Source organism: Micromonospora sp. A202 (genome assembly GCF_006715105.1).
GTDB classification, from domain to species: domain Bacteria; phylum Actinomycetota; class Actinomycetes; order Mycobacteriales; family Micromonosporaceae; genus Micromonospora; species Micromonospora zamorensis.
The window spans coordinates 1,187,798-1,303,140 of sequence record NZ_VFMP01000001.1; the positions used below are offsets into that span (position 1 = coordinate 1,187,798).

The window sequence follows — 115,343 nt, forward strand, 5'->3', positions numbered from 1 at the left end:
GACGTCGTCTTCCGGGTCCGGTTCAACGGCTACGACGAGTGGCAGGTCGACCTGCACCTGGACCGGGTGGAGCGGCAGCTGGCCGAGCTGGAGGAGCGCAACAGCGCCGGGCGCGGTGGCGACCCCCGAATGGGTGACCGGATGGGCCCACCGGACCGGATGGGGCCGCCGATGCGCGATGAGCGGGGCATGGTTCCGCAGCCGATGCCGCCCCGTCCGATGCCCGCGCAGGCCGGCCCGCCCGACCGCTACGGCCGCTACGACGAGCCGACCGGTGCCTTCGCCGGTGGGTACGACGCCCCCCGCGGCGGTTACGACGCGCCGCGCGGCCCGGCCGGCCCTGGCCCGATGGGCCCCGGCGGCCCGATGGGCCCCGGTCCGATGGGTGGCCACGGCGTTCCGCCGCGCGGCCTCCCCGCCGGCCCCTCGGGTTACGGCCAGGACGACCAGCGCTCGCCCGGCGGTTACGGCCAGGACGACCAGCGCTCGCCCGGTGGGTACGGCCCGGACGACCAGCGCTCGCCCGGCGGTTATCCGCCGCCGGAGGAGCCGCGCTTCGACGGCTTCGAGGCCGGGCGACACGGTCGGGCCGACATGACCGCCGAGATCCGGATGCCGGAGCGGGACCTGCGCGACATGCGCCGGGGCCCGGCCGGTCCGCCGCAGCTGCCTCAGCAGGGCATCGGTGGCCCGCCGATGGCCGGCCCGCCCGCCGTGGCCGGCCCCCCGATGGGCGGCCCGCCGATGGGTGGTCCGCCGATGGCCGGCCCGCCCGGCAGCGATCTGTACCGGGTCGACCAGATCCGCCGCAGCTTCCAGGTGCGCCGGTTCGGCAGCGGTTACGACCCGGACCAGGTGGACCGGTTCTTTGAGACCCTGCTCGGCGGCATGCAGCGCCGCAACCCGATGCCGGTCGACCCGAAGGACCTGGACACGCTCCGGTTCGGGCTTGTGCCCGGCGGCTACTTCGAGGCTGAGGTCGACGCCGCGCTCAAGGACGTGCAGGACATTCTCTTCGGGCGCTGACCCCGACGCGTACGGACGAGGGCCCGTCCCCCGGGTGGGGGCGGGCCCTCGGCGTCGTCGGCCGGTCGTCCGGCGGTCGGTCGGGTCAGGAGCGCAGACCGTTGCGCCGAAGCACGATGTCGCCGATCACGATGATCAGCAGCAGCGCGGCCAGGCCGATCAGCCAGAGGTCCTCGACCCTGCCCTCGTGGTTGCCGCAGATCATCGCCAGCAGCGCCAGTGCGGACAGCACGGCGCCGATCTGCCCGGCCTTGCGGTGCCCGGGCTTGTGCTGGTCTGGCGACGTTACCGGCTCGCTTCCTGCCACTGTCGGTCCTTCCCTCGCGATCGGATCTTTGGTTAGTCTGGCACGCCTCCTGCTCGGCGCGGCGGGGTGGGGGTTTCCCGGCCGTCAGGCCCTGCCCACCCGGGGCCGAACGGCACTACCGGCGTCGCGGGGCGGCGGTCAGACTCCCTCCGGTAGCGTTTGGCGTACACCTGATTGTCTGTTTGAGGGGGACTGTGCGGTGCGAGTGACCGGAACCGGGCACGCCAGCATGCGGATCGACACGGCCGCGGGCAGCATTCTGTGCGACCCGTGGGTCAACCCGGCCTATTTCGCCTCGTGGTTCCCGTTCCCGGACAATTCCCTGCTCGACTGGGAGACTCTGGGCCAGGTCGACTACCTGTACGTGTCCCACCTGCACCGGGACCACTTCGACGCCAAGCACCTGCGGGACTTCATCTCCAAGGACGCCACGGTCCTGCTCCCCGAGTTCCCCACCTCGGAGATGGAGGACGAGTTCCGGGCGCTTGGCTTCACCAAGTTCCTGAGGGCGCCCAACGAGCAGGTCGTGGAGCTGCCCGGCGGCCTCAAGATCATGATTCAGGCGCTGACCAGCCCGACCGACGGACCGATCGGCGACTCGTCGCTCTGGGTCGAGCACGACGGGGTGCGGCTGCTCAACCAGAACGACGCCCGCCCCACCGACCTGAGCGTCTTCGCCGAGTTGGGGCACGTGCACGCGCATCTGCTCCAGTTCTCCGGCGCGATCTGGTACCCGATGGTCTACGAGCTGCCGCAGGCGGCGAAGACCGCGTTCGGCAAGCAGAAGCGTGACCGGCAGTTCGACCGGACGTGGCGCTACATCGACGACCTGAAGGCCGACCACGTCTTCCCGATCGCCGGCCCGCCGTGCTTCCTCGACGACGAGCTGTGGCAGTTCAACGACATCCACGGCGACGAGGGCAACATCTTCCCCGACCAGTCCGTCTTCCTGGCGGAGTACGCCAAGGTCGGCGGCACCAACGGCATCGTGCTGCTGCCGGGCAGCGTCGCCGAGGTCACCACCGAGGGCGCGAGCACCACCCACCCGGTGCCGGTGGAGGAGTTCTTCGCGAACAAGGTCGCCCACCTGAAGGAGATGCGGGACCGCAAGCGCCCGGTCATCGAGGCCGAGAAGGCGTCGTGGCGGCACCCCGAGGTGGACGTCCTCGGCGAGATGAAGCGCCGCATCGAGCCGCTGCTGGACGAGTCGATCTACCTCGCCAAGGGTGTGGGTGGCCCGGTCCGCTTCGACCTGGTCGGCTACGACGGCGAGAGCGTCGAGTCGATCGTGGTGGACTTCCCGGGCAAGGAGGTCCGGCCGTACGCCGACGAGAAGGTCCGCTACCGGTTCCGTACCGAGCGGTCGCTGATCGAGCACCTGCTCTTCATCGACGAGGTGGACTGGGTCAACTCGCTCTTCCTGTCCTGCCGCTTTTCGGCGGCCCGGATCGGCCAGTACAACGAGTTCGTCTACGCGTTCTTCAAGTGCCTCTCCGAGGAGCGTCTCCAGTACGCCGAGGGCTGGTACGACGAGCACGAGCGCAGCACCGACGCGGAGGACATCACCCTGGGCGACTGGGTGGTGCAGCGGCGCTGCCCGCACCTGAAGGCGGACCTGACCCGGTTCGGTATCGTCGACGGTGACCAGCTCACCTGCCAGCTGCACGGCTGGCGCTTCGACCTGCCCAGCGGCCGTTGCCTCACGAGCGTCGGCCACAAGGTGAGAGCCCACCGGGTGGACGCGGAAACCCCGGCTCCCGCAGGCGAAGCGGTGATCTGACCCGCCTCGTTGATCATGAAGTTATTGCCCCGACACGCCGCCACGGCAGGCAATAACTTCATGATCAACGCACTTCTGCGGTAGGCCGTGGTCAGACCGACAGGTCCGCCAGGATTCGGCGGGCGGCGTTGTGGCCTGCCGCGCCGATGACGCTGCCGGCCGGGTGGCAGCCGGCGCTGCCGGCGTACACGCCGTCGATGCCGGTGGCGTAGGGCATCCGGTCGGTGAACGAGACCGTGTTGTCGACGTGGTGGATGTGCCCGCCGGTGATGCCGAAGTGCTTCTCAATGCCGGGCGGGGGGAGCGGCACCGCGTCGGCGATCAGGTCACCGGTGCCGGGGGCGTACCGCTCGACGATCCCGATGAGCCGGTCGACGTAGCCGGGCAGTGCCGCGTCCCAGGTGGTGCCGGCCAGCTCGTAGGGGACCGACTGGACGAAGAGCGCCGACGAGTGGTGCCCGGCGGCGTCGGAGAGCGACGGGTCGACGGTGGTGTGCAGGTACCACTCGATGGTCGGCTCCGCCGGCAGTCGCCCGGCCTGCACGTCCGCCCACATCGAGCGCAGCGCGGTCATCGGCGACGTGTCGTCCCCGCCGACCAGCGACGCGGAGCCGGGCAGTAGGTGGATGGTCGAGCCGAACGGGCTCGGCGCGTCGGCCGGCAGGCAGGAGAACCGGGGCAGCCCGGTGAGCGCCAGGTTGAGCTTGAGGGTGGTGCCGGGGCGGCGGACCGCCGCCATCCGTTCGCCGAGCGGCGCCGGGAGCGCGCCGTCGGGCAGCAGGTCCATCAACCGGTACGGGTCACACGCGCCGAGCACCACCCGGGCGGCGACCTGTCGGCCGTCGGCCAGCACCACTCCGCTGGCCGCGCCGCCGTCGAGGGTCACCGCACTCACCGGCGTACCGGTCAGGATTGTCGCCCCGGCGGCGCGGGCGGCCTCGGCGAACGTCCGTGAGACGGTGCCCATCCCGCCCTCGGCGATCATCCAGGTGCCGCCGGAGCCGGGCAGTCGGCACATGTTGTGCACGAGGAAGTTGTGGCCCGTGCCGGGGTCGTCCGGGCCGGCGTTGAGGCCGGACAGCCCGTCGGTGACCGCGTACATGCTGACCAGCAGCTCGGAGCGGAACTCGAACCGGGCCAGGTAGTCGGCCACCGAGCCCTGCACGAGGTCGACGAAGACCTGCCGCAGCGCCGGTCGCACGTGCCGCTCGGCGGTCTCCTGCACGCTCAGCGGCTCAGCCAGCCAGGCCGGGGCGAGATCCTCGCGCAGCGCGGCCAGCTCGGCCTGCATGGCGTCGTCGGCGGCCACGTCGGCGGGGGAGAAGAACTCCGCGAGCTGCGCCCGGGTGGCTGCGGTGTCGCTTCCGAAGAGCAGGTACGGCGAGCCGAGGCCACCCGGCGTGGGCAGGAAGTAGTGCGGGTCGCGGCGCAGCACCGGGATTCGGACGTCGAGCGTGGCGAGCAGTTCCGGTGGCATCAACCCGAGCAGGTACGAGCCGGTGGAGTGCCGCAGCCCCGGCACCTTCGGGAACGGGGTCTCGGTGCGGGTCGCGCCGCCGATCACGTCGGCCGCCTCCAGCACCAGGACGTCCAGACCGGAGCGGGCCAGCAGGACTGCGGAGACCAGGCCGTTGTGCCCGGCACCGACGATCACGACGTCGGCGCTGGCCGGAATCTCACTGCTCATGCCGCCGCAGCCTAGTCCGTGCCGCCGGTGCGCTGGGCGCGCCAACGGGAGAGGGTCAGGGTGGCGGAGTAACCAGCCAGGACGATCACGTGGAACATGTAGAGCCACAGGAGCACGGCCACGCCGGCGCCGATCTCGTCGAAGCCACCGAACGGCACTCCCAGGTCCAGGGGGAGCGAGGCGAAGAGCACGAAGCCGTGCAGGAAGCCGGAGAGGTTCGCCGCGGTGAACGACCCGATCCCGAGCGTGGAGAGCCAGTCCGGGGAGGCCGACCCGACGACCCGGAACACCCACACCAGCACCGGCGTGAGCACCAGCCAGACCGCCAGGAACGACAGCACCACGCCCAGCGCGCCGACCCAGCCACCCTGACGGACGAGACGGGTGGTGAGCGGGAGTGCCAGCAGGATCGACAGCAGCAGCGCGGGGGCCGGCGCGAGCAGCGGCAGCAGGAGGATCCGACCCCGCCAGCCGACCAGGTGCTCGTCGGAACGGGGTGCCGCCACCGAGACGAAGGCCCGGCGCAGCCCCTCGCCGTACAGGGACGCGGGCAGCAGCGAGGCCAGAGCCAGCAGCGGGGTCAACTCCACCCCGGCATTGACCAACGCGTCCACCGCGCGGGGTGCGCCGATCGCGGTGGGCAGGGCTTCCACGGCGTACGAGGTGAGCCGGCGTACCCGGTCGGCTCCGGCGACCAGGGAGGTGAGCCAGATCGCCAACAGGGCGACCGGCACCACGGCGATCGCGCCGTAGAAGGTGATCGCGGCGGCGTGCAGTGACAGGTCCCGCCCACGTAGCGGGCGGAACGCGGCCCGGGTGATCCGCTTCGCCTGCTGCCATCCACTGCCCATCGTGATGCCTTTCCCTGTCGTCGGGACCGCCACTCCTTAAGATCGCGGGTCATGACTGTTGTCACCACCGAACGCCTCATCCTGCGCGATTGGACTGACGATCCGGCTGATCTGGCCCGGATCTACGACATCTACTCCCGCCCCGAGATCACCCGCTGGCTGGGCGCGGCACCGGGTCTGCCGCTGACCGACCCGAGCGAGGCCATCGATCGGCTGCGCATCTGGCAGGACCGGCACGCCGCCGACGGAGGCCGGTACGGCACCTGGGCGATGGAGGTACGCGAGACCGGGCTGGTGGCGGGCACAGTGTTGCTCAAGCGGCTGCCGGGAAACCCGGAGACGCAGCTCACCGAGGACATCGAGACGGGCTGGCACCTGCATCCGGACTCGAGGGGTCACGGCTACGCCACCGAGGCGGCCCGTGCCCTCATGGTGCGGGAGTTCGCCGCCGGCACCTCGGAGATCTACGCGGTCGTGTCGCCGGGCAACGAGCCGTCGATGGCGGTCTGCCGGCGACTCGGCATGGAGCACGTGGGCCGGCGCACCGAGTGGTACGGCGGTGAGGAGTTGGAGACCTTCGTCCGAGCGGCGCCGACCGCCTGAACACCGGGGCACCTCCGTGCCCGTGCGGTGAGCCCAACGCGTGGCGAACCCTGATGCCGGTGAGTCGTTCTGACGACTCACCGGCATCACTGTTTGTGCCGACGGGCGCCCGCCACAGCGAAGCGGCGACGGCCCGTAGGGCACGCATGCCCATAAATAGTCACGGTGGTCGAAGTGTTGACGCTCCCGTAGCACGTCAGTAACCTTTGGTCAAAGTAGCGCAAGATTTTGACAAACACGTGCACGATTTAGCGCATGCTCTCGGAAGATTCAACTGGTCCCCTGGGGGCCCGTTGATGGTCGTCCCACCGCCGCACCCCCACCCCCCGTGGTCAAGCCGCCGCGGCAGCCGTCCCCCGACGACAAGGACAGTGATGAGACGAACGAATCTGTTCAGGATGGTGGCGGCGGCAGCCGCGGCCACGCTGATCGCCACGGCAGGGGCCACCGCCCTCGCGAACCCCGCCGGTGCCGCCCGCCCCGCCGACACGGCGGCCGCGCCGAGCGCCGGCTTCGCCGCGGCGGCCACCAACCTCGCGCAGGGCCGGCCCACCCAGGAGAGCGGCCACGCCGACGTCTACGACTCGTCGAAGGTCGTCGACGGCAACGCGGGCAGCTACTGGGAGAGCGTCAACAACTCCTTCCCGGAGTGGGTCCAGGTCGATCTCGGCTCATCGCAGAGCGTCAACCAGGTCGTACTGAAGCTGCCGACCTCCGGTTGGGGCATCCGGACGCAGACGTTGAGCGTGCAGGGCAGCGTCAACGGTTCGTCGTTCACCGACCTGGTCGGGTCCCAGACGTACACCTTCAACCCGGCGAGCGGCAGCACGGTCACCATCAACTTCGGTCAGACCTCCACCCGCTACGTGCGGATCACCATCACCGCCAACAGCGCCTGGCCGGCCGGGCAGCTCTCCGAGCTGGAGGTGTACGGCAGCGGCGGCACCACCCCGGACACCACAGCGCCGAGCGTCCCCGGCAACCTCTCGTACACCCAGACGGGCACCACCATCAGCCTCAACTGGGTGGCCTCGACCGACAACGCGGGCGGCAGCGGCATCGCCGGCTACGACATCTACCGCAACGGCGCGTTCCTCCAGTCCATCGGGAACGTGACCACCTTCAACGACACCCAGCCGACGACGGCCACCGTGTCCTACCACGTCCGGGCGCGCGACGCCGCCGGCAACCTGTCCGGCAACAGCAACACCGTCACCCGGACCGGCAGCAACCCGCCCGCCTGCACCAACGTGGCGCAGGGCAAGAGCATGACGGCGAGCGGCTCCACCTTCAGCTTCACCCCGGACAAGGCCAACGACGGGCAGCTCACCACCTACTGGGAGGGCGCGGCGAGCTACCCGCAGAACCTGACCGTCGCGCTGGGTGCCAACCACTCCATCTCCGGCGTCACCGTCAAGCTCAACCCGGACCCGGCCTGGGGCACCCGTACCCAGACCATCCAGGTCCTCGGTCGCGACCAGGCATCGTCCTCGTACACCAGTCTGGTGTCGGCGGCGACCTACCAGTTCGTCCAGGGCACCAACGTGGTGAGCATCCCGGTCACCGCGACCACCGCGGACGTGCAGCTGCGGTTCACCGGCAACACCGGCGCCCCGTCCGGCCAGGTGGCCGAGTTCGAGGTGTGCGGCACGCCGGCGCCCAACCCGGACCTGGTCGTCAGCTCGGTGACCTGGTCGCCGACCTCGCCCAGCGAGGTCTCCCCGGTCACGCTCTCGGCAGTGGTGCGCAACATCGGCTCCGCCGCCGCCGCGGCGACCACCGTGAACTTCAGCCTGGCCGGCGCCGTCGCCGGCAGCGCCACGGTGGGCGCGCTCGCTGCGGGCGGCTCGACCACCGTGTCGTTCAACGCCGGCACCCGGCCGATGGGCAGCTACGCCGTCTCGGCGGTGGTCGACCCGACGAACACGATCGTCGAGCAGAACAACGGCAACAACAGCTTCACGGCGGCGTCGCCGCTGGTGGTCGCGCAGGCGCCCGGCCCGGACCTGCAGGTGCTCAGCATCGCCTCGAACCCGCCGAACCCGGCGGTGGGCGCGTCCGTCACCTTCACCGTGGCGGTCCGCAACCGTGGCACCACCGCGACCGGCGCGATCACCGTCACCCGGTTGGTGGTGGGCAGCACCACGCTCAACACCAGCACCGCCTCGATCGCGGCCGGCGCGACGGTCAACGTGGCCGTCACCGGCAGTTGGGCCGCCACCAGCGGAGGTGCCACCATCACGGCCACCGCCGACGCGACCAACGCGGTGACCGAGACCAACGAGACCAACAACGGGTTCAGCCAGTCGATCGTGGTCGGGCGCGGTGCAGCCGTCCCGTACGTCTCGTACGAGGCCGAGGCCGCTCGCTACCAGGGCACGCTGCTGGAGCCCGACGCGCTGCGGACCTTCGGCCACACCAACTTCGCCAGCGAATCCTCGGGTCGCAAGTCGGTACGGCTCAACAGCACCGGCCAGTTCGTCGAGTTCACCTCGGCCAACCAGGCCAACTCCATAGTGGTGCGCAACTCCATCCCGGACGCGCCCGGTGGTGGCGGCATCGAGGCGACCATCAGCCTCTACGTCAACGACGTCTTCTCCCGGAAGTTGACACTGTCGTCGCGGCACAGCTGGCTCTACGGCAACACCGACGGGCCGGAGGCGCTGACCAACACCCCGCAGGCCGACGCCCGACGGCTCTTCGACGAGTCGAACGCGCTGCTGGCGCAGTCGTACCCGGCCGGCACCCGGTTCAAGTTGCAGCGCGACTCGGGTGACACCGCCTCGTTCTACGTCATCGACATGATCGACCTGGAGCAGGTGGCACCGGCGGCGAGCCAGCCGGCCGGCTGCACCTCGATCACCTCGTACGGTGCGGTCCCGAACGACGGAATCGACGACACCGCCGCCATCCAGCGCGCGGTGACCGACGACCAGAACGGCGTCATCAGCTGCGTGTGGATCCCGGCCGGGCAGTGGCGGCAGGAGCAGAAGATCCTGACAGACGACCCGCTGAACCGGGGCACGCACAACCAGGTCGGCATCAGCAACGTCACCATCCGGGGCGCCGGCATGTGGCACTCGCAGCTCTACACGCTGACCGAGCCGCAGAACGTGGTGGGTGGCATCAACCACCCCCACGAGGGCAACTTCGGCTTCGACATCGACAAGAACACCCAGATCTCCGACATCGCCATCTTCGGTTCCGGCCGGATCCGTGGCGGTGACGGCAACGCCGAGGGTGGCGTCGGTCTGAACGGTCGCTTCGGCACCGGCACCCGGATCAGCAACGTGTGGATCGAGCACGCCAACGTGGGTGTCTGGGTGGGTCGCGACTACGACAACATCCCCGACCTGTGGGGGCCGGCCGACGGGCTGGAGTTCACCGGCATGCGGATCCGCAACACGTACGCCGACGGCATCAACTTCAGCAACGGCACGCGCAACTCGCGGGTGTTCAACTCGTCGTTCCGCACCACCGGTGACGACGCGCTCGCGGTCTGGGCCAACCCGTACGTGAAGGACCGCAACGTCGACATCGCCCACGACAACCACTTCGTCAACAACACCATCCAGTTGCCCTGGCGGGCCAACGGCATCGCCATCTACGGCGGCTACGACAACTCGATCGAGAACAACCTGATCTACGACACGGCGAACTACCCGGGCATCATGCTGGCGACCGACCACGACCCGCTGCCGTTCTCCGGCACGACGCTGATCGCCAACAACGGGCTCTACCGCACCGGTGGCGCCTTCTGGAACGAGGACCAGGAGTTCGGGGCCATCACGCTCTTCCCCGCCACCAGGGACATCGTCGGCGTCACGATCCGCGACACCGACATCATCGACTCCACGTTCGACGGCATCCAGTTCAAGAACGGCGGCGGCAACATGCCGAACGTCGCCATCACCAATGTGCGGATCGACAAGTCCAACAACGGCGCCGGCATCCTCGCGATGAGCGGCGCGCGCGGCAACGCCAACCTGACGAACGTGACCATCACGAACTCGGCCGACGGCAACATCGTCATCCAGCCGGGCTCGCAGTTCGTCATCAACGGCGGCTGACCCTCCAAGGGCCGCTCCGGCGGCCCCCGGTCGACGGCCAGCTTGATCACCACGGTTTCAGTGAAATCGGGGTGTCCGCACGCTGCGGACACCCCGACTTCCGTAAACCCGAGTGGACGATCGCCGGCGAGGGGCGTTAGCCGGACATCCGACGCCGCCGCCGACGAATCGAACACCGTCGTCGACGAGGCGCAGGCCGACGAGGTGTGTGAGGCCCAGGCGCCCGCCTTCATCGACTACCACTACTTGAACTGGACAAAACGCTCCGACTACCTCGACGTCGTGTTCTGCGTCACCCCGGCCTGAACGCCGCCGAGCCCGGGGTCACGCCGATGTCCCGATCTGTCGCACCGCGTGTGCGATGCCGTGCCGGGCGGGGCGGCGTGACTAGGCTGAGCTGAGCAGGATGGTCCGCTGAGGGGGTGAGCCCGGATGGCCCAGGCAGCGTTCGCGCCGGAGCCGGCGCCACAAAACACCGAGCCGTCGTTCGAGGTGCTGCGGTGGCACGACGAGCCCTGGACCGCGCAGCTCGCCCTCGACCTGTTGCCGGAGACCAACGGCCCCAAGGTTGAGGTCCTGAGCGGAAGCGTGATCGTTACACCACACGCGGGAATCGATCATCAGTCGGTCGAGCGGGAGCTGCCGTACGTGCTGCACCGTGCTGCGCGGAAGGCCGGATATTGGGTCTACCCGGAGATCAACGTCATCGCCGGGGATGACCTCTTCATTCCGGACATTGCCGTGCTGCGCAAATCCGGTGGTGGCCGCACGACGGTCCCCATCGCCGAGGCGGTGCTGCTGGGGGAGATCGTGTCTCCTGGAAATCGGCGTAAGGACGTGATCGACAGGCCCAGGGAGTACGCCGCCGCCGGAGTGCCGTTCTTCCTCCGGGTGGACCTGCGCAACCGGGTGCCGACCATGGCGCTGTTGGAGCTGGTCGACGGGGAGTACCGCCCGTTGGCCGCCGCTGCGGCAGGGAGCACCTTCGCGATGCGGGAGCCGTTCGAATTCTCCATCGACCCGGCCGAGTTGCTGGACGAGGAGGAGCCGGGCGGGGAGGGCTGAGGCTCCCAGCGGGCATGCAGCGGGGGTGGGGAAGAATGGCCTCGTGACTTCCCCCCGCGACCTTGTCCTGCTCGGGTCCACCGGCTCGATCGGCACGCAGGCCATCGACATCGTTCGGCGTAACCCCGACCGGTTCCGGGTGGTCGCCGTGGGTGCGGGCGGCGGCAACGTCGAGTTGCTCGCCGCGCAGGCCCTCGAACTGGGCGTCGAGGCGGTCGGGGTGGCCAAGGCGTCCGCCGCGCAGGACCTGCAACTGGCGTTCTACGCCGAGGCGAGCCGGCGCGGCTGGGCCACCGGCGACTTCAAGCTTCCCAAGATCGTGGCCGGTCCCGACGCCATGACCGAGCTGGCCCAGTGGCCGTGCGACATCGTGCTCAACGGGGTGGTCGGCTCGCTGGGCCTCGCTCCTACGCTGGCCGCGCTGCGTGGTGGTCGTACCCTCGCGTTGGCCAACAAGGAGTCGCTCGTGGCCGGCGGCCCGCTGGTCAGGGCCGCGGTGACGCGGCCGGGGCAGATCGTGCCGGTCGACTCCGAGCATTCGGCGCTGGCCCAGTGCCTGCGGTCCGGGACGCGCGGTGAGGTGCGCCGGTTGATCGTCACGGCCAGCGGCGGCCCGTTCCGGGGTCGGCGGCGCGACGAGTTGACGCAGGTCACACCCGAGCAGGCGCTCGCGCACCCGACCTGGAACATGGGGCCCGTCGTCACGATCAACTCGGCCACCATGGTCAACAAGGCCCTTGAGGTGATCGAGGCGCACGAGCTGTTCGACGTGCCGTATGCCGACATCACAGTGATGGTGCACCCGCAATCGGTGATCCACTCGATGGTCGAGTTCGTCGACGGGTCGACGATCGCCCAGGCCAGCCCACCGGACATGCGGCTGCCCATCGCGCTGGGCATCGGCTGGCCGGACCGGGTGCCGGAGGCGTCCAGGGCGGTCGACTGGACGGCCGCGCACACCTGGGAGTTCGCGCCGCTGGACGACGAGGCGTTCCCGGCCGTCGCGCTGGCCAAGGCCGCGGGGGAGGCCGGGCGTTCCCGGCCGGCGATCTACAACGCGGCGAACGAGGAGTGCGTCGCGGCGTTCGTGGCGGGCCGGCTGCCGTTCCTCGGCATCGTCGACACCCTCGAACGCGTGTTGGAGGACGCTCCGGACTTCGACGAACCAGGTACCGTCGAGGACGTGCTCGCTGCCGAGTCGTGGGCACGCGCGCACGCGCAGGAGATCATCGCGGGTTCGGTGGAAGGAGCTTGATGTCGTACCTGCTCGGGGTGGTCCTCTTCGCCCTGGCCATTCTCATCTCGGTGAGCCTGCACGAGGCGGGTCACCTGCTGACCGCCAAGGCGTTCGGGATGAAGGTCACGAAGTTCTTCGTCGGTTTCGGCCCCACCATCTGGTCGTTCCAGCGCGGCGAAACCGAGTACGGCGTCAAGGGCATCCCGCTCGGCGGCTTCTGCAAGATCGTCGGGATGACTCCGCAGGACGACGACGTCGAGCCGGGTGACGAGTCGCGGGTGATGTGGCGCTACCCGGTCTGGAAGCGGACGATCGTGATGGCCGCCGGCTCGGTCACGCACTTCGCGCTCGCCCTGATCACGATCTGGATCCTCGCGGTCTCCGCCGGCCTGCCCAACCCGGACTTCCCGACCACCGACGCGCAGGCCCGCCAGGAGCCCGCGGTCATCCAGCTCAGCGATTGCGTGGTCCCGGAGAACGCGGTCCGCGCGTGCACGAGCGCCGACGCGGCCAGCCCCGCCGCGCAGGCGCAACTGCGCAACGGTGACCGGATCACCTCGGTCAACGGCACGCCGGTCAACTCCTACGGCGACCTGCTCACCACGCTGCGCGGGCTCAAGCCGGGCGACACCGCGCAGATCGCGTACGTCCGCGACGGGCAGCCGGGCACCACCAGCACGGTGCTCGCGCAGACCCAGCGTCCGCCGCTGGACAACCCGACCGGTGCCGCCGCGCCGGTGGCCGCGCTCGGCGTCGGGCTCGTCCCCAGCACGCCCACCCGCGTGACGTACGGGCCGGTCGGCGCCTTCGGCGCCACCGCCGACTTCACCGGTGAGCTGGCCGTCGGCACCGTGAAGGCGCTCCAGCGTCTCCCGCAGAAGGTCCCCGCCCTGTGGACCGCCCTCACCGGCGGCGAGCGGGACGTCGACACCCCGATCAGTGTGGTCGGCGCCAGCCGACTCGGCGGCGAGGCGGTGGAGAACAACGCCTGGCTGGTCTTCTTCATGCTCTTCGTGTCGCTGAACTTCTTCATCGGCGTGTTCAACCTGCTGCCGCTGCTCCCGGTGGACGGCGGCCACATCGCCATCGCCTGGTTCGAACGGGCCCGATCCTGGGTCTACGCGCGGATCGGGCGGGCCGACCCCGGCCGGGTGGACTACCTCAAACTGATGCCCTTCACGTACGTGGTGATCCTGATCGGTGGCGCGTTCACGCTGCTGACCATCGCCGCGGACGTGGTCAACCCCATCACGCTCTTCTCAAGGTGAGTGCCTGAAGTGACCGCTATCAGTCTCGGTATGCCAGCCGTGCCGCCCCCGCCGCTCGCTCCCCGTCGGGCCAGCCGCCAGATCATGGTCGGTTCGGTGCCGGTCGGCGGCGGTGCGCCGGTGTCGGTGCAGTCGATGACCACGACCCTCACCTCCGACATCAACGCCACCCTCCAGCAGATCGCCGAGCTGACCGCGTCCGGCTGCCAGATCGTCCGGGTGGCCGTGCCGTCCCAGGACGACGTCGAGGCGCTGCCCGCGATCGCCAAGAAGTCGCAGATCCCGGTGATCGCCGACATCCACTTCCAACCCAAGTACGTCTTCGCGGCGATCGACGCCGGCTGCGCGGCGGTCCGGGTCAACCCCGGCAACATCCGCCAGTTCGACGACAAGGTCAAGGAGATCGCCCGCGCTGCGGGGGCGGCGGGGGTGCCGATCCGCATCGGCGTGAACGCCGGCTCGCTGGACAAGCGGCTGCTGTCCAAGTACGGCAAGGCCACCGCCGAGGCGCTCGTCGAGTCGGCGCTGTGGGAGTGCTCGCTGTTCGAGGAGCACGGCTTCCGCGACATCAAGATCTCGGTCAAGCACAACGACCCGGTCGTGATGATCCGCGCGTACCGGCAGCTCGCCGAGCAGTGCGACTACCCGCTGCACCTCGGTGTCACCGAGGCCGGCCCGTCCTTCCAGGGCACCATCAAGTCGGCGGTCGCCTTCGGCGCCCTGCTCGCCGAGGGGATCGGCGACACCATCCGGGTGTCGCTGTCCGCCCCGCCGGTGGAGGAGATCAAGGTCGGCAACCAGATCCTGGAGTCGCTGGGCCTGCGCGAGCGGGGCCTGGAGATCGTCTCCTGCCCGTCCTGCGGGCGGGCCCAGGTCGACGTCTACAAGCTCGCCGAGGAGGTCACCGCCGGTCTGGAAGGGCTGCCGGTGCCGCTGCGGGTCGCCGTGATGGGCTGCGTCGTCAACGGTCCCGGCGAGGCCCGCGAGGCCGACCTGGGCGTCGCCTCCGGCAACGGCAAGGGCCAGATCTTCGTCAAGGGCAAGGTCGTCAAGACGGTGCCCGAGGCGCAGATCGTGGAGACGCTGATCGAAGAGGCGCTGCGGATCGCCGACGAGATGGGCGCCGAGCTGCCCGAGGAGCTGCGCGGGCTGATCACCGGCCCGACGGTCACCGTGCACTGATTTTCCAGTTGGCAAAAGCGGCCGTTCCCTCGGGGGAACGGCCGCTTTTGCTTGCATCCCGGCCCCGTCGATGCGGGGCGTGGTTGGTGTGCGGTGGGTGCGGCTCGCGTCACTGCGGGCTCGCGTCACTGCGGTTTCGCGTCACTGCGGTTTCGCCTCGCGTGGTGCGGGCTGGTGTCACTCGGATTCGGCGAGGATCGCGTACAGCTTGCGTCGCGTCTCGTCGAGCACCTGGGCGGCCCGCTCACGCTGGTCGTCGGTGCCGTTCATCATGACCTGTCGTAGCGCGTTCATCGCCTGCGCGCCGGAGTCGCGGATGTCGTGCCAGCTGCTCACCGTGCCCTGGGCGACGTCCGCCCACGCCGGGGTCTGCGCTGCCTCGGTGGCCTCGGCCTGACCGGCCTCGGTGACCGTGAACCGCTTCCGTCCGCCGCCGGACTCCTCCGTGCTGGCGACGATCACGCCCTCGTCCTCCAACAGTTGGAGGGTGGGGTAGATCGAGCCCGGGCTCGGCCGCCACGCGCCGCCGGTGCGGGAGTCGATCTCCTGGATCATCTCGTAACCGTGCATCGGCCGCTCGGTGAGCAGAGCCAGCACGGCCGCCCGGACGTTGGGGCGTCGGCCCCGACCCCGTCCACGGCCCCGGCCGCCCCAGGGGCCGCCGTGTCCGTGCTCGCCGTGGCCGTGCGGGCCGGGGGGGACCGGCGGGAAGCCGAACCCACGCATCCGGGCCTCGTGCATCGGGTGGTGCTGTCGATGGAACCTCATCGGGTTCTCCCTCTCTCCGTACTGTCGCTGATGCATCAACGATATATCGGCAATGCATCGTCGACAAGTGGCTCTTTACAAACCGTACGTACGTCTTGTTAAAGTGTCGGTCATGCGCCTGCTTCCCCCACCGGGCCCGGCCCGGGTCCTTACCGTCGGCACCCTGGTCAAGACCGTCGGGCGTGGCCTGTGGCTCGTCGCCAGCGCGCTCTTCCTGACCCGGTCGGTCGGCCTGTCGGCGACCCAGGTGGGCATCGGCCTGACCATCTCGGCCCTCGTCGGTGTGCTGGCCAGCACACCCAGTGGCTACCTGGCCGACCGCGTCGGCCCGCGCGGCGTACAGGTCGGCGCGTTGTTCGCCGCGGGCACCCTCACCGTCGGCCTCGTCGCCGTCCGGTCGTTTCCCACGTTCGTGCTGGTGGGAGCCGCCACGGCGCTCGCCGACGCGGTGGAGCGCGGTGCGCGGGGCGCGCTGATCGCCGGAGCGATCCCTGCCGATCAGCGGGTACGCACCCGCGCCTACCTCCGGGCCACCACCAACGTCGGGATCTCCGTCGGCGCGGTCCTCGGCGGCTTCGCCATCGCCGCCGACACCCGCAGCGGGTACGTCGCGCTGATCCTGGCCGCGGCGGCGGCGTCGCTGGCCGCAGCGGTGGTCTTCATCCGACTGCCCAGCATCGCCCCGGTCGCCGCCCCCGCGCACGGCCCTCGACTGGTCGCCCTGCGGGACCGCCCGTTCCTTGCCTTCACCCTGGTCGACGGGCTGATGTCCATGCACTTCAGCCTGCTCACTATCGCACTGCCGCTGTGGATCGCCGGGCACACCCGGGCGCCCGTCTGGATGATCTCCGCGTTGACGCTGGTCAACACCGTGCTGGTGGTGCTCTTCCAGGTCCGCGCCGCGGCCACCGCCGCCACCCTGCCCGGAGCCGCCCGTGCCGCCCGTCGAGCGGGGGTGGCCATCGCCCTGGCCTGCGTACTCTTCGCCGCCAGCGGCGCCCTGCCCACGGCCGGTGCCATCGGTCTGCTTGCCTGCGGTTCGGTCGCCCACGTGACCGGGGAACTGTGGCACTCCGCCGCCGGCTGGGGGATCTCCTTCGGCCTTGCGCCAGCGGACGCCCAGGGCCAGTACCAGGGGGCGTACGGCATGGGCTACGAACTGGGCAAGATGCTCGCGCCGGTGGTGGTGACGACCCTCGCGCTCGGCTGGGGCGTACCGGGCTGGTTCGTGCTCGGTGGCCTGTTCCTCCTGCTCGGGGCACTGGTGCCACCGGTCGTCCGGTGGGCTGGTCGAACCCGGCCGCTCAGTGAGCCGACAGAGCAGGTGCCAGCCTTGTCACTCGACCGGCGGACCGGGGGGTCGATCTGGCAGGCTGGTAGTCGTGCTGACGGTGCCGGTACGCCAACTGGGGGAATCGGAGCGCCGCGCGGTCGAGCGACTACTCGACCATGACCCGTTCGCGGGCGCGCAGGTCGCCGAACGGATCGCCGCGCGCGGCCTCTCGTGGTGGCGGGCCGAGGGCAGAATCCTGGGGTACGGGGCACGACGCAACCTCGAATCGCTGTGCTGGCTCGGCGGCAACCTGACGCCGGTGCTGGCGAGCGACGCCGCGGTGGCCGCCTTCGCCGACCTGCTCGCGGGCGAGGAGCGGTTGTGCTCGTCCATCGTCGGTCGGGCCGACGCAGTGCTCGGGCTGTGGGACCGGCTCTCCGACATATGGGGGCCAGCGCGAGACGTTCGCCCCAACCAGCCGCTGCTGGTCGCCGACTCCCTGCCACCCGTACCGGCCGACCCGGAGGTACGCCAGGTCCGCTCCGGCGAGGTCGACCGGCTCTTCCCCGCGGCAGTTGCCATGTACACCGAGGAGGTCGGGGTCTCCCCACTGGCCGAGGACGCCGGGCGCAGCTACCGCCGGCGGGTCAACGACCTGGTCCGCGCCGGTCGGGCGTACGCCCGCTTCGTCGACGGCAAGGTCGTGTTCAAGGCCGAGCTGGCCGTGGTGACGAAGCGGACGGCGCAGGTCCAGGGCGTCTGGGTCGCACCCGAGTGGCGCGGCCGAGGGATCGCCACAGCCGCCATGGCAGCCGTGGTCCGCGACGCGTTGCTGCGGGTCGCCCCCACTGTCAGCCTCTACGTCAACGACTTCAACCTCCCGGCCCGCCGGGTCTACGAACGCTGCGGCTTCCAGCCGGTCGGCACCCTCGCCACGGTCCTCTTCTGACCCCTGGCGGGGCGCCGCGTCCAGGGCGCCCGCGTGCCGCGTGCCGGCCACCGGTCACCCGGTGCCGCGTGTCAAACGCGGGTGCCGCACCGGCCACCGGGCGCCGCGCGCCGGGGTGCCACACCGCCCGCACCTGGCCGCGGATCTGCCGAGCCCTCCGCGCGGCCCCGGCGCAACCGTGCCGCATGCCGAGGGGACCGATCACGGCACTCCGACGCGTCGCCAACCCTAGATCTTGGACAGTTTCCGTTAGCGCGGAACTGTCGTGTCCCGAGACATGTGTCAAGGGGAAGTCCCGATAGATGTGTCATGAGTTGTTGATCAGGCTGCTCGGGTGAGGCTGATGTAGGTCCGGTCGGGGTTGAGGTGGAAGTGGCCGAGGGGTTGTCCGTCGCGGTTGTAGATGGTGATTCGGTTTTGGTCGCGGATGGCGGTGACGGTGGCGCCGGCGTGGGTGGTGCCGACGCTGGTGCGGTGCCCGGCGACGGTGATGGCGCCGGTGCTGCCTACGAGGCAGCGGTGCAGGGTGGCGTCGGTTTGCCTGGGCAGGCTGGTCGGCCCGCCGAGGCTGGGGGCGTCTGTCCATGCCTGGGCGGGGGTGGCGCGTCGCGGCAGGGCGCTGTGGCGTCGTTCGGTGTTGTAGTAGCGGCGGTAGGCGTCTAGCAGGTTCTGCAGTTCGGGGCAGGTGTTGGGGGTGGGTTGGGTGCTCAGCCATTTCTTGAGGGTTTGGTGGTGGCGTTCGACCTTGCCGCAGGTCTGGGGGTGGTAGGGGCTGGAGTTGATCGGCCGGACATTGTGTTGCAGGAGGTACTGGACGAACGTGGAGATCGATCCGGGTCGGGTCAGGCGGCTGGTGAACGCGGTGCCGTTGTCGGACAACACGATCGCCGGGGCCCCGTACTCGGTGAACGCCTGCCTGACCGCGGTGACCGCGCCTTCGGCGGTCTCCGCGGTCGTGGTGTGACAGCCGACGAGGGTTCGGGTGCAGTCGTCCAAGACGTCGAAGACCGCGGCGAGGCTGCCGTCGGCGAGCCGGACGTTCGTGGCGTCGATCTGGTAGCAGTCTCGGGGCCGGGCGTAGACGAAGCGTCGAAACGAGCTGCGCGGCCGTTTCGCCGGGTTCCGTTCGAGCAGGTCATGCCGGCCCAGGACCCGGTTGATCGTCGACCTTGAGGGCACCCGCCACGCCGGAGCAGTAGCGTTGTGCAGCTCGATCAGGGCGTCGTGGATGAAGTCGGCCCCGTTGTCCAGGCCGAGTTCGACGCGCAGCTTGCAGATCCACGCATCCAGCTCCGGTGGCGTCACCCGCGGACTGATACGCGGCCGCCGGGACCGCTCCTGCCATTCGCCCACGTCCCGGATCCGCGCCTGATGCCGGTACACGGTACGGACCGACACACCATGCTCGCGCGCGAACTCAGCGGCGTTGACCCGCACCCCAGCAGCCAACTGGGCATCGAGCAGGTTCATGACACGCCGCCGAGAAGCCATGCCAGGCACCATTCACCAGCACGCCCAAGATCCCTACCAAGTGACACATGTATCGGGACTTCAACACTGACAGATGTCATGGGACTGAATAGTTATCGGCTAACGGAAAGTGTCCAAGGTCTGCCGGGTCTCGTTGTCGGTGTCCTTGTGGTTGTGCGGGATATGCCGCTGGCCGGCACCCCGGGTTGGGGTGCCGGCCAGCGGTCGGGTCGTTCAGTGTTCGTGTCAGCTGTTCCAGTACTGGCCGACGAGGTCGGTGGCCTGCTGCTCCCACTGGGCGTAGGCGTCGGGGTAGGCGGAGACCTGGACGGTCTGCGCGGCGTCGGTCAGCGCCATGTCCTGCCACCCGTCGACCTGGCGGAGGCCCTTGAGGAACGCGGTCGTCGAGTAGGCCGGGTCGGTGATCTGCTCCGGCGTGCCCCAACCACTGGTCGGGCGCTGTTGGAACAGGCCCAGCGAGTCGTGGTCGTTGGCGTCGCCGAGGTGGCCCAGGTTCTCCAGCTTCGACTCCTGCAGGCTCGTCGCGATCGAGATCACCGCGGCGCGCTCGGGCAGGCCGGCCTTCTTCGTGGCGGCGATGATCGCCTTGACGTTGGCGGTCTGCTCGTCGTTGAGGGTGATGTGGGACTGGTCGCCCTGGGGCTTGGGGGCGGCCGACTGCGCGGCCACCGCGACCGGCTTGCCATCCACGGGGTTGGCAGCGTGGGCGGCGATCGGGCCGGCGAAGACACCACCGGCGAACGCGAGACCAGCAACAGACAACATGCTCTTACGGATGATCGTGTTCATGGGGGTAGCTCCTTCGGGGGTAGGAAACACCCGGGCCACCAAGGGTCGGCGACACAGGGGTGTGAGCACCTCGTCCGGCGCTGCATCAAATCAAGGGAAAAAGTCTGGAAGGTCGGCACCGTCAAGCGGAAGGGCTTGTGGGGGCCGGGTTGGCGGCCTGCGAGCGGGGGGCTCGGGCGCCGGGGTCGGCGGCCTACGAGCGGGGCTTGTGGCGCCGGGTTCATGTGTAACGACCGGGGGTCGGGGGTCATTCCCGGGTGGCCCATCCTGCGACACCCGATAGAGCGGGGTGCTCGGGCGGTCGGTGCGAAAGGCTTCAACGATGCGGCCCGGGTCGGCATTCCAACCCCGCTACCAGCTGTTCCAACCTCGTTGGGCGGGGCGGTGAGCCGGTGGTCCTGCGATCGTCAGGGTATGTAACGACCCCGCCCCGGCCATCATTCCGACCCATGGGTGCGACCGCTCACGACCCACGGAACCCCAGGGCCCGCCAAATCCCCCAAACCTCTCGTGTCGGCGGTCACGAGCCGGCTTGGCCCGGCATGATCCACTCGTCTTCAAGGAAGTCGGGGCATCCAAGGCGTCTGGATGCCCGACTTCCTGAAAGCCGAGTCGATCAAGACCAGGACGGGCGTGCCAGGGTTTCCACAAACCCGACAAACGTCGCATCAGGTCGGCCCCTTCGCTCCTGCGTCCAAGCAAGCCGGGGGCTTTGCCGCGCCGGTCCGGGTGCCGTGGGCTCGGCTGCCCAGCGGGCGCGCACAACCCCATGGGGGCATGATCCACTCGACTTCACGGAAACGGCGGCATCCGCGACAGGCTGACACCCCGACTTCAATGAAGCCGAGTCGATCATGAGTTGGGCGATGACTGACGCCCTGCTCAGGGCCGGAAATTCGGTTGAATCTACGCGCCGGCGCCGGCAGGCTGAAGTCTCCGCCACCCCACATCCGGAGGACTTTCCATGCGCCTGCTCCGTGATCTGTGGGGCACCTCGGCACGTCGTATGACGGTCGTGGCCGTCCTGATCGTGCTCGGCGCCGCCGGTCAGGCGGGCGCCTCGGCGCTGGCCGGAGCGGTGCTGGTGCATCGCTCGGCCGGCTTCTTCGTCGTGCTGGCCGCGGCGCTGGTCGCCGTGGTGCTCAGCGACCTCGCGGTGAGCCTGCTGATGGCCGGCCTGACCGCCGACTGGTCCGCCGACGTACGCCGACGGCTCTGCCGGGTCGCCTTCGGGCAGGACCTGCCCACCCTGGAGACCACCCCGGTGGGTGAGCTGCTCGACCGCATCGACGGGGACGTCTACCAGGTGGCGTCGGCGATCCGTAACCAGGGCACCCGGCTCGCCCAGGGTCTCTGCGTCGGCCTGTTGTCGATGGTCGTGGCGTTGGTCGTGTGGTGGCCGGCCGGTGTCGCGATGCTGCTGCTCACTGTGGTGCTCGCAGTCAGTCTGCGCCGGCCCACGGCCCGGATCGCCCCGGCCCGGATGGCTGAGGAGGAGGCGTGGTCCGACCTGGCCGCCGTGATGGAGGAGGCGGTGCACGGCCAGGACGACGTACGGACCAGCCTGGCCCGCCCGTACGTGCTGCGGCTGTACGCACGGCGGGCCGCCGCCGTGCTGTCCCGGGGCGGCCTGGTCTGGGTGTTGTCCGCCCGGGTGGCCGCCGCCGCGACCGCGACGATCCGGGGTGGCATCGGCGCGGTGGTGCTCGGCGGGGCCTGGGCGTTGACCACCGACCGGATCGACGCCGCCCGGCTCACCGCCATCTGGCTGCTCGCCCTGGCCTTCGGTGCCACCGCCGAACACGTCAGCCGGATGGTGCCGGAGATCCAGGAGGCTCTCGGCGCGTGGGCCCGGGTGCAGTTGCTGCACAAGGCACGGCAGGAGCCCGTCGGCGGTGCCAGCCCTGCCGAGGGTGACCTGCGCATCCGCGACCTGACCTTCGGATACCAGGTGAGTGGTCCGGAGGGTGGCCGGGGGGCCGCGCTGCGGGGGCTCAGCCTCACCTTCGCGCGTGGACGCTCGTACGCGCTGATCGGGCGGACCGGTTCGGGCAAGTCGACGCTCGCGAAGGTGCTCACCAGGGCTGTCGACGTGCCGTCGGGCACTGTCTTCCTCGGCGGCACCGACCTGTGTGACCTCGACGTCGAGCAGTTGCGCCGCTGGGTGGCACTGGTGCCGCAGCGTACCGAGATCGTGGCCGGCACCCTCGCGGAGAACGTGGCGCTCTACGACCCCGAGCTGCTGGACGCCGCAGCCCAGGCACTGAACGAGCTGGGCCTGGCCGGCTGGATCGCCGAGTTGCCGGACGGGTTGGCGACCCGGCTGGGGGAGGGCGGGCACGTGCTCTCCGCCGGCCAGGAGCAGCTGGTGGCGTTCGCCCGGATCCTGGTCCGGGACCCGCATGTGGTGATCCTCGACGAGGCCACCGCACGTCTGGATCCTGTCACCGAGGCGCGGGTGCAGCGGGCCACCGAACGACTGCTGCGCGACCGGATCGGCATCGTCATCGCCCACCGGCTCTCCTCGGTGCGCCGCTGTGACGAGGTGGTCGTGCTGGCCGACGGCGCGGTGGTCGAGGCCGGCCCGTTGGAGACGTCGACGCGCTTCGCCGAGCTGCTGGCGACCAGCCACGCGGCCGCGTACGCCGCAGTGGCACCGGCCGGCCGCGCCGGCGCCGGCACCGGCACCGACCTGCTGGTCGGCCCCGACCCGGCCGACGCCTGGCCGAGCGAGCCGACCACCGAGCCGGTCGAGAGGGTCGGGCAGGTCGAGTCGGTCGAGAAGGCCGGGCCGACGCGAACCGATCCGCCGCCGCTGCCTCCCGTGCCGCCGGCCCGGACGCTGCGGGAGATCATCCGACTCTGCACCAACGATCCCCGGTACGGGCTGGCCGCGATCGGGTTGTTCCTCGGGCTCAGCCTGCTGGGGCTGGACGGCCCGGTGCTGCCCTGGCTCTGGGCCGACCTGGTCGACGGGACCGGCAACCCGTACCTGCCGGCGATCGGGATTGTGGCCGGGCTGCTGGTCACCATGCCGCTGCCGTACTACACCCACGTCTGGTTCCCCCAGTGGTGGGTGCGGCAGATGCTGCGCATCGGCCTGCGCCTGGTGCACGGCCAGACCGGGGCGCGCCGGGTCAGCTCGCACACTCCGGCGGAGGTCGTGGCGCAGGGCGGTGACACCGAGCGGGTGGTCCAGCTCGCCGACAACGTGCTGGACCAGGGCGTCGCGCTGGTCCTGGTGGTCGCCATGACGGCGGTCACCGGGAGCGTCGTACCGGGGCTGTTCTTCCTCGGCACGATGGTGGTCTCCGGGCTGGCCGCGACGTTGTTCGGGCCGAAACTCGAACGCGCGGCCCGGGCGACGGTGGCGGCGCGGGCCGCCTTCGCCACGGCGCTGGTCTCCGCGCTCTCCGCGGCGCGGACGGTGAAGCTCGCCGGCGCGACCACGGCGGTGCTGCGTCACCTGGCGGGCCTGGACGTGCTGCGCAGCGACCGGCAGCGGCGGGAGATCTCGGTGCAGGTGTGGGCGCGTTCCACGCCGTCGGTGGCCAGCGGGCTGTTGCCGATCGGCGCGTGGGCGCTCTACCTGAGCGGCTCGCTCTCCGCCGGGGCGGTGCTGGTGGCCGTCTCCACGCTGGGCGCGGCGCGCTGGTTCGCCTGGACCACCGCCTCGTTGATCTCCCAGCTGCCCTCGGCGCGGGTCTGGACGCGGCGCACGGCGGCGATGACCGGAGTGAGCGCGTACTCCGCTGGGGTTTCGGCTGTCGACCTGGCCGCCGGGACGGCGCCCGCGCCGACGCCACCACCCCGGCATCCGCTGCGCCGCCTGGAGCTGCGCGGCTTCGGGGTGGTGCATTCCGACGGTACGGTGGCCGTCCGGGACGTCGACCTGAGCGTGCAGCGTGGGCAGTTGGTGCTGGTCGTCGGGCCGGTGGGGTCGGGCAAGTCCTCGTTGCTGCGGGCGCTGGCCGGGATCGTGCACCACACCGGTGAGCTGGCCTGGAACGGTGACCCGGTCACCGAGCCGGAGCTGTTCCTGCGCCCCAACCAGGTCGGTTACGTCGGCCAGTTGCCTCGGGTGCTGTCCGGCACTGTCGCCGACAACATCGCGCTCGGGCACGAGGTTGATGCGGCCGGGGCGGTCAGCACCGCACAGCTCGACCACGACCTGGCCGCCGCTGGCGGTGGGCTCGGTCTGCTCATCGGGCACAAGGGCACCCGGCTGTCCGGCGGCCAGTTGCAGCGGTTGGCGCTGGCCCGTGCGCTGGCCCCGCGTACCGAACTGCTGGTCGCCGACGACGTGTCGTCGGCGCTGGACGTCACGACCGAGCTGGCGCTGTGGCAGGCGTTGCGCGACCACGGGGTGACAGTGGTCGGCTCCACCGCGAAGCGCGCCGCGCTGGTCCGGGCCGACCACGTGGTGGTGCTGCTCGGCGGGCAGGTGGCGGCCCAGGGCACCTGGCAGGACCTGGAGGGCCGCTGGTCACACCTGGCCGGTTGAGAGCGGGATGACGATCGGGCGGCTGCACAGCGGCAGCCGCCCGACCGCCCGGAAGATCAGGCCGCGCGGGCGTACTGGGCGGGGCCGGAGTACGCGACGCCGAGCTTGGCGGCGGCCCGGCGCGGCCAGTACGCGTCGCGCAGCAGCTCCCGGCCCAGCAGCACCAGGTCGGCCTCGCCGCTGGCAACGATCTGCTCCGCGTGCTCGGGCTCGACGATCAGGCCCACAGCGCCGGTCGGCACACCGGCGTCGCGGCGGATCTGCGCGGCCAGCGGCACCTGGTAGCCGGGGCCGAGCGGGATGCGCTGGTCGGTGCTGACGCCACCGGAGGACGCGTCGACCAGGTCGACGCCGACGCCGGCCAGCTCGCCGGCGAGCACCACGCTGTCCTCGATCGTCCAGCCGCCCTCAGCCCAGTCGGTGGCGGAGATCCGGGTCAGCACCGGCACGTCCTCGCCGACCGCGGCGCGCACCGCGCGGGCCACCTCCAGGGTGAGTCGCATCCGGGCGGCCCGGTCGCCGCCGTAGGAGTCGGTGCGGTGGTTGGTCAGCGGCGAGAGGAACTCGTTGAGCAGGTAGCCGTGCGCGGCGTGGATCTCCACGGCGGCGAAGCCGGCGTCCAGCGCGCGTTCGGCGGCCGCGGCGAACGCCTGGACCACACCGGCGATGCCGGCCTCGTCGAGGCTGGTCGGCGTCCGGTAGTCGGTGGTGAACGGCTCCGAGCCGGGCGCGACGGGCGTCCAGCCACCCTCGCTGTCCGGCACGCCACCGCGCTCCGGTGCCCACGGCCGGTAGGTGGAGGCCTTGAAACCGGCGTGCGCGAGCTGCACGGCCGGCACGGCGCCGTGGGCGGCGACGAACGCGGTCACCGGTCGCCAGGCGTCGACGTGCGCGCCGGACCACAGCCCGGTGTCCTGCGGGCTGATCCGGCCCTCGGGGAGCACGGCGGTCGCCTCGGTCAGGATCAGACCGGCACCGCCGACCGCGCGACTGCCCAGGTGGATCAGGTGCCAGTCGGTGGGCAGGCCATCGGGGCCGGCGGAGTACTGGCACATGGGGGCCATGGCGATCCGGTTGGGCAGTGTGACCGCGCGCAGGGCCAGGGGGGTGAACAGGGAACTCATGGGGTCATCCTCTCGAAGACGGCGACGGGCCCCTCCGGGGAGGGGCCCGTCGCCGTCGGTGTCAGCTGGATCAGGCGGGTACGGGGCTCAGCTCGTCCTGTCGGGTCGGCCGGGGGTCGGCGACCGGCTCCGGGTCGGTCAGGTCCCGCCGACCGGCGGACTCGTACGCGGCCCGGTCGAGGGTGCCCTCCCGGGCGGCGACCACTGTCGGCACGAGTGCCTGCCCGGCCACGTTGGTGGCGGTGCGGATCATGTCCAGGATCGGGTCGATGGCCAGCAGCAGGCCGGCGCCGGCCAGCGGCAGACCCAGCGTGCTGAGGGTCAGGGTGAGCATCACGATCGCGCCGGTCAGGCCGGCGGTGGCCGCCGAGCCGACCACCGAGACGAAGGCGATCAGCAGGTAGTCGGTCACGCCGAGCTGCACACCGAACACCTGGGCCACGAAGATCGCGGCGAGTGCCGGGTAGATCGCGGCGCAACCGTCCATCTTCGTGGTGGCACCGAACGGCACCGCGAACGAGGCGTACTCGCGGGGGACGCCGAGGCGCTCGACGGAGCGCTGGGTCACCGGCATGGTGCCGACCGAGGAGCGGGACACGAAGGCCAGCTCGATCGCCGGCCAGGCGCCGGCGAAGAAGCGCAGCGGGTTGAGGCGGCCGGCGAGGATCAGCACCAGCGGGTAGACCACGAACAGCACGATGGCGCAGCCGACGTAGACGGCGGTGGTGAACTTCGCGAGGGGGGCCAGCAGGTCCCAGCCGTACGAGGCGACGGCGTTGCCGATCAGGCCGAGGGTGCCGATCGGGGCGAGGCGGATGACCCACCAGAGCGCCTTCTGGACGATCTCCAGCAGGGACCGGTTCAGCGCCACGAAGGGCTCGGCGGGCTCGCCGACCAGCAGGGCCGCGGCACCCACGACGACGGCGAGGAAGACGATCTGGAGGACGTTGCCCTCGACGAACGCGCCGACCGGGTTGGTGGGCACGATGCCGGTGAGGAAGTCGGTCCACGAGCCGGTGTTCTTCGGCGGGGCCGCGCCACCCAGGTCGAGGGTCACGCCCTTGCCCGGGTTGGTGAGCAGGCCGAGGCCGATGCCGATGCTCACCGCGATCAGGGCGGTGATGCCGAACCACATCAGGGTCTTGAGGGCGAGCCGGGCGGCGTTCGCGACGCCGCGCAGGCTGACCACGCTGACCACGATGGCGGTGAAGACCAGCGGCGGCACCGCCAGTTTGAGCAGCTGGATGAAGAGGCTGCCGACGGTTTGCAGGGTGGTGGTCAGCCAGCTCAGGTCGTTGGCGCGGGCCAGGAAGCCCAGCGCGACGCCGAGCACGAGGCCGAGCAGGATCTGCACGGAGAAGGGAATCTTGCGCAGGCCGAAAGGCATGAGACGTTGTCCAATTGTCTGGTTCCGAGCGGGTGGGCGTGTGTGTCGCGGCTATGCCGGACAGACGCCGCTGGCCTGCAGTCGGAGATCGACGTACAGGCGCTCGGTGAGGCCCCAGACATTGGTCATCGCTCGCCGACGTTACGCCGATTCCCGCTCGGAGGAAGGGGTGATCGGCGTGAGGCTCCTTACATCCGGCCCGCCCGCCGTCCTATCGACGGGCCAGGGCGAGGACTGTCGCGGTCGAGAGGCCCCACAGCACCGCGACGGCGAGGACCAGCCGTTCCAGCACGCCCACCACCGCACCCCGGCCGAGGATGAGCATCGCCAGCGCCACCGCGGCGCAGAGCGGCAGCGCCACCGCGGCGGCCAGGCCAGCCAGCCGACGGAGCACCGGGCCCGCCGGCCCGGACACGGCGAGCGTGACCATGGCGAGGACCACCGACGCGGTCGCCGCGATGCTCGTGCCGCCGTGCACCAGATCCGCCGCCGTCGCCCGCTCGAACGGTGGCAGCGGGCAGCCGGCGGAGCAGGTCACGGCCCCGGACACGGCGGTGAAGACCGCGCCGGTGGCGAGCAGGGCCGGTGCCGCCCACACCCCGGGAGGCAGTGCCGCGCCGACCAGCAGCAGCGCTGCGGCCAGAGCGAGGATCCCGATTCGGTACGTCGTGGCGTGACCACTGCCGGCGATGCCCGCCTCGCTGACGTACCCGGTGAGCCCCGGACCGGGACCGGCGACCACGGCGACGGTCACCGCGACCGCCCCGGCCAGCGCGCAGCCGGCCGCGGCGGACCCGGCGACCCGGCGGACGACGTCGGCGCGGGCCCTCGGCGCGGTCGTGGTGCCGGGCCGACCCGGCTCAGCCACGCCCGTGTGGCGTGCTCCAACCGGAGTCGTCAGGCCCGAGCGGCACGATGCCGCTCGGGTTGATCTCCCGGTGGGTGCCGTAGTAGTGCCGCTTGATGTGGTCGAAGTCCACCGTCTCACCGAAGCCCGGGGTCTGGAACAGGTCCCGGGCGTACGCCCAGAGCACCGGCATCTCGGTCAGCTTCTGCCGGTTGCACTTGAAGTGTCCGTGGTACGCGGCGTCGAACCGGATCAGTGTGGTGAACAGCCGCACGTCGGCCTCGGTGATCGCCTCACCCATCAGGTAGCGCTGCCCGGCCAGGCGTTCGGACAAGGCGTCCAGCCGGGCGAAGAGTGCCCGGAATGCCTCTTCGTACGCCTCCTGCGAGGTGGCGAACCCGCACCGGTACACGCCGTTGTTGACGTCGGTGTGGATCTCGGCCATCAGCGCGTCCATCTCGGGACGAAGTTCGACCGGGTACAGGTCCGGTGCGTCGGGCGCGTGCAGCGAGCGCCACTCGGTGGAGAGGTCGAGGGTGAGCTGCGGGTAGTCGTTGGTGACGACCCGGCCGGTCAGGGTGTCGACCAGCGCCGGCACTGTCACCCGGCCCGTGTAGTCCGCGTCGGTGGCCAGGTACGCCTCGGAGAGGAAGCTGACGCCGAGGACCGGGTCGAAGCCGTCCGGGTCCAGGGCGAACGCCCAGCCCCGCTCGTCGCGGATCGGGTCGACGGTGCCCAGCGAGATCGCGTCGTCCAGGCCGAGCAGGCCCCGCACGATCCTCGCCCGGTGTGCCCACGGGCAGGCGCGGCACCAGATCAGCCGGTACCGGCCGGCCTCCAGCGGCCAACGGTCCTGCTCGTCGGGCCCGCCACCGGGCGGGGACGTGGAGTCGGCGGTGACCCGACCGGTGAACCGGTTGGGCTGACGGACGAACGCGCCGCCGCCGCTGGTCTCTGCGCTGAACTGGGCCCGGGCCATGCCGCCAACCTATCCGCTGCCGACGCGGATATCCTGGCGGCCGGCAGCCCCCGCGACCCGGTGGGCGTGCCCCACCCCCGCCGTCTGCACCCCCGAAGGACTCGCGATGACCGTGGCATACCTGGTGGCCGGTGTCCGTACCCCGATCGGCCGGTACGCCGGCGCGCTGGCCGGCGTCCGCCCCGACGACCTGGCCGCGCATGTGATCCGCGAGTTGGTCGCCCGGCACCCGTCGGTGGACTGGGCGCGGGTGGACGACGTCGTGCTCGGCTGCGCCAACCAGGCCGGCGAGGACAACCGCAACGTGGCCCGGATGGCGGCGCTGTTGGCCGGCCTGCCGCAGGAGGTGCCGGGCAGCACCGTCAACCGGCTCTGCGGCTCGGGCCTGGACGCCCTGGCCACCGCCGCCCGGTCCATCGTCGCCGGGGACGCGGAGCTGGTGATCGCCGGCGGGGTGGAGAGCATGAGCCGTGCCCCCTTCGTCATGCCGAAGGCCACGTCGGCGTACTCCCGCTCCGCCGAGGTGTACGACACCACCCTGGGCTGGCGGTTGGTGAACCCGCTGATGCGCGACGGGTGGGGCGTCGACTCGATGCCGGAGACGGCGGAGAACGTGGCCGCCGAGTACGGCGTGAGCCGGGCCGAGCAGGACGCCTTCGCGTACCGCTCGCAGCAGCGCGCGGCCAAGGCGCAGGCCGACGGCCGGTTCGCCGAGGAGATCGTGGCGGTGTCCGTGCCGGCCGGCCGCCGGGAGACCCGGCTGGTCGAGGTCGACGAGCACCCCCGGGAGACCACGCTTGCGAAGTTGGCCTCGCTGCCTACCCCGTTCCGCGACGGCGGCACGGTGACCGCCGGCAACTCCTCAGGCGTCAACGACGGGGCGGTGGCCCTGCTGGTCGCCAGCGAGGCGGCGGTGCACCGGTACGGCCTCACTCCGCTGGCCCGGATCGGCGGGGCGGCTGCGGCCGGCGTACCGCCCCGGATCATGGGGATCGGCCCGGTGCCGGCCACCCGTAAGCTGCTCGACCGGGTCGGCGTCGAGCTGAGCGCGGTGGACGTGGTGGAGCTGAACGAGGCGTTCGCCGCGCAGTCGGTGGCGGTGTTGCGCGAGCTGGGGCTGCCCGTGGACGCCGAACACGTCAACCCGAACGGCGGGGCCATCGCACTGGGGCACCCGCTCGGCGCCAGCGGCGCGCGGCTGGCATTGACCGCCGCCCTGGAGTTGCGCCGTCGCGGCGGTCGCCGGGCTCTGGCCACCATGTGCATAGGTGTTGGTCAAGGGATCTCCCTGTTGCTGGAGTCAGCCGCCTAGAGTGGTCCACACCACACGACCCGCGGGTCGACCGGTGCCCACGCGTGCCCGCTGCGCGCCCCGACGCCGGTGCTGTCCCGCGCCGCGGCGATGAACTGGGGAGCACGCTGATGCCGGACGGACTGCCGACCGAGATCGATCTGACCAGGCCGAGCGCGGCCCGGGTGTACGACTATTTCCTGGGCGGGGCGCACAACTTCGAGATCGACCGGCAGCTGGCCGAACAGATCGCCAGCATGACGCCGAATCTCGCCGCCACCATGCGTTCGGGCCGCGAGTTCCTGCGCCGGGCCGTCCGGGTGCTGCTCGACGCCGGCATCGACCAGTTCCTCGACATCGGCTCCGGAATTCCCACCGTGGGCAACGTGCACGAGGTGGCTCAGGGGGTGAACCCCAAGGCCCGAGTGGTGTATGTCGACATCGACCCGGTGGCGGTCGCGCACAGCCGGGAGTTGCTCGCCGGCAACGAGCTGACCGGGGTCATCCACGCCGACCTGCGTGAGCCGGAGCGGATCCTCGCCGAGACCCGGCAGCTCGGGCTGATCGACTTCAGCCGGCCGATGGGCATCCTGCTGGCCGGGGTGGTGCACTTCATCCCCGACAGCGACCGGCCTGAGGAGATTCTGGCCACCCTGCGGGCAGCCGCCGCGCCGGGCAGCTTCCTGGTCATCTCGCACTCCACATTCGAGGACCAGCCGCAGGAGATGCTGGACGCCCAGCGTCTCTCCGCACGGACGGACACCGAGATCACCCTGCGCTCCCGCGCCCAGGTCACCGGTTTCTTCGGGGACTGGACGGTCCTCGAACCGGGCGTGGTGCACATGCCGCTCTGGCGGCCCGACTCACCGTCCGACGTGGACGAGCACCCGGAGCGGTTCGGCGCCTTCGGGGGCGTCGCCCGGTACGACCAGCCCGCCGGCTGATCCCGTGGCCGCCGTCCCGGACCCCGCCGGGGTCGGTGCTGGCCGGGACCCCGCCGGGGTCGGTGCTGGCCGGGACCCCGCCGGGGTCGGTGCTGGCCGGGACCCCGCCGGGGTCGGTGCTGGCCGGGACCCCGCCGGGGTCGACGCCGGCCGGGCCGACGCCCAGGGGTATGCCGCCGACTGGGCCCGTGCGGTGCGCCGCCTCGGGTTCGTGCCGCTCAGTGCGGCCGAGACCGAGCGGCTGCTGCTGGTGCACACGATCCGGCTGGCGCAGGCGGTGCGGGCGGAGCCCTTCTCCGCCCGTCCGGCCGAGGAGGTCGGGTGGGCGCTGGTGGAGGCGCACCTCACCGAGCCGCAGGCCCTGGACTGGACGCTGCACGCCCTCGGTGCGGATTTCGCCGACCGGGTGCTGGGTGCCCTCGACCGGCCGGCGGACCTCGCCGACCGGATCGCGGCGGTGCAGGGCGGGCTGGCCGCCGGGTTCGCCCGCGCGCTTCGCGACCGCACCTTCAGTCAGCAGGAACGGATCGCCCGGTCCGCCTGGCAGGCGCGTGACGAGGTCGAGCAGGCGCTGCGCGACAGCGAGGCACGGTTCCGGGCCGTCTTCACCGGTGCCGCCATCGGAATCGGCATCGCCGGCGTGGACGGTCGGATCATCGACGTCAACCAGGCCTTCGCCGACATGCTCGGCTACTCCATGGAGGAGCTGCGCGGGACCAACGTGGCGGCACTGTTCCACGTGGACGACGCCGCCGGGATGTGGGAGCTGTACCAGGAGCTGATCGAGGGCAAGCATGACGCGGCCCGGGTGGAGAAGCGCTACCACCGCAAGGACGGCAGCGTGGTCTGGACGGATCTGGCCGTCTCACTGATCCGGTACGACGACGGCCGGCCCCGGTTCACCGTCGCGATGATCGAGGACATCACCCAGCGGTACGAACTCCAGCAGCGGCTGCGCTTCCAGGCGTTGCACGACCCGCTGACGGGGCTGCCCAACCGGACGTTGTTCTTCGAGACGCTGGCGCGGGTCCTCGACGGCGCGGACAACGGGCGGCGAGTCGGGGTGTGCTTCCTCGACCTGGACGGCTTCAAGGCGATCAACGACAGCCTCGGTCACGACCTCGGTGACCGCCTGCTGGTGATGATCGGCCGGAGGCTGGCCGCGTGCGTGGCCGACCACGGCCACCTGGTCGCCCGGATGGGCGGCGACGAGTTCGTGATCCTCGTCGACGGAGGGGACGACATCGACGACGCGGTGGCCGTCGCGGAGGCCGCGCTGGCCGCCGTCGCGTCCCCGGTGCACGTCGGTGAACACCAGTTGGCCGTCTCGGCCAGTGTGGGCATCGTGCAGTGCCCGGCCGCGGAGACCTCCCCGTCGGAGCTGATGAAGGCCGCGGACACCACGCTGTACTGGGCGAAGGCGGCGGGCCGGGGCCGGTGGGCGGTCTACGACCCGGAGCGCAGCGCCCGGGACATCGCCCGGTCGGCGCTGGTGGCCGGGCTGCCCGCCGCACTGGACCGGGGCGAGTTCGTCCTGCACTACCAGCCGATCGTGTCGCTGCTGGAGGGCAGCATGCTCGCGGTGGAGGCGCTGGTCCGGTGGGAGCATCCGGAGCTGGGCCTGATCGGGCCGGACCGGTTCATCGGCCTGGCCGAGGAGACCGGCCTGATCGTCCGGCTCGGTGAGTGGGTGCTGCGGCAGGCCTGTCACGACGCCGAGCGGTGGTGGCGGCAGTTCCCCGAGGCCAGGCTGGTGGTCAGCGTCAACCTGGCCGCGCGGCAGGCCGACGACCCGGCGATCGTGGAGACGGTGGCCGACGCGCTGCACACCAGCGGACTGCCGGCCGAGCTGCTTCAACTGGAGCTGACCGAGAGCGCCGTGATGGGCAGCGCCGACGAGCCTCTGCGCAGCCTGTACCGGCTCGCCGCGCTCGGCGTCCGGCTGGCGGTCGACGATTTCGGCACCGGATACTCCAACCTGGCGTACCTGCGGCGGCTGCCGATCCACTGCCTGAAGCTCGCCGGCCCGTTCGTCGAGGGCATCCGCGCCGACGGCACCGACGTCGCCGCCGACCACCGGGACGAACGGATCGTCGACGCGCTGGTCCGGTTGGCGCACGCGCTGGAGCTGTGGGTGACCGCCGAGGCGGTGGAGACCGAGGTGCAGGCGGAACGGTTGCGGGCGCTGCGCTGCGACACCGGGCAGGGACGATTCTTCGGCGCCCCGGCCCCGGCCGACACGATCACCGCCCGGCTCCGTGGCGGGGCGACGGCGTGAGCGGGGGCCCACTACGGTTCGGTCGGCACCGATGGCGGCGATGGAAGGTGGCGACGTGAGCCTGACGGACTCGCAGACCGTGGTGACGGTTGTGGCCGGCCTGGCCATCCTGGCCGGGCTGGCCGGCGTGGTGGTGCCCGGCCTGCCGGCGTTGCCGCTGTGCTGGGGTGGTGTGCTGGTCTGGGCGGTCTTCGGCGGTGCGGGCATGGTCGGCTGGGCGGTGTTCGGCGCTGCCACTGTGGTCGTGGCGGGCGGCACCGTGATCAAGTACGCGTGGCCGGGCCGGAACCTGAAGCGCACCGGTGTGCCGACGTCCACACTGCTCGCCGGCGGCGTGCTCGGCATCGTCGGGTTCTTCGTGGTGCCGGTCGTGGGGCTGGTGCTCGGCTTCGTCGCCGGGGTGTGGGCGGCGGAGCGGCTGCGGCTCGGCAGCAACCAGCTCGCCTGGCCGTCCACCGTGCAGGCGCTCAAGGCCGCCGGTCTGTCGATGCTGGTCGAGTTCGCCGCCTGTCTGGTCGTTACCGCACTGTGGCTGGCCGGCCTGCTGCTGGCGTGATCCCCCGGTCGGACGAGTTCGGGGCGATAAGGCGGAGCGGCAGCGGCTAGGGTCGATCCCATGCGCGTCGTGGTGCTTGGCGGTCTTGGTGCCTGGCCCTCCGCCGAGCAGGCGTGTGCGGGCTTTCTGGTCGAGCACCAGGGCTTTCGGCTGTTGGTCGATCCTGGCTACGCGACGGTGCAACCGCTGCTGACCCGGGTGCCCGCCTCAGCGGTCGACGCGGTGTACGTCAGCCACGGCCATCCCGACCACTGCGCTGACCTGCAGCCACTGCTGCGGGCCAGGGTGTTGCCCGACCGGTCCGCGCCGGCCCTGCCGGTGTTCGCGCCAAGCGGCAGCCTCGACCCGCTGCTCGCGATCGACGAGTCAGGGCTCATCGACGCGGCGTACCGACTGCACGGGTTCACCCCCGGCGACAACTTCGGCGTCGGTCCGTTCACCGTGCGGACATGGTCACTGCCGCACTGGGTGCCGAACGCCGGGGCCCGTTTCACCGCCGGCGGGACGGTGCTGGCCTACACCGGGGACACCGGGCCGAGCCCGATGTTGGTTGAGTTGGCCCGCGACGCCGACCTGCTGATCGCCGACGCGACGTATGTCGACGAGATCCCGGACCGGCATGTCGGATTCCTGTCGAGCGCCGCCGAGGTGGGTCGCTACGCCAACGCGGCACGGAGCAGAGCGGTCCTGCTGACGCACCTGTGGCCTGGCACGGACCCTGACGCGGCCGTCGCCGCGGCACGGCGGGCATACAGCGGTTCTGTCGACGTGGCCCGGTCGGGCCTGCTGGTCGACCTGCCCGCCTGACGCCGGGGCTCGTGGTGACGGGCTGGGGGCGCGGGGCACTGGTCGGGTACGGCGACGCGCCGTACGTGAGAGAGAGGTGTGCCCCGCGCCGCCGCGGTCCGGGCGGTCCGAGCGCCCGGGGGTACGCCCGTCGCGAACGGGCTGGTCACGGGCTCAAGGATGCGGCCGGGGTGGCCGCAGGGGCAACACAATTAGCCGTCGGCGGTGACATTCCCGCCGAGTATGTATTGACCGTCTTGATCGCCCGGGATCACACTTTGCCCACTCGCACGCGGAACCACCTCAGGGAGGTGTGCAGTGGCAACGACCCCCGTGCCAACCGCCGAGCAACCGATGGACGACGACGCCCGACGGCTCGCCGAACTCGGCTACAAACAGGAGTTGCGCCGCAAGTGGAGTGGCTTCTCCAACTTCGCCATCTCGTTCTCCATCATCTCGATCCTGGCCGGCTGCTTCACCACCTTCGGTCAGGCGTGGAACAACGGCGGCCCGGTCGCCATCTCCTGGGGCTGGCCGCTGATCTCGCTGTTCATCCTGATCATCGGTTTCTGCATGGCCGAGCTGGTGTCGGCGTACCCGACAGCGGGCGGGATCTACTGGTGGGCGGCCACCATGGGTCGCCCGGTGCACGGCTGGTTCACCGGCTGGCTGAACCTCATCGGCCTGGTGGCGGTCACCGCCTCGGTGGACTACGGCTGCGCGACGTTCCTCAACCTCACCCTGTCCGCGCTCTTCGACGGCTGGGCCGGGACGCTGCGGCAGGCGTTCGTCCTCTTCGTGATCATCCTGGTTCTGCACGGGCTGATCAACATCTTCGGGCACCGGATCATCGACGTACTCCAGAACGTCTCGGTCTGGTGGCACGTGGCCGGTGCGGCCGTCGTGGTGGCCATCCTGGTCTTCGTGCCGGACAACCACCAGAGCTTCCAGTTCGTGTTCACCGAGCGCTTCAACAACTCCGGTTTCGGTGACGGCGACGTCGGCGGGCTGACGTTCTGGTTCTACGTGCTGCCCCTGGGTTTCCTGCTGACCCAGTACACGATCACCGGCTTCGACGCCTGCGCACACGTCTCCGAGGAGACCCGCGGCGCTTCGCAGGCCGCCGCACGGGGGCTCTGGCAGTCGATCTTCTATTCCGCTGTCGGCGGCTGGATCCTGCTGCTGGCGTTCCTCTTCGCGGCCACCGACGTCGAGGCGGTCAACGCCGCGGGCGGCTTCTCCGGTGCCATCTTCGAGTCCGCGTTGACGCCGGTCTTCTTCAAGATCGTCATCATCATCTCCACCATCGGCCAGTTCTTCTGCGGGATGAGCTGCGTGACCTCGATGAGCCGCATGGCGTACGCGTTCAGCCGGGACCGGGCGGTGCCCGGGTGGCGACTCTGGTCGAAGGTCGACCGCAACGGCACCCCGGTCAACGCGATCATCGGCGCGACCCTGGCCGGCCTGGTGCTGACCCTGCCGGCGCTCTACGAGAGCTCGGCCGGCATCCCGATCGCCTTCTACGCGGTGGTCTCGGTGGCGGTGCTCGGGCTCTACCTGTCCTTCCTCATCCCGATCGCACTGCGGCTGCGGATGGGCGACCGGTTCGTGCCCGGGCCGTGGACGCTCGGCCGCAAGTACAAGCTGCTCGGCTGGATCGCGGTGATCGAGATCGCCGTCATCGCGGTCTACTTCGTGCTGCCCATCGTGCCCGCCGGGGTGCCCGGCAACGACGGGTTCACCTGGTCGGCCGTCAACTATGCGCCGCTCGCCGTCGGCGGGGTGCTGCTGGTGGTCGCCGTCTGGTGGTACGCCTCGGCCCGCACCTGGTTCACCGGACCCGTCCGTACCGTCGAGGAGCCGACCGCCAGGTCAGAGCCTGCGGCGGTCGACGGCCCCGAATGACCCGAGCCCTGCCGGGGTCAGGGTTGCACCGGGTCCGCGAGACGGAACCCGGCACGGCCGGCGGGTGGCGGCTGCCGCTCGCCGGTCGTGAACCGGACGATGCGGTCGTCCTGTGGCCTCGGCGTGCCGTTGCCGTCGCGGTTGCTGGTGGCCACCCAGAGGGAGCCGTCCGGGGCCACCTCGACGGTACGGAGCCGGCCGTAGGCACCCACCAACTCGGCGGCCGGTGTGCCGACCGTCCCGGCGGGGCTGATCGGGACGGCCCACAGCCGGGCTCCCCGCAGCGCGGCGACGAACAGGGTGCCGCCCGCGAAGGCGGCACCACTCGGCGACGCCTGCGCCGGGGGCCAGACGACCACCGGGGCACGGAAGCGGGGATCGTTGCTCGGGCCCTCCACGACCGGCCAGCCGTAGTTGCCGCCCGGGACGATGCGGTTCACCTCGTCCCAGGTGGCCTGGCCGAACTCGGTGGCGAACAGTCGGCCCTGCGCGTCCCAGGCCAGACCCTGCACGTTGCGGTGGCCGTAGCTGAACACCGGCGAGCCGGGGAACGGGTTGCCCGCGGGGACGCCACCGTTCGGCCGGATCCGCAGGATCTTGCCATTGCGGCTGGCCAGGTTCTGCGCGTTGGCTGGGACACCGGCGTCACCGACGCCGACGTAGAGCATCCCGTCGGGGCCGAAGGCGATCCGTCCACCGTTGTGGATGGACGCCCGCACCGGGCCGCTGAAGATCACCTGCTGGCGTTGCGGCGCGTTCAGCCGGAACCGCGCGATCCGGATGTCGGACGCGGTGGTGAAGCAGACGTAGATCCATCGGTCCAGGCGGTACCGGGGAGAGACGGCCAGGCCGAGCAGGCCTCCCTCGCCGCCGCCGACCACCCCGGCGATCCGGGCGACCTGCACCGTCGGTTGGCCGGGTCGGACCCGCAGCACGGTGCCCTGGTCGCGCTGAGCCACCAGGGCGCTGCCGTCGGGCAGGAAGTCGAGCCCCCAGGGTGCTTCCAGCCCGGTCGCGACGACCTCCGGTTGGGCGAAGTCGAACCCGCCGGCATCGGCAGCGGTGACCGACCCGTCCGGCGTACGAACCCCCGCCTCGGCGCTCACCGCCGTGCCGAGCGTGATGGCGAGAGTGACGACGGCCAGGACTGCTCGAAGACGCATGACAACTCCTCGCGTGGTTTGCCGCCGACCACGCCGGGGGCATTGACGGTGATCCGGTTTGCCAGTAGACCTTGGTGATGGAGGCCCGCTCATGAGCAGAACGCCACTGACGCTGGAAGAGTTGCGGGTCGCTGTCGAGGCCGGCGAGATCGACACCGTGGTGTTGGCCCTGGTCGACATGCAGGGGCGCCTGCAGGGCAAGCGGTTCCACGCGCCCTTCTTCCTCGACCAGGTGGTGGCCAACGGCAGTGAGGGTTGCAACTACCTGCTCGCCGTGGACGTCGACATGAACACCGTCGACGGGTACGCGATGTCGAGCTGGGAGCGCGGCTACGGCGACTTCGCGATGGTGCCGGACTTCGGCACGTTACGCCGCACGCCCTGGCAGCCCGGCTCCGCCATGCTGCTGGCCGACCTGACCTGGCTCGACGGAACCGGCGACGTGGTCGCCTCGCCCCGGCAGATCCTGCGCCGGCAGCTGGACCGGCTGGCCGAGCACGGGCTGACCGCGTACGCCGGCACCGAGTTGGAGTTCGTGCTGTTCCGCGACTCGTACGAGGACGCCTGGCGGCGCGGCTACCGCGATCTCACCCCGGCCAACCAGTACAACGTCGACTACTCCCTGCTCGGCACCGCCCGGGTGGAGCCGCTGCTGCGCCGGATCCGCACCGAGATGGCCGCTGCCGGGCTTACCCCGGAGAGCGCCAAGGGCGAGTGCAACCTCGGCCAGCATGAGATCGCCTTCCGCTACGACGAGGCGGTCGCCTGCGCCGACCACCACGTGATCTACAAGAACGGCGCCAAGGAGATCGCCGCCCAGGAGGGCATGTCGATCACCTTCATGGCCAAGCCGAACGAGCGGGAGGGCAACTCCTGCCACATCCACTTCTCCCTGCGGGACAGCACCGGTGGCTCGGCGATGCTCGGCGACGGCCCGGCGCACCTGTCGCAGACCGGGCAGCGGGTGCTCGCCGGGCTGCTGGCCACCATGCGGGAGTTCAGTCTGCTCTTCGCCCCGAACATCAACTCCTACAAGCGCTACCAGCCCGGATCGTTCGCCCCCACGGCCCTGCGGTGGGGGGTGGACAACCGCACCTGCGCGCTGCGGGTGGTCGGGCACGGGCAGGGCATGCGGGTGGAGAACCGGGTGCCTGGCGCCGACGTCAACCCGTACCTGGCGATCGCCGGGCTGGTCGCCGGCGCGCTGCACGGCATCGACAGTGAGCTGGAGCTGGGCGACGAGTGCACCGGCAACGCGTACGACGACCCGGAGGCCGAGCGGGTCCCCGGCACCCTGCGCGACGCCCTGACCCTCTGGGAGGGCTCCACTGTCGCCCGGGAGGCGTTCGGCGACGAGGTGGTGGCCCACTACGCCAACCAGGCGAGGGTGGAGCTGGCGGCCTTCGACGCGGCGGTGACGGACTGGGAGCTGACCCGTGGCTTCGAACGCCTGTAACGCGCCCCGCCGCGCCCAAGCGCCCCGCCGCGTCGATCATGGACTTGTGGTGCCCGGGGTGCGCCAGATTGCGGCTTTCGCGAGGCACCACAACTCCATGATCGACAACGAGGGGCGGGTGGGGGCGTGACTCTGGTTGTGGACCCGGCTACCGGGGTGGGGTTTCAGGAGGTTGTGGGGGCTTCCGTCGACGAGGTTGACCAGGCGATCTCGCGGGCGGCCACCGCGTTCGAGGCGTGGCGGAGGGTGGCTCCCGGGGACCGGTCACGCCTGCTGCGGCGGTTCGCCTCCGTGGTGGACGCGCACCTGGACGAGCTGGCCGCGCTGGAGGTCCGCAACTCCGGCCACACCATCGGCAACGCCCGGTGGGAAGCCGGCAACGTGCGGGACGTCCTGGACTACTACGCCGGGGCGCCCGAGCGGTTGACCGGGCGGCAGATCCCGGTGCCGGGCGGGCTGGACGTCACCTTCCACGAGCCGCTCGGCGTGGTCGGCGTGATCGTCCCGTGGAACTTCCCGATGCCGATCGCGGCCTGGGGGTTCGTCCCGGCCCTCGCCGCCGGCAACACAGTGGTGCTCAAACCCGCCGAGCTGACCCCGCTGACCGCGCTGCGGCTGGCCGAGCTGGCCCGCGAGGCAGGCCTGCCCGGCGACGTGTTCATCGTCGTGCCGGGCGAGGGCGCGGTGGTGGGGGAGCGGTTCGTCAGCCACCCGGCGGTCCGCAAGATCTGCTTCACCGGCTCCACCGAGGTCGGCACCCGGATCATGGCCGGCTGTGCGGCTCAGGTGAAGCGACTCACCCTGGAGCTGGGCGGCAAGAGCGCGAACATCGTGTTCGCCGACGCCGACCTGGAGCGCGCCGCCGCGACCGCGCCGGGCGCGGTCTTCGACAACGCGGGCCAGGACTGCTGCGCACGGTCGCGGATCCTGGTCCAGCGCCCGGTGTACGACAGCTTCCTGGCACTGCTCGAACCAGCGGTACGCGCGGTGCGGGTGGAGGACCCGTCCCGGGACACCGCCGAGATGGGTCCGCTGATCTCCGCGGCCCAGCGCGACCGGGTCGCCGGCTACCTGACCGGGGCGACTGTCGCCTTCACCGGCTCCTGCCCCGACGGCCCCGGGTTCTGGCACGCCCCCACAGTGCTGCTGGCCGACTCGCCAGCCGACCGGCACTGGCGGGAGGAGATCTTCGGCCCCGTGGTCTCGGTGCTGCCGTTCGACGACGAGGCCGACGCGGTCCGGCTCGCCAACGACACCGAGTACGGGCTCTCCGGCTCGATCTGGACCCGGGACGTGGGTCGGGCCCTGCGCCTGGCCCGCGCCGTCGAGTCGGGCAACCTGAGCGTCAACTCGCACTCCTCGGTGCGCTACTGGACCCCGTTCGGCGGGATGAAGCGTTCCGGGCTGGGCCGTGAGCTGGGCCCGGACGCGCTGCACTCCTTCACCGACGTCAAGAACGTGTTCATCGCGACAGAGGAGTGACGCCAGTGCAGGGTCGATTGCAGGACCGGGTGGCCGTTGTCACCGGAGCGGGTAGCGGCATCGGGTTGGCCACCGTCCGGCGGTTCACCGCCGAGGGGGCCCGGGTGGTCTGCGTGGACATCGACGTGGCGGCCGGCGAGAAGACCGCCGAGGAGTGCGGCGGCGAGTTCGTCCGCGCCGACGTCGCCGACGAGTCGGCGGTACGCGACCTTTTCGACGGGGTGGTCGACCGGCACGGCAGCGTGGACATCGCGTTCAACAACGCCGGCATCTCGCCGCCCGACGACGACTCCATCCTGGACACCGGCCTCGACGCGTGGGAGCGGGTGCTGCGGGTCAACACCACCAGCGTCTACCTCTGCTGCAAGTACGCGATTCCGCACATGCGCCGCCAGGGCAAGGGGTCGATCATCAACACGGCCTCGTTCGTGGCGCTGATGGGCGCGGCGACGTCGCAGATCGCGTACACCGCGAGCAAGGGCGGCGTGCTGGCGATGACCCGGGAGTTGGGTGTGCAGTTCGCCCGCGAGGGCATCCGGGTCAACGCGCTCTGCCCCGGCCCGGTGGCCACCCCGTTGTTGCTCGAGTTGTTCGCCGCCGACCCGGAGCGGGCCGCCCGTCGTCTGGTGCACGTGCCGATGGGCCGCTTCGGGCAACCCGAGGAGATCGCCGCCGCGGTGGCGTTCCTGGCCAGCGACGACGCCTCGTTCATGACCGCCGCGCAGTTCGTGGTCGACGGCGGCATCACGGGCGCTTACGTCACCCCACTGTGAGCGCGAGGAGTGAGCCGGTCTTGCGAGCCCCGCAGTCGCGAACGAGGCCGGCACTGTGAGCGCGAGGAGTGAGCCGGTCTTGCGAGCCCCGCAGTCGCGAAAGAGGCCGGCACTGTGAGCGCGAGGAGTGAGCCGGTCTTGCGAGCCCCGCAGTCGCGAACCTTGGCAGCCCTGTGAGCGCGAGGCCGCTGATCGGGATCAGCGCGTACGTCGAACCGGCCGACTGGGCGGTCTGGAGGGGCGTGCCGGCCGTGCTGGTGCCGGCGGCGTACGTGCGGGCGGTGACGGCGGCGGGCGGCCGGGCGGTGGTGCTGCCCCCGGACGACGTGGACGGCGAGGTGGTGGCCGTCCTGGACGGGCTGCTGCTGGCTGGTGGCGCCGACGTGGGTCCGGGGCGGTACGGCCAGCGGCCCGACCCGCGTACCGAGGACCGGCCGGACCGGGACGCCGGTGAGTTGACCCTGCTGACCGCCGCCCTCGCCGCCGAGCTGCCGGTGTTGGGGGTGTGCCGGGGGATGCAACTGCTCGCCGTGGCCTACGGCGGGACACTGCACCAGCATCTGCCCGATGTGGTCGGTCACGAGGCACACCGTCCGGCGCCCGGTGTGTATGGCAGCCATCAGGTGCGGTTCGCGTCGGGCAGCCTGGCCGCGACGGTGTTGGCCGGGGTGGACCGGGTCAACTCGTACCACCATCAGGCGGTCGCCGACCCGGGCCGGTTGTCGGTGACGGGTTGGGCGGAGGACGGCGTGGTCGAGGTGGTGGAGGACCCGGCCCGACCGTTCGTGCTGGGGGTGCAGTGGCACCCGGAGAACGAGCCGGACCCTCGTCCGATCACCGCCCTGGTCGGGGCCGCTGGCCAGCGGATCGGCGGTGGGTGTGACGGACATCGCCCCCGCGCGCTGGTGCCGCCAGTGGGAGGATCAGCGTATGGGCAAGGTCTATCCGGAGATCGACGCTCGACTGCGTGACTTCATCGCGGCCCAGGCGGTCTTCTTCGTGGCCACCGCGCCGTCCGGCGCGGAGGGCCACGTCAACGTCTCGCCGAAGGGCATGCGGGGCACGTTCGTGATCCTCGGGGCGCACCGGGTGGCCTACCTCGATTACCACGGCAGCGGGGCGGAGACCATCGCCCACCTGCGGGACAACGGCCGGATCACGCTGATGTTCTGTGCCTTCGACGGGCCGCCGAAGATCGTCCGGTTGCACGGTCGCGGCAGCAGCGTCGCCGTGACCGAGGACGCCTTCGCCGACCGGCTCGCCGAGTTTCCCGCACCGCCGGACGTGCACGCCGTCCGGGCGGTGATCACGGTCGAGGTGGAGCGGGTCAGCGACTCCTGCGGCTACGCGGTGCCATTGATGGACTTCCGCGCCGAACGTGATCTGCTGCTCACCTCGCACTCGCGTCGTACGGCCGATGACCTGGTGGTCTACCGGGCCACCAGGAACGCGGCGAGCATCGACGGGCTGCCTGTCTTCTGACGTGTCGGGGCGCCTCTGCGACCGCCGTCCGACGCCGCCTCGGGCCCGCAGTGTCCGGTGCCCGACCGCTCAGGCGTAGGTAAACAGCGTCCGACTGTCGTGATGCGTTACGTTGCTGGTCCGCTTGGGTACAAGTCGAGGCACGGCGGGTGAAGATCAACGGTCGAGGGGTACGGCCGGAGCGGGAGGCTGCATGAGCTCGGCTCAGGGGGGCGGGGACGCCGGGCATCCCTTCGTGTCCGGCCGCGAGATCCCCCCGATGCTGGCAGCGGCGTTCGCGTCCGGTGGCGAGATGGGCGAGCGGCTGAGCAGCTTCGACTGGTCCACCAGCTCGCTCGGCGAGCCCGGTCGCTGGCCGTTGGCGCTCTCCAACGCGGTCGGCATGATGCTCGCCTCCAGTGCACAGATCGTCATGTTCTGGGGCGACGAGCAGTCCGCCTTCTACAACGACGCCTACCGGCCGACCATCGGTGCCAAGCACCCGCAGGTGATCGGCCAGCCGGCCCGCCAGCACTGGGCGGAGACCTGGGCGGTGCTCGGCCCGCTGCTCGACGGCGTCCGGAGCACCGGGCGTTCCTACCGCGGAGAGGATCACCCCTTCCTGCTGGACCGGTACGGCTTCGTCGAGCAGACCTACTTCAACGTCTCGTACGACCCGATCCTGGGCGACGACGGGTCGGTCAGTGGCGTCTACTGCATCGTCAACGAGACCACCGGGCGGGTGCTCGGCGAGCGTCGGCTGCGGGCGCTCGCCGAACTGGGTGCCGAGCTGAACGACAGCGGCAGCACCGCCGAACTCGGCCGGACCGCCGCCACGGTGCTCGGCCGGCACCGGGCGGATCTGCCGTTCGCCCTGATCTACCTGGCCGACGACAGCGGCCAGCTCGCCCTGTCTGGCGCCACCGGCACCGCCCCGCCCGCCGTCGACGTCACGTCTCAGCTGCTCACCCGGGTGATCGCCGATGGCGCGCCCGCCACGGTCGAGGTGACCGAGCTGCTCGATGCACCGCCGGCCGACGCCGCCGGCCAGGCCCTCGTGCTGCCGCTCACGGCGACCAACCAGACGGTCGGCGCGCTGGTCGTCGGCGTGGCCCGCCAGCTACCGCTCAACGACGACTACCGCGACTTCCTCGACCTGGTCGCCGCCCAGATCTCCCGGGCGGCGGGCATTCAACGGGCGTACGAGCAGGAACGGGCTCGCGCCGCCGAGCTGGCGGCGTTGGATCGGGCGAAGACCAACTTCTTCGCGAACGTCAGCCACGAGTTCCGCACCCCGCTGACCCTCGTGCTCGGCCCCCTGGAGGACATGCTGGCCGACCCGGCGCTGCCCGCCGCCGACACCGAGCGGCTCACCATGATGCACCGCAACGCGCTGCGCCTGCTCAAGCTGGTCAACACCGTGCTGGACTTCTCCCGACTGGAGTCCGGCCGGCTCGCCGCCCGCTATCAGCCCACCGACCTCGCCGGCTACACCGCCCGGCTGGCCAGCACCTTCCGCTCGGCCACCGAGCGGGCCGGGCTGCGGCTGGTGGTGGACTGCCCGCCGCTGCCGGCACCGGTCTTCGTCGACCGGGACATGTGGGAGAAGATCGTCCTCAACCTGGTGTCCAACGCCGTCAAGTTCACCTTCGACGGCGAGATCCGGGTGCGGGTCCGGGCCGTGGACGGCGTGGCCCGGCTGGACGTGACAGACAGCGGCATCGGCATCGTGCCGGAAGAGTTGCCGCACGTCTTCGAGCGGTTCCACCGGGTGCCTGGGGTGCGTGCACGCACCCATGAGGGCACCGGGATCGGTCTGGCACTGGTCCGGGAGCTGGTCGAGATGCACGGCGGTGAGGTCGGGCTGACCAGCGAGGTCGACCGGGGCAGCACCTTCACGGTGACCGTGCCGTTCGGGTCGGCCCACCTGCCCGCGGACCATGTGGCGGCGTTCCGCCCGCTGCCCGCGGGTGAGCCCGAGCAGGCCCGGCTCTATGTGGCGGAGACCGCGCTGTGGACCGGCGTCGAGCCGGCAGCCGAGTTCGACAGCCGACCGACGGCGGCCGCTCCGGCCGGTCGGATCCTGGTCGTCGACGACAATGTGGACCTGCGCGAACACGTCACCCGGCTGCTCTCGCCCACCTGGGAGGTGGTCACCGCGAGCGACGGGCTGGCCGGCCTGCAGCTGGCCCGCGAGGGCGGGTTCGACCTGGTGCTCACCGACGTGATGATGCCCCGGCTGGACGGGTTCGGGCTGGTGAGCGCGCTGCGCGCGGACCCGCGTACCCGTCATGTGCCGATCGTGCTGCTCTCCGCCCGGGCCGGCTCCGCCGAGGCCGTCGCCGGTCTGTCCGTCGGTGCCGACGACTACCTCACCAAGCCGTTCACCGGCCAGGAGTTGATCGCCCGGGTCCGGGCCAACGTCGAGCTGGGTCAGCTCCGTGGCCAGATCATCCGTCGGCTCCGGGCGTTGGCCGACGCGGCGGTGGATGTCAACACCGCCCGCTCGACCGGCGACGTGCTCCAGGTGGCCGCCGGGCACGCGCTCAGCCTCGCCGAGGCCGCCCGGGTGGTGGTCACCGCGACCGGCGCCCGTGGCGAGGCGGACACCGGCGGCGCCACCGCCACCGACCCGTCCTTCGTGGCCGAGCTGACCGGCACCACCAGCAAGCCCCTCGGCGAGTTGCGGGTCTGGGGGCCGGCCGCTGACGACACGCAGGCCGACGAGGCCGCGTTGACCCAGCTGGCCCGCCTGGTCGGGGTGCGGTTGGAAAACGCCCAGCTCTACGAGGCCGAGCACCGCATCGCCAGCACGTTGCAGCACAGCCTGCTGCCCCGGTCGCTGCCTCGGCTCCCGGGAGCGGTCGTGGCCAGCCGTTACCTGCCCGGCAGCGCCGACGTGGAGGTCGGCGGCGACTGGTACGACGCGATCGCCCTCGAAGAGGACGAACTGGTGCTGGTCATCGGCGACGTGGTGGGCAAGGGTGTCCAGGCCGCTGCGGCCATGGGACAACTGCGCAACGCGCTGCGGGCGTACCTGTTGGAGGGCTACGACCCGGGGGAGTCGCTGACCCGCCTCAACCGACTGGTCGTGTCCACCGAACGCCGATCCTTCGCCACGGTGGTCTGTCTGCTTTTCAACCCGCGCACCGGCCGTCTGCGGTACGCGAGCGCCGGCCACCCGTCGCCGCTGCTGATCACGGGAGGCGACGTGACGTTCCTGCACGACCGGGCGCTCGGTCCACCGGTCGGCGCCATCCCGGGCGCGACGTACGAGGCGATCGAGGGGGAGCTGGCGCCCGGCGGCCGGCTGCTGCTCTACACCGACGGGCTGATCGAGGACCGCCAGCTCGACATCGACGCCGGGATGGCCCAGCTGCGCGTCGATGCGGCGTCCCCCAGCGAGCACATGGCGGACCTGATCGACGCGGTGGTGAAGCGGGTCGCCGGTCGGCCGCGCCGCGACGACGTGGCGGTCCTCGCACTGGAGGCGGTGGAGCTGAACCGTTTCGCGTTGCGACTGCCGGCGGACCCGACCCGGCTGAGTGTGCTGCGTAAGCGTCTGGAGGACTTCCTGGTCGCGCACGCCGTCAACGAGACGGACGTGTTCGACCTGACCGTCGCGGTCTCCGAGGCCGCCGCCAACGCCATCGAGCACCCGATCCACCCCGCCGAGGCCATGATCAGCGTGGAGGTGGCCATCGAGGACCGGACGGTGACGGCCACCGTGCGCGACAGCGGGCAGTGGCGCGAGTCGACCGACTCCGGTTTCCGGGGGCGCGGCCTGTCCCTGATCAGGGCGCTCGGCGACCTCACTGTGCGGCGTACCGACGAGGGCACCGAGGTGACGCTGCGCCGGCAGCTGCGGGACTGACAGTGCGCCCGGCGGGGTCTCTCAGGCCGGGTCGAGCCAGGTCTGCTCACCCAGGCCGGAGATCTCCAGCACCCGGCGGACCTGCCGGGACGGCAGGACGGTGAGCGCGCCCGGAAACTGCTGGGCGAGCCGGACCAGAGCATGGATGGCGGCCGAGTCGAAGAAGGTGACAGCGCTCAGGTCCAGGGTGATCTGCCCGGCGGGTTCGCGCAGCGCGGTCTGGAGCATGGTGTCGGCAGTGGCCATGTCGACCTCACCAGCCACCACCACGTGGAGGTGGTCACCATCGATCTCCGCGCTGGCGGAGAAGACTGGCGGTGCTCCACCTTGATCCACGCTGACACCATGGCACAGCCGACCAGGCTGGGCAACAACCACTCCCGGGCGGCCGTGGCGCGGGTCACCAGCCGCCCCGGCGATAGGCTTGTCGCATGACCGTTCGCCCGCCGCTGACACCAGGCACGCTCTCCCCGCTGCGACCGGTGCCATCCCAGATCGCCCGACCGGAGTACGTGGGCAAGAAGCGCCCGCAGGAGTGGCGCGGTTCGCACGTGCAGACGCCGGAGACCATCGAGAAGATGCGGATCGCCAGCCGGCTCGCCGCCCAGGCGACCCAGCTCGCGGGCGAGCACTGCAAGCCGGGCGTGACCACCGACGAGATCGACAAGGTGGTGCACGAGTTCCTCTGCGACCACGGCGCGTACCCGTCGACGCTGGGCTACAAGGGCTTCCCGAAGTCCTGCTGCACCAGCCTCAACGAGGTCATCTGCCACGGCATCCCGGACTCCACTGTCCTGCAGGACGGCGACATCATCAACGTCGACGTGACCGCGTACATCGGCGGGGTGCACGGCGACACCGACGCCACCTTCTGCGTCGGAGAGGTCAGCGAGGAAGCCCGACTGCTGGTCGAGCGCACCCACGAAGCGATGATGCGCGGCATCCGCGCCGTCGCCCCGGGCCGCCAGATCAACGTGGTGGGCCGGGTCATCGAGTCGTACGCCAAGCGGTTCGGCTACGGCGTCGTCCGCGACTTCACCGGCCACGGCATCGGCGAGTCCTTCCACAGCGGGCTCTACGTTCCGCACTACGACAGCCCGCGCCCCACGGACATCATGGAACCGGGAATGACGTTCACCATCGAGCCGATGATCACGCTCGGCACCTACCAGTACGACATGTGGGACGACGGGTGGACCGTGGTCACCAAGGACCGCAGGTGGACGGCCCAGTTCGAGCACACCATCGTGGTGACCGACAGCGGTCACGAGATCCTGACCCTTCCGTGAGCGCGAGGAACGCAGCGAAGCGAAGTCCCGCAGTCGCGAACGAAGGGCAGGCGCCGTGACCGACGCCCCGGCAGCCCTGCGCGAGGCGCATCACGCGGACGTCTCCGGCGGTTGGTTGCGCCCTGCCGTCTTCGGCGCGATGGACGGCCTGGTCACCAACATCGCCCTGATCGCCGGCGTCGGCGGCGGCGGGGTCTCGTCGCACAGCATCGTGCTCACCGGCTCCGCCGGCCTGGTCGCCGGTGCGATCTCGATGGGGCTCGGCGAGTACACCAGCGTGCGCTCCGCCAACGAACAGGTCGCCGCCGAGGTCGCCAAGGAGCGGCGGGAGCTGGAACGGCACCCCGAGGCCGAGGCCCGGGAGCTGGCCGACGCGTGGGTGGCCCGCGGCCTTCCCCGCGATCTCGCCACCCAGGTCGCCGAAGCCGTGCGGCGCGACCCCGAGGAGGCGCTGCGGGTGCACGTCCGCGAGGAGCTGGGCGTCGACCCCGACGACCAGCCCAGCCCGTGGGCCGCGGCGATCTCGTCGTTCCTGTTCTTCTCGTTGGGCGCACTGGTCCCGCTACTGACCTACCTGGTCGGCGCCACCGAGCTGTGGCTCGCACTGGCCGTCGGCGGGCTCGGGCTGTTCGTCGCGGGCGCGGTGGTGGCCCGCTTCACCAACCGGCCCTGGTGGACCAGCGGATTACGCCAACTGCTGCTGGGTGCCGCCGCAGCCGGCGCCACCTACCTCATCGGCTCGCTGATCGGCGTGCAGGGCGGGCTGTGACACCGGTCAACCGGTGAGCAGCTCGTCGATAGTGCCGTCCACCCCACGACCACGGGCGGCCAGCTCCTCGGCCTGCCGGGCCAGCACCACACCCACCTCGGTCATGTCCGCGCCGGCCAACCCGGTGCGTCGTACCGCGTCCCCGGGATCACGGAAGTAGGTGCGACTCAGCAGACCGGTCACCGTGGCCGCCGCCAACCGGGCCTCACCCAGCATCAGCAGGGCCTGATCGGTCTCGTACCACTCGGCCAGGCGGGCCGCCCGGGCGTGCGCCGCGCTGCCCCTGTACCAGGCCTGCCGCGCCGCGGTGCTGAACTCCGCCGGCCGGGCCCTCGCCAACCGGCCGAGGTGCTCGTCGCGCAGCGTCCGCAACCAGCCCGTCGGGTCGTGCAACGCCTGCGTGGTGACGTACCGGTCGGCGGTCAACGGCCACAGTGGGGAGAGCACCCGGGCCTGTGCCAGGTAGTCCTCGGCGGCGGCCACGGTCAGGTCGACCAGCACCCCGTCCACCCGCCGGGTCGCGGGCGGTGGACCCGCGCCCGACCGGTAGGTGACCACCAGCATCCCCGCCTCGCGGTCCCCACCGCCGTCGTCGTCGCCGTGCGCCAGGGGCCCGTGCACCGCGACCGCGAGCACGTCCGCCGGAAACCGCCGTCGGACCGCCTCGGCGACCCGCTCCGCGACCGTCCACCGTCGATCATCGAGGTCCCGGCCGCCAGCCTGTTCGCTCCTCGCGCTCACGGGGTCGCCTTTGTTCGCGACTGCGGGGCTCGCAAGCCCGGCTCACTCCTCGCGCTCACGGGGCCGCCTTTGTTCGCGACTGCGGGGCTCGCAAGCCCGGCTCACTCCTCGCGCTCACGGGACCACCTCGCCTCGGCTACCGAGCGTCAGCCTAGCCAGCCGGCGGCGGGCCGACCGGTGCGCCGCGCCCGGTCGGCACCAGCCGGAAGATGCGGATCTCCCGGCCGCCGGCCCGCTGCACGTAGGTGCGGTACGCGGGCCACTCGGTGACCAGCAGTTCCCACAGCCGGTCGCGTTCGGCCCCGGACGCCAGGTCGGCCCGCACCGGGACCCGCAGGCCCTTCACGTCCACCTCGGCGGCCGGACTGGCGAGCAGGTTCATCGCCCAGCCGGGCTGCTGCGTCTGCCCCCAGTTGGAACCGATCACCACGTACGCGTCGCCGTCGGGCACGTAGAGCAGCGGGTTGCTGCGTGGCTTTCCGGAGCGGCGGCCGGTCGTGGTGATGACCAGGGAGGGGATCAGGCCGAGTGCCACCACCCGGCCCCGGGTGAGCCGACCGACCACCCGGTCGGCGGGCACCAGCAGGCGTGCGGCGGCACCGAACCAGCGGTGGTGACCGACCCGACGGGTGAGAGTTCCCAGCACTGACACGCGGATCAGTCTGCCCGCTGCCGGGCTCCGGCGGCACCCCCCGTACGCGCCGGGATCGCCGACCGGCCGGTCACTGGGCGGCGTCAGTCCATCTGCCGCTCGATCGGCAGCCGGGCGCGGGTGAACAGGCCGGCCCCGAGCATCGCCACCACCGGCACCAGCACCAGGACCCCGAGCGCGGGCCACGGCACCAGGATCGGGTACGGGTCGGCGAACGGCCAGTCGTCCGCGTACTGCCGGTTGACCGAGAACAGCACGATCGCGGCGGTGCCCAACCCGGCCACGATGCCGAGCACCGAACCGAGTCCGGCGATGACCCCGGCCTGGCAGATCGCCAGCAGCCGGCGTAACGCGGGTGCCGCGCCGACGGCCGCGAGGGTGGTCATCTCGGCGCGCCCCTCGGCGGCGGCGAGCGCGGTGGCGATCCCCGCCGCCCCCACCGTGATCACACCGGCCGCCGCCGCGAGGAGCAGCAGCAGCGGTGACACGTCGCGGGGTGCACCGCCGTACTCCACGCTCAGCGAGACCGTCCCGAAGGACCGCAGGGCGGCGGCGAAGCGCTTCCGATGGTCCTCGTCGGGCGCACTGGTGGTGCCGATCACCCAGCCGGCCGGGGACCAGCTCAGGCCGAGTTCTCGGGCCGCGGTCGCGGACAGCAGCAGGCGGGGCGGGCCGACCGCCCGGGGCAGCGCGTACCCCGGGAGGTCGCGGACACCGGTCGGCGGGTCCGGTCCGGCCTCCACCTCGTTGACGCGTACGGTCACCAGGCCGTCGTGCAGGTAGCGCGGGTCGGTCACCACCACGCCACCGGCGCGCAGCACCACCGCGGCGGCGGCGGTCGTCGCCGGGTCCGCGCCGGTGAGCAGTGGCAGAGCGGTCCCGTCGTCCACCCCGGTCTGCACGTACCCGCCGAAGTAGTCCATTTCGCGGATGCGACAGCGGGGGTCGGCGCGGGCCTGCCGGCGGTCGGACTCGGGAAGGCCGACCCGGGGCTGCCAGGGGCAGGCCTGTTCCACCGGGAGCACGGGCGTGACCTCGCAGTAGCCGGTGCTCGCCGGCCCGCAGCCCAGGCTGTGCAGCGGGGCGACAGCGCGGGTGCCCAACTGTTCCCGGGCCGCGGCGGCGACCTGGGTCAGCGTGGGCTGCCGGGTCGACTCGATCGGGTCGACCCGCACGTGGCCGACCGGCAGCGCCGCCTGGTAGGCGCGCGCGTCGCGCTCACCGTCACTGGCGAGGTACGCGCCGAGAGCGACGCTGCTGGCGACGGCGGCCATCACGGCACAGATGGCCGGCGCCGCGGCGGCCCGGTTGCGGCTGGCGTCGCGCAACGCGATCCGGGGGGCCAGTGGCAACACCCGACCCAGGCGGGCGAGCACCCCGATCAGTGTGGGCGTGCAGCAGACCAGGCCGAGTTCGCCGAGGATCAGGCCGGTGAGGATCACCGCCGGTGAGGTCCGGGCGGCCCCGAACGCCGCCAACCCGGCCCCGCCGGCCACCAGTCCCAGGCCGAGGGCCAGCCAGCGGGCCTGGGACACCGGTGGGGTACGTCGCCCGGTGAGCCCCGCGCTGACGTCCTGCCGGGCGGCCGACCAGGCCGGTGCCAGCGCGGCGAGCACCCCGGCCAGGACCGCGACCCCACCGAGCAGCACCAGCGCCGCGGGCCAGCAGCGGTACCCGCCGAAGCGCGCGCCGAACACGTACTGCTCCACCAGGGGACGAGCGGCGAACGCCGCGAGGACACCGACGAGCAGGCCGGCGGCGGCGCCCAGCACACCCAGCACCACTCCGTCTGCCAGCACGACCCGGCGGAGCTGGGCGGCGTCCCCGCCGGCCACCGCGACCAGCGCCAGATCCCGCCGACGGCGACGGACGCCGACGGCGAACGCCGGCCCGACCAGGAGTACGACCTCCAGCAGCCCGAGGCCGGCGATCAGCACGCCGGTGCTGAGGTCGTTGGTGTCGCCCAGGTTGATCGAGCCGAGCCAAGACCGGTCCGGTTGGGTCGGGGGACGTGGGGTGACCACCACCCCCCGGTCGTTGAGCCGGGACACCAGGGCGGCGTCGACGGCTCCGGGTATGTCCGCCAGCCACACGCTGTCCGTCTCGGGACCGGTCGGCGGTGCGGCTCCCGGGTGCAACGCCACCAACGGGCCGAGATCGTCGGGGAACTCGACCACACCGACCACTGTGTACGCCCTGCTTCCGTCGGCCAGGGCGACGGCGCGGCCGAGGTGGAGGTCCAGGCGGCGCAGCGCCGCCGGGCTGACCGCGACCTCGCCGGGCTGCTGCGGCGCCCGGCCGGCCCGGAACCGCACCAGCGCGCGGGCCAACGGGTCGTCGAGGTCCAGCGCCCGCCCGCTCACGTCCTCGTCGCGGTGTGGGCCGCGCAGCGTCAGGGTGATGTACGTGCGTACCTCGGTGACCCGGCTTCCGGGCCCGAGCAGCGCGGTCAACTGGGCCGCGGTGGCCTTCGCGGGAGGCAGGTACGTGTCGTCCCGCGTGAACCAGCCCTCACCCCGCTCGTCCTGTCCCACCGGGTTGCCGGCGATCCAGCGCAGCTCCGCGTCGGCCACGCCGAGCCGGCGGTCGACGCGTTCCTGCGGAGTCAGCTCGGCCATGTCGTAGCTCGCCGCCAGGAAGGCCAGCGCCGCCACCGGCAGGGCGATCATCGCGAGCACCAGGGCGGTCCGTCGTCGGGCCCGACGGGACTCCCGCCGGGCGATGCGCAGCGCCGTCCGCCAGGAGCCGGTCAGCTCGGCGATCCGCCGTCGGCCGACGAGAGCGGGTGGTTCGACCGGCTCCGCCGTGGGGGCGTCCACCCGGCCAGGGGCGTGCCTGGTCCGGCGGATGGTCACCGGTCGCTGCCGGACAGCAGTTGCTCCACGCTGCCCAACGGTGCCGTGGTGTCGACCAGCACCCCGTCGCGGAGGAACACCACCCGGTCGGCCCAGCCGGCATGTCGCGCCTCGTGGGTGACCAGCACGCCGGCGGCGCCCGCGTCGATCCGGCGGCGCAGCAGGTGGAGGACCGCCTCACCGGTCTGCGAGTCCAGTGCCCCGGTGGGCTCGTCGGCGAGCACCAGTCGGCGTTCTCCCACCAGTGCGCGGGCGATGGCCACCCGCTGCTGCTGGCCGCCGGAGAGCTGGTCCGGGAAGCGGTCACCCAGTGCGGGCAGACCCACCTCGGTGAGCGCCGCCATGGCCAGCGCCCGGGCCCGGCGGCCGCTGGTGCCGTCGAGTTCCAGCGGGAGCGCCACGTTCTCCAGTGCGCTCAGGCTGCCGAGCAGGTTGAGCTGCTGGAAGATGTAGCCGATCCGGCGGCGACGCAGTTGGGCGAGCCCGCGCCGGTCCAGTGCCCCCAGCGGTTGCCCCTCGACCCGGACCTCGCCGCCGGTCGGGCGGTCCAGCCCTCCGGCGAGGGCCAGCAACGTCGACTTGCCGGAGCCGGACGGCCCCATCACGGCGACCAGCTCACCGGGCCGGACGGCCAGGCTGACGCCGCGCAGCGCGTGCACCGCCGCCGGTCCGGCGCCGTGGGTGCGGTGGACGGCGCGGAGTTCCAGCACCCCGTCGTCCGACCCGCTCACCGTCGCGCCTCCTCGCCGGCCCATCTGGCAGCGGCACGTGCGTCGGCGTCACCCGGTCGGGGAGGTGCGGGTGCCTGATCACTGGGTTGGTGCCGGACCAGGCTCGTCTCGCAGTGGTCCAGCCAGCGCACCTCGGCCTCGGCCTGGAACACCATCGAGTCCAGCACGAGGCGCCAGGGGAGGTCCTCCGGTCGGTTGCTGCCGTACTTCAACCGGGTCAACTCCTGCAGGGCGCGCATGGTCGCGCTGCGCTGGGCCTGCACCACGGAGCGGACGTCGACGCCGGGGGTGGTCAGCGCCAACGCCAGCTTGATCGCCAGCTCGTCGCGGGGCCGGTCGGTTCGGCTGACCGGGGTCGCGAACCACAGCGCCAGGTCCGCCCGGCCGGCGTCGGTGATCTCGTACGGGCGCTGCCCGGCCTCGCTCTCCGGCAGCGGGCGCACCAGACCGTCGCGCTCCAGTCGGGACAGCGTGGTGTAGACCTGCCCAATGTTCAGCGGCCAGGTCGAGCCGGTCGACTCCTCGAACGCGGCGCGCAGCTGGTAGCCGTACATCTGGCCGCGTTCGAGCAGGGCGAGCAACCCGTGACGGATGGACATGGCAACGGAGTATGCATACCTGGTATGCGCACCGCAACCGGAGTGGACCCGCTCAGGCCGGACGTCCGGGAAACGGGACAGTCAGCGGGGTCGACCCGGCCGTCTTACGCCACCGGGTGGCGCGCACGGCGTACTCGACCAGGGCCGCCAACGCCTGGTCCCGGTCGGTGCCGGTGGTGGACGCCAGAGCCGCCCGCCAGTGCGCTGCCGTGCGTTCCTCGACCTCGGCGGCGAGCCGCAGGGCGCTCGCCCGGTCGGTGACCGGGAACGGCAGCGCGTACCCGGCGCGATCCGGAGGCACGACGCCGCCGGCGGTGGTGAGCTGCACCACGAGGGTGTCGCGTCGGCGTCGATGCGCGGCCTCCGCCTGGTGCGCCGCCTCCCGGGCGGCGCCGGTGAGCCGGACGCCGATCCGCCCGTAGGCGTAGATGGCCGCGTACTCGGCGGACAGGGCGGAGGCGAGGGCCTCGCCGGAGGACGGCTGCCTCACTTCAGTGCCTCCTGGTGGGTGGCTCGGGCGGCGACGATCGACCCGAGCAGCGCGGCCCGTTCCGCTGGCGCTGCGGCACAGGCCTGGGTGGCGGACTGCTGGGCGGTCTTCTCCAGGGCGCGCAGTGCGGCGAGCGCGCCAGCCGGCTCGGCCGCCGGGGCGGTGGTGGGGGCGGTGGCCGCCGCCGACGGCAGGGCGACGCCGATCACCCGGGCCAGTTCGGTGGCGTGTGCGGTGTGCGCCTCGGCGATCGGGCCGAGCCGGTCGGCCAGGTCGGGATGAGCGGTGGCCGCACTCCGGTATGCCTCGGCCAGCGCCAGTGACTCGTCCACCATCGGGCGCAGCGGGTCCGGTGGTGGCGCCGGCTCGTCGTCACGGTCGAAAAGATCACAGCCGGTCAGCGGCGCAGCGACGCCGCCGAGCACCAGCAGCGCCCCGCCGCGCAGCAACTTTCGCCGGGAATGTCCGGATGCCTGGTCGCGCTGTGTCGTTCTGCCGATCCCCACCGGGCAAGTCAACACCATCGGCGTCGGTCCAGGGGCGACCGGCGTCGGTGCGCCGCCCGGTCCGCTGCCGGGCAGGCGCGTTACGCTCTGCGCAGCCACCGGCGTGTCCGCTCCGGTGGCGTGCCGGCATGGCGGGATGGCCGATCACCGTCGACCAGGGAAAGGGTGCGGAGATGACGCAGCGTGGCCGTGCCACCAGGCCGACAGGTCGACCCCGTGATGCCGCGGGTTCCCGCGGTGGTGATCTCGCCGGGCGACGTGCCCGACTACGAGCTGTGATCGAGCCGGTCGTCAACGACGCCGGTTACGACCTGGAGGACCTGACGGTCTCCCGGGCCGGTCGCCGGCACGTGGTGCGCGTTATGGTGGACGCCGACGGCGGGATCGACCTGGACGCCGTCGCGGACGTCTCCCGGGCGGTCTCGGCCGCGCTGGACGCCGCGGAGGAAGCCGGCGGCGACATCGTCGCCGGGGAATACCAGCTGGAGGTCAGCTCGCCGGGCGTCGACCGGCCACTGACCCTGCCCCGGCACTGGCGGCGCAACGTGAGCCGGCTGGTCAAGGTCACCGTCCGGGGCGCGGCCGCGCTGCCCGAACAGCGCGGCGAGCAGCCCACCGGCGACCGCCAGCTGACCGGTCGGGTGATCGCGGCCGACGACGAGGGCGTGCAGCTGGAGACCGAGGACGGCCGCACCTCCTGGGCGTACGCCCAGCTGGGCCCGGGCCGCGTGCAGGTCGAGTTCACCCGGCTCGCCGAACTCGGTGAGCCGGACGAGGAGTTCGACGACGCGGACGATTCAGACGAGATCGACGATTCAGACGACATCGACGACGAAGATGATGTGGAGGACGAGGAGAGGTGAACATCGACCTCGCGGCGCTGCGCGCACTCGAGCGCGAGCGGGAAATCCCGTTCGACACGATTCTCGCGGCGATCGAGACCGCGTTGCTGACCGCCTACCGGCACACCGACGGCGCCGAGCCGCACGCCCGGGTGGAGATCGACCGTAAGTCCGGCGCCGCCCTGGTGTACGCGCAGGAGATGGACGCCGACGGCAGCCTGGTGCGGGAGTGGGACGACACCCCGCACGACTTCGGCCGCATCGCGGCCATGACCGCCAAGCAGGTGATCCTCCAGCGTCTGCGGGAGGCCACCGACGAGGTGCACTTCGGTGAGTACGTGGGCCGCGAGGGTGACCTGGTCACCGGCGTGGTGCAGGCGCACGAGACGCGCACCGAGAAGGGCATCGTCAGCGTCGACCTGGGCAAGCTGGAGGGTGTGCTGCCGCAGTCCGAGCAGGTGCCCGGTGAGCGGTACGCCCACGGTGAACGGGTCCGCTGCGTCGTGGTGCACGTGGCCAAGGGCATGCGCGGGCCGCAGATCACCCTGTCCCGGTCGCACCCGGCGCTGGTCAAGAAGCTGTTCGCGCTGGAGGTGCCGGAGATCGCCGACGGCACTGTGGAGATCGGCGCGATCGCCCGTGAGGCAGGTCACCGTACGAAGATCGCCGTACGCTCCACCACCCCCGGTGTGAATCCCAAGGGCGCCTGCATCGGCCCGATGGGCCAGCGGGTGCGCGCCGTGATGAGCGAACTGCACGGCGAAAAGATCGACATCATCGACTGGTCGGACGACCCGGCCACCTTCGTCGGCAACGCGTTGTCACCTGCCAAGGCGTTGCGGGTCGAGGTGGTCGACCTGGCCAATCGGGCCGCCCGGGTGACCGTCCCCGACTTCCAGCTCTCGCTCGCCATCGGTCGGGAGGGGCAGAATGCCCGACTCGCTGCCCGCTTGACCGGTTGGCGGATCGACATTCGCTCGGATGCGGAGCAGGCCGCCCCGGCCGCGCGAGGGTCGGCTGATCACGTGCGGGAGCCGGGCGGAGCGATCTCGGGCAGCTAGGGGTAGACTTCTTCCAGTGGTACGACGCGCGCTGCCGGAGCGCACCTGTGTGGGTTGCCGGCAACGTGCGCCGGCCAGCGAATTGCTGCGGATAGTCGCGGTCAGGGACGAGGCTGGTTACAGCCTCCGGCCTGATCCGCTTCGCAGGCTGCCGGGTCGGGGAGCGAACATGCACCCGGATCCGGCCTGCTTCGCGCTGGCGGTGCGGCGCCGCGCCTTCGGGCGTGCGTTGCGCATCACCGAGGTCCTTGACCACGGTGTGCTGGCGGAGCACGTCGATGCGCCAACCACTACGTCCGGTCAGCCCGACCGGGCGAGGGTCGCTAGCAGGGTAGGACGACCGACATGAGCACACGATGAAGTCCCTGAAATGACCAGGCTTCAAGTGCACGAGTGAGGTCGCTGCGGGTGCTGCCCGCACGACCTCGGAGTGAGGAGTGCAGTGGCAGGCAAGGCCCGCGTACACGAGCTTGCAAAAGAGCTCGGGGTCGAGAGTAAGACCGTTCTCGCCAAGCTGAAGGAAATGGGCGAGTTCGTGAAGTCCGCGTCGAGCACCGTCGAGGCGCCCGTCGCCCGGCGACTGCGTAACGCATTCGTCGCGTCCGCCGGTGCTCCGGCACCGGCCGCCGCTCCGTCGGCGCCCGCGTCGACGCCGGCTTCGACCCCGACCCCGACGACGGCCCCGACCCCGGGCGCGCCCCGGGTTTCGGCCAAGCCGATGCCGCCCCGGCGGCCGTCCGCGCCGGCTCCCGGCCCGAAGCCGAAGGGTCCGGTGCCTGGTGCACCGCAGCCCGCGGCTCCGGTCGCCAAGCCGGCGAGTGCCCACGACATCGAGGTGGCGGCCGCGGAGGCGCGTGCCGCCGCGCTGAAGGCTGAGCAGGAGGCCGCGGTCAAGGCCGCGCAGGCCGCCCGCCAGCAGCAGCGGGACAACCCCGTACGCCGGGAGCCCCCGGCAGACGGCGGCAACCGCCCCGGCCCTCGGCCGGGTCCGGCCGCGATGCCCCCTCGTCCCGGTTCACCGGCAGCTCGTCCGAGCACGCCGGCTCCGGGTCCGGGTGCCCGACCTGGTGGTCGCCCGCCGGCGCGTGGCGCCGGTAACAACCCGTTCGGCATTCAGGGTGGCCAGCAGCAGCGGCCCCCGGCCGCGGGTGCGGGTGGCCCCCGTCCCAACAGCCCGGCGGGCATGCCGCCGCGGCCGAGCCCGAACTCGATGCCGCCGCGGCCCAGCCCGGCGTCCATGCCGAGTCAGCGTCCGGCTGCCGGTCGCCCTGGTCCCGGTGGCGCTGGTCGCCCCGGTGGCGGTGGCGCTGGTCGTCCCGGTGGTGGCGGCGGTGGCGGTGGCTTCCGTGGCGGTCCCGGCGGTGGCGCCGGTGGCGGTGGCGGTTACCGAGGCGGCCCTGGTGGGGGCGCGGGTGCCGGCGGTGGCGGTGGCTACCGTGGCGGTCCCGGCGGCGGCGGCGGTGCTCCCGGTGGCGGTTTCCGTCCGGGTGCTCCGTCCGGTGGTGGCGGTCGCCCGGGTGCGGGTGGTCGTGGCCGTGGCGGCGGCGCTGCGGGTGCCTTCGGGCGTCCGGGTGGCCGGCCGACGCGCGGTCGCAAGTCCAAGAAGCAGCGCAGACAGGAGTTCGACAACCTGTCGGCTCCGACCATGAGCTCGGGTGCTCCCCGGGGTCAGGGTCAGATCGTCAGGCTCTCCCGTGGCGCCTCGCTGTCCGACTTCGCGGACAAGATCAACGCCAACCCGGGTTCGCTGGTCCAGGAGATGTTCAACCTGGGCGAGATGGTCACCGCGACCCAGTCCTGTTCTGACGACACCCTGCACCTGCTGGGTGAGCACCTGGGCTTCGACATCCAGATCGTCAGCCCGGAGGACGAGGACCGCGAGCTGCTCGCGCAGTTCAACATCGACCTCGACGCGGAGGTGGCCGAGGAGCGTCTGGTCAGCCGTGCGCCGGTGGTGACCGTCATGGGTCACGTCGACCACGGTAAGACCAAGCTGCTCGACGCGATCCGCAAGGCGAACGTCGTGGCCGGTGAGGCGGGTGGCATCACCCAGCACATCGGTGCGTACCAGGTCCACGTCCCGCACGAGGGCGAGGACCGGGCGGTCACCTTCATCGACACCCCGGGTCACGAGGCGTTCACCGCCATGCGTGCTCGTGGTGCCCAGGTCACGGACATCGTGATCCTGGTCGTCGCGGCCGACGACGGTGTGATGCCGCAGACGATCGAGGCGTTGAACCACGCCAAGGCGGCCGACGTGCCGATCGTGGTCGCGGTCAACAAGGTCGACAAGCCGGACGCCAACCCGGACAAGGTCCGCCAGCAGCTGACCGAGTACGGCCTGGTCGCCGAGGAGTACGGCGGCGAGACCATGTTCGTCAACGTGGCAGCCAAGCCGGGCATCGGCATCGAGGAGCTGCTCGAGGCTGTCCTGCTGACCGCCGACGCGTCGCTGGAGCTGACCGCTCCGATCGACGGGCCGGCCCAGGGTGTGGCCATCGAGGCGCACCTGGACAAGGGCCGCGGTGCGGTGGCGACGGTGCTGGTGCAGAAGGGCACCCTGCGGGCAGGCGACTCGATCGTCGCCGGTGGGGCGCACGGCCGGGTTCGGGCCATGCTCGACGAGAACGGCAACCAGCTCACCGAGGCTGGGCCGGCGCGTCCGGTCATGGTGCTGGGTCTGACCGCGCCTCCCGGCGCGGGCGACACGTTCCTCGCCGCGGCGGACGACCGCACGGTGCGGCAGATCGCCGAGCAGCGGCAGGCACGGCGGCGGGCGGCGTCCTTCGCCAACTCCCGTGGTCGGGCCACCCTTGAGACGCTCATGGAGCAGCTCAAGGAGGGCGAGAAGACCTCGCTCAACCTCATCCTCAAGGGCGATGTCTCCGGTTCGGTGGAGGCTCTCGAGGACGCGCTGTTCAACCTGGACATCCCCGAGGAAGTCCAGCTCAAGGTCCTCGACCGTGGCGTGGGCGCGATCACCGAGAGCAACGTCATGCTCGCGAGTGCCTCGTCCGAGCCGGTCACGATCATCGGCTTCAACGTGCGGGCCTCCAACAAGGTCCGTGAGATGGCCGACCGCGAGGGCGTGGAGATCCGGTACTACACCGTCATCTACCAGGCCATCGAGGAGATCGAGGCAGCGCTCAAGGGCCTGCTCAAGCCGGAGTACGAGGAGGTCGAGCTGGGCAGCGCGGAGATCCGCGACGTCTTCCGCTCGTCCAAGATCGGCAACATCTCCGGTTGCATCGTCCGGTCGGGTGTCCTTCGGCGCAACGCCAAGGCGCGACTGCTGCGAGACGGGGCGGTCGTGGCGGACAACCTCACGATCAGCTCGTTGAAGCGGTTCAAGGACGACGCCACCGAGGTTCGCGAGGGCTTCGAGTGTGGTCTGACCCTGGGTGGTTACAACAACGTCCAGGTCGGCGACGTCATCGAGACCTTCGAGATGCGGGAAAAGGTTCGCGCCTGATCCGGCAGTGACACGCTGATCAAGGGGTTTACGCCGTACGGCGTAAACCCCTTGATCATGCGGGGCGGGTTGGCGGTATCGTCCGGAGCGATGTTTACCGGAACCGCGGTCTTCGACCTGCTGCTGCCGGGTGACTCCCGGTCGCTCAAAGCCAAGAGATCATATGTACGGCCGATCGTGGCGGCGCTGCGCCGCTTCGAGGTGTCGGCCGCCGAGGTGGGTGCGCTCGACCTGCATGGTCGAGCGCAGATTGCGGTGGCCGTGGTGGCCGCCGAGACGACGCACGTCCGCGAGGTGCTCGACTCCTGTGAGCGCCTGGTGGCCGGCCGTCCCGAGGTCGAGCTGTTGTCGGTTCGACGCCGGTTGTACGGCGTGGACGACGACTGACCACGGTGCCGGCGGTGCCGGGCGACCGGTGCGGCCGCGAAGGTAGTGTTCGAGATGTTGGCCGGTCGGCCGGCGGCCCCCGGGTCGCCGGGTCGGCCGGGAGCAGGACGCCGTGGAGGTGGCGAGATGTCTGATCCGGCCAAGGTACGCCGGCACGCGGAACGGGTGCGTGAGCTGGTCGCGTCGGTGGTGCGGAGCCAGATCAAGGACCCGCGGCTCGGGATGATCACCATCACCGATGCCCGGATTACCGCTGACCTGCGCGACGCGACGGTCTTCTACACGGTGCTCGGTGACTCGGTGGCCCAGGCGGACACCGCGGCGGCTCTGGAGAGCGCCAAGGGGCTGCTGCGCAGCACTGTCGGCAAGGCGCTCGGGCTGCGGCACTCGCCGACCCTCACGTTCGTCCTCGACGACGTTCAGGACCAGGTCAAGCACATCGACGACCTGCTCGCCGCCGCCCGCAACGCCGACGCCGAGGTGCAGCGGCTCGCCGCCCAGGCGAAGTACGCGGGCGAGGCCCAGCCGTACCGGGTCGACGACGAGACGGACGAGGACGACGATACGGACGAGGCCGAGGAGGCCACCGACGTCAAGGAGACCCCGCGGGGTGGGGAAACGCGGTGACGAGCACCGCCAGCGTCCCGCTCGCCAGGGCAGCCGGGGTCGCTCCCGCCGAGTTGGACTGGGCCGCGGCCGAGGCGCTGCTGCGGGCTGTCCCGCCGAACGGCCGGGTGCTACTGATCTGTCACGTCAATCCGGACGGCGACGCGCTGGGCAGCATGCTCGGCTTCGGTCTGGGTCTGCGGCAGCTCGGCGTACGCGAGGTGCAGGCGACCTTCCCGGGGCCGCCGGAGGTGCCGGAGCCGTTCCACGGGCTGCCCGGCCTCGAGTTGCTGGTCCCGGCGGACGCCGCGGACGTCGCACCTGATCTGGTGATCTGCTTCGACGCGGCGAGCGAGTCGCGCCTCGGCGAGTTGGCCGGGCGGCTGTCGTCGGCGGGTGCGGCGCTGGTGCTGGACCACCACGCCTCCAATCCGGGGTTCGGCACCGTCAACCTGGTCGACCCGGGCGCCGCGGCGACGTCGGTGGTGGCCGAGCAGTTGCTGGCCAGACTCGGGGTCGTGGTGGATCGGGCCATCGCCGAGTGCCTCTACGTGGCCCTGACCACGGATACTGGTTCGTTCCGGTTCGCGGCGACCACCCCGGCGGTGCACGAGATGGCCGCCCGGTTGCTGGCGACCGGCATCTCGCCCGGTGACATCTCCCGGCGGGTCTTCGACACCCGGCCCTTCGGCGCGGTCCGGCTCTTCGGTGAGGTGCTCGGCCGTGCGCAGCTGGAGCCGAGCGCTGCCGGTGGCAGGGGGCTGGTCTGGACCTTCGCCACCCTCGACGACCTGGCCAGGCACGACCAGCGTCCGTACGTGCTGGAGGCGTTGATCGACTCGGTGCGCTGCACGGCCGAGGCGGATGTGGGCTGTGTGTTGAAGCAGACCATGTCGGGCGAGTGGGCGGTGTCGATGCGCAGCAAGGGCGCGGTGGACGTCAGCCGGGTCGCTGTCGCGCTGGGCGGTGGTGGTCACACGTTCGCGGCCGGGTTCACCGGTCGGGGCACCGTCGAGCAGGTGGTGGAGTCGATCCGCGGCCAGCTGGACGCGGCGCTGGCCCGCCCCGCACGCTGAAACGGCGTTCGTCGCCGTCCGTCGGTCCCGAAGATCAGGGTCAGCTCCGGGGAGTGTTGGTCTTCCCGCGCTCCGTGAGACCGGGAAGAATTGCGGGATGGAGCAGCCGCACGACCTCACCGTGGAGGCCCCCCGCGCATGGGACCGGCCCGCCGTCTCCGTTCCCGTCCTGGTCTGCCTTTCGCTCGTCGGTGGCCGCTTCGCGTCCTTCTCCACCGAGGCGAATCTTTTCACGCTCGGCACCGGCGGAGTGCTGATCTGGCTCGGTCTGAGCAATCGGGTGCCCCGCCGACCGGCGCCGCGTCGTCTGGGTGCGGGGGCAGCCTGGTGGGCGGTGCCGGTGGTGGTCTTCGGCGTCTTCGAGGGGGCGACCTTCGTGATGGCGGTCGGCGATGACTTCCCCACCTTCTCCCGGCTGGCCGACCCCCTCCTGGAAGATCACCTGACCCGCTCGGCGGTCTGGTTCGCCTGGCTGGCGGCCTTCTGGGGGCTGGTGCGGCGATGATGCGGGCGCTCGCGATCGGCGGCTTCCTGACCGCGCTGGCCCTCTTCGCTGTGGTCGAGTGGATGGCCCGGCGGGACGGCTCCCGGATCCCCACCCTGGGCGAGATGTGTGCGTACGTTATGCGCTACGAGGTCGGTCCGGTGCCGGTGGGCCGGATCGGTCTGTTCGGGTTCTGGTGGTGGCTGGGCTGGCACTTCCTGGCCCGCTGAGCCGGGTTGTCGACTGTCCAGATGGCGGGAACCGAGAGCAGCATGTGGACCTGAACGATAACTTGGGAGAGGGCCGGCGCCGCATGGCGGCGCAGCTCATGGGTGGTGGTGCCACACCTCGTGCCGCCTCCCTCCAGGGTCGCACCGACCCGGGCTCACGCTGCCCAGTCGGCTGCTCCGGTAATCCCGGACCGCCGTGGGGCGCTCAGCACGACCGCCCGTGAGGGCCGCCGCGTGTCGGTGGCTCGCTCCCTGGAAGGACCACCACCATGCCGAACAAGCCCAAGCCCGAGACCACCGACGACGCCCGCGAGCAGGCCCGCCGCGCGCTGCAGACGTCGATGGACACGCGTCAGTAGACCGTTCCTGCCGGTGGGACGCCGCCGAGGCGTCTCGCGGCAGCGCGGCCACCCGTGCGGTTTGACGCCCTACCTCGTTGCCGCTCGCAATCCTCGCCGAGCCGCGCCTGTGCGCTCGACCATTCGACCGGAAGCTCTGGAACCACCGTCGGGCGGCCGGGGCGGCCGGGTGTAACCGTCCTGCCCCGGCCGCCCGTGGGGGCCGCTCAGGACAGGAACTTGTCCAGGGCGCTCTCGATGGTGCCGGCGTCCGGCGACGCGTACGCCTTCATGGTGACGTTGTTGTACGAGATGACGCTCGGGCACCTGTTCGCCGGGGCTGCCACAGTGCCGCCGTCGCCGACCTTCTCGCCGGTCTTGGCGGCGTAGAAGGTCAGGACGTAGCGCGACGAGACATAGTCGACAGTGACCTGCTTGCCGGTCTTGTCCTTGTACAGGCACTTCGTCGGCTCACCCTCGCTGCCCTCCACGAACTTCAGGCAGCCGACCACTGACACCGCCTCGTACTCGGTGGTCTTGGCGGAGTAGGGCTTGGTCGATGAGACGTACTTCGACGACCAGGACGTCGGCCGGTCCGGGCTGTTCGAGAACGTGTACGCCTTGGCGCCAGCCGGGCCGTTGTAGGGTGCCGAGTTCAGGATCCGGCTGCCCTGGCAGACGTTCGACAGGTCGCTGGAGAAGCGGGCCGTCATCGAGTTGTTGTCGCTCGGGGCATCCGACTGCCCGGGTGCGGGTGAGGCCGTCGTCCCCGGCGTGGTGCCGGAGGTGGGTTCGGCGGACGTGGCCGTCGTGGGCTCGTCGTCGTCGCCGTAGGCGACCAGGAGTCCGATACCGCCGCCGCAGAGGGCGAGGATCAGGACGACCGCACCGACGACGAGTCCGATGATCAGACCCTTGTTCGACTTCTTGGCCGGCGGAACGGGGGCGCCGTACTGCGGCATCGGGGGCTGCTGCCCGTACTGCGGCATCGGGGGCTGCTGCCCGTACTGCGGCACCGGGGGCTGCTGCCCGTATTGCGGCACCGGGGGCTGCTGCCCGTACGGCGGTTGCCCGCCCTGCTGCGGCGCGGGGGGCCCGCTCCACGGCGTGACGTTCGGGTCAGGCTGCTGCCCGTACGGAGGGTATTGGTCACTCATCGTAAGCCCTTATCGCTGTCAGTGCGTTGTCAAGATCGTGGAACGTGGTCAGGGTAGTAAGCCCTGCAAAGTGGGACGCCCGGCGCTCACTCGTGGCCACGCTCGCCTCGCCGACTAGCGTCGAACGGGGAAAGTCCCGCGTAAGTCGCTAGGTGCCTTGCACTCCTTACTGGGGCCGTGCCAGGATCGGCGGCGATGAGCCAGCCAGCCCGCACCGACACCGCGACGGCCACCAGCGGGTCCGCCTCGCCGCGCCGCATCGCCAGCCTCGCCCTGCCGGCCCTCGTGGTGCTCGCCGCCGAGCCGCTCTACGTGCTGGTCGACACGGCCGTGGTCGGTCATCTCGGCCGGGTGCCGCTCGCCGCGCTCGCCGTCGGCGGCACCGTGATGACCCTCACCGCATGGGTCGGCACCGTGGTCGCGTACGGCACCACCGGGCGCGCGGCTCGCCGCTTCGGCGCCGGTGACCGGGCCGCCGCGGTGGCTGAGGGCGTCCAGTCGTCCTGGCTGGCGTTCGGTGTCGGTCTGCTGATCGCGATCGGCATGCAGTTCGGCGGCGGCGCGCTCGCGCGTACCCTCGTCGGCGGTGGTGGCGAGGTGGCCGACGCCGCCGCGCACTGGCTGCGGATCGCGGCCCTCGGCGCCCCTGGCCTGCTGCTCGCCGCCGCCGGCAACGGCTGGCTGCGCGGTGTGCAGGACACCCGACGCCCGTTGTTCTTCGTGCTCGGCCCCAACCTGCTCTCCGCGCTGCTCTGCCCGCTGCTGGTCTATCCCGGTGGGCTGGGCCTGATCGGCTCGGCGGTGGCCAACGTCGTCGCGCAGACGCTCTGCGGGGCGCTGTTCGCCGCGGCGCTGGTCGCCGAGCGGGTGTCGCTGCGGCCCCGGCCCCACGTGATCCGCCAGCAACTGGTGCTCAGCCGCGATCTGCTGATCCGAGGGGTGGCGTTCCAGGCCAGCTTCCTCTCCGCGACCGCCGTCGCCGCCCGCTTCGGCGCCGCGGCCGTCGGCGCCCACCAGATCGCCCTGCAACTCTGGTTCTTCACCGCGCTGGTGCTCGACGCGCTGGCCATCGCCGCCCAGTCGCTGGTGGGCGCCGCGCTCGGTGCTGGCGACGACGCCGGCGCCCGGGCGCTCGCCCGCCGGATCGGGTTGCTCGGCGGCGTCTGCGGCGTCGGCTTCGCGCTGCTCATCGCCGCCGGCGCCGGCGTCGTGCCGTCGTGGTTCAGCTCCGACGCTGGCGTACGCGAGCAGGCCATGGCCGCCTGGCCGTGGTTCGTCGTCATGCTGCCGCTGGCCGGGGTGGTGTTCGCCCTGGACGGCGTGCTGATCGGCGCGGGGGACGTGCGGTACCTGCGCAACCTCACCATCGTGGCGGCGCTCGGCGGTTTCCTGCCGGCCATCTGGTTGGCGTATGCCCTCGACCTCGGGCTGGGCGGTATCTGGGCCGGGCTCACCCTGTTCGTGGTGATCCGGCTGGTCGCCCTGCTGCTGCGCCTGCGCAACGGCGGTTGGGCGGTCACCGGCGCGGTCCGCTGACCGGGTCGGCCCGCCCACACACCGCCGCGTGCCGGGCATCTGGCAGGCTTGGCCGACGTGAGCACCGATGGTCTGATTGTGGTCGACAAGCCCGGCGGCATGACGTCGCACGACGTGGTGGCGCGGATCCGCCGGCTGGCGAAGACCCGGCGGGTCGGGCACGGCGGCACCCTCGACCCGATGGCCACCGGCGTGCTGGTGATCGGTGTGGGCCGAGCCACCCGCCTGCTGACCTACGTGATCGGCGCGGGCAAGAGCTACAACGGCACCATCCGGCTGGGCCAGGCCACCGTCACCGACGACGCCGAGGGCGACGTGATCGCCACCGCGCCCGCCGGTCACCTCACCGACGACGCGATCCGGTCGGCGCTGACCGCGCTCAGCGGCGAGGTCGACCAGGTGCCGAGCGCGGTCAGCGCCATCAAGATCGACGGGCAGCGGGCGTACAAGCGGGTCCGCGACGGGGAGAGCGTCGAGCTGCCCGCGCGCCGGGTCACCATCTCCCGGCTGGAGGTGCTGGCGATCCGCCGTACCGAGCCGGACGTGGTGGACGTCGACGTCGACGTGACCTGCTCCTCCGGCACGTACATCCGGGCCATCGCCCGGGACGCGGGCCTGGCCCTCGACGTCGGCGGCCACCTGACAGCGCTGCGCCGGACCGCTGTGGGCGGCTTCACCCTCGCCGAGGCGGCGACCCTCGACGAGTTGGAGCAGCGCGCCCCGGACGTGGTGAACCTGCCGCTGGACGCGGCGGCCGACCGCTTCTTCCAGCGCCGCGAGGCGACACCCGAGGAGGCCCGGGTGCTCGCCCACGGCGGGCCGCTGGACCCGGCCGGCCTCACCGGGCCGTACGCCGTCTTCGGACCGGCCGGCGGCCTGATCGCTATCGTCAGCGAGCGGGACGGGCGGGCCCGCGCGGAGATCGTGCTCGCCCCGGCCTGACGGCGGGGAGCAGGTCCGCCGGCCCGGGGCCGGCGGTGTCGACCCGCCGGCCGGCGGGACACAGGGAGGAACGGCATGCAGCGGTGGCGGGGGTACGACGCGGCGCCCGGTGGGTGGGGACGCTCGGTCGTCACCATCGGCGTCTTCGACGGCGTGCACAGGGGGCACCAGGCGACCATCGGGCACGCCGTTGCCCGGGCCCGGGAGCTGGGCGTGCAGTCGGTGGTGGTCACCTTCGACCCGCACCCGGCCGAGGTGGTCCGCCCCGGCTCGCATCCGGCGGTGCTCACCGAGCCGGCCCGCAAGGCTGAGCTGATCGAGGCACTCGGCGTCGACGTGCTCTGCGTGGTGCCGTTCACCCAGGAGTTCTCCCGGCTGCCGGCCGAGCAGTTCGTGCACGACGTCCTGGTCGAGAACCTGCACGCGGCACTGGTGGTGGTCGGCAGCAACTTCCGCTTCGGGCACCGGGCGGCCGGCGACGTGGCCCTGTTGGAGCGGCTGGGGCAGACCTTCGGCTTCGCCGTCGAGGGCGGCCCGCTGGTCGCCGAGGACGGCACCGTCTTCTCCTCCACGTACATCCGCTCCTGCGTCGACGCGGGCGACGTGGGCGCGGCGGCCGCCGCGCTGGGCCGCCCACACCGCCTGGAGGGCGTGGTGGTCCGTGGCGACCAGCGGGGCCGGGAGCTGGGCTTTCCCACCGCCAACCTGCTCTGCCACCGGTACGCGGCGGTGCCCGCCGACGGGGTGTACGCGGCCCGGCTGATCCGCCGTGGGCAGCATGAACCGCTGATGGCGGCGGTGTCCGTGGGCACCAACCCGACCTTCTCCGGCCGGGAGCGGCGGGTGGAGGCGTACGCGCTGGACTTCTCCGGCGACCTGTACGGCGAACGGCTGGCCCTGGACTTCGTGGCGCGCCTGCGCGGCCAGATCCGCTACGACTCGATCGAGCCGTTGATCACCCAGATGAACCAGGACGTCGAGCGCACCCGGCGTGCTCTGGCCTGATCATCTCCGACCGGCGGGGCCCTGCCGAGGCCCTTGGCCGGGTGTTACCGGTGAGTGCTGGTAGTCTTGCCGAGACGTCGGGTGACCGGCGTGGGGCCTCGCGTGCCTGCTCGACGCCGCGGGTGCGAGGTACCGGTCCGTTCCCGGTCCATCGGGACGACGGACACCCACTTGATCAACCCACCGAAACAGGGAGAACATGGCGCTCGACCAGGAAGCCAAGGCCAGCATCCGTGCGGAGTACGCGACCGCCGAGGGCGACACCGGTTCGCCGGAGGTTCAGGTCGCGGTCCTCACCAAGCGGATCGCCGAGCTGACCGAGCACCTGAAGGTGCACAAGCACGACCACCACAGCCGCCGTGGGCTGCTGCTGCTGGTCGGCCGTCGCCGTCGGCTGCTCAACTACGTCCAGAAGAAGGACATTGCGCGCTACCGGTCGCTCATCGAGCGGCTCGGCCTGCGCCGGTGACGTGACGGGGGAGTGGCCGACCGGCCGCTCCCCCGTACCGCGTCCCATCTGAAGAAACACGGGCCGCGCGACCACCCGAGAGGGAGCCGGTCAGCGTACCGGTCTCCGGTAGTGGCCCCCGGGAACCCCGGCATCATGCCGGCCACCCGGGCGCTTCGATCGAAGACCGGCCGGCTGAGCAGCTCCCCGATGTCGTGGGCCCACGACGCGAAGGAGCACGACAGCACATGACCGAGACCAAACTCGGCACCGAATCCCGCACCGCCGTGATCGACAACGGGTCCTTCGGCACCCGTGAGATCACCTTCTCCACCGGTCGGCTGGCTCGCCAGGCCGCCGGTTCCGTCATCGCCCAGCTGGGCGAGACGGTCGTTCTCTCCGCCACCACCGCCGGTAAGCACCCGAAGGAGCAGTTCGACTTCTTCCCGCTGACCGTCGACGTCGAGGAGCGGATGTACGCCGCGGGCCGCATCCCCGGCTCGTTCTTCCGCCGTGAGGGCCGGCCGAGCGAGGACGCGATCCTCACCTGCCGCCTGATCGACCGGCCGCTGCGCCCGTCCTTCGTGAAGGGCCTGCGCAACGAGGTCCAGGTCGTCGAGACCATCCTCGCGCTGGACCCGCAGCACCCGTACGACGTCGTGGCGATCAACGCCGCCTCGATGTCGACCAAGCTCTCCGGCCTGCCGTTCTCCGGCCCGATCGGTGCGACCCGCGTCGCCCACATCGACGGCCAGTGGGTTGCCTTCCCGACCCTGGAGGAGCTGGCCCGCGCCACCTTCGACATGGTCGTGGCCGGCCGCACGCTCGAAGACGGCGACGTCGCGATCATGATGGTCGAGGCCGAGGCCACCCCGAACGCCGTCGCCCTGATCTCGGCCGGTGCAACCGCCCCGACCGAGGAGGTCGTCGCCAGCGGCCTGGAGGCCGCCAAGCCGGCGATCCGTGAGCTGTGCCGCGCGCAGAGCGAGCTGGCCGAGGTCGCCGCCAAGCCGGTCACCGAGTTCCCGGTCTTCCTGGACTACCAGGACGACGTGTTCGCCGCCGTGGCCGACCTGGCCCGTGGCGAGGTGGCCGAGGCGATCACCATCGCCGGCAAGGCCGACCGCGAGGAAGCCCTGGACCGGGTCAAGGCCCGGGTCGCCGAGGAGTTGGGTGCTCGGTTCGAGGGTCGGGAGAAGGAGCTCAGCGCCGCCTTCCGCTCGCTGACCAAGTCCGAGGTGCGCAACCGCGTGCTGCGCGAGCAGGTCCGCATGGACGGCCGCGGCCCGCGTGACATCCGGGCGCTGACCGCCGAGGTCGGCGTGCTGCCCCGGGTGCACGGTTCGGCGCTGTTCGAGCGGGGCGAGACCCAGATCCTGGGCGTCACCACGCTGAACATGCTCCGGATGGAGCAGATGGTGGACACGCTGTCCCCCGAGAACCGCAAGCGCTACATGCACAACTACAACTTCCCGCCGTACTCGACCGGTGAGACCGGCCGGGTCGGCTCGCCGAAGCGTCGCGAGATCGGCCACGGTGCGCTCGCCGAGCGTGCGCTGATCCCGGTGCTGCCGTCGCGCGAGGAGTTCCCGTACGCCATCCGGCAGGTGTCGGAGGCGCTCAGCTCCAACGGCTCCACCTCGATGGGTTCGGTCTGCGCGTCGACGCTGGGTCTGCTCTCCGCGGGTGTTCCGCTGAAGGCCCCGGTCGCCGGCATCGCGATGGGGCTCATCTCCGACGAGGTGGACGGCAAGACCCAGTACGTGACGCTGACCGACATCCTCGGTGCCGAGGACGCGTTCGGTGACATGGACTTCAAGGTCGCCGGCACGCCGGAGTTCGTCACCGCGCTCCAGCTCGACACCAAGCTCAACGGCATCCCGTCGGACGTGCTGGCTTCCGCGCTGCAGCAGGCGAACGAGGCCCGGCAGATCATCCTCGGTGTCATGAAGGCCGCGATCGAGGCTCCGGCCGAGATGTCGGACTACGCGCCGCGGGTCACCACCGTCAAGATCCCGGTCGACAAGATCGGCATGGTGATCGGCCCGAAGGGTCAGACCATCAACGCGATCCAGGACGAGACCGGCGCCGAGATCTCCATCGAGGACGACGGCACGATCTACGTCGGCGCCACCAACGGCCCGTCGGCCCAGGCGGCCGTCGACCGGATCAACGGGATCGCCAACCCGACGCTGCCGAAGCAGGGCGAGCGGTTCCTCGGCACGGTGGTCAAGACCGCCGCGTTCGGCGCGTTCATCTCGCTGCTGCCGGGTCGTGACGGCCTGCTGCACATCTCCAAGGTGGGCGACGGCAAGCGGGTCGAGCGCGTTGAGGACTTCCTCAACGTCGGTGACCGGGTCGAGGTCGAGATCGCCGACATCGACGCGCGCGGCAAGATCTACCTGGACAAGGTCCGGCCGGAGGGCGCCGAGGCGCCGGCCGCCGCCGGCGAGGCCGCCGGTGGCGACCGTCCGGCTGGTCGTGACCGCGGCGACCGGGCTCCGCGTGACCGCGGCGACCGCGAGCGTGGTGGCGACCGGGGCGGGCGTGGCCCGGAGCGCGGCAACGGCGGCGGCGAGGGCGGCAACGGCGGCGGCGGCGAGGGTGGCGAGGGCGGCGAGCGTCCGCGCCGCCGGACCCGGCACAGCTGACCGTCGTACAACGCATCACCCACCCCTCGTCGAACCGGGAGCAAGTCGTGAGTCGGGCCTTCAGCGCGCCGTTTCCACCGGATCGACGGGGGGTGGCCCCCTCTCGGGACACCGGGGCGGGCCGCTCCGGCGGCACCGCCCGCGCGGTGACCCGGACGCTCAGCGACGATCCGCTGGGCGGCACGGTACGACGTACCGTGCTGCCCAGCGGGCTGCGCGTCCTCACCGAGGCGATTCCGGCGATGCGCAGCGTCTCGTTCGGCGTCTGGGTGGCGGTCGGCTCGCGCGACGAGACCGGTCCGCAGGCCGGTGCCGCGCACTTCCTTGAGCACCTGCTGTTCAAGGGCACGCACAAGCGCACCGCCCTGGAGATCTCCTCGCAGATCGAGGCGGTGGGTGGCGAGACCAACGCCTTCACCACGAAGGAATACACCTGCTACTACGCCCGCGTGCTGGACGAGGACCTGCCGCTCGCGGTCGACGTGATGTGCGACCTGGTGGCCGACTCGCTGTTGGAGCCGGCCGACGTCGAGACCGAGCGTGGCGTGATCCTGGAAGAGATCGCCATGCACGACGACGAGCCCGGTGACGAGGTGCACGACCTCTTCGTCCAGGCCGTCTACGGCGACCACCCGCTGGGCCGACTGATCTCCGGCACCGCCGAGACCGTCACGCCGATGACCCGCCGGCAGATCCAGAGTTTCTACCGGGGCCGCTACACGGCACCGCAGATCGTCATCGCCGCCGCCGGCAACCTCGACCACGCCGCAGTGGTCAAGATGGTCCGCCAGGCGGTGCGTGGCACCCCCCTGGACAGCGACCCGGCCACCCCGGCGCCGTACCGCGCGGCAACCCCCACCGTACGGACGAAGCCGGCGACCACAGTGGTGGAGCCGAAGGAGACCGAGCAGGCGCACGTCATCCTCGGCTGCCCCGGCATCGACCGCCTCGACGAGCGGCGCTTCGCCCTCGGGGTGCTCAACAACGTGCTCGGCGGCGGCATGTCCAGTCGCCTGTTCCAGGAGATCCGCGAGCAGCGCGGCCTGGCGTACTCGGTCTACTCCTACGCCAGCCAGTACGCCGACACCGGCCTGTTCGCCGTCTACGCCGGCTGCGCGCCGGGCAAGGTGGACGAGGTGCTGGCCCTGACCCGCGCCGAGCTGGCCCGGGTCGCCGCCGACGGGTTGACCGAGGCCGAGGTGGCCCGGGGCAAGGGCATGAGCAAGGGCTTGTTCGTGCTCGGCCTGGAGGACACCGGTTCCCGGATGAGCCGGCTGGCCAAGGGCGAGCTGCTCTACGGCGACCTGATGCCGGTCGACGAGCTGCTCCGACGGGTCGACGAGGTCACTGTGGAGGACGTCAACGTCCTCGCTGCCGAGCTGCTCAGCCGGCCGATGTCGCTGGCCGTGGTCGGCCCCTTCGGCGCGGGCGACTTCGCGGTCTGAGGGCTGCCGCGCGGCGCGGTCGACGGCACCCCGGTGGGGCGTCCCGGCCGGTGGAGCGCACCGGATCCGGCCGGAAGGGCACGTCCCGATTGGGATAGGTTGTGCCCCGTGACTGACGAGCAGGACAAGACCCCGGCCCAGCAGCTGCGGGTCGGCGTTTTTGGTGCCCGCGGCCGGATGGGCATCGAGGTCTGCAAGGCGGTCGACGCCGCCGACGACCTCGAACTCGCGGCGTCGATCGACCAGGGCGACAGCCGCTCCGCCGTGTCCGCCGCCGAGGTGGTTGTCGACTTCACCACGCCCGATGTCGTCATGGACAACCTGCGTTGGTGCATCGACCAGGGCATCAGCGCGGTCGTCGGCACGACCGGCTTCACCGAGCAGCGGCTGGAGCAGGTGCGTGGCTGGCTGGCCGACAGGCCCGGGGTGGGCGTGGTCATCGCCCCGAACTTCGGCATCGGCGCGGTGCTGATGATGCAGTTCGCCGCGCGGGCCGCCCGGCACTTCGAGTCCGTCGAGATCATCGAACAGCACCACCCGCGCAAGCTGGACGCCCCGAGCGGCACCGCCACCCACACCGCCCGCCAGATCGCCCGGGCCCGCGCGGAGGCCGGCCTCGGCCCGGTGCCGGACGCCACCAAGGACGAGGTGTCGGGCGCGCGCGGCGCCGACATCGACGGGGTACGCGTCCACGCCGTTCGTGCCACCGGCCTCGTCGCCCACCAGGAGGTGCTCTTCGGCACCACGGGCGAGACGCTGACCATCCGGCACGACTCGTACGACAGGGCGTCGTTCATGCCGGGCGTGCTGCTGGCCGTCCGCGCGGTGCGCAACCGCCCCGGCCTCACCGTCGGTCTGGACGCCCTGCTCGACTGACGGTCCGTTCCTCCGCCACGCGGCCAAGATCTGAGCCCCCAGCTCGGGTAGCATCCGGCGGATGATCAATGGTGGACACCTGGACCGGGCCGGGCGACGGGTGACGCTCCGGCCGGTCGACGACGACAACTGGCGGGCTGTGGCCGACGTCGCCCCGCGTGACGACCAGCGCCGGTTCGTGGCCGCGCTGGGCGCGCGGTACCTGCTGCTGAGCAGCCGCTCGGAGGTGTGGACCTCGCTCGCCGTGTACGCCGACGAGACGGTCGTCGGCCACGTCATGTGGGGCGTGGACGACGACGGCTCGCACTGGATCGGCGGAATGCTTTTCGACGCCGCCGAGCAGGGCCGGGGCGTCGGCCGGGCCACCGTGCAGACGCTGGCCCCCTGGCTGGCGGCGAGGGAGGGCAACCCGCCGGTCCGCCTCTCGTACCACCCGGACAACGCCCCGGCCGCCGCCCTCTACACCTCCCTGGGCTTCCACCCCACCGGAGCGGTCGACGACGAAGAGCTGGTCGCCGAAGCCAACGGCGGGTCGGACAAGGGCTGACCGACACGGTGCAGCGGCCCGGCAGAGGCCGCCACACCGGTCGCGTCACTCTTCTGCGGGCACCTTCTCCGCCGGGACGCCGACGTGCAGGCGCACCTGAGGCACCAGCATGTCGTCGACGTCCAGCGCGCGGGCCGCGCCGTCGAGCTCCCAACCGGTGCTGGTGAGGAACTTCCGGGTCGCCTCGTCACCCTCGAACGCCCAGGCCACCGCCCGGCTCAGGCCGTCCTCCCGCCACAGGTCGACCGCGGCGGCGAGCAGCCGGCTGCCGTGCCCACGCCGGCCCCACCGCGGCTCGACCAGCAGGTCGGTCACGGCGGCCACGTCGGGGCCGAGCGCGTCGGCCGGCTCACCCGGGGCCAACGCCTCGGCGTCAGCCGGGCCGGAGGCGGCGAACCCCACCAGATACGATTGCTCGGCCTGTTCGACGGCGACCAGCACCCGGTGCGCGCCCGAGGGCGGCTCCAGCACCGCGGCGCTCCACCGCCGGGCGAGGAACGCCTCGTCCAGGTTGTCGAGCACGTGCCGAGGCAGAATGCGGCGGTACGCGACCCGCCAGGTTGCGAGCTGGATGCGTGCGATCTCGCCGGCGTCCTCGGGACGCGCCGGGCGGACGTACCCGAGAGCCATGGGACGGAAGCCTACGCAGGGCGAGGGAGACGACGGTGGCGCAGGGTGCCAACAGGACGACCGCGCAGGTCACCGGGGTGGTGGTGCTCGCCGCGGCGGTCACCGCGTTCCTCGCCGTCGCGGCGGTCCGGCACGGTTTCTTCGACCTGAAGGTCTACTACGGCGCGTTGACCTGGTGGGTGCACGACGGCGGGGAGATCTACGACTACCTCAAGCCGGGCACCCAGTACGGCTTCACGTACCCGCCGTTCGCCGCGCTGGTCATGCTGCCGATGGCGTACCTGCCGTGGACGGCCGCGATCGTGGTGAGTGTGCTCGCCAGCGTGGTCACCACCGCGGTGCTGCTCTGGTGGCTGATCGACCCGATCGCCCGCCGGGCCGGCTGGACCCGGTGGTTCGCGCCCGCCGTGGCGCTCTGCCTGGCCGCCGCGTTCGAACCGATGCGGGAGACGGTCAACTTCGGTCAGGTCAACACGCTGCTGCTGTTCCTGGTGGCCGTGGATCTGCTGCGGCTGCTGCCGGCCGGCAACCGGTGGGCCGGGGTGGGCATCGGGCTCGCCACCGCGATCAAACTGACCCCGGGTGTCTTCATCGTCTATCTGCTGGTGACCGGGCGATGGCGGGCGGCCCTCACCGCCAGCGGCACCGCCGCCGGGGTGACGCTTCTGGCCGGTGCGCTCTTCCCCGACGCGTCCCGGGAGTTCTGGACCGAGGCGCTGTGGAACACCGGCCGGGTCGGCGAGCTCGCCTTCGTCTCCAACCAGTCGCTGCGCGGGGTCGTCGCCCGGCTCGACCCGCAGCACCCGAGCACCCTGCTCTGGCTGCTGCTGGTGCTCGGCACCCTGGCGCTCTGGGCCTGGCGGTCCCGGGCCGCCGTCGCGGTCGGCGACGAGGCGACCGGCCTGGCGTTGACCGGCGCGGTGATGTGCCTGGTCAGCCCGGTCACCTGGGTGCACCACCTGGTCTGGCTGCTGCCCGCGCTGATCCTGCTGGTCGACAACGCGATGGCCGCGCCGGCCGGCCGCCGACGGCGGGTCCTGCTGGTCGCCGCGACCATCGGGTACGCGGTGCTGATCAGCCGCACCGTCTGGTTCTGGGAGAAGGACTTCACCGGGGTCGACGGCTTCCTGGGCAGCAACGCCTACGTGTGGATCAGCCTCGCGCTGCTGGCCTTCCTGCCGATCCGCCGTTGGCTGACCCCGGGCGGCTCAGCCGTCGAGGCGTCCGGCGTACCGCAGCTCGACCAGCCCGACCGGCGGGCTCCCACCGGCAAGCGGCACCTGGTAGGTCGACTGCTCACCGTCCGGTGACAACCCGGCGCGCTCACAGAATCGTCGGGCCCGCCGGTTGTCCGCCAGCACCCACAGCCGATAGTCGGTCCAGCCCCGCTCGTGCAGCCCCGCCCGGGCGGCGGCCAGGAGCGCGGTGGCGGTCCCGTCACCCCAGCACGCTGGCTCCACGTAGATCGCCAGCACCTCCCCGACCGTCGGGTCCAGGTCGTCGCGGTCCTGGTCGCGGCGGTACGGCCCGAACGTCGTGAAGCCCACGACCAACCCGTCCACCTCGCCGAGCAGGGTGGTGAACGGGTGCTCGGGGTCGGCGGTGCCAATGTCGCGACGGCGCTGTGCCCACGCCGCCACGTTCAGCCGCCGCAGCACCTCGTCCGGCATGAAGCCGGCGTAGCCCGCCTGCCAGCCGTGCACGTGCACCCGGGCGACGGCTTCGGCGTCGTCCGGCTCCTCCCGACGGATGGTCAGCATTGCACCGTTCTATGCCCCGTTGGCCGTCGCGTCCAGCTTCCCGCACCGGCGTCGTACCGATGAATTATCGTCGCCGACGATGACCGCACCGGAATCACTCTCGCTCGCCCAGGCCCGCCGCGTGGCGCTCGCCGCCCAGGGCTTCGCCGACCCTGCGCCAACCGGCGTGCCGACGCGCCGGCATCTGCGCCGGGTGCTGGACCGGGTCGGGTTGATCCAGATGGACTCGGTCAACGTGCTGCAACGCGCGCACTACCTGCCGCTCTACAGCCGGCTCGGGCCCTACCCGACCAGGTTGCTCGACCAGGCCGCCTACCGCCGCCCCCGCGAGTTGTTCGAATACTGGGGTCATGAGGCGTCGCTGGTCCCGGTCGAGCTGCACCCGGTGCTGCGCTGGCGGATGGCTCGCGCGCACAGCGATTCCTGGGGCGGCATGCAGCGGATCGCCCAGGAGCAGCCGGAGCTGGTCGCCTGGGTTCGCGACGAGGTGGCCGCCCGCGGCCCGCTGACGGCTGCCGAAATCGAGCACGACGCACCTCGGGAGACCGGCAACTGGGGGTGGAACTGGTCGGCGGTCAAACGGGCGTTGGAGTTCCTCTTCTGGGCCGGCGAGGTGACCGCCGCGGAGCGCAGCACCTCCTTCGCCCGCCGCTACGACCTGCCCGAGCGGGTGCTGCCCGCGGCGGTGCTGGCCGCGCCCACCCCGACCGACGCCGAGGCGTACCGCACGCTGGTCGCCCTCGCCGCGCGGTCGCTCGGGGTGGCCGCCGAGCCGGAGCTGCGCGACTACTTCCGACTGCCGCTGGCCGGTGCCCGCCAGGCCGTCGCGGAGCTGGCCGAGGCCGGTGAACTGGTGCCGGTCACCGTGGCGGGCTGGCGACAGCCGGCCTGGCTGCACGCGTCCGCGCGGCTGCCCCGGTGGATTCGCGGCAACACCCTGGTCAGCCCCTTCGACCCGTTGATCTGGGAACGTGCCCGCACCGAGAGGTTGTTCGACTTCAGCTACCGGATCGAGATCTACGTCCCGGCGCCACAGAGGGTCTACGGCTACTACGTGCTGCCCTTCCTGCAGGGCGACCGCTTCACCGCCCGGGTCGACCTGAAGGCCGATCGCAAGACCAGTGTGCTGCTGGTGCCGGCCGCGTGGGTCGAGCCCGGCGCCGACCCGGGGGAGACCGCTGTGGCGCTCGCCGCCGAGCTGCACCGACTCGCCGGCTGGCTCGGTCTGGACGCGGTGGAGCCGCCCACGGCCGGCGACCTGGCCGGTCCGCTCACCGCCGCGTTGACCGGCGTGTCCGGTGTACCGTGAGCGCGTGACGAGCGCTCCCGGACCGGTCGACCAGCCGCAGCCCGCCCCCGGGGCGGTTCACCCGGTGCCTGTCGGCGCGGTGTCGACCAGCTCCGGTCCGACCGGCCTGGCATCGGCCGGCGAGGTCCCGGCCGACCCGGCAGCGGGTGGCTCGGGTCCGGTCGGCTGGCCGACGCCCCCGCCGGATGGTTACGCGGCGCCGGAGCCGGACCGGATCACGCGGTTCGTGCTGCGGCTCTACGAGCGTTCACCGCGCTGGGCGGTGCCGCTGGCCGCGGTCGGTTGCGTCGCCATCGGCATGGGCTACGCGTTGCTCAGCAATCCGACCCACGCCGCCCCGGACGCCGCGCCCACCTGTCTGCTGAAGTTGACCACCGGACTGGACTGCCCGGGCTGCGGGGGCACCCGCGCACTCTGGTACGTGCTGCACGCCGACCTGCCAGCCGCCGCCCGGCACCACTTCCTGTTCGTCTTCGCGCTGCCGTTCCTCGCGTACCTCTTCGTGGCCTGGGCGGGAAACCAGGCGTTCGGTTGGCGACTGCCGGAGCTGCGACTCAGCTCGAAGGTCATCGTCGGGTTCATGGGCGCGTGGCTGGCCTTCTCGGTGCTGCGCAACCTGCCCTGGGCGCCGTTCACCTCGCTGTACGTCTGAGCGCGCCGGCGCCCTGCCGCCCGGCGCCCTGCCGCCCGACCTGCCGCCGCCCGACGGGCCGGTGCCCGGATGCGATCGGCGGGCGGCTGCGGGCTCGGCCGGCATGCGTTGTTCGTGCGTCCTTTGGAGCTGATTCGTTTACGACATCAGAGCCCCTCCGAGCGCCCACCACCCATGATCGACTCGGCATCCAGGAAACCGGGCCATCCACCCGACCCGGATACCCCGACTTCCAGGAACCCGAGTCGATCACCCCAGTGGGCAGCCGCACACCCACTCTGCGGCGCACGGCGGCCGATGTACCCCTGGATGTAGCGGGGTCGGGCGCGACGGATGCCACTACATCCAGGATGTTGCGCGATCTTGTGAGCGGAAGCGGCTGCTGAGCCGCTCGGGGTCGCTCGGGCGCGGGCCGCTCGGGTCGCTCGGGTTCGGGCCGCTCGGGCCGCTCGGGCCGCTCGGGCCGCGCGGCTAGTTCGGGTCGCTTGGGCACCTGAGCGGCGGCCGACCTTGGTCGTCGGCTGGGCTGGCCCATCCGCCCATCCGCCCATCCGCCGAGGGCTGATGTCACCAACGATTCAGCTCCAAAGGACGCCGATGGAACTGTCCGCCCCGGCCTCGACGACGGACCCCGGACCCCGGACCTCGGACCCAGACCCGGACCTCGGACCCGGACCCCGGCCGAAGCCCCGGGGCGGCGGCGGGCCCGCCGCGGCCTGAGTGATCGACATTGCACGAGGCGTGCCTGAGTTGGGGCGGGAGGCACCGCGCCACTACAGTCCCTGGCATGCCGGAGATGGTGCAGCCCCAGGTCAAGTTGATCGCGTGGACCCAGTTCGCGGCCCCGGACGACGTGCCGTGGTCGACCGACGCGGAGGGTGGCCAGGCGCTCGCCGAGTTCGCCGGCCGGGCCTGCTACCAGTCGTGGAAGAAGCCGAACCCGGCGACCGCCACCAACGCCGGTTACCTGGCGCACATCCTGGAGGTCGGGCACCTGTCGGTGCTGGAGCATGGGTCGGTCACCTTCTACTTCACCGGGGTGTCGCGCTCCTTCACCCACGAGTTGATCCGGCACCGGCACTTCTCGTACTCCCAGCTGTCCCAGCGCTACGTCCCGGAGCGGGACGCGGCCATGGTCGAGCCGGCGGTCATCGCCGACGACCCGGAGCTGCACAAGAAGTTCACCGAGGCTGCCGAGGCGAGCGTTCGGGCGTACAACGAGTTGCTGGAGGGCCTCGAAAAGCGCTTCTCCGACGAACCGAACCCCACGCTGCGCCGCAAGCAGGCCCGGCAGGCGGCCCGGGCGGTGCTGCCCAACGCCACCGAGACGCGGATCGTGGTCACCGGCAACTACCGGGCGTGGCGGCACTTCGTCGCGATGCGCGCCACCGAGCACGCCGACGTGGAGATCCGTGAGCTGGCCGTGGAGTGCCTGCGGCAGCTCCAGGACGTCGCCCCGAACGTGTTCGCCGACTTCGTGATCTCCACGCTGCCGGATGGCACCGAGGTGGCGGCCAGCCCGCACGAGGCGTCCTGAGCCCTTCCCCGGCGGGCCCCGGCTGGTCGTCCGCTAGGTTGGAGGGTATGACGCACGACCACCTCGACGCCGCGGCACGACCGGCGTCCCGCCCCTTCGGCCGGCTGCTCACCGCCATGGTGAGCCCGTTCACCCCCGACGGCTCGCTCGACCTCGACGGCGCCGCCCGGCTGGCGAGCCACCTGGTCGACGAGCAGGGCAACGACGCGCTGGTGGTCAACGGCACCACCGGCGAGTCGCCGACCACCACCGAGGCGGAGAAGGACCACCTGATCCGGGCCGTGGTGGAGGCCGTCGGTGACCGCGCCAAGGTGGTCGCCGGGGTCGGCACCAACGACACCCGGCACACCATCGAGCTGGCCGCCGCCGCCGAGAAGGCAGGTGCGCACGGTCTGCTGGTGGTGACCCCGTACTACAACAAGCCGCCGCAGAGCGGGTTGTTGCGGCACTTCACCGCGGTGGCCGACGCCACCGGCCTCCCGGTGATGCTGTACGACATCCCACACCGCTCCGGCGTGCCGATCGACACCGAGACGCTGGTCCGGCTCGCCGAGCACGGCCGGATCGTCGCGGTCAAGGACGCCAAGGGCGACCTGACCGCCACCAGCTGGGTGACCAGCCGGACCGCCCTCGCCTTCTACAGCGGCGAGGACGCCCTCGCCCTGCCGGCGCTGGCCGTCGGCAGCGTGGGCCTGGTCGGCACCTCGACGCACTTCACCGGGGCGCTGACCGCACAGATGATCGAGGCGTACGACGCGGGGGACATGCCGACCGCGCTGGCGCTGCACCGGCGGCTGCTGCCGCTGTTCACCGGCATCTTCCGCACGCAGGGCACGATCCTGGTGAAGGCGGGCCTGGCATCGCTGGGTCTGCCGGCCGGCCCGGTGCGACCCCCGCTGGTGGACGCCACCAACGACGAGATCGCCCAGCTGCGCGCGGACTTCGCGGCAGCGGGCATGGAGCTGCCCGAATGATCAAACGACACGATGGACGCCGAGTGACGGCGTCGCAGATTGAGGTGGACGCGTGACCGAGGCGCACATCGAGGCGGAACTACCCCCGCCGCTGCCGGAAGGTGGCCTGCGGATCATCCCGCTCGGCGGGCTCGGCGCCATTGGTCGGAACATGACCGTCTTCGAGTTCGACGGTAAGTTGCTGATCGTCGACTGCGGGGTCCTGTTCCCCGACGTCGAGCAGCCAGGTGTGGACCTGATCCTGCCCGACTTCGGGCCGATCCTGGACCGGCTCGCCGACGTCCAGGCGATCGTGCTGACGCACGGTCACGAGGACCACATCGGCGCGGTGCCCTACCTGCTCGCCCACAAGCCCGACATCCCGCTGGTCGGCTCACAGTTCACCCTCGCCCTGGTCGAGGCCAAGTTGGCCGAGCGGCGGATCCAGCCGTACACGCTGACCGTGCGGGAGGGCGGCCGGGAGCGGCTCGGCCCGTTCGAGTGTGAGTTCTTCGCGGTCAACCACTCGATCCCGGACGCCCTCGCGGTGGCCATCCGCACCCCTGCGGGCCTGGTGCTGCACACCGGCGACTTCAAGATGGACCAGCTCCCGCTGGACGGTCGGATCACCGACCTGGCCGGCTTCGCCCGGCTCGGCGCCGAAGGTGTCGACCTGCTCCTGTCCGACTCCACCAACGCGGAGATTCCCGGCTTCGTCACCCCGGAGCGGGAGATCGGGCCGGTGCTCGACTCGATCTTCGCGAAGGCCAAGGGCCGCATCATCGTGGCGTCGTTCGCGTCGCACGTGCACCGCGTGCAGCAGGTCTTCGACTCCGCCGCGGAGCATGGCCGCAAGGTCGCGTTGATCGGGCGGTCCATGGTTCGCAACATGGGCATCGCCAGGGACCTCGGCCTGCTCAACATCCCGGCCGGGCTGGTCATCAGCATCGACGAGGCGACCACGCTGCCGCCGGATGAGATCGTGCTGATGTCCACCGGATCCCAGGGTGAGCCGATGAGCGCGCTGGGCCGGATGGCCAGCGGCGATCACCGGCACATCACCATCGCCCCCGGCGACACCGTCGTGCTGGCCTCCTCGCTGGTGCCCGGCAACGAGACCTCGGTCTACCGGGTGATCAACCGGCTTGCCCGGGCCGGCGCGGTCGTCGTGCACAAGGACGTCGCGAAGGTGCACGTCTCCGGGCACGCCCCCGCCGGGGAGCTGCTCTACCTGCTCAACGTCGTTCGGCCCAGCAACCTGATGCCCGTGCACGGCGAGTGGCGCCACCTGCGTGCCCACGCCCGGCTCGGCATCGAGTCCGGGGTCGCCGCCGACCGGGTGGTGATCTGCGAGGACGGCGACGTGGTCGACCTGGTCGAGGGTCGCGCCACACTGGTCGGGCACGTGAAGAGCCGGTACGTCTACGTGGACGGCCTCGCCGTCGGTGACGTCAGCGAGTCGCTGCTCACCGAGCGGCGGATCCTCGGCGACGGGGGCTTCATCGCCACCACCGTCGTCGTGGACTCGGTCACCGGCAAGGTGGTCGCCGGCCCGACGCTGTCCGCGAAGGGCTTCTCCGAGGACCCGGAGGCGTTCAACCCGGTGGTCCCGCTGGTCACCGAGGCGCTCAACCGGGCCGCGGCGGACGGCATCACCGACCCGCACCAGCTCCAGCAGATCGTCCGGCGCACGGTGGGGCGGTGGGTCAACGACAAGTACCGTCGTCGCCCGATGATCGTGCCCACCGTCGTCGAGGTCTGACACACGCGTGACCGGGCCGGTCGCCGACATCCCCCATGGATGTCGGTGGCCGGCCCGGCGCTCGTTCAGGAGGTGTTCCGGCTCAGCCCCGGAACAGCCGTCGCCGCAGCACCAGCAGCCCGACCCCGAGGGCCAGCAGGGCCGCTCCGATGAGGCCGTACGTGCTGCCGGAGACACCGGTGCGGGGCAGTTGCGCCGCCTCCGGGGTGGACGTGGTCGCGGTGGCGGTCGGACCGGCCGGTGGCGGGGTGGTGGCGTCGCCGGCACCTGACCCGCCCGAGCCGCTCAGGCGCAGCGTCAGCGCGGTGTCCTTGCCGTAGCACATCGAGGCGGCACTTCCGGTTGCGTCGCGACTAGGGGAGCGCCGCGACCGCCTCGGCGTAGGCGACGCCGGTGGCGATGGCCGCGTCGACCAGCACCGTGAGCTGCGCCGGGGCCACCCCGTGGGTCAGATCGGTGGCCACGTCGCCGGCCAGCACCAACTCCTCGCCGATGTCGTGCGCGTAGGCCTTGGGCAGCAGCCGGTCATGGTTCCAGGCGTTGCAGAACGCGTACGCCTCGGAGCGGCGGGTCGCCGGCAGCCGGCGGGCGGCCATTGCCCGGGCGTGCAGCACCTCGCCACGTTCGCCGGCCCGCCGGAACTGGATCACCACGCCGCCCCACCGGCCGACGACGGTGTCGCCCTCCTCCACCAGGTACTGGTCGCCGCGCCGGTCCAGTACCGCGGTGATCATGTCGACGGTCAGCGCCATCAGCTCCCGCTCGCCCGACCCGCTCGCCTCGTCGGACCCGTCGGCATCGGGCTCGGCAGACCCGTCGGCGTCGGGCCCGTCCGGCTCGTCGTCGGCGGGCAGCACGACCGGTGCCGTGAGCGGGCGCTCCGCGAGCCAGGCGGCCATCCGGCCGGAGTGGTGGCCGGTGCCGTTGCGGGCGTCGAAGCTGCCGGCCAGTTCACTGGCCACCCCGAGCAGCAGGGTGCCGAGTGTGGACACGTCCGGCTCGGTGGCGGGTCGTCCGCCGTACGCCGGTCGGGGCAGCGGTCGCCCACCCAGCCCGGCCTCCTCGGCCAGCGCGCAGACCAGCGCACCGGCGGCGGCGAACTCCATCGCGGCGAGGTCGTCGCTGGGTCGGTCCAGTCTGGGCAGATGCTCGGTCAGGATGGTCAACCCCCGTTCCAGGTGCCCACCCAACGCGCAGAACCGCAGGTGCGCGGCGAGGTACGGGAACGCGGCCGGCTCACGCCGGTGCCGGCGGTACGCCCGCACGTGCGCCGCCGCGGCCCGCTCCGGCTCCCCGGCCCGCAGGGCGGGCAGCAGACCGGCGACCAGGTCCCGTTCGGGCTGGTCGGTGCAGGGCTCCGGCTCGCCGTCGCGCTTCTCCAGCTCGCCGAGCGCGGCTCGCCACTCACCCCAGCCGGCCAGCAGCTCCGCCCGCCGAGCGGAGGCGCAGCCCGGGCAGCCACCGGCGGGGCCGGGCCGTTTCCCTGACCACCGCTCGTACCAGTGGCGGGCGGTGGGCTCGTCGCCCAGGTGATCGGCGATTCGGCAGTGCAGCTCCGCGACGGTTGGCGCGTCCGGACCGTCCGTGCCGACCCGGTGGGCCAGGTCGTGCAGCAGGGCCCTGGTCTGGTCCAGCCCGACCCGGGGGGTGCCGAGCAGCGCCTCCACCGCGTACCGCTGGTAGCGCAGCAGCAGCCCGGTCTCGTTGTCGGTCAGCAGCTCGGGTCGGTGGTCGGCGGCCGCCCGGCAGCGCCGGACCGGCTCGACCAGGCGCCACCGCTCCCCGTCGAGCAGGTACGCCTCGATCAGCGCGAACCGGGCGTCCACCCCGGATCGGACGTCCCCGGCGGCGTCGGCGCGCTCGGCGAGCCGTTCCAGGGTCACCTGCCGGTCCGGGCCGTCGGGCAGGTCCCGGGCATCGGCGAGCGCGGCCTCCAGCGCCGGAAGGCGGCCCCCGCCGACCGGGCCGTCGGGCGCAGCGCCGGCCCGGTTGGTGCGACTGCCCGTGAACTCGTCCCGGCCGGTCACGACAGCACCGCGCCGGGCAGTCGACGGACCGCCACGGCGAGCTGGCAGCCGGTGGAGATGCCACAGTCGAGCAGTTGGTCGAGCTGGTGCGGGGTCACCCCGCGTTCCAGGTCGGTGATCACCTCGCCGTAGACCCGGGCTCGACCGTCGTCGTCGACGTGCACGAACGCCTTCGGCCAGAGCCGGTCGTGGTTCCACGAGTTGCAGAAGGCGTACAGGGCGGGCACCTGCTCGATTCCGAAGGTGGGAGTGACCATGGTGCGTACCTGGAGCAGCTCCCCGTCGCCTCCCAGGCGGAGGAACCAGATCATGTTGTCGTCGAAGCGGCCCACCAACTCGCCGTCCACGGTCAGGCCGACGGACCGGCCACGGGCGGCGAGCACCGCGGCGACCAGTTCGCCGCTCAGTGGACGCAGCGAACCGGGGTGCCCGGCCAGCGGATCGTCGGGATCGCCCGCGGTTTCCGGCGACGCCATGGGGCATCCCTTCTGAGGCGGATATCACGACCGGCGGTGGCGGTCGTGTTGCGACGCGCGGACACGACCCGGAAAAGCGGGGATCTGCCCGGCCCCACCGTTACCGTGACTCTATGGCGGGCCGTACCTCTCAGGCGAGCCGGCGGCGCGGCGCGTCGCCGCGCGGTGGCACCAACAGTCGTGCCCGTCAACCGGCGAAGAAGACCCGGGCACCGGTCCGGCGGCGCACCGCGCCCGCCCGGCCCGGCCCGGCCGTCTACGTGGGCCGGGCGGTCGGCGCACTGTGGATGGGTCTGGCACACGGGATGGGCTGGGCGGTGCGGGCCGCCGGCCGGCAGGCCGCCTCGGCCCGCGACCTCGACCCGGAGCACCGCCGGGACGGCGCCGGGCTGCTGCTGTTCGGGCTCGCCCTGCTCTCCGCCGTGGCGCTCTGGCTCTCCGGAGCGGGCCCGGTGGGCGCGCGACTGGCCGACACGATCCGGCTTTTCCTGGGCGCGATCTCGGTGGTCGTGCCGGTGCTGCTGATGATCGGGGCGTGGCGGCTGATGCGTCAGCCGGCCGACCCCGAGCACCGGGGCCGCGGGCTGATCGGCTGGGGTTCGCTGCTGGTGTCGACCGCAGCGCTGCTCCAGATCGGCCAGGACCCGGCCGACCCGCTGGAGCGTGACTTCGCGGGCGGTCTGGTCGGCGCGGGCGTCGGTGGTCTGCTGGAGCGGGCCGTCACCGCCTGGGTAGCGGTGCCGCTGCTGGTCCTGCTGCTGCTCTTCGGTCTGCTCGTGGTGACCGCGACGCCGATCAACAAGATCCCCGAGCGCCTCGGGCTGCTCGCCGGTGGGTTGGTCGCCGCACCGGACTCCTCCACGGAGGACGCCGACGAGCAGCTCGCGAAGCCGACGCGTAAGCGGCCGGCGAAGCGGATGCCTCCGCGGCTCGACCCGGACGACTTCGAGGACCTGGACGGCGCGGACCTCCAGGAAACCATGGTGCTGCCGCGCAAGTCGCCGGCGAAGGTGCCGGCGAGCCGCAAGCCGCCGGTCGAGCCGCCGGAGCACTCGCCCGCGCCGACCCGGGCCGAGCAGCTCGCGTTGACCGGGCTCTCCGGGGACTACACCCTCCCGCCGCCCAACATGCTCAGCGCCGGCGCCGCCGCGAAGACCCGCAGCAAGGCCAACGACGAGGTGATCGCCGCGCTGACCGGCGTGTTCGACCAGTTCGATGTGGACGCTGCGGTCACCGGCTTCACCCGCGGCCCGACGGTCACCCGCTACGAGGTGGAGTTGGGGCACGGCGTCAAGGTCGAACGGATCACCCAGCTGTCCCGCAACATCGCGTACGCGGTGAAGTCGCCGGACGTGCGGATCCTCAGCCCGATCCCGGGTAAGAGCGCCGTCGGCGTGGAGATCCCGAACACCGACCCGGAGAACGTCGCCCTCGGTGACGTGCTGCGCTCACGGGCGGCGACCAGCGACCACCACCCGATGGTGGTGGCCCTCGGCAAGGACATCGAGGGTGGCTACGTGGTGGCCAACCTCGCCAAGATGCCGCACATCCTCATCGCCGGCGCCACCGGCGCGGGCAAGTCGAGCTGCCTCAACACCCTGCTGGTGTCCATCCTCACCCGGGCCACCCCGGACGAGGTGCGGCTGCTGCTGATCGACCCGAAGCGGGTCGAGATGACCGGCTACGAGGGCATCCCGCACCTGGTCACCCCGATCGTGACCAACGCCAAGAAGGCGGCCGACTCGCTGGACTGGGTGGTCCGCGAGATGGACATGCGCTATGACGACCTCGCCGCCAACGGGGTTCGGCACATCGACGACTTCAACCGCAAGGTCCGCAACGGTGAGATCAAGGCCCCGCCGGGCAGCGAACGGGAGATGCGCCCGTACCCGTACCTGTTGGTGATCGTGGACGAGCTGGCCGATCTGATGATGGTCGCGCCGCGCGACGTGGAGGACTCGGTCGTCCGGATCACCCAGCTCGCTCGGGCCGCCGGCATCCACCTGGTGTTGGCGACCCAGCGCCCCTCGGTCGACGTGGTGACCGGTCTGATCAAGGCGAACGTGCCGTCCCGGCTGGCGTTCGCCACCTCCTCGCTCGCGGACTCGCGGGTCATCCTCGACCAGCCGGGCGCGGAGAAGCTGCTCGGCCGTGGCGACGGGCTGTTCCTGCCGATGGGTGCCTCCAAGCCGGTCCGCATCCAGGGCGCCTGGGTCACCGAGCGGGAGATCGCCGACGTCGTCAAGTTCTGCAAGGACCAGCGCGAGCCGGAGTTCCGCAAGGACGTGCTGGCCCCCGCACAGGAGACCAAGAAGAAGCCCGACGAGGACATCGGCGACGACCTGGACCTGCTGGTGCAGGCGGTGGAGCTGGTGGTCACCTCGCAGTTCGGCTCGACCTCGATGCTCCAGCGCAAGCTGCGGGTCGGTTTCGCGAAGGCGGGCCGTCTGATGGACCTGATGGAGACCCGTGGGGTGGTCGGGCCGTCGGAGGGGTCGAAGGCGCGCGACGTGCTGGTCAAGCCGGACGAGCTGGAGGACGTCCTGGCCGGCCTGCGCGGCGACGGGGAATGACCGGGGAGTAGCGCTGCGAGGGCCGGTCGACGGTACGACCGGCCCCGGAACGCACGACGGGCCCGCCGAGACAAGGCGGGCCCGTGGCTGGGAAAGCGTGTCAGTTATTCATCAACGCGGCGAAGACCACCACGCCGAGGATCGCGGCGACGACGCTGGCCGCGGCCGCGTACCAGCCGAGCGGCTTGTCGCCGAGCACGGCGCCGACGATGCCCGCGATCACGCCGAGCACGCCGAAGATGATCGGGCTGAGCAGCAGGGCAAGGACAGCGAAGACGAAGCCCACGATGGTGAGGATGCGGGCGGCGTTGCTGCGGGGACGGGCGGTGCTCGGCATGTCGGCCATGTCTTCCTCCGTGTGAGAGCCTGTCGTGACGGATCGATGACTACCCACTGTGCGGACCTGTCACGCGTACTTCCTCAGTGGAAGATCTTCAGACCGATCACGCCCACGACCACCAGCAGCAGGCAGAGGATCCGGGGCAGGCTCGCCGACTCGCCGAGCGCCAGCATCCCGACCAGCGCGGTGCCGACCGCGCCGATGCCGACCCAGACCGCGTACCCGGTGCCGACCGGGATCTCCCGGAGGGCGTACGCCAGCCCGGCCATGCTCAGGAGCAGGGTCACCACGAACACCACGGACGGGATCAGCCGGCTGAAGCCGGCGCTGCGGTCCAGGGCGATCGCCCAGGCCGTCTCCAACAGTCCCGAGATCACCAGCACGAGCCAAGCCATCGTCCACCTCACGAAAAGGCGCCCGGGCTGTCGCGCCGGGACGAGTCTGCACGTCACACGGGGCGTCTTGGCCTGACCGGGTACGCCCACCACTCGTCCGGGGCGGCCACGAGCATCCTCCGGCCACCGAAGCCGACGCTAGCACCGGCGCCGGGCGTCGGGCGGTGACTCCCGCCACGGCCTGTTGACCTCCACTTCACTTCAACTTGCAGTATTGCTGGCATGACTCTGCTCTACGCCGACCCCGAGGTCGCCGCCGCGCTGGACGCCGCCACCACGGTCGCCGCCATGCGGGCCGCTCTCCTGGCCGCGTACGACGGACGGCTGATCGCTCCGCCTCGGGCCGCCGCCCCGCTCGACGGCGGGCGGATGGTGCTCACCGCCGGGCACCTGGTCGGCGAGTGGTACGGCTTCCGCTCCTACGACACCTTCGGCCACGAGCAGGGCGAACAGTTGGTGGTGCTGCACGACGCCCGCACCGGGGCGGTCCGGGCGGTGGCGGTCGGCGAGGAGTTGGGCTCCCGGCGTACCGGAGGATTGGGCGGCCTCGCGGTCGACGCGCTGGCCCGCCGGGACGCGGCCACCCTCGGTGTGATCGGCTCCGGCCGGCAAGCGTGGACGCAGGTCTGGGCCGCCGCGACCGTCCGCCCGCTGCGCGAGGTGGTGGTGCACAGCCGCTCCGCCGCTCGGCGGGACGCGTTCGCCGCCCGGGTCCGCGCCGAGCTGAGTGTGCCGGCCCGTGCGGTGGCCACCCCGGGCGCGGCCGTCGCAGGGCGCGACCTGGTGGTGCTCGCCACCACCAGCCCGACCCCGGTGCTCTGCGCCGCCGACCTCAGCCCCGGCACGCACGTCAACGCCGTCGGCTTCAAGCAACTCAACCGCAGCGAATTCGGCACCGACCTGCTGGACACCGCCGACCTGCTGGTCACCGACTCACCGGCCCAGGCGGCGGACTACCAGCCGCCCATGCTCGCGGCCACACCCCCGTACGCCGAGCGGTTGCGCGACCTGGGCGGCATCCTCGCCGGCGCGGTCCCCGGCCGGACCACCGCGGACCAGGTTTCCGTCTTCTGCTCCACCGGCCTGGCCGGGACCGAGGTCTTCCTGCTCGACGCGTTGACCCGCGTCGGTGTCGCGGCGCGCTGACCGGCCGCGGGCGGGGCGGAACGACGGTGCGCGCGTCGTGCCCGCAGCCCGCGTGCGTGGGGTTCCCTGGCCGGCCCGGTACCCTCGGATGGTGTCTGCCACCGCTCCTTCTCCTTCCGACCACGCCGAGGGCCGTCGTGTCGCCCTCCTGACCCTCGGCTGTGCCCGCAACGAGGTCGACTCGGAGGAGCTGGCCGCCCGGCTGCACGCCGACGGCTGGCAGGTGAGCACCGACGGCGAGGGCGCCGACGTGGTGGTCGTCAACACGTGTGGTTTCGTGGAGAAGGCCAAGCAGGATTCCATCCAGACCCTGCTCGCCGCCGCCGGCACCGGGGCCAAGGTCGTCGCCGCCGGCTGCATGGCCGAGCGGTACGGCCGGGAGCTCGCCGACAGCCTGCCCGAGGCACAGGCGGTGTTGAGCTTCGACGACTACCCGGACATCGCCGCCCGGCTGAACGCCGTCGTCGCCGGTGAGCAGATCACCGCGCACACCCCCCGGGACCGTCGGGAGCTGCTGCCGTTGACCCCGGTGAAGCGGCGCGACAGCGGCGTGTCGCTGCCCGGGCACGGCACCGTGACCCGCACCACCACCGACACCGACGAGCACACCCCGGCACACCTGCGGCAGATCCTGCGCCGTCGACTGGACACCGGGCCGGTGGCCTCGCTGAAGCTCGCCAGCGGCTGCGACCGGCGCTGCGCGTTCTGTGCCATCCCCGCCTTCCGCGGGGCGTTCGTCTCGCGTACGCCCGACGAGCTGCTCGCCGAGGCGGAGTGGCTGGCCAAGTCCGGCGTACGGGAGCTGGTGCTGGTCAGCGAGAACTCCACCTCGTACGGCAAGGACCTGGGCGACCCCCGCGCGTTGGAGAAGCTGCTGCCGCAGCTCGCCGCCGTGACCGGCATCGTCCGGGTGCGGGCGAGCTACCTCCAGCCGGCCGAGACCCGGCCCGGGCTGGTCGAGGCGATCGCCAACACCCCGGGCGTGGCCCCGTACTTCGACCTGTCGTTCCAGCACTCCAGCGAGCCGGTGCTGCGCCGGATGCGGCGTTTCGGCTCCACCGACCGGTTCCTGGAGCTGCTGGCGAGCGCCCGTGCGCTGGCCCCGGACGCGGGTGCCCGGAGCAACTTCATCGTCGGGTTCCCCGGCGAGACGCGCGCCGACGTCGACGAGCTGGTGCGGTTCCTGACCGAGGCCCGGCTCGACGCGATCGGCATGTTCGACTACAGCGACGAGGACGGCACCGAGGCCGCCGGTCTGCCCGGCAAGGTCTCCGCCGCCACGATCAAGCGACGGTACGACCGGCTCAGCGCGCTCGCCGACGAGCTCTGCTCGCAGCGGGCCGAGGACCGCCTCGGCTCGACGATCGAGGTGCTGGTCGACTCGATCGAGGACGGCGTGGTGGAGGGCCGGGCGGCGCACCAGGCGCCGGAGGTGGACGGCTCCACCACCCTGGTCGCCCCGGCCGAGGGTGGGGTCGACCTTTCCGCGCTGCGCCCGGGTGACCTGGTGCGCGCAACGGTGACCGGCACCGAAGGGGTGGACCTGCTCGCCGTGCCGGATGAGATGATCTCGGCGGCGCCCGGCGCGGCACGGTGACGGCGGGCCCGAGCGGAGCGGGGGAGCCACGTGGTGCGGTACCGGGAACGCCACGGCGACCCGAGCGGGGTGCGGCGGTGACCGGGGCGACGGAGTCGACGCCCGGCCGGGCGGTGGTGGCGGTGGTGCCCGTCCTCAACGCGGCCAACGCGCTGACCGCCCTGCGGCTGGTGCTCGTGCCGGTCTTCGCCGCCTCGGTGGTGGTGTCCGGGATGACCCACTCCGGCTGGCGGATGGCGGCGTGCCTGATCTTCGCGGTGGCCTCGGCTACGGACCTGGTGGACGGCTGGATCGCCCGCCGGTTCGGGCTGGTCACCTCGGTCGGTAAGGTGGCCGACCCGATCGCCGACAAGGCGCTCACCGGCGCGGCCCTGGTGCTGCTCTCCTGGTACGACCTATTGCCCTGGTGGGTGACCGCGCTGATCCTCGTCCGCGAGCTGGGCATCACCGGCCTGCGGTTCTGGGTGATCCGGCACGGTGTGATCGCCGCCAGCCGAGGCGGCAAGGTCAAGACGGCGCTCCAGATCCTGGCCATCGCCTGGTACCTCTGGCCGATGCCGGCCGCCCTGGCCGCCGTGGGCCCGTGGATCATGGCCGCCGCCGTGGTGGTCACCGTCGCCACCGGCTTCGACTACATAGCCCAGGCCCTACGCCTCCGCCGCCCCCGCTGAAACCCCCACCCAACCCCACCCCACCCCACCTCACCCCACCCCTCCGTTGATCATGAAGTTGTTGCCATCCGCAGCGGCGTGTCGTGGCGATAACTTCATGATCGACGCGATCGGTTGGGCAGGGTTGGGGGCCGTTGGGTGGGGAAGGACGAATTCATGCAGCGCGAGGCTAGTGGTGGTGTCGAGCGGCCGTCGGATGGTGCGGCGTCGGACGAGGCCGTGATGGGCAGCGCGGCGGCCGGTGTGGTGCACCGGTTGGTGCAGCGGCACGAGACCCTCGCGACTGTCGAATCGCTCACCGGCGGGTCGCTGGCCGCGTCGATCGTCGACATCGCCGGGGTCAGCGGGATCTACCGGGGTGGCCTCGTGGTCTACGCCACCGAGTTGAAGGGCACCCTGGCGGGCGTCCCCACCGACCTGCTGTCCGAGCGGGGCCCGGTGGACCCGGACGTGGCGGCGGCCCTCGCCGAGGGCGGTCGCCAGCGCTGCGGCGCGGACTGGGGGGTGGCGACCACCGGAGTCGCCGGCCCCGAACCGCAGGACGACAAGCCCGTCGGCCTGGTCTACGTCGCGGTCGCCGGTCCCAACGGTGGGGAGGTCCGCCAGCTCGACCTGGACGGCGGGCGGGACCACGTCCGCGCGGTCGCGGTGATCGAGGCTCTGCGGCTACTCGCCGAGCGGATCCACGACGCCGACGTGAAGGACCCCGACCTCGACCCCGACGCCCAGGGCTCCGGCCCCGACGCCCAGGTCCCCGAACCCGCGACCGACCACCCCTAGGCCCCAGAAGTCGACGGGCCGGAAGATCCAGCCGAGACCGCCGGGGGCACCCGGGACAGGGCCGGAACGGGCGATGCCGCGCGCCGGTGAGCCCGCGCCGGCGAACCGACGGGCGGGGCGGGATGTCGGCCGGGCCCGCAACGGGTACGGTTGCGGGAAGGCTCCGACGTTCGGGGTCGGCGCGGTCCGCCGCGACCGGCTGCCCAACGGCGGGCGCGAGGTATCCCTCAGGGGGAGGTGCGATGATCCTGCTACGCCGGGTGATCGGTGACGCACTGCGGGCGCGCCGGCAAGGCCAGCAGCGCACGCTGCGTGAGGTCTCCACCGCCGCCAACGTCAGCCTCGGTTACCTCTCCGAGATCGAGCGGGGGCACAAGGAGCCGTCCAGCGAGCTGCTCGCCGCGATCTGCGACGCCCTCGGCGCGCGCCTGTCCGAGCTGCTGCGTGAGGTGAGCGACACCGTGGCGCTCGCCGAGCAGATGCCCGGGGTGCTCGTCTCGATGCAGGAGGAGCAGGCCGATTCCTCGGCCGCGTCCAAGAGCACCAACCGGGGTGTGCGTCAGGTCACCTCCGATGGCAAGGTCGCCGTGTCGGTCCGTCAGGATTCGCCGCTCAAGGCCACGCTGCGCAGTGCCCGCGTCCGCCCGAACGAGCGCGATCGGGACGTGGTCTGCGCGGCCTGAGCCCGTCCTTCCGGTTGACCATGGGCGGGCTGGCCCCGGCCGCGTAGGGTGGCCCGCAGGAGCTGCCGGTGCCGTCGACCGCCCCGTACGGATGCCTCGTTGGCGTTCGGCTGGGACGATGGAGACCGGCCGGTCGTGGTCGGTCGGTCCATCCGGCCCGGCTGTGGTGGAGCGACGCTACTGAGGGGATACCGCGGAGATGGCGAACCCGTTCGTCAAGGGTTGGAACTACCTGATGGCGCTCTTCGGTGCGAAGATCGACGAGCACGCCGATCCCAAGGTGCAGATCCAGCAGGCCATCGAGGATGCCCAGCGGCAGCACCAGGCGCTGGTCCAGCAGGCCGCCGCCGTGATCGGCAACCAGCGTCAGCTGGAGATGAAGCTGTCCCGGCAGATGTCCGAGGTCGAGCGGTTGCAGGGCAACGCCCGACAGGCCCTGGTGCTGTCCGACCAGGCCCGGGCCAAGGGTGACGAGGCCGAGGCCGTGCGGTTCGAGCAGTCGGCGCAGACCCTGGCCACCCAGTTGGTCTCCTCCGAGCAGGCCACCGAAGACCTCAAGACCCTGCACGACCAGGCGTTGGGTGCCGCAGCCCAGGCCCGCCGTGCGGTCGAGAACAACTCGATGATCCTCCAGCAGAAGCTCGCCGAGCGCACCAAGCTGCTCAGCCAGCTGGAGCAGGCCAAGATGCAGGAGACGGTCGCCCGCTCGCTGGAGTCGATGTCGTCGTTGACCGCGCCCACCAACACCCCGTCCCTGGACGAGGTGCGCGACCGCATCGAGCGGCGCTACGCCAACGCGATGGGCCGCGCCGAGCTGGCCGGCAACTCCGTCGAGGGCCGGATGTTGGAGATCCAGAAGTCAACCATCGACTCGGCCGGCTCCGCCCGGCTGGAGCAGATCCGATCCAGCATGGCGGGGGAGCAGCTCGGCGGCGCGTCGCAGCGACCGGCCGTGCCGCAGGGCGAGAAGGCCGGCCCGGCCACCGACCCGACGGCCGCCGCCCGGCTGGACGAGCTGCGCGCCAGCATGGCTCGCGAGCGCGGCACCGGCGACCCGACCGCCGCCGGCTGAACGACCGGACCGAGGGGGTCAGCGTGGCAGCAGACGAGCGGACTCGTTACTTCCGGCGGCTGGACGGGCTTCGCCGCTCCGCCCGACGGTGGAGCGTGCTGGCCGGTGGGCTCGGCGGCGCGGCGGCGGTGCTGACCCCGTACGCCGGCCTCGGTCTGCCCGACGCGGCCTGGGCCGGCGCCGCGGGCAGCGCGGTGGCGCTCGCCGCCTGGCGGTGGATCGACGCGCGCGCCCTGGCCGCCCAGCCAGCGCCTCCCGCACTCGACCCGGCCGAGGCCGCGGCCCGGTCGCGGGCCCGGTTGATCGCCGCCGTCGAGCGGCTGCCGGTCGGCCCGGGCGTGCTGGCCGAGGTTCGCCGGGTCCGCTCCCGGATCGCCCTGCGCGGCACCAGCGCGGGCGAACAGTGGGCCCGACTGGACCGGGCGGCACTCACCCTGGCCGGGATGGCCCCCCGGCTCACCGGGCTGGCCGGGCCGGCCGTGCAGGAGGCCGCCGCCGCCGATGCTTCCCTGCGCGACCTGGCCGCACGGGTGGCCAGCGTCGAACGTGCGCTGCGGCTGGCCCCGGCCGACGCCCGGGCGCCGCTGGCCGAGGCGCACGCCGTGCTGACCGGCCAACTGGAGAGCGGGGTCGCGGCCTACGAGCGGCTGGTGGTCGCTGCCGCCGGCTACCTGGCCGAGGACGCCCGACCGGAGGCCGCCCACCCGGCCGCCGACCGGCTCACCGAGGCGACCGACCTGCTGCACGGCGTCGCCGGCGCCCTGGCCGAGCTGCGCGCCGTCGGCACGCCGCTGCGCGCACCGACCCGCTGAGAGCAACGCCGACGGCCGGTCCGCCGGGCCCCTCACGGTGGCGTCGTGACCAGCACCAGGCCGGTGTACGGCGAATTGCCCACGACGTTGAACGACCGGATCCGGTAGTGGTAGGTCACGCCCCGGGCCAGCCCCGTGTTGGTGAAGCCTCGACCGGTCACGGTGAAGGTGGCGACCTCCCGGTCGAATGCCGGGTCCAGTGCCCGCTGCACGATGAACCCGGACCCGGGGCCGGTGGGTGTGCTCGCCGCCCAGGCCAGGATCACCGTCGCCGTGTCCGGCCCGGGAGCGCTGGCCGTGGCGCTCACCCCGCTGGGGGTGCCGGGCGCGGGTGGGCAGCTCACCGTGGCGACTGTCGACCAGGCCGAGGCGGCGCCCAGGTAGGTGGTCCGAACCCGGTAGTAGTACGTGGTGTCCGGTGCGACAGTGACGTCCAGGTGGTTGTCGCTGACCCCGATCGCCGTGGTGCCCGGGCCGCTGGTGAACGTCGGGTTGGTCGCCCGCTGCACGTCGATGCCGGTGGCGAACGACCGGTTCGACCAGCGCAGCGCCACCCGCAGCGGCGCGGCTGGCGGCAGCGCCGCGACCAGGCCGCTCGGTGCCGCCAGGTGCACCGAGGCGGGCACCCCGTTCGACCAGGACGAGTAGCTGACGGCGTTCTCCGCCCGGATCCGGTAGTGGTACGTCACCCCGGGCGTGACTGTCGCGTCCGTGTACCGGGTGGCGGCGGCCGCGACGGTGATCGTGGTGACCTCGCCGCCGAAGGTCGCGTCGGTGGCCCGTTGCAGCAGGTGGCTGGTGGCAGGTGGTCGCCCGCCGTTGCTGGTCCAGGCCAGGGCGATCGCGGGTAGCGCGGTGGCCGAGCCGGGCGCCGGTGTGGCGGTCAGCCCGGTCGGTGCCTTCGGCGCCACCCGCAGGACCAGCGGCCGGATCATCCCGCCGTCGCGGTGGCCGGCGAGGTGGCTGTGCCAGCGGTACTCCCAGCCCAGGTTGACCAGTTGGTTGACCACCGTGGCGGGCCGCCCGTCCGCGGGGCTGACCGGCGTCGACCCGGTGCGCGCCCCGGCCGGGAGGCCCGGGTCGAGCAGCCGGACGCTGTCGCCCAGCTTGAACGGCAGCACCGGGGCGACCGGGCGCAACGCCACCACGACGTCCTCCCGGGGGTTGACCCGGACGACGTCCTTCCAGCCCAGCTCCGTGCCGTGCGGCGGCCGCAGCGTGCCGTCCCAGCCGGCCCGGTTGACCACCTGCACGTCGCAGCCGCCGAAGTGCAGGGGCTCGGTCTGCCGGACGTTGCCACTGATCCGCCAGAGCTGGGTGCCATCGGTCGGGGTGCCCACCGGTACGGCGGAATCGGTGGCGAAGAGCACCTCGGTCACCGGATCGGTCGGGCCCAGCGGCAGCGTCGTCGGGTTGAGCGGCCCGGCGTGCGGGTGCCCGACGCCGAGCCGGCCAACCCACCGGCCGTGATCCGGCTCGAAGACCTGCTGGGCGGCCTTGACCGCGATCGGCAGGGTCACCGGGCCGGCACCGCCCGCCGGGGTGAACGTCACAGTGGTGGCGTGCACCGGCACCGCCGTCTCCGACGCTGTGCGGGTGCCGAACGCCGGGTCGTACGCCGGCTGCGGCACGATCGGCGGGCGTTGGCTGGCCGCGTACGCCAGGGGCAGCCTCTCCCGTAGCCGGGCCAGGTCGTACGGCGGCGCGGGTGTCCCGGTGACCCGGAACTGGAGCAGGGTGCGGGTGTTGGGGCCGTACCCCGGCTCGGTGGGGGGCGGGCCACCCTCGGCGGTCCGGTCTGCTGCGTCGGTGTGCTGGTCGTAGCGGGGGTCGTAGCCCGGCAGCGGAGCGGGGGCGTCGTTGTACAGGATCAGCGTGCTGCCCGGTGGCACGGCGGAGAAGTCGACCAGCACGTCGGCCCGCTCACCCGGGGCGAGCAGCAGGGCGTGCCCGTCGACGTTCAGCACTGTCGGGTCGAGCCGGTCGTACCGGTAGCCGATCGGCCGGTTCGGCAGCACCACCGGGGCGGGCAGCAGCCCGGCTTCGTTGCCGATCTGGATGAACTCGGGCCCGGCCGTGCGCGGGTCCGGCACGCCGCCGTCGCGTCCGTCGGTCGGCCACCCCGGCGGTCGGTCCGCAGTCCGCACGGCGGGCACCATCGGCACCTCGCCGGCGTCGGCGTCGGCGAGCGCGCCGTCGGCCGTCCACATCGCCGCGTCGGAGCAGGCGCGGTAGAGCTGGAGGTTGAGGCTGCGGTCCAGGCAGGCGTTGAGGATCCGGAACCGGTACGCGCACGGCCGAACCTTCAGGTACGGGTAGGCGACGCCGTTGACGAGCGGGGTGTCCCCGTACGCCTCGGGGACCGCCGACGGGTGCGGCAGCCCAGGGCTCAGCGGCGGTTCGTCCGGCGCGTCCACCGGGTCGTGGTGCGGGTTCGGGGCCGACCCGTCGGTGCGGGTGCCGCCCGGGGTGGGGTTGCGCGACCAGGGGCCGTAGTCCCACCGTCCGGTGGGGTTGCGTCCGCCGGACCGGTACGGGTTCTGCCGCGGCTGGTACACGTGGGGGTGCCAGAGGCTTCCCCGGGCACCCCAGCGTTCCCGGTCCCAGGTCGGGTCCTCGGCGGCGAGTTGGGTGTCGTCCGGCACGAACGTCTTGTCCTCGATCACCAGCGGCAGTTGGTCCGCCGGCAGCACGTCTTCGGCGACGAGTTGGTCCTCGGCCGGGTCGGTGAGCAGGTAGAGCGCGAGCTGACCGCCGTAGACGGTGAGGCGGGCCAGGCCGAGGGTGTTGTCGTGCAACCACAGCAGCCGGCCGCTCTGCTCGTTTGGGTAGTAGAGGGTGGTGGCCCCGGCACCCGGCGCCGGCATGTCCGGCACGGGCGTCACGCCCGCCCCGGTCGGGTACGGGGTGATCTCCCCGGCCGGAGTGATCCACTGCCCCGGGTTGCCCGCGCTGGTCCAGCCGGTCTGCGCCCCGGCCAGGTGCAGCACCGCCCGGTTTTGCGGGTACGGGGCCGGCCCGTCCAGCGGGCCGGGACCGGCACCCTCGATCGTGTCGTCCACGGGCAGGAACAACTCGCCGGCCCGGCCGGTGGGGAGCTGGTTGATGAACTTCACCCGGACCGGTCGACCCCGGCGGGCGAGGATCATCGGGCCGAGGTGCCAGGGCCGTTCGGGGGGTGCCACCGTGTTGTGGCCCGTCTCGTCGGTGCCCAGGTTGAGCTGCCGGTAGCCGCGCAGCCGGGTGGCCGGCAGGTCCCGGTGCAGCCGCTGCGCGTACTCCTGGAGGCCGATCTCGTAGTAGTCGCATCCCGGGTAGCTGACGGTGTCCGGGGCTGCCACCGGCAGGTGGCTGCCGAGATCGGTGCGGCTCTGCTGGCCCGGAACGGGCAGCGGGTCGACGAACTTGCGCAGTCCGGTGCCCGGCACCACCCGCCCTGCGGGGTCACGCGCCGGGCGAGGACTGTGCGCGAAGTTCGGCACGGGACCGAAGCTGCGCGGCACCACGGCCGGGTCCAGACTCGGTGCCGGCGTGGTCTCCTCGGCGGTACGCGCGACCGGCACGGACGCCGTCCGGCCGTTGGTCTCGCGGGTGGTCCGCTCGAAGAAGGTGGAGCGGAGCCTGCGGAACATCGCCATGACTCTCCCCGGGGTCGGGGCACGACGTCCGCCACCCCGGCGTGGCGGACCTCGGCACTCTGCTGACGGTCGGTGAGGGTTCAACCGCAGCATGCGACTTCGGCGGCCGGATAGGAATTACCCAATCGTCCGTTTCTGGCGTGGTGTTGGTGAATGGCCCGCCTAGTCAGCCGGTTTCAGGCCGGTCCGGGTGCTCGGGTTGGCAGACCGGACACCAGTAGGTGACCCGTTCGCCCAGCTCCTCCTTGCGGATCGCGGTGCCGCAGCGGCGGCACGGCTGGGCGCGGCGGCCGTACACGTAGCTGGTCTGCCCCCGGTGCAGGGAGCCGGTGCTGCTCTGCGTCCACCGTCCCCGGTTGGCCGCGAGCAACCGTTGCGCGAGGGCCACCATGCCGGGCAGGTCCGGCACCGCGCCGACCGGCGTCCACGGCGACACACCCCGCAGGAACAGCACCTCGCACTTGTAGAGATTGCCCACTCCGGCCAGGTTGCGCTGGTCGAGCAGCGCCTCACCGATGGTCTGCTCCGGGTGGTCGGCGAGCCGGCGGACCGCCTCGGCCGGGTCCCAGTCCGGCCCGAGCAGATCGGGGCCGAGGTGGCCGACCAGTCGGTCCTCCTCGGAGGTCGGCAGCACTGTCATCTCGTGCAGGTGGTAGCCGACCGCGACAGCGCCGGGGCTGTGCAGCACCACCCGGATCAGGTGCGCGGGCCGTCCGCCCCACCGTTCCCCCGGGGCGTACGCCCGCCAGGCGCCGTCCATCCGCAGGTGCGAGTGCAGGGTCCAGAGGGCGTCGGGCGCGGATCGCCCTGCGGGACTCCTGTCGGGGGCGCTGAGGCGCAGCAGCAGGTGCTTGCCCCGGCTGGCCGACTCGCGCACGGTCCAGCCGCTGAGATCGGTGGTCGCCAGTTGCGGCACCCGGAAGTCACTTTTGGTGATCCGCGCGCCGGCCAACGCGCGGTGCAGCACGCGCGCGGTGTTCCAGACGGTGTCGCCTTCGGGCACCCTGCCATCCTCCCTCTTTTGAGCAATATTCGCATGTGTCGCTATTTGTACACAGCTTCCTCATGATCTCCCGACATGCGAAGGTCAGGGGGTTCTGAGGAGAATGCCCATGACGCGACCTCGTTGTCGTATTCCATCCGTCGCCCTCGTCGCCACTCTCTCCCTGTTGCTCGCCGCCGCGTTCCTGCCCGCCACCAGCGCAGACCGGGCCACACCCGTCGCCGGCAGTCCGATCATCCTCACCGCCGGGGCGCCCGGTGGCGAACGGTGGGACGTCGATGTCTCGGTCGTCGACCGCGACGACGTCAACGTCCGCCGCACCTCTGCCGGGCTGCGACTGCGGGAGGCCCTGGCCACCGGCCACCGCGCCCGAAGCCCACACAGCGCTGTCGCCGAGGGCATGCTGCTGACCACGCCCCGCACCCTGGCCCGGCCGGCCACCCGGGTCCGCGCCGAGATCAGCGCCTCGGTCCCCGGCGGGGCGACAGTGGAGGCGCAGGTCCGCGGCTGGCGGACCGCCGGCTGGACGGAGTGGCAGGCCGCCACCGGCGGTGCGGTCTTCGACCGGCCGGTCACCCGGGTGCAGACCCGGGTGGTGCTGACCGCGCCCAACGGCGGGGCCACCGCGACCGTGAGCGGCGTGCGGCTCACCGCCGACGCGACCGCCGCCGTCTCCGCCGCCACGCCCGGCCGCACCTACCGGGTGTACGCCACCCGGATCGGGTTGGTCGGCGAGGTGACCGCCAACGGCCGTACCGTGCAACCCCGGGACCACTTCGTGGCACTCCCGTCGCGGCGCGGTCTCTCCCCGCTCAACACCGGCGACTACACAGTGCGGGTCTGCACGACCAGCGGCGCCCGCTGCGAGTACGCCCCGGTCTGGGACGTCGGTCCGTGGAACACCCGCGACGACTACTGGAACCCCTCGTCGGTGCGGGAGAACTGGAAGAACCTGCCGCAGGGCCGCCCCGAGGCGCAGGCCGCGTACCAGTCCGGCTACAACGGCGGGCGGGACCAGTTCGGGCGTACGGTGCTCAACCCGGCCGGCATCGACCTGGCCGACGGCACCTTCTGGGACGGTCTGCGGTTGACCACGAACGCCTGGGTGGACGTCGCCTACCTGTGGACCGGCGGAGGGCCGCGTGGCGTGGTCGGTGACGGCCCGCTCAACATCCGCTCCGGGGCCAGCACGTCGTACGCGACCCGTGGTCTCGCCGCCCGGCTGGCCCACGTGCCGATCCAGTGCTACGTCACCGGTCAGTCGGTGGCCGGCCCGTACCGCACCACCACCCGCTGGAACCGCCTGACCACCGGCCAGTACGTCAGCCACGCCTACATTTCGAGCGTGTACGGCGGCAGCGTGCCGGTCTGCTGACCCGTGCCCGCCCCGTCGAGCGCTGCGTCAGGGGCGCTCGTCGGGGCGGGCCTGGCGCACCATGTCCTGGTAGCGCGGGTGGCTGGCACCGTAGACGGCGTAGTTGAGTCGAGCGTGCGAGAGGCTCAGGTCGCCGTTGGGGCCACCCCGGACGGCGTCGGCGTCCGCGTCGGTCTGGCCGTCGTCGGTCCAGAAACAGACCGGGCAGGTCCCCCCGCCGGTCCGGGATGCACAGCAGGGACAACCCACGGGAACCACTTGTTCACCCACCGGGGCAGCATTCCACAGTCGAACATCGGCCCGATACCCGCAGGAGGTCCCTCGGGAGACACCCCGGGGAGCCCTACCGTGGGCTAACGCCCGGGGTCGGGCCGCCACTCGTACGGGCCGCCCCACTCGCGCTCGTGCAGCGCGTCGACCGGCCGTCCGCTCGTCGGGTCGGATCGCCCTTACCTCGAACCCACCCACGCCCCGGCCTCCGCTCGTCGCCGTCGCCGCCCTGCCGGCCGGGATCGTACCTGCGTCGAGTGGTCCATCGGTGGGTGGCGGATACGGGACAGCGCAGTGACCGACCGGCCCCTCCCGTCGCCGGAAGCCGTTGGGCAGACTGCCCTGGTGACAATTCGGAGCCTGCCCGCCGTCGGAGCCCTGCTGATCGCCGTTGCCCTCACCGCCGGTTGCGGCAGTGACGACGACAGCCGGTCGAGCGCAGCCCCATCCGCCTCGTCCGAGGTGACCCCCACCGGCGTTCCGAGCGCGCCGACGTCCCCCACCACGAGCGCGCTGGTCGCCCCGGTGTCACCTTCCGCCGGGGCGCAGGGTCCGACCCAGCGCCGGCCGGCCAGCCCGCCACCGGTGGTGCTGCCAAAACGTCCGGCCAGTGCGCCCGGTGCGAAGCAGGTCGTCGACGCCTTCCGGGCCGCTGGCCTGAAGGTGCCGCGCCCGAAGGACCGTTCCGCCGACTGTGGCCCGGACGGCCTCGGTCTGGGCTGCTCCGAGCTGATCGCCACCGACGCGGTCACGGTCTACGTGTTCCCGGACGACACGAGTGCCAGTGACATCGCGGAAACCTGGGGCGGCCAGTCGTACCAGCGTGGCGCGGTGGTGCTGAACTATCTGGAGGCGAAGACCCCGGCCGCCGACCGCCCGCGCTACGAGAAGGTGCTCGACGGACTGCGCTGAGCCACGGTCTGTGTGGCATCGCCCGACAAGCGCCGAGCGGGCGGTCGGGAGCGGCCGGGCGGGCTGGCGGGTCAGCCGCGCAGGCGCAGGCCGCGGGGGGTGGCCCGGAAGCCGGCGGCGGTCAGGGCGTCGCGCAGCGGTGAGGAGTGCACCGCCTCGCCGTCGGCCCGCTCCACCGACATCGCGCCCAACGCCCCGGAGTGAACGGCGTCGGCGAGAGCCTTGCCGGCCGCGGCCAGGGTGTCGGTGTCGTCGCTGAAGGAGAGCAGCGTCCGGCCGCCGCGTTCGACGTAGAGGACGAGGTCGCCACCGACCTGCACCACCAGCGCACCGGCCTTGCGGCCGGCCCGGTGCCCGGTCGCCGGGGCGGCCCCGTCGCCGGAGTCGAGCACCCGTTCCGGCCAGGGCAGCGCCGCGCCGTACGGGTTGGCGGGGTCGGTGGCCGCGAGCACCGTGGCCGGGGTGCCCCGGCCACGGGCGCCGTCGGCGGGCTCCGCCAGGGCGCGCAGTCGGTCCACCGCGCCGGGCACCGCGAACTGCGCCGCGCCCAACCCTTCGACGAAGTAACCCCGACGGGCCGCGCCACGCTCCTCCAACGCCGACAGCACCGGGTAGACCGCCGAGAAGCCGCCGACCACCTGCTCGGCCATCACCGCGCCGCGGGTGACCACCCCGTGCCGCTCCAGCAGGACGTCGGCGAGCGCGGCGGCACGTCGCGTCGGGTCGACGTCCCGCTCCGGGAGGCGTGACCAGCGACCGGCGACGGTCGGCGGACCACCCCGGGTGGGCAGCGCCACCCGACCGGGCCGCCGGTAACGGGTGCGCGGCGCGGAGGGCCGCGAGCGGTGCGCCCCGCCCGCACCGAGCACCGCGCGCAGCGGCGCCAGGGTGTCGTTGGTGAGGTGCCCGGCCCACACCAGATCCCAGATCACCGTGGTCAACGCCGCGTCGTCGGTCGAGCCGACCCGGTCGGCCAGCGGCCGGAAGAACAGCGCCTGCCCGTCGCCGAGCGCGTCGAGCACCGCGTCGTGCAGCGGGGTGCGGGTCAGCGCCTCGTCGGGCGGCGGGAGCAGCAGCGGTGCGGCGTCCGCGTACGCGAGGGTGACCCAACCGTCGCCGCCGGAGATCGCTCCCGACCCGGCCCAGAGGACCTCCCCGCTGGCGCACAGCTCGTCGAGCTGGGCAGGGGAGTAGTCGGCGACCCGACCGGGCAGCACCAACCGCTCCAGGGCGGACGCCGGCACCGCCGCGCCCTGCAACTGCTCCACCGTCGCGGCGAGCGCCTCCACACCTCGGGCGGACGAGCCGACCTGCTGCCAGCGGGGCAGGAACGCGGCCAGCGCCCGGGGCGGCACCGGCTCGATCTCCCGGCGCAGCGCCGCGAGCGAGCGGCGGCGCAGCATCCGCAGCACCTCGGCGTCGCACCACTGGGCGCCGGCCGAATCCGGGGTGAACTCACCGGAGACCACCCGCCCGGTGGCACCGAGCCGACGCAGCGCCTGCTCGACGACGAACACGCCCAACCCGAAGCGGGCCGCGCAGCTGGCCGCGGCGAACGGCCCGTGGGTGCGGGCGTAGCGGGCCACTAGGTCACCGAGCGGATCGGCCACCGGGGCGAGGTACGCCTCGGCCACCCCGACCGGCAACGCCACGCCGAGGGCGTCGCGCAGACGGGCGGCGTCCTCGACACCCACCCAGCGCTGTTCGCCGGCGATGCGGACCCGCAGCACGCGGCGGGTCGCCTCCAGCTCGGTCAGCCAGGCCTCCGGCACACCCCGCTCGGTCAACTCGGCGTCGCTCAGGTCACCGAGCACCCGCAGCAGCTCGACGACGTCCTCCGCATCGCGGGGGCGGCGCTGCTCGGTCAGCCAGCGCAGCTGCCGATCGGTCTCGGTGAGCACGGCCGGGTCGAGCAACTCGCGCAGGTCGACCCGGCCCAGCAGCTCACCGAGGAGGGTGGAATCCAGGGCGAGCGCGGCGGCGCGACGCTCGGCGAGCGGCGCGTCGCCCTCGTAGAGGAACGCGCCGACGTAGCCGAAGAGCAGCGACCGGGCGAACGGCGACGGCGCGCTGGTCTCGACCTCGACCAGCCGCACCTTGCGGGTGGCCAGGTCGCGCATCAGGCCGGCCAGCGCCGGCTGGTCGAAGACGTCCTGAAGGCACTCCCGGGCAGCCTCCAGGGTGACCGGGAAGTCCGCGTACTCGCGGGCGACGTCGAGCAGTTGCGCGGCGCGTTGGCGCTGCTGCCAGAGCGGCTGGCGGCGGCGCGGGTCGCGGCGGGGCAGCAGCAGTGACCGGGCGGCGCACTCCCGGAAGCGGGCGGCGAAGAGCGCGGAGGTGCCGACCGACTCCTCCACGAGCTGGGTGATCTCGTCGGGCTCGAAGACCACCACGTCGGCGCCGGGCGGCTCGTCCGCGGTGTCCGGAAGGCGGACCACGATGCCGTCGTCGGAGGGCATCACCTGGGCGTCCACCCCGTACCGTTCGGCGAGCCGGCGGCCCACGGCGAGCGCCCATGGCCCGTTGACGCGGGCGCCGAGGACGCTGTGCACGGCGAGCCGCCAGTCGCCCAGCTCGTCGCGGAACCGCTCGACCACGACCGTGCGGTCGTCGGGCAGCGAGCGGGTGGCCTCCCGCTGCTCGCGCAGGTAGGCCATCAGGTTGCTGGCGGCCCAGTCGTCCAGACCGCCGTCACGCAGGGCGGCCAGCGCCGCCTCGTCAGTCTGTCGCAGCAGGGTGCGCACCCGGGCGCCGATGGCCCGGCCCAGCTCCACCGGCCGGCCCAGCTGGTCGCCCTTCCAGAACGGCATCCGCGCGGCCTGACCGGGGGCGGGCGAGACCAGCACCCGGTCGGGCGTGATCTCCTCGATCCGCCAGGAGGAGGAGCCGAGCAGGAAGACGTCGCCGACCCGGGACTCGTAGACCATCTCCTCGTCCAGCTCGCCCACCCGGGCGGCCCGCTCGGCGCCGGCCAGGAACACCCCGAACAGGCCCCGGTCGGGAATCGTGCCGCCGCTGGTCACGGCGAGCCGCTGCGCGCCGGGACGGCCGGTGAGCAGATCGGTGGCCCGGTCCCAGACCAGTCGGGGGCGTAGCTCGGCGAAGGCGGTGGACGGGTAACGGCCGGAGAGCATGTCCAACACGGCGTGCAGCGCGGAGTCGGGCAGCTCGGCGAAGGGCGCGGCCCGGCGGACCAGCACGGCCAGGTCGCCCAGCGGCCACGGCTCCAGTGCCACCATCGCGACGATCTGCTGGGCCAGCACGTCCAGTGGGTTGCGTGGGTAGTGCAGCTCCTCGATCGCGCCGTCGGCCATCCGCTCGGCGACCACCGCGCAGGAGAGCAGGTCGCCGCGGTGCTTGGGGAAGACCACCCCGCGCGAGATCGCGCCCACCTGGTGCCCGGCCCGGCCGACCCGCTGCAGGCCGGAGGCCACGCTGGGCGGCGCCTCGATCTGCACCACCAGGTCGACAGCGCCCATGTCGATGCCCAGCTCCAGGCTGGAGGTGGCCACCACCGCCGGCAACTGGCCGGACTTGAGCGCCTCCTCGATGTGTTTGCGCTCCTCCCGGGAGACGCTGCCGTGGTGGGCGCGAGCGATCACCGGCGCCGCGCCGGTGGCCGCGCCGGACTGGGCCATCACCTCGGCCGGCGGCCGGTTGCGCACCGGACCGGCCGGGTCACCCCACCGCTGCGCGCCACCCGCCGGATCGTCGCCGGCCGGCAACCCTTCCGGTACGCCGATCGCGCCGTCGTCCGACGCGGCGGCCGCCGCCTCGGCGGCCAGCTCGTTGAGCCGGGCGCAGAGTCGCTCGGCGCTGCGGCGCGAGTTGGTGAAGACGATGGTCGAGCGGTGCTGCCCGATGAGGGTGAAGACCCGCTCCTCCACGGCCGGCCAGATCGACGCGCGGCGTGGCCCGAGGCCGCCGAGGTCGTCCTCCGGTTGCTCCTGCTCGTCCAGGCGGGTCATGTCCTCCACCGGGACCTGCACGCTGACCTCGATGGTCTTGGCGGTGGCCGGCTGCACCACGTCGACCGGGCGGGCGCCGCCGAGGAACTGCGCGCAGGCGTCGATCGGGCGGACGGTGGCGGAGAGCCCGATGCGCTGCGCCGGAGCGGGCAGCAGCTCGTCGAGGCGTTCGAGGGAGAGGGCGAGGTGGGCGCCGCGTTTGCTGCCGGCCACCGCATGCACCTCGTCGACGATCACCGTCTGGACGCCGCGCAGCGAATCGCGCGCCGCAGACGTGAGCAGCAGGAACAACGACTCGGGAGTGGTGATGAGGATGTCCGGTGGGGTGCGGGCGAAGGCGCGCCGCTCGTCGGCCGGGGTGTCGCCGGTGCGCATGCCGACAGTGATGTCGGGTGGTGCGACGCCCAACCGTGTCGCTGCCTGCCGGATCCCGGCCAGTGGGGCGCGCAGGTTGCGCTCCACGTCGACGGCGAGGGCCTTGAGGGGGCTGACGTAGAGCACGCGACACCGCTGGCGGGCCTCGGCCGGTGCCGGCTCGCGGGCCAGCCGGTCCAGTGACCAGAGGAAGGCCGCGAGCGTCTTGCCCGAGCCGGTGGGTGCCACCACGAGGGCGTTGCGACCGGCGGCGACCGAGCGCCAGGCGCCGGTCTGCGCGGGGGTGGGAGCGGCGAAGGCGGCGTCGAACCAGGCGCGGGTGGCCGGACCGAACCCGGCGAGCACCGCGCCGGTGTCTGCGTCTGCCCCGGTCACCGGTCCATCGTGCCCCGCCGGTACGACAACCACGAGCGACCCCGGGGGAATGCGCCCCGACACTAGCAAAAAGCGTGGAAGGTGCGCTTGATCCGTTAAGTCTCACTTAACTGCTTGCTTGTACGGAGCAACATAAAGTAACTTCACCCGCAACGCGAACCGGGGTGAGGGGATTTGATGGCCGGCGAGCAGCGCACCATCGAACCGGGCACCGACGTGCTGATTCGCAAGGTCGACAGCCACCTTGCCGCACTCCGTGGCGGTTTGCACGGCCCCGAGCTCGACCTTGCCGAACGCCTCGCCCGCTGCCTGCGGGAGCTGGTCCTCTGCACCGCCCAGGCGAGCGCCGCCGATCGCGGCCAGGTGCGCGTCGCCGTCCACTACTTCGTGCTGCGCCGGGAGAGCCGGGGCCGGTTGCTGTCGGTGCGCTCACTGGCCGCCGCGGAACGGGTGGTCGACCGGGTCGCGCGTCAGCTCGGCCGCCTCGACCTGCTGGCTGAGCTGCGCCGCGACCGCCCCGCACCCGACGATGCCCAACCCCTGGCCAACACCCTGCTTCACTGACGAATTCTGGCAAAACCGCCCGGAGGGCCACGAACTGGCGTCTGATCGCTGCTAGGCGCCACCGCTGCACGGGCGTCGGCCACCTCGATCGGGAGCGCAGGTGCTGGTACTGCTCGTCCTCCACCTCGTGGCGGCTCTCGCCGCGCCTCTGCTCGTGCGGTGGTGGGGATCCAATGCCTGCTACGCCCTGGCGCTGGCGCCAGCCGCCGCGTTCTGCTGGGCGCTGGCCCGCACCCCGGCTGTCAGCGACGGCGGGGCCGTGGTCGAGACGTACCCGTGGATCGGGCAGTTGGGCCTGGACATCGCCTTGCGGCTCACCACGCTGTCCTGGTTGATGACGCTGCTGATCGGCGGCATCGGTGCGCTGGTGCTCATCTACAGTGCCCGCTACTTCGACGCCCGCTCGATAGGCCTCGCGCAGTTCGCCGGGGTCCTGGTCGCGTTCGCCGGCGCGATGCTCGTCCTGGTCCTCGCCGACGACCTGCTGCTGCTCTACGTCGGTTGGGAACTGACCACGATCTTCTCGTACCTGCTGATCGGGCACAGCACCGAACGGCGCTCCAGCCGGTGGGCGGCGGCGCAGGCGTTGACCGTCACCACGCTGGGTGGGCTCGCCATGCTGGTCGGGTTCATCATGCTGGGCGAGCACGCCGGCACCTACCGCTGGTCGGAGATCGTCGCCCAGCCACTGCCCGGCGGCGGCTACCTGGTGGGCGCCGTGCTGCTCATCCTGGCCGGTGCGCTGTCCAAGTCGGCGATCCTGCCCTTCAGCTCCTGGCTGCCGGTCGCGATGGCGGCACCCACGCCGGTCAGCGCGTACCTGCACGCCGCCGCCATGGTCAAGGCCGGCGTCTACCTGGTCGGGCTGCTCGCGCCGGCGCTCGCCACTGTCGGTCCGTGGCGACCGGTGGTGCAGATCGCCGGCGTGGCCACCATGCTGCTCGGCGGTTGGGCCGCGTTGCGGCAGACCGATCTGAAGCTGCTGCTGGCGTACGGGACGGTCAGTCAGCTCGGCCTCCTGATCGCGGTGACCGGGTCCGGCACCCCGGACGCCGCTCTGGCCGGCGCGGCGATGCTGCTGGCGCACGCGTTGTTCAAGTCGGCGTTGTTCCTGGTCGTCGGCGTCATCGATCACGGCGCCGGCACCCGTGACCTGCGCGAGCTGTCCGGGCTGCGGCACTGGTCCAGGCCGCTGTTCGTGGTCGCGGTGCTGGCCGCGGCGTCGATGGCCGGTGTGCCGCCGCTGGTCGGCTTCGTGTCCAAGGAGGCGGTGTTCGGGGCGTTCACCGATCAGCCGGTGCTCCTCACCGGCCTGGTCGCCGGGACGGTGCTCACCGTCGCTTACAGCGCACGCTTCCTCTGGGGTGCGTTCGCCGACCGGCCGGGGGTGGAACCGGTCCAGTCGGAACCCATCGCCGCGTCCCTGCTGGTCCCGCCGGCGGTGCTCGCCGGGGTCGGTCTGCTCGCCGGCCCGGCCGCGGGTGTGCTGGACGAGCTGCTGCGTCCGTACGCCGATCTGCTCGGTGGGGTCGACGTGCACCTGGCGCTCTGGTCCGGGCCGACCCCGGCGCTCGCCCTGTCCGTGGTGGCGCTCGTCGGTGGCGGCCTGCTGTTCGCCGTGCGCGGGCCGTTGGCCCCGGTGCTGACCCGGCTCCGCTCGCCGGTGGGAGGCAACCAGGGGTACGAGTGGGTCGTGGGCCGGTTCGACCGGTTGGCCATCGAGGTCACCGGCGCGACCCAGCGCGGTTCCCTGCCGCAGTATCTGGGCATCATCCTGATCACCCTGGTGCTGGTGCCCGGCACGGCGATGATCTCCGCCAGCCCGTGGAGGGCCCGGATCCCGCTCTGGGACAGCCCGCTGCAACCGGTGGTCGTCCTGGTGATCGCGGTCGCCGCGGTGCTGGCGGTCGGTGCCCGCCGTCGCCTGACCGCGATGCTGCTGGTGGGGATGACCGGCTACGGCACCGCGATGCTGTTCGTCCTGCACGGCGCGCCCGACCTGGCGCTCACCCAGTTCCTGGTGGAGACCGCGACGATCGCGGTCTTCGTGCTGGTGCTGCGGCGCCTGCCGGAGCGTTTCTCGGCCCGTCCGTTGCGGCGGACCCGCTGGGTCCGTCGGGCGATCGGGGTGGCGGTGGGTGTGGTGGCCGCCGGACTGGCCCTCACCGCCGTCGGCGCCCGCCGGGCACCGGACATCAGTGCCGCCTTCCCGGACCTTGCGGTGCTGGAGGGGTACGGCCGCAACGTGGTCAACGTGACACTGGTCGACATCCGGGCCTGGGACACCATGGGCGAGCTGTCGGTGCTGGTGGTGGCCGCGACCGGGGTGGCCAGCCTGATCTTCGAGCGGTCCCGGACCGGGCCGCGACCGCGCCGACCGGAGTCCGATCAGCGGGTGGACGAACCCGGCCGGCCGGTGTGGCTGCGCGGCGGTCCCACCCTCTACGAGGAGCGCCGCTCGATCGTGTTGGAGGTGGTCATCCGGCTGATCTTCCACACCGTGGTGCTGTTCTCCCTCTTCCTGCTGTTCTCCGGGCACAACGCGCCGGGCGGCGGCTTCGCCGGCGGTCTGGTGGCGGGTCTCGCCCTGGTGGTCCGCTATCTGGCTGGCGGTCGGTACGAGCTGACCGAGGCGGCGCCGGTCGGCGCCGGTCCGATCCTCGGCGCCGGCCTGGCCATGGCGGTGGGCAGCGGAGTGGTGGCGCTGCTGGTCGGCGGGTCGGTGCTGGAGAGCGCCAAGGTCGACCGGTCCCTGCCGCTGATCGGGGACGTCCACCTGGTCACGTCGCTCTTCTTCGACATCGGTGTGTACCTGGTCGTGATCGGGTTGGTGCTGGACATCCTGCGCAGCCTCGGCGCCGAGGTGGACCGGCACATCGAGGCCACCGGAACGGCCACCGGCGGCCTGGCCGTCGACAAGGGGGACCGGTCATGAGCGCGAGGAGTGGGCCGGGTTTGCGAGCCCCGCAGTCGCGAACAGAGGCGGAACAGTGACGGAGAGCGGTGCGGGACCGACGCTGGTGCTGGTGCTGGCCGTCGCGGTGCTGGTCGGGTGCGGGGTGATCCTGCTGTTGGAGCGCAGCCTGACCCGGATCCTGCTCGGGGTGATCCTGCTCGGCAACGGGGTGAACCTGTTGATCCTGCTGGGTGGGCGCTCGGGTGGGGCGCCGATCGTCGGCACCGGCGCGGTGGGGCAGATGAGTGATCCGCTGCCGCAGGCGATGGTGTTGACCGCCATCGTGATCACCTTCGGGTTCACCGCGTTCCTGCTCGCGGTGGCGTACCGCAGCTGGTATCTCACCGGCGACGACGAGGTGCCCGACGACCTGGAGGACCGGCAGATCATCCGCCGGGCGGACCGGAACGAGGCGGGCGCCGTCGACCACGGTGGAGAGGGCCCGGACGCCGACCCGGAGCAGGTCGATCCCGAGCCCGCCCGCCGTCGGCTCCGACGGGGGAAGGAGTCGTGATGAGCGCGTTGGTGCCGCTGCCGGTGGTGGTGCCACTGCTCGGTGCGGCGCTGACCCTGCTGCTGGCCGGGAAGCCCCGACTCCAGCGCGCGATCAGCGTGTTCTGCCTGGGCGGCACTCTCGCCGTGGCGTTGCTGCTGCTCGTGCAGGCGTACCGGCACGGGCCGGTGGTGGTGGCGGTCGGTGGGTGGCCGGCACCGGTTGGCATCGTGCTGGTCGCCGACCAGTTGGCCGCGCTGATGGTGGTGGTCTCGTCGGCGGTGACCCTCTGCGTGCTGCTGTATTCGATCGGCCAGGGCGGCAGCGAGACGAGCGAGTCCGCCCCGGTGTCGATCTTCCACCCGACGTACCTGGTGCTCACCGCGGGCGTCACCAACGCGTTCCTGGCCGGTGACCTGTTCAACCTCTTCGTCGGCTTCGAGATCCTGCTGGCCGCGAGCTTCGTGCTGATCACGCTGGGAGGCACCGAGACCCGGATCCGCACCGGGTCGACGTACGTGGTGGTCAGCATCCTCTCCTCGATGATCTTCCTGACGTCGGTGGGTCTGGTGTACGCGGCCACCGGCACGCTCAACCTCGCCCAGCTCGCCCAGCGTCTCGACGACCTGCCCGACGGCGTCCGACTGGCCCTGGAGCTGATGCTTTTGCTGGCGTTCGCGATCAAGGCGGCGGTCTTCCCGCTGTCGGCCTGGTTGCCGGACAGCTATCCCACCGCACCGGCCCCGGTCACCGCCGTCTTCGCGGGCCTGCTCACCAAGGTGGGCGTGTACGCGATCATCCGCACCGAGACGTTGCTGTTTCCCGGCGGGCACGCGGACACGTTGCTCATGGTCGTCGCCGGTCTGACCATGGTGATCGGCATCCTCGGCGCGGTGGCCCAGTCCGATCTGAAGCGGCTCTTCTCGTTCACCCTGGTCAGCCACATCGGCTACATGATCTTCGGGGTGGCGTTGAGCACCGTCGCCGGGCTCTCCGGCGCGATCTTCTACGTGGTGCACCACATCACCATCCAAACCACGCTGTTCCTCGTCGCCGGGCTGGTCGAGGAGCGCGCGGGCAGCACGGACCTGCGCCGCATCGGCGGGCTGGCCCGGGTGGCGCCGCTGCTGGGCGTGCTGTTCTTCGTCCCGGCCATGAACCTCGCCGGTGTGCCGCCGTTCTCCGGTTTCCTCGGCAAGCTCGGCCTGCTCCAGGCCGGGGTGGCGGCCGGCGGGCCGCTGCCCGGGGTGCTGGTGGCGGCTGGCACGGTGACCAGCCTGCTCACCCTCTACGTGGCGTCCCGGGTGTGGAACATCGCCTTCTGGCGCGCGCCCCGGCTGGCCACCAGCGAGCCGGCTGTGCCACTGCCGAGGCTGATGATCGGGGCCACCGTTGCCCTGGTCACCCTCGGGCTGGGGCTGACCCTGCTGGCCGGTCCGCTCTTCGACGTCACCACGGACGCGGCCGCCGACCTGCGGCTGCGCACCCCGTACGTGCATGCCGTGCTGCCGGGCGGTGTGCCGTGACCGGCACCCCTGAGCCAGCTGCCGACGCCCCCGGGCCCGCCGTGGTGGGGCGCGGCCGGATCGGGCGCTGGCGCGACCAGGTGGTGGCGCTCGGGTGGCTGGTGGTGGTCTGGAACCTGCTCTGGGGCGACATCAACTGGGGCAACCTGGTCGGCGGCCTGCTGGTGGGCAGCGCGGTGCTGGTGTTCTACCCGCTGCCGGCGGTCAGCTTCGGCGGCCGGCTGCGGCCCTGGGCGCTGCTGGTCTTCGCCGGCCGGTTCGTCGTCGAGTTGGTCAGCGCGAGCCTGCACGTCGCCCGGATCGCCGTGCAACCCGGCTACCGGCCGCGCGGGGCGATCGTCGGAGTCCAGTTGCGGGTGCCCAGCGACCTGAACCTGGCGCTCACCGCCGAGGCGGTCTCGCTGGTGCCGGGCACGTTGATCCTCGAGGTGGACAGGGATTCCGGAACGCTCTACCTCCACGTGCTGGACACCCACGGGCCGGCTGACCTGGAGGTGGCCCGGCAACGCACCCTCACCATCGAGCGGCGGATCGTCCGTGCGGTGGGCTCGGCCGCCGAACTGCGCCGCATCGAGACCGACCCGTCCGAGAAGGGAACCCGTTCGTGACCACGTTCCTGGCCGTCGTCCTCACCGTCCTGCTGTCGGTGACCGCGCTGCTCGCGCTGGTGCGCCTCTACCGTGGCCCGTCACTGGTGGACCGGGTGATCGCCGCGGACATGCTGCTCGCCACCATGGTCGGCGCGGTGGGCGCCGAGGCGGCGGTCAACCGGCACGCCACCACACTGCCCGTGCTGGTGGTGCTCTCCCTGCTCGGCTTCGTGGGCTCGGTGTCGCTGGTCCGCTTCGCGGTCCGGGAGCAGCAGTGATCGCCACGATCGCGGACTGGCTGGGCGCCGGTTGTCTGGTGGCCGGTGCCGTGCTCGGCCTGGCCGCCGCGATCGGCGTGCTGCGGTTCCCGGACGCGCTGAGCCGGATGCACGCGGCCACGAAGCCGCAGGTGCTCGGGGTGCTGCTGTTGCTGCTGGGGATCATGTTGCGGCTGCGGTCCCCGGCGGACCTGGGCATGATCCTGCTGGTGGCGGTCTTCCAGTTGGCGACCGCACCGGTCGCGGCCCAGATGATCGGGCGTGCCGCGTACCGGTCGGGGCGACTCGACCGGAGTCTCCTCGACGCCGATGAGCTGGCCGAACGCGGTTCCGGCACGGGGCCGGCGGGGCCGGCGTGACGGCCTGGGATGGTGTCGGCGAACCGGACGATCCGCTCCTTCGGCCCACCCCCAGCGGAGTCCCAGCCAGCGCCGATAAAATAGCGGCATGATCGACTCTTCTGCCCAGGAGGGCAGCAGTAGCCAGCCGGGTCGTGCCCGGCATATCCCCGTACCGACGACCCCGGGAGCCCTGAGCGACCCGTGTTGATCGTCGTTGGTCTCCTTCTGATTACTCTCCTCACTGCCGCCACCGGCTATTTCGTGGCGCAGGAGTTCGGCTATGTCGCCGTGGACCGGGGCAAGCTGCGCCAGCTTGCCGATGACGGCGACGCCGCCGCCGCCCGGGCCCTGACCGTCACCAGCCGGCTCTCCTTCATGCTCTCCGGCGCCCAACTCGGCATCACCGTCACCGCCCTGCTGGTCGGTTACGTCGCCGAGCCGTTCCTCGGCGGCGGCCTCGCCGACCTGTTCGGCGTGGCGGGCGTCAGCGAGGCGGTCAGCCTGCCGCTCTCGGTGGCGTTGGCCCTGGTCATCGCCACCATCGTGCAGATGGTCCTCGGCGAGCTGGCCCCGAAGAACCTGGCCATCGCGCGGGCCGAGCAACTGACCCGGG

Annotated in this window: 98 protein-coding genes and 1 riboswitch (2 of these 99 running past the window's edge); of the genes, 67 read left to right on the forward strand and 31 right to left on the reverse strand. The window is 72.0% G+C overall.

Going from position 1 to position 115,343, the window contains the following annotated elements:
• Positions 1-1,026 carry the 3' portion of a DivIVA domain-containing protein gene (locus FBZ33_RS05595; protein ID WP_141908232.1) on the forward strand. The gene continues 144 nt to the left of window position 1, outside the view, so only the last 1,026 of its 1,170 coding nucleotides appear in the window; the start codon falls outside the window, past its left edge; its stop codon occupies positions 1,024-1,026.
• 85 nt (positions 1,027-1,111) lie between these two features.
• Here FBZ33_RS05595 and FBZ33_RS05600 read toward each other — a convergent pair whose 3' ends face one another.
• Complete coding sequence (locus FBZ33_RS05600) at positions 1,112-1,333, reverse strand: DUF2631 domain-containing protein (RefSeq protein ID WP_088946662.1); 222 nt, start codon at positions 1,331-1,333, stop codon at positions 1,112-1,114.
• A gap of 199 nt (positions 1,334-1,532) precedes the next feature.
• On the opposite strand from FBZ33_RS05600, the gene FBZ33_RS05605 reads away from it, so the two are divergent.
• Positions 1,533-3,113: a Rieske 2Fe-2S domain-containing protein gene (locus FBZ33_RS05605; RefSeq protein ID WP_141908233.1), complete on the forward strand. Its 1,581-nt coding sequence runs from the start codon at positions 1,533-1,535 to the stop codon at positions 3,111-3,113.
• Positions 3,114-3,204: 91 nt separating this feature from the next.
• Here FBZ33_RS05605 and FBZ33_RS05610 read toward each other — a convergent pair whose 3' ends face one another.
• Together FBZ33_RS05610 and FBZ33_RS05615 are read right to left on the reverse strand one after the other, a co-directional pair.
• Entirely contained in the window at positions 3,205-4,800 is a 1,596-nt protein-coding gene (locus FBZ33_RS05610; protein ID WP_141908234.1) for an NAD(P)/FAD-dependent oxidoreductase, read from the reverse strand.
• Positions 4,801-4,811: 11 nt separating this feature from the next.
• On the reverse strand, positions 4,812-5,651 hold the full coding sequence (locus tag FBZ33_RS05615) for a YhjD/YihY/BrkB family envelope integrity protein (RefSeq protein ID WP_141908235.1): 840 nt from the start codon (positions 5,649-5,651) through the stop codon (positions 4,812-4,814).
• Positions 5,652-5,702: 51 nt separating this feature from the next.
• Here FBZ33_RS05615 and FBZ33_RS05620 point away from each other — a divergent pair, with 51 nt between their 5' ends.
• The 7 genes from FBZ33_RS05620 (at position 5,703) to ispG (ending at position 15,076) form a co-directional block, all read left to right on the forward strand.
• A complete protein-coding gene (locus FBZ33_RS05620) occupies positions 5,703-6,254 on the forward strand; it encodes a GNAT family N-acetyltransferase (protein WP_141908236.1) in 552 nt (183 codons plus the stop codon).
• Between the two features lie 374 nt (positions 6,255-6,628).
• Positions 6,629-10,324, forward strand: a complete 3,696-nt coding sequence (locus FBZ33_RS05625; protein ID WP_141908237.1) for a CARDB domain-containing protein — start codon at positions 6,629-6,631, stop codon at positions 10,322-10,324.
• 42 nt (positions 10,325-10,366) lie between these two features.
• The gene (locus FBZ33_RS05630; protein ID WP_141908238.1) at positions 10,367-10,630 is read left to right on the forward strand and encodes a hypothetical protein; all 264 of its coding nucleotides are present in this window, start codon (positions 10,367-10,369) and stop codon (positions 10,628-10,630) included.
• 126 nt (positions 10,631-10,756) lie between these two features.
• Positions 10,757-11,389 (forward strand): Uma2 family endonuclease, encoded by a 633-nt coding sequence (locus tag FBZ33_RS05635; protein ID WP_141908239.1) that lies wholly within the window; start codon positions 10,757-10,759, stop codon positions 11,387-11,389.
• A gap of 43 nt (positions 11,390-11,432) precedes the next feature.
• Complete coding sequence (dxr, locus tag FBZ33_RS05640; RefSeq protein ID WP_099851237.1) at positions 11,433-12,644, forward strand: 1-deoxy-D-xylulose-5-phosphate reductoisomerase; 1,212 nt, start codon at positions 11,433-11,435, stop codon at positions 12,642-12,644.
• The gene (locus tag FBZ33_RS05645; RefSeq protein ID WP_141908240.1) at positions 12,644-13,894 is read left to right on the forward strand and encodes an RIP metalloprotease; all 1,251 of its coding nucleotides are present in this window, start codon (positions 12,644-12,646) and stop codon (positions 13,892-13,894) included. Before dxr ends, FBZ33_RS05645 begins: the two co-directional genes overlap by 1 nt.
• Before the next feature lie 9 nt (positions 13,895-13,903).
• Positions 13,904-15,076 (forward strand): flavodoxin-dependent (E)-4-hydroxy-3-methylbut-2-enyl-diphosphate synthase, encoded by a 1,173-nt coding sequence (gene ispG / locus FBZ33_RS05650; RefSeq protein WP_088946672.1) that lies wholly within the window; start codon positions 13,904-13,906, stop codon positions 15,074-15,076.
• Between the two features lie 177 nt (positions 15,077-15,253).
• On the opposite strand, the gene FBZ33_RS05655 is transcribed toward ispG, so the two are convergent.
• Positions 15,254-15,844: a PadR family transcriptional regulator gene (locus tag FBZ33_RS05655; RefSeq protein ID WP_099851240.1), complete on the reverse strand. Its 591-nt coding sequence runs from the start codon at positions 15,842-15,844 to the stop codon at positions 15,254-15,256.
• A 112-nt stretch (positions 15,845-15,956) separates the two neighbouring features.
• Between FBZ33_RS05655 and FBZ33_RS05660 the strand changes: the two genes are divergently transcribed.
• Both FBZ33_RS05660 and FBZ33_RS05665 read left to right on the forward strand, forming a co-directional pair.
• Complete coding sequence (locus FBZ33_RS05660) at positions 15,957-17,297, forward strand: MFS transporter (protein ID WP_141908241.1); 1,341 nt, start codon at positions 15,957-15,959, stop codon at positions 17,295-17,297.
• Positions 17,227-18,066: a DUF4081 domain-containing GNAT family N-acetyltransferase gene (locus FBZ33_RS05665; RefSeq protein WP_141908242.1), complete on the forward strand. Its 840-nt coding sequence runs from the start codon at positions 17,227-17,229 to the stop codon at positions 18,064-18,066. The genes FBZ33_RS05660 and FBZ33_RS05665 overlap by 71 nt, the downstream gene beginning before the upstream one ends.
• A gap of 321 nt (positions 18,067-18,387) precedes the next feature.
• Here the strand turns inward: FBZ33_RS05665 and FBZ33_RS05670 are convergent, their stop codons facing one another.
• Entirely contained in the window at positions 18,388-19,557 is a 1,170-nt protein-coding gene (locus tag FBZ33_RS05670; protein ID WP_141908243.1) for a DDE-type integrase/transposase/recombinase, read from the reverse strand.
• A 225-nt stretch (positions 19,558-19,782) separates the two neighbouring features.
• Positions 19,783-20,346 carry a hypothetical protein gene (locus FBZ33_RS05675; RefSeq protein WP_141908244.1) on the reverse strand — a complete coding sequence of 188 codons (564 nt, stop codon included), beginning with the start codon at positions 20,344-20,346 and terminating at the stop codon, positions 19,783-19,785.
• A 964-nt stretch (positions 20,347-21,310) separates the two neighbouring features.
• Between FBZ33_RS05675 and FBZ33_RS05680 the strand changes: the two genes are divergently transcribed.
• Entirely contained in the window at positions 21,311-24,850 is a 3,540-nt protein-coding gene (locus tag FBZ33_RS05680; protein ID WP_141908245.1) for an ABC transporter ATP-binding protein, read from the forward strand.
• Between the two features lie 56 nt (positions 24,851-24,906).
• Here the strand turns inward: FBZ33_RS05680 and FBZ33_RS05685 are convergent, their stop codons facing one another.
• The 4 genes from FBZ33_RS05685 to FBZ33_RS05700 form a co-directional block, all read right to left on the reverse strand.
• Positions 24,907-25,974: an NADH:flavin oxidoreductase/NADH oxidase gene (locus FBZ33_RS05685; RefSeq protein WP_141908246.1), complete on the reverse strand. Its 1,068-nt coding sequence runs from the start codon at positions 25,972-25,974 to the stop codon at positions 24,907-24,909.
• A 70-nt stretch (positions 25,975-26,044) separates the two neighbouring features.
• Positions 26,045-27,349: a dicarboxylate/amino acid:cation symporter gene (locus FBZ33_RS05690; protein WP_185755468.1), complete on the reverse strand. Its 1,305-nt coding sequence runs from the start codon at positions 27,347-27,349 to the stop codon at positions 26,045-26,047.
• A gap of 223 nt (positions 27,350-27,572) precedes the next feature.
• A complete protein-coding gene (locus FBZ33_RS05695) occupies positions 27,573-28,229 on the reverse strand; it encodes a DUF998 domain-containing protein (RefSeq protein WP_141908248.1) in 657 nt (218 codons plus the stop codon).
• Positions 28,222-29,187: a glutathione S-transferase family protein gene (locus FBZ33_RS05700; RefSeq protein WP_141908249.1), complete on the reverse strand. Its 966-nt coding sequence runs from the start codon at positions 29,185-29,187 to the stop codon at positions 28,222-28,224. The genes FBZ33_RS05695 and FBZ33_RS05700 overlap by 8 nt, the downstream gene beginning before the upstream one ends.
• Positions 29,188-29,293: 106 nt before the next feature.
• On the opposite strand from FBZ33_RS05700, the gene pcaF reads away from it, so the two are divergent.
• The 6 genes from pcaF (at position 29,294) to FBZ33_RS05735 (ending at position 36,947) form a co-directional block, all read left to right on the forward strand.
• Positions 29,294-30,499 carry a 3-oxoadipyl-CoA thiolase gene (pcaF, locus tag FBZ33_RS05705; protein ID WP_141908250.1) on the forward strand — a complete coding sequence of 402 codons (1,206 nt, stop codon included), beginning with the start codon at positions 29,294-29,296 and terminating at the stop codon, positions 30,497-30,499.
• A gap of 110 nt (positions 30,500-30,609) precedes the next feature.
• Positions 30,610-31,422 carry an SAM-dependent methyltransferase gene (locus tag FBZ33_RS05710; protein WP_141908251.1) on the forward strand — a complete coding sequence of 271 codons (813 nt, stop codon included), beginning with the start codon at positions 30,610-30,612 and terminating at the stop codon, positions 31,420-31,422.
• Positions 31,423-31,426: 4 nt separating this feature from the next.
• Positions 31,427-33,700: a bifunctional diguanylate cyclase/phosphodiesterase gene (locus tag FBZ33_RS05720; RefSeq protein WP_185755219.1), complete on the forward strand. Its 2,274-nt coding sequence runs from the start codon at positions 31,427-31,429 to the stop codon at positions 33,698-33,700.
• A gap of 55 nt (positions 33,701-33,755) precedes the next feature.
• The gene (locus FBZ33_RS05725; RefSeq protein WP_088951520.1) at positions 33,756-34,256 is read left to right on the forward strand and encodes a DUF456 domain-containing protein; all 501 of its coding nucleotides are present in this window, start codon (positions 33,756-33,758) and stop codon (positions 34,254-34,256) included.
• 60 nt (positions 34,257-34,316) lie between these two features.
• Positions 34,317-35,063, forward strand: a complete 747-nt coding sequence (locus tag FBZ33_RS05730; protein WP_141908252.1) for an MBL fold metallo-hydrolase — start codon at positions 34,317-34,319, stop codon at positions 35,061-35,063.
• Between the two features lie 297 nt (positions 35,064-35,360).
• Positions 35,361-36,947: an amino acid permease gene (locus tag FBZ33_RS05735; protein ID WP_141908253.1), complete on the forward strand. Its 1,587-nt coding sequence runs from the start codon at positions 35,361-35,363 to the stop codon at positions 36,945-36,947.
• 17 nt (positions 36,948-36,964) lie between these two features.
• Here the strand turns inward: FBZ33_RS05735 and FBZ33_RS05740 are convergent, their stop codons facing one another.
• Entirely contained in the window at positions 36,965-38,110 is a 1,146-nt protein-coding gene (locus tag FBZ33_RS05740; protein WP_141908254.1) for a sorbosone dehydrogenase family protein, read from the reverse strand.
• A gap of 91 nt (positions 38,111-38,201) precedes the next feature.
• Here FBZ33_RS05740 and FBZ33_RS05745 point away from each other — a divergent pair, with 91 nt between their 5' ends.
• The 6 genes from FBZ33_RS05745 to FBZ33_RS05770 all read left to right on the forward strand — a co-directional run bounded on the left by FBZ33_RS05745 (position 38,202) and on the right by FBZ33_RS05770 (position 47,156).
• On the forward strand, positions 38,202-39,566 hold the full coding sequence (locus tag FBZ33_RS05745) for a glutamine synthetase family protein (RefSeq protein WP_099851258.1): 1,365 nt from the start codon (positions 38,202-38,204) through the stop codon (positions 39,564-39,566).
• Positions 39,567-39,692: 126 nt separating this feature from the next.
• A complete protein-coding gene (locus tag FBZ33_RS05750) occupies positions 39,693-41,048 on the forward strand; it encodes an aldehyde dehydrogenase (protein WP_141908255.1) in 1,356 nt (451 codons plus the stop codon).
• Between the two features lie 5 nt (positions 41,049-41,053).
• The gene (locus FBZ33_RS05755; RefSeq protein ID WP_141908256.1) at positions 41,054-41,821 is read left to right on the forward strand and encodes a 3-oxoacyl-ACP reductase; all 768 of its coding nucleotides are present in this window, start codon (positions 41,054-41,056) and stop codon (positions 41,819-41,821) included.
• A gap of 173 nt (positions 41,822-41,994) precedes the next feature.
• On the forward strand, positions 41,995-42,792 hold the full coding sequence (locus FBZ33_RS05760; RefSeq protein WP_141908257.1) for a gamma-glutamyl-gamma-aminobutyrate hydrolase family protein: 798 nt from the start codon (positions 41,995-41,997) through the stop codon (positions 42,790-42,792).
• On the forward strand, positions 42,752-43,303 hold the full coding sequence (locus tag FBZ33_RS05765; RefSeq protein WP_088946691.1) for a pyridoxamine 5'-phosphate oxidase family protein: 552 nt from the start codon (positions 42,752-42,754) through the stop codon (positions 43,301-43,303). The genes FBZ33_RS05760 and FBZ33_RS05765 overlap by 41 nt, the downstream gene beginning before the upstream one ends.
• A gap of 193 nt (positions 43,304-43,496) precedes the next feature.
• Entirely contained in the window at positions 43,497-47,156 is a 3,660-nt protein-coding gene (locus tag FBZ33_RS05770; RefSeq protein ID WP_141908258.1) for a SpoIIE family protein phosphatase, read from the forward strand.
• Positions 47,157-47,177: 21 nt separating this feature from the next.
• On the opposite strand, the gene FBZ33_RS05775 is transcribed toward FBZ33_RS05770, so the two are convergent.
• On the reverse strand, positions 47,178-47,492 hold the full coding sequence (locus FBZ33_RS05775; RefSeq protein WP_179782588.1) for an STAS domain-containing protein: 315 nt from the start codon (positions 47,490-47,492) through the stop codon (positions 47,178-47,180).
• A gap of 95 nt (positions 47,493-47,587) precedes the next feature.
• On the opposite strand from FBZ33_RS05775, the gene map reads away from it, so the two are divergent.
• Together map and FBZ33_RS05785 are read left to right on the forward strand one after the other, a co-directional pair.
• Positions 47,588-48,445, forward strand: a complete 858-nt coding sequence (gene map, locus FBZ33_RS05780; RefSeq protein WP_099851267.1) for a type I methionyl aminopeptidase — start codon at positions 47,588-47,590, stop codon at positions 48,443-48,445.
• 55 nt (positions 48,446-48,500) lie between these two features.
• The gene (locus tag FBZ33_RS05785) at positions 48,501-49,214 is read left to right on the forward strand and encodes a VIT1/CCC1 transporter family protein (RefSeq protein ID WP_141908259.1); all 714 of its coding nucleotides are present in this window, start codon (positions 48,501-48,503) and stop codon (positions 49,212-49,214) included.
• Between the two features lie 6 nt (positions 49,215-49,220).
• On the opposite strand, the gene FBZ33_RS05790 is transcribed toward FBZ33_RS05785, so the two are convergent.
• The 7 genes from FBZ33_RS05790 to FBZ33_RS05820 form a co-directional block, all read right to left on the reverse strand.
• The gene (locus FBZ33_RS05790) at positions 49,221-49,955 is read right to left on the reverse strand and encodes a hypothetical protein (RefSeq protein WP_099851270.1); all 735 of its coding nucleotides are present in this window, start codon (positions 49,953-49,955) and stop codon (positions 49,221-49,223) included.
• Positions 49,956-50,106: 151 nt separating this feature from the next.
• Positions 50,107-50,607: a nitroreductase family deazaflavin-dependent oxidoreductase gene (locus FBZ33_RS05795; RefSeq protein ID WP_141908260.1), complete on the reverse strand. Its 501-nt coding sequence runs from the start codon at positions 50,605-50,607 to the stop codon at positions 50,107-50,109.
• 83 nt (positions 50,608-50,690) lie between these two features.
• Positions 50,691-53,462: an FtsX-like permease family protein gene (locus tag FBZ33_RS05800; protein WP_141908261.1), complete on the reverse strand. Its 2,772-nt coding sequence runs from the start codon at positions 53,460-53,462 to the stop codon at positions 50,691-50,693.
• A complete protein-coding gene (locus FBZ33_RS05805; RefSeq protein WP_255508728.1) occupies positions 53,459-54,193 on the reverse strand; it encodes an ABC transporter ATP-binding protein in 735 nt (244 codons plus the stop codon). The genes FBZ33_RS05800 and FBZ33_RS05805 overlap by 4 nt, the downstream gene beginning before the upstream one ends.
• Complete coding sequence (locus tag FBZ33_RS05810) at positions 54,190-54,792, reverse strand: PadR family transcriptional regulator (RefSeq protein ID WP_088946700.1); 603 nt, start codon at positions 54,790-54,792, stop codon at positions 54,190-54,192. Before FBZ33_RS05810 ends, FBZ33_RS05805 begins: the two co-directional genes overlap by 4 nt.
• A 52-nt stretch (positions 54,793-54,844) precedes the next feature.
• Positions 54,845-55,282: a ferritin-like domain-containing protein gene (locus FBZ33_RS05815; protein ID WP_141908263.1), complete on the reverse strand. Its 438-nt coding sequence runs from the start codon at positions 55,280-55,282 to the stop codon at positions 54,845-54,847.
• Positions 55,279-55,731 (reverse strand): hypothetical protein, encoded by a 453-nt coding sequence (locus tag FBZ33_RS05820; protein WP_141912427.1) that lies wholly within the window; start codon positions 55,729-55,731, stop codon positions 55,279-55,281. Before FBZ33_RS05820 ends, FBZ33_RS05815 begins: the two co-directional genes overlap by 4 nt.
• Before the next feature lie 230 nt (positions 55,732-55,961).
• Between FBZ33_RS05820 and rimP the strand changes: the two genes are divergently transcribed.
• From rimP to FBZ33_RS05865, 9 genes are all read left to right on the forward strand, one after another.
• Positions 55,962-56,651 carry a ribosome maturation factor RimP gene (gene rimP, locus FBZ33_RS05825; protein ID WP_141912429.1) on the forward strand — a complete coding sequence of 230 codons (690 nt, stop codon included), beginning with the start codon at positions 55,962-55,964 and terminating at the stop codon, positions 56,649-56,651.
• Positions 56,648-57,691 carry a transcription termination factor NusA gene (gene nusA / locus FBZ33_RS05830; RefSeq protein ID WP_141908264.1) on the forward strand — a complete coding sequence of 348 codons (1,044 nt, stop codon included), beginning with the start codon at positions 56,648-56,650 and terminating at the stop codon, positions 57,689-57,691. Before rimP ends, nusA begins: the two co-directional genes overlap by 4 nt.
• 16 nt (positions 57,692-57,707) lie before the next feature.
• A complete protein-coding gene (locus tag FBZ33_RS05835; protein WP_088946704.1) occupies positions 57,708-58,040 on the forward strand; it encodes a YlxR family protein in 333 nt (110 codons plus the stop codon).
• Between the two features lie 93 nt (positions 58,041-58,133).
• Positions 58,134-61,163, forward strand: coding sequence for a translation initiation factor IF-2 (infB, locus tag FBZ33_RS05840; protein ID WP_141908265.1), 3,030 nt, complete (start codon positions 58,134-58,136; stop codon positions 61,161-61,163).
• A gap of 90 nt (positions 61,164-61,253) precedes the next feature.
• A complete protein-coding gene (locus FBZ33_RS05845; protein ID WP_141908266.1) occupies positions 61,254-61,550 on the forward strand; it encodes a DUF503 domain-containing protein in 297 nt (98 codons plus the stop codon).
• Between the two features lie 126 nt (positions 61,551-61,676).
• Complete coding sequence (gene rbfA / locus FBZ33_RS05850) at positions 61,677-62,177, forward strand: 30S ribosome-binding factor RbfA (protein WP_141908267.1); 501 nt, start codon at positions 61,677-61,679, stop codon at positions 62,175-62,177.
• Complete coding sequence (locus FBZ33_RS05855) at positions 62,174-63,232, forward strand: bifunctional oligoribonuclease/PAP phosphatase NrnA (protein WP_141908268.1); 1,059 nt, start codon at positions 62,174-62,176, stop codon at positions 63,230-63,232. The genes rbfA and FBZ33_RS05855 overlap by 4 nt, the downstream gene beginning before the upstream one ends.
• Positions 63,233-63,329: 97 nt before the next feature.
• Positions 63,330-63,737, forward strand: coding sequence for a hypothetical protein (locus tag FBZ33_RS05860; protein WP_088946709.1), 408 nt, complete (start codon positions 63,330-63,332; stop codon positions 63,735-63,737).
• On the forward strand, positions 63,737-63,946 hold the full coding sequence (locus FBZ33_RS05865; protein WP_185755470.1) for a DUF6186 family protein: 210 nt from the start codon (positions 63,737-63,739) through the stop codon (positions 63,944-63,946). The genes FBZ33_RS05860 and FBZ33_RS05865 overlap by 1 nt, the downstream gene beginning before the upstream one ends.
• 565 nt (positions 63,947-64,511) lie before the next feature.
• Here FBZ33_RS05865 and FBZ33_RS05870 read toward each other — a convergent pair.
• The gene (locus tag FBZ33_RS05870; protein ID WP_141908270.1) at positions 64,512-65,441 is read right to left on the reverse strand and encodes a hypothetical protein; all 930 of its coding nucleotides are present in this window, start codon (positions 65,439-65,441) and stop codon (positions 64,512-64,514) included.
• Positions 65,442-65,636: 195 nt separating this feature from the next.
• On the opposite strand from FBZ33_RS05870, the gene FBZ33_RS05875 reads away from it, so the two are divergent.
• From FBZ33_RS05875 to FBZ33_RS05910, 8 genes are all read left to right on the forward strand, one after another.
• Complete coding sequence (locus FBZ33_RS05875; RefSeq protein WP_141908271.1) at positions 65,637-66,977, forward strand: MATE family efflux transporter; 1,341 nt, start codon at positions 65,637-65,639, stop codon at positions 66,975-66,977.
• Positions 66,978-67,034: 57 nt separating this feature from the next.
• On the forward strand, positions 67,035-67,919 hold the full coding sequence (gene truB, locus FBZ33_RS05880; protein ID WP_141908272.1) for a tRNA pseudouridine(55) synthase TruB: 885 nt from the start codon (positions 67,035-67,037) through the stop codon (positions 67,917-67,919).
• A gap of 75 nt (positions 67,920-67,994) precedes the next feature.
• A complete protein-coding gene (locus tag FBZ33_RS05885; protein ID WP_088946714.1) occupies positions 67,995-68,924 on the forward strand; it encodes a bifunctional riboflavin kinase/FAD synthetase in 930 nt (309 codons plus the stop codon).
• 199 nt (positions 68,925-69,123) lie between these two features.
• Positions 69,124-69,393, forward strand: a complete 270-nt coding sequence (gene rpsO, locus FBZ33_RS05890) for a 30S ribosomal protein S15 (RefSeq protein WP_030337594.1) — start codon at positions 69,124-69,126, stop codon at positions 69,391-69,393.
• A gap of 227 nt (positions 69,394-69,620) precedes the next feature.
• Entirely contained in the window at positions 69,621-72,023 is a 2,403-nt protein-coding gene (locus FBZ33_RS05895) for a polyribonucleotide nucleotidyltransferase (protein WP_141908273.1), read from the forward strand.
• A gap of 47 nt (positions 72,024-72,070) precedes the next feature.
• Positions 72,071-73,468, forward strand: a complete 1,398-nt coding sequence (locus FBZ33_RS05900; RefSeq protein WP_141908274.1) for a pitrilysin family protein — start codon at positions 72,071-72,073, stop codon at positions 73,466-73,468.
• 108 nt (positions 73,469-73,576) lie between these two features.
• Positions 73,577-74,344, forward strand: a complete 768-nt coding sequence (gene dapB, locus FBZ33_RS05905; RefSeq protein ID WP_141908275.1) for a 4-hydroxy-tetrahydrodipicolinate reductase — start codon at positions 73,577-73,579, stop codon at positions 74,342-74,344.
• Positions 74,345-74,405: 61 nt separating this feature from the next.
• Complete coding sequence (locus FBZ33_RS05910; RefSeq protein ID WP_141908276.1) at positions 74,406-74,891, forward strand: GNAT family N-acetyltransferase; 486 nt, start codon at positions 74,406-74,408, stop codon at positions 74,889-74,891.
• A gap of 45 nt (positions 74,892-74,936) precedes the next feature.
• Here FBZ33_RS05910 and FBZ33_RS05915 read toward each other — a convergent pair whose 3' ends face one another.
• Positions 74,937-75,521 carry a GNAT family N-acetyltransferase gene (locus FBZ33_RS05915; RefSeq protein ID WP_141908277.1) on the reverse strand — a complete coding sequence of 195 codons (585 nt, stop codon included), beginning with the start codon at positions 75,519-75,521 and terminating at the stop codon, positions 74,937-74,939.
• A gap of 35 nt (positions 75,522-75,556) precedes the next feature.
• Between FBZ33_RS05915 and FBZ33_RS05920 the strand changes: the two genes are divergently transcribed.
• Complete coding sequence (locus FBZ33_RS05920; protein ID WP_141908278.1) at positions 75,557-76,831, forward strand: glycosyltransferase family 87 protein; 1,275 nt, start codon at positions 75,557-75,559, stop codon at positions 76,829-76,831.
• Here the strand turns inward: FBZ33_RS05920 and FBZ33_RS05925 are convergent.
• Complete coding sequence (locus FBZ33_RS05925; RefSeq protein ID WP_141908279.1) at positions 76,730-77,281, reverse strand: GNAT family N-acetyltransferase; 552 nt, start codon at positions 77,279-77,281, stop codon at positions 76,730-76,732. The two genes, FBZ33_RS05920 and FBZ33_RS05925, sit on opposite strands and share 102 nt — an antisense overlap.
• 79 nt (positions 77,282-77,360) lie before the next feature.
• On the opposite strand from FBZ33_RS05925, the gene FBZ33_RS05930 reads away from it, so the two are divergent.
• The 5 genes from FBZ33_RS05930 (at position 77,361) to FBZ33_RS05955 (ending at position 83,494) form a co-directional block, all read left to right on the forward strand.
• The gene (locus tag FBZ33_RS05930; protein WP_141908280.1) at positions 77,361-78,590 is read left to right on the forward strand and encodes a winged helix-turn-helix domain-containing protein; all 1,230 of its coding nucleotides are present in this window, start codon (positions 77,361-77,363) and stop codon (positions 78,588-78,590) included.
• A gap of 64 nt (positions 78,591-78,654) precedes the next feature.
• Entirely contained in the window at positions 78,655-79,242 is a 588-nt protein-coding gene (locus tag FBZ33_RS05935; RefSeq protein ID WP_141912431.1) for a DUF2752 domain-containing protein, read from the forward strand.
• Between the two features lie 796 nt (positions 79,243-80,038).
• The gene (gene thyX / locus FBZ33_RS05945) at positions 80,039-80,779 is read left to right on the forward strand and encodes an FAD-dependent thymidylate synthase (RefSeq protein ID WP_088951523.1); all 741 of its coding nucleotides are present in this window, start codon (positions 80,039-80,041) and stop codon (positions 80,777-80,779) included.
• 47 nt (positions 80,780-80,826) lie between these two features.
• Entirely contained in the window at positions 80,827-81,753 is a 927-nt protein-coding gene (dapA, locus tag FBZ33_RS05950; protein WP_141908282.1) for a 4-hydroxy-tetrahydrodipicolinate synthase, read from the forward strand.
• 52 nt (positions 81,754-81,805) lie between these two features.
• Positions 81,806-83,494, forward strand: coding sequence for a ribonuclease J (locus FBZ33_RS05955; RefSeq protein ID WP_088946724.1), 1,689 nt, complete (start codon positions 81,806-81,808; stop codon positions 83,492-83,494).
• 82 nt (positions 83,495-83,576) lie between these two features.
• Here the strand turns inward: FBZ33_RS05955 and FBZ33_RS05960 are convergent, their stop codons facing one another.
• Genes FBZ33_RS05960 through FBZ33_RS05970 form a run of 3 tightly spaced genes read right to left on the reverse strand, consistent with a single transcriptional unit; the run spans position 83,577 to position 85,997 of the window.
• Entirely contained in the window at positions 83,577-83,819 is a 243-nt protein-coding gene (locus FBZ33_RS05960) for an LPXTG cell wall anchor domain-containing protein (protein ID WP_141908283.1), read from the reverse strand.
• Between the two features lie 28 nt (positions 83,820-83,847).
• Positions 83,848-85,521 carry a YbjN domain-containing protein gene (locus FBZ33_RS05965; protein ID WP_141908284.1) on the reverse strand — a complete coding sequence of 558 codons (1,674 nt, stop codon included), beginning with the start codon at positions 85,519-85,521 and terminating at the stop codon, positions 83,848-83,850.
• Positions 85,518-85,997, reverse strand: coding sequence for a YbjN domain-containing protein (locus FBZ33_RS05970; RefSeq protein ID WP_141908285.1), 480 nt, complete (start codon positions 85,995-85,997; stop codon positions 85,518-85,520). Before FBZ33_RS05970 ends, FBZ33_RS05965 begins: the two co-directional genes overlap by 4 nt.
• A 113-nt stretch (positions 85,998-86,110) precedes the next feature.
• Here FBZ33_RS05970 and FBZ33_RS05975 point away from each other — a divergent pair, with 113 nt between their 5' ends.
• Complete coding sequence (locus FBZ33_RS05975; RefSeq protein WP_141908286.1) at positions 86,111-88,570, forward strand: DNA translocase FtsK; 2,460 nt, start codon at positions 86,111-86,113, stop codon at positions 88,568-88,570.
• Positions 88,571-88,670: 100 nt separating this feature from the next.
• Here the strand turns inward: FBZ33_RS05975 and FBZ33_RS05980 are convergent, their stop codons facing one another.
• Both FBZ33_RS05980 and FBZ33_RS05985 read right to left on the reverse strand, forming a co-directional pair.
• A complete protein-coding gene (locus FBZ33_RS05980; RefSeq protein ID WP_088946728.1) occupies positions 88,671-88,916 on the reverse strand; it encodes a hypothetical protein in 246 nt (81 codons plus the stop codon).
• Between the two features lie 74 nt (positions 88,917-88,990).
• Entirely contained in the window at positions 88,991-89,305 is a 315-nt protein-coding gene (locus tag FBZ33_RS05985) for a multidrug efflux SMR transporter (RefSeq protein ID WP_141908287.1), read from the reverse strand.
• Between the two features lie 56 nt (positions 89,306-89,361).
• A riboswitch (guanidine-III (ykkC-III) riboswitch) is annotated at positions 89,362-89,435 on the reverse strand.
• A gap of 92 nt (positions 89,436-89,527) precedes the next feature.
• Between FBZ33_RS05985 and FBZ33_RS05990 the strand changes: the two genes are divergently transcribed.
• The 7 genes from FBZ33_RS05990 (at position 89,528) to FBZ33_RS06020 (ending at position 96,066) form a co-directional block, all read left to right on the forward strand.
• Entirely contained in the window at positions 89,528-90,451 is a 924-nt protein-coding gene (locus tag FBZ33_RS05990; RefSeq protein ID WP_141908288.1) for an ornithine cyclodeaminase family protein, read from the forward strand.
• An 88-nt stretch (positions 90,452-90,539) separates the two neighbouring features.
• Positions 90,540-92,048, forward strand: coding sequence for a 30S ribosomal protein S12 methylthiotransferase RimO (gene rimO, locus FBZ33_RS05995; RefSeq protein WP_088951525.1), 1,509 nt, complete (start codon positions 90,540-90,542; stop codon positions 92,046-92,048).
• 77 nt (positions 92,049-92,125) lie between these two features.
• On the forward strand, positions 92,126-92,719 hold the full coding sequence (gene pgsA, locus FBZ33_RS06000; RefSeq protein ID WP_088946731.1) for a CDP-diacylglycerol--glycerol-3-phosphate 3-phosphatidyltransferase: 594 nt from the start codon (positions 92,126-92,128) through the stop codon (positions 92,717-92,719).
• 222 nt (positions 92,720-92,941) lie between these two features.
• Entirely contained in the window at positions 92,942-93,499 is a 558-nt protein-coding gene (locus tag FBZ33_RS06005; RefSeq protein ID WP_088951526.1) for a CinA family protein, read from the forward strand.
• 242 nt (positions 93,500-93,741) lie between these two features.
• Positions 93,742-94,182, forward strand: coding sequence for a helix-turn-helix domain-containing protein (locus FBZ33_RS06010; protein ID WP_088946732.1), 441 nt, complete (start codon positions 93,742-93,744; stop codon positions 94,180-94,182).
• Positions 94,183-94,381: 199 nt separating this feature from the next.
• The gene (locus tag FBZ33_RS06015; protein WP_088946733.1) at positions 94,382-95,254 is read left to right on the forward strand and encodes a PspA/IM30 family protein; all 873 of its coding nucleotides are present in this window, start codon (positions 94,382-94,384) and stop codon (positions 95,252-95,254) included.
• Between the two features lie 23 nt (positions 95,255-95,277).
• On the forward strand, positions 95,278-96,066 hold the full coding sequence (locus FBZ33_RS06020; protein ID WP_141908289.1) for a hypothetical protein: 789 nt from the start codon (positions 95,278-95,280) through the stop codon (positions 96,064-96,066).
• Positions 96,067-96,098: 32 nt separating this feature from the next.
• On the opposite strand, the gene FBZ33_RS06025 is transcribed toward FBZ33_RS06020, so the two are convergent.
• Together FBZ33_RS06025 and FBZ33_RS06030 are read right to left on the reverse strand one after the other, a co-directional pair.
• Positions 96,099-99,704: a hypothetical protein gene (locus FBZ33_RS06025; protein WP_141908290.1), complete on the reverse strand. Its 3,606-nt coding sequence runs from the start codon at positions 99,702-99,704 to the stop codon at positions 96,099-96,101.
• A 166-nt stretch (positions 99,705-99,870) separates the two neighbouring features.
• Complete coding sequence (locus FBZ33_RS06030; protein ID WP_141908291.1) at positions 99,871-100,707, reverse strand: DNA-formamidopyrimidine glycosylase family protein; 837 nt, start codon at positions 100,705-100,707, stop codon at positions 99,871-99,873.
• Positions 100,708-100,816: 109 nt separating this feature from the next.
• Here FBZ33_RS06030 and FBZ33_RS06035 point away from each other — a divergent pair, with 109 nt between their 5' ends.
• On the forward strand, positions 100,817-102,082 hold the full coding sequence (locus FBZ33_RS06035) for a hypothetical protein (protein ID WP_141908292.1): 1,266 nt from the start codon (positions 100,817-100,819) through the stop codon (positions 102,080-102,082).
• Between the two features lie 27 nt (positions 102,083-102,109).
• Here the strand turns inward: FBZ33_RS06035 and FBZ33_RS06040 are convergent, their stop codons facing one another.
• Entirely contained in the window at positions 102,110-102,352 is a 243-nt protein-coding gene (locus tag FBZ33_RS06040; RefSeq protein WP_088946738.1) for a CPCC family cysteine-rich protein, read from the reverse strand.
• Positions 102,353-102,697: 345 nt separating this feature from the next.
• Here FBZ33_RS06040 and FBZ33_RS06045 point away from each other — a divergent pair, with 345 nt between their 5' ends.
• The gene (locus FBZ33_RS06045) at positions 102,698-103,264 is read left to right on the forward strand and encodes a hypothetical protein (RefSeq protein WP_141908293.1); all 567 of its coding nucleotides are present in this window, start codon (positions 102,698-102,700) and stop codon (positions 103,262-103,264) included.
• 71 nt (positions 103,265-103,335) lie between these two features.
• Here FBZ33_RS06045 and FBZ33_RS06050 read toward each other — a convergent pair whose 3' ends face one another.
• Positions 103,336-107,982 carry an ATP-dependent helicase gene (locus tag FBZ33_RS06050; RefSeq protein WP_141908294.1) on the reverse strand — a complete coding sequence of 1,549 codons (4,647 nt, stop codon included), beginning with the start codon at positions 107,980-107,982 and terminating at the stop codon, positions 103,336-103,338.
• 177 nt (positions 107,983-108,159) lie between these two features.
• Here FBZ33_RS06050 and FBZ33_RS06055 point away from each other — a divergent pair, with 177 nt between their 5' ends.
• The 8 genes from FBZ33_RS06055 to FBZ33_RS06090 all read left to right on the forward strand — a co-directional run.
• Positions 108,160-108,546, forward strand: coding sequence for a hypothetical protein (locus FBZ33_RS06055; protein WP_141908295.1), 387 nt, complete (start codon positions 108,160-108,162; stop codon positions 108,544-108,546).
• Between the two features lie 100 nt (positions 108,547-108,646).
• On the forward strand, positions 108,647-111,481 hold the full coding sequence (locus tag FBZ33_RS06060) for a Na+/H+ antiporter subunit A (protein WP_141908296.1): 2,835 nt from the start codon (positions 108,647-108,649) through the stop codon (positions 111,479-111,481).
• A 55-nt stretch (positions 111,482-111,536) separates the two neighbouring features.
• Positions 111,537-112,016 (forward strand): Na(+)/H(+) antiporter subunit C, encoded by a 480-nt coding sequence (locus FBZ33_RS06065; RefSeq protein WP_088946744.1) that lies wholly within the window; start codon positions 111,537-111,539, stop codon positions 112,014-112,016.
• Positions 112,016-113,521, forward strand: a complete 1,506-nt coding sequence (locus FBZ33_RS06070) for a Na+/H+ antiporter subunit D (RefSeq protein ID WP_141908297.1) — start codon at positions 112,016-112,018, stop codon at positions 113,519-113,521. The genes FBZ33_RS06065 and FBZ33_RS06070 overlap by 1 nt, the downstream gene beginning before the upstream one ends.
• A complete protein-coding gene (locus FBZ33_RS06075; RefSeq protein ID WP_141908298.1) occupies positions 113,518-114,129 on the forward strand; it encodes a Na+/H+ antiporter subunit E in 612 nt (203 codons plus the stop codon). The genes FBZ33_RS06070 and FBZ33_RS06075 overlap by 4 nt, the downstream gene beginning before the upstream one ends.
• Entirely contained in the window at positions 114,126-114,389 is a 264-nt protein-coding gene (locus FBZ33_RS06080; protein WP_088946747.1) for a monovalent cation/H+ antiporter complex subunit F, read from the forward strand. Before FBZ33_RS06075 ends, FBZ33_RS06080 begins: the two co-directional genes overlap by 4 nt.
• Positions 114,389-114,748, forward strand: coding sequence for a monovalent cation/H(+) antiporter subunit G (gene mnhG, locus FBZ33_RS06085; RefSeq protein ID WP_141912432.1), 360 nt, complete (start codon positions 114,389-114,391; stop codon positions 114,746-114,748). Before FBZ33_RS06080 ends, mnhG begins: the two co-directional genes overlap by 1 nt.
• Before the next feature lie 183 nt (positions 114,749-114,931).
• Positions 114,932-115,343, forward strand: the 5' end (the start) of a protein-coding gene (locus FBZ33_RS06090) for a hemolysin family protein (RefSeq protein WP_141908299.1). The gene runs 944 nt beyond the window's last position; only the first 412 of its 1,356 coding nucleotides appear in the window; the start codon lies at positions 114,932-114,934; its stop codon lies beyond the right edge, outside the window.

Excerpts from the sequence above, each read along its gene's own strand:
- FBZ33_RS05870 (WP_141908270.1), bottom strand. The coding sequence starts at position 65,441 with ATGAGTGACCAATACCCTCCGTACGGGCAGCAGCCTGACCCGAACGTC.
- FBZ33_RS05620 (WP_141908236.1), top strand. The coding sequence starts at position 5,703 with ATGACTGTTGTCACCACCGAACGCCTCATCCTGCGCGATTGGACTGAC.
- FBZ33_RS05635 (WP_141908239.1), top strand. The coding sequence starts at position 10,757 with ATGGCCCAGGCAGCGTTCGCGCCGGAGCCGGCGCCACAAAACACCGAG.
- FBZ33_RS05865 (WP_185755470.1), top strand. The coding sequence starts at position 63,737 with ATGCGGGCGCTCGCGATCGGCGGCTTCCTGACCGCGCTGGCCCTCTTC.
- FBZ33_RS05895 (WP_141908273.1), top strand. The coding sequence starts at position 69,621 with ATGACCGAGACCAAACTCGGCACCGAATCCCGCACCGCCGTGATCGAC.
- FBZ33_RS05670 (WP_141908243.1), bottom strand. The coding sequence starts at position 19,557 with ATGGCTTCTCGGCGGCGTGTCATGAACCTGCTCGATGCCCAGTTGGCT.
- FBZ33_RS05730 (WP_141908252.1), top strand. The coding sequence starts at position 34,317 with ATGCGCGTCGTGGTGCTTGGCGGTCTTGGTGCCTGGCCCTCCGCCGAG.
- FBZ33_RS05740 (WP_141908254.1), bottom strand. The coding sequence starts at position 38,110 with ATGCGTCTTCGAGCAGTCCTGGCCGTCGTCACTCTCGCCATCACGCTC.
- FBZ33_RS05655 (WP_099851240.1), bottom strand. The coding sequence starts at position 15,844 with ATGAGGTTCCATCGACAGCACCACCCGATGCACGAGGCCCGGATGCGT.
- FBZ33_RS05845 (WP_141908266.1), top strand. The coding sequence starts at position 61,254 with ATGTTTACCGGAACCGCGGTCTTCGACCTGCTGCTGCCGGGTGACTCC.
- rimO (WP_088951525.1), top strand. The coding sequence starts at position 90,540 with ATGGTGTCTGCCACCGCTCCTTCTCCTTCCGACCACGCCGAGGGCCGT.
- FBZ33_RS05615 (WP_141908235.1), bottom strand. The coding sequence starts at position 5,651 with ATGGGCAGTGGATGGCAGCAGGCGAAGCGGATCACCCGGGCCGCGTTC.
- FBZ33_RS06070 (WP_141908297.1), top strand. The coding sequence starts at position 112,016 with ATGAGCGCGTTGGTGCCGCTGCCGGTGGTGGTGCCACTGCTCGGTGCG.
- FBZ33_RS05930 (WP_141908280.1), top strand. The coding sequence starts at position 77,361 with ATGACCGCACCGGAATCACTCTCGCTCGCCCAGGCCCGCCGCGTGGCG.
- FBZ33_RS05925 (WP_141908279.1), bottom strand. The coding sequence starts at position 77,281 with ATGCTGACCATCCGTCGGGAGGAGCCGGACGACGCCGAAGCCGTCGCC.
- FBZ33_RS05985 (WP_141908287.1), bottom strand. The coding sequence starts at position 89,305 with ATGGCTTGGCTCGTGCTGGTGATCTCGGGACTGTTGGAGACGGCCTGG.
- pcaF (WP_141908250.1), top strand. The coding sequence starts at position 29,294 with ATGACCGTGGCATACCTGGTGGCCGGTGTCCGTACCCCGATCGGCCGG.
- FBZ33_RS05610 (WP_141908234.1), bottom strand. The coding sequence starts at position 4,800 with ATGAGCAGTGAGATTCCGGCCAGCGCCGACGTCGTGATCGTCGGTGCC.
- FBZ33_RS05975 (WP_141908286.1), top strand. The coding sequence starts at position 86,111 with ATGGCGGGCCGTACCTCTCAGGCGAGCCGGCGGCGCGGCGCGTCGCCG.
- FBZ33_RS05710 (WP_141908251.1), top strand. The coding sequence starts at position 30,610 with ATGCCGGACGGACTGCCGACCGAGATCGATCTGACCAGGCCGAGCGCG.
- FBZ33_RS06010 (WP_088946732.1), top strand. The coding sequence starts at position 93,742 with ATGATCCTGCTACGCCGGGTGATCGGTGACGCACTGCGGGCGCGCCGG.
- FBZ33_RS05645 (WP_141908240.1), top strand. The coding sequence starts at position 12,644 with ATGTCGTACCTGCTCGGGGTGGTCCTCTTCGCCCTGGCCATTCTCATC.
- FBZ33_RS05660 (WP_141908241.1), top strand. The coding sequence starts at position 15,957 with ATGCGCCTGCTTCCCCCACCGGGCCCGGCCCGGGTCCTTACCGTCGGC.
- FBZ33_RS05960 (WP_141908283.1), bottom strand. The coding sequence starts at position 83,819 with ATGTGCTACGGCAAGGACACCGCGCTGACGCTGCGCCTGAGCGGCTCG.
- map (WP_099851267.1), top strand. The coding sequence starts at position 47,588 with ATGACCGTTCGCCCGCCGCTGACACCAGGCACGCTCTCCCCGCTGCGA.
- FBZ33_RS05765 (WP_088946691.1), top strand. The coding sequence starts at position 42,752 with ATGGGCAAGGTCTATCCGGAGATCGACGCTCGACTGCGTGACTTCATC.
- FBZ33_RS05980 (WP_088946728.1), bottom strand. The coding sequence starts at position 88,916 with ATGGCCGACATGCCGAGCACCGCCCGTCCCCGCAGCAACGCCGCCCGC.
- FBZ33_RS06035 (WP_141908292.1), top strand. The coding sequence starts at position 100,817 with ATGACGCGACCTCGTTGTCGTATTCCATCCGTCGCCCTCGTCGCCACT.
- FBZ33_RS05990 (WP_141908288.1), top strand. The coding sequence starts at position 89,528 with ATGACTCTGCTCTACGCCGACCCCGAGGTCGCCGCCGCGCTGGACGCC.
- FBZ33_RS05910 (WP_141908276.1), top strand. The coding sequence starts at position 74,406 with ATGATCAATGGTGGACACCTGGACCGGGCCGGGCGACGGGTGACGCTC.
- FBZ33_RS05745 (WP_099851258.1), top strand. The coding sequence starts at position 38,202 with ATGAGCAGAACGCCACTGACGCTGGAAGAGTTGCGGGTCGCTGTCGAG.
- FBZ33_RS05970 (WP_141908285.1), bottom strand. The coding sequence starts at position 85,997 with ATGGCGTCGCCGGAAACCGCGGGCGATCCCGACGATCCGCTGGCCGGG.
- FBZ33_RS05810 (WP_088946700.1), bottom strand. The coding sequence starts at position 54,792 with ATGTCCATCCGTCACGGGTTGCTCGCCCTGCTCGAACGCGGCCAGATG.
- FBZ33_RS05685 (WP_141908246.1), bottom strand. The coding sequence starts at position 25,974 with ATGAGTTCCCTGTTCACCCCCCTGGCCCTGCGCGCGGTCACACTGCCC.
- FBZ33_RS05875 (WP_141908271.1), top strand. The coding sequence starts at position 65,637 with ATGAGCCAGCCAGCCCGCACCGACACCGCGACGGCCACCAGCGGGTCC.
- rimP (WP_141912429.1), top strand. The coding sequence starts at position 55,962 with ATGACGCAGCGTGGCCGTGCCACCAGGCCGACAGGTCGACCCCGTGAT.
- FBZ33_RS05700 (WP_141908249.1), bottom strand. The coding sequence starts at position 29,187 with ATGGCCCGGGCCCAGTTCAGCGCAGAGACCAGCGGCGGCGGCGCGTTC.
- rbfA (WP_141908267.1), top strand. The coding sequence starts at position 61,677 with ATGTCTGATCCGGCCAAGGTACGCCGGCACGCGGAACGGGTGCGTGAG.
- FBZ33_RS05885 (WP_088946714.1), top strand. The coding sequence starts at position 67,995 with ATGCAGCGGTGGCGGGGGTACGACGCGGCGCCCGGTGGGTGGGGACGC.
- FBZ33_RS05680 (WP_141908245.1), top strand. The coding sequence starts at position 21,311 with ATGCGCCTGCTCCGTGATCTGTGGGGCACCTCGGCACGTCGTATGACG.
- rpsO (WP_030337594.1), top strand. The coding sequence starts at position 69,124 with ATGGCGCTCGACCAGGAAGCCAAGGCCAGCATCCGTGCGGAGTACGCG.
- FBZ33_RS05675 (WP_141908244.1), bottom strand. The coding sequence starts at position 20,346 with ATGAACACGATCATCCGTAAGAGCATGTTGTCTGTTGCTGGTCTCGCG.
- FBZ33_RS06025 (WP_141908290.1), bottom strand. The coding sequence starts at position 99,704 with ATGGCGATGTTCCGCAGGCTCCGCTCCACCTTCTTCGAGCGGACCACC.
- FBZ33_RS06015 (WP_088946733.1), top strand. The coding sequence starts at position 94,382 with ATGGCGAACCCGTTCGTCAAGGGTTGGAACTACCTGATGGCGCTCTTC.
- FBZ33_RS05915 (WP_141908277.1), bottom strand. The coding sequence starts at position 75,521 with ATGGCTCTCGGGTACGTCCGCCCGGCGCGTCCCGAGGACGCCGGCGAG.
- FBZ33_RS05625 (WP_141908237.1), top strand. The coding sequence starts at position 6,629 with ATGAGACGAACGAATCTGTTCAGGATGGTGGCGGCGGCAGCCGCGGCC.
- FBZ33_RS05770 (WP_141908258.1), top strand. The coding sequence starts at position 43,497 with ATGAGCTCGGCTCAGGGGGGCGGGGACGCCGGGCATCCCTTCGTGTCC.
- FBZ33_RS06055 (WP_141908295.1), top strand. The coding sequence starts at position 108,160 with ATGGCCGGCGAGCAGCGCACCATCGAACCGGGCACCGACGTGCTGATT.
- dapA (WP_141908282.1), top strand. The coding sequence starts at position 80,827 with ATGACGCACGACCACCTCGACGCCGCGGCACGACCGGCGTCCCGCCCC.
- FBZ33_RS05860 (WP_088946709.1), top strand. The coding sequence starts at position 63,330 with ATGGAGCAGCCGCACGACCTCACCGTGGAGGCCCCCCGCGCATGGGAC.
- FBZ33_RS06005 (WP_088951526.1), top strand. The coding sequence starts at position 92,942 with ATGGGCAGCGCGGCGGCCGGTGTGGTGCACCGGTTGGTGCAGCGGCAC.
- thyX (WP_088951523.1), top strand. The coding sequence starts at position 80,039 with ATGGTGCAGCCCCAGGTCAAGTTGATCGCGTGGACCCAGTTCGCGGCC.